This window comes from Ponticaulis profundi, assembly GCF_042659465.1.
GTDB classification, from domain to species: Bacteria; Pseudomonadota; Alphaproteobacteria; order Caulobacterales; family Hyphomonadaceae; genus Ponticaulis; species Ponticaulis profundi.
The window spans coordinates 1-101,754 of sequence record NZ_JBHSSW010000008.1 but is presented as its reverse complement, the minus strand read 5'-3'; the positions used below and the strand labels follow the sequence as shown (position 1 = coordinate 101,754).

The window sequence follows — 101,754 nt, the reverse complement described above, 5'->3', positions numbered from 1 at the left end:
TAGCGCTCGCTCGGAGGGTTTTTGCGTTCAATATAAACACGCACAGGCGAAATGTTCGAAGAGTGGAGCCGTTTATCGACAGACCGATGTGCTGGTCAGTTAAGTCGAATAGCGCTAGCTCTTGATCATGCTGAATACGGTTCGTCTTATCCTGCCGGCTTTGTTCCCATCGTGGAATTTTTTCGATGTGATCGCGCCGTCTCCGCGTATCGAGTACCGAGTGCTTCCATCTGAAAAGCCAAAAGATGAGTGGATCGCGTTTCGACCAAGACCGAGGCGCACGTCGTTGTGGACGTTCGTTCAGCGCCTATTCTGGAACGCGCAAAGGAATGAAGCTCTGTTTGCCTCAGCTTGCGCTGAACGCCTGATCGCCGAACCAACGCAGCATTCGGAGGATGAAATTGTAAGGCTTATTCGAGCCGATGTTCAGAACAGTTCGATGCTGACGAGTGCACAAGAGCTTCAATACCGGCTGGTTTTTGTGTACCGGGAAGAGGACCGTCTGGACCGCGAAACACTTTACGAGTCGTCCTGGCTGCCGGTATCAGGCAGCACCCCAGACCGAGGGGCCTCCAATTGACATTTGAGTTGGCCGTCCGCTTGACCGAAGCACTGCTCGGCTTCGCTTTTATTATACAGAGCGCGGAGCATCTGTCTTTGTCTCAGGGAGTTCGGACGCGTGCCCTGTTTGGCATACGCTTGGTTCTGTCTGGGTTATTAATGGCAGGGATCGCGCCCGTCGTCAGCTGTGTTGCATTACTGGTTACGACGCTTTTGATGCTCAGACGCTTTCAAGGGCCGTATAATGGTGGCAGTGATCGTATGGGCAGCCTGATCCTCATCTGTCTTTTGCTCACGCATAGCCTGCCGGATCCGTTATGGAAGACATACGCTTTTGGGTATCTCTCCATCCAGCTCATTTTGTCATACTTTATATCCGGCTGGGTGAAGGTGGTGAATCGGGATTGGAGGACAGGGCGGGCGCTGCAGGATGTGTTCCTCTTTTCAACTTATCCGGTGTCGGAAGTCCTGAGAGATCTCGCGAAGCGACCCCGCCTGCTGTGGGCGTTGTCCTGGTCGGTCATGTTGCTAGAGCTGGCGTTTCCGCTTGCTCTTTTCTGGCCATGGGCGCTGATCATGTTTCTAATTCTGGCTGGTTTATTCCATCTCTCGAATGCATGCTTTTTCGGGCTGAACCGATTCTTCTGGACCTGGCTTGCGGCATATCCATCACTCCTGTGGTTTCAGGATCGCTTCATTCTTTAAAGGCGTTCGGAGAATGACCGGATGATCGATCACAAATATAAGAACTTGCGAATATACTAAAAAACACTATCTTGGGCTTGGACATGCCAGTTAGCTGATGAGCTGCCCCAACAAGTCTGGGTGCGATCATAGCCTGTCAGCAAGACGACCAAGAGAGAGTGACATGCAGAGACCAGAGGTAAAAGCGTTTTTTGACGAAGACACTTGCACCGTAAGCTATGTGGTGAAGGATCCGGCCTCAGAGGCGTGCGCTGTGATCGATAGCGTTCTGGACTATGATCCGGCATCGGGGCGTACGAGCAAGGGCTCTGCAGACAAAGTCATAGAGTATATAAAGCAAGAAGGCCTGCGGGTTGATTGGGTGCTGGAAACCCATGTGCATGCTGATCATATGTCTGCAGCGCCGTACATTCAGCACCAGGTGGGCGGAAAAATCGCGATTGGTGAGAACATCACCGTCGTACAGAATACGTTTGGTAAAATCTTCAATGCTGGAACAGAGTTCCAAAGGGATGGCAGCCAGTTTGACCACCTTTTAAAGGATGGCGATGTTTTCGATATTGGCGGACTTGAGGCTCGCGCGATACATACGCCGGGGCACACGCCAGCCTGTATGACCTATGTGATTGGTGATGCGGCCTTCGTCGGCGACACCTTGTTTATGCCCGACTATGGAACGGCACGCTGCGATTTCCCAGGCGGCGATGCGAGGCATCTTTATCAGTCCATTCAAAAGGTTCTCAACCTTCCATCGGAAACGCGGCTTTTCATGTGTCATGACTACAAGGCACCTGGGCGGGACTATTTTGCCTGGGAGACGAGTGTTGCGGAGGAACGCGCTGCAAATGTACACGTCAAAGCTGGTATCAGCGAAGACGAGTTCGTGCAGATGCGGGAAGAACGAGATGCGACGCTTGGGATGCCAAGGCTGATCCTGCCAAGCATACAGATCAATATGCGCGCAGGGCAGATGCCGCCAGCAGAGGACAACGGCACGCGGTATCTGAAAATACCGCTAGACGAATTGTAGGGCGCGCCGCCTATGCGGATTCTGGAACGATACTTTCCGATACTGGAATGGGGGAAAGCGTATAACGGGCAGACTCTGACCAGTGATGTCGTCGCAGCACTTATCGTGACGGTCATGCTGGTGCCGCAGTCTTTGGCATATGCCATGTTGGCAGGGCTTCCACCCGAGATCGGTCTCTATGCGTCTATTTTGCCTTTGCTGGCGTACGCCATCTTTGGGACAAGCCGTACAATGTCCGTGGGCCCGGTTGCGCTTCTTGCGCTGATGACCGCCGTTGCTGCCGGGCGGGTCGCTGAGGCGGGAACGCCGGAATATATCGCAGCGGCGCTGGCCCTGGCATTTCTGTCCGGCGCGATTTTGCTAGTAATGGGCATTCTGCGCCTTGGTTTCCTGGCGAATTTTCTGAGTCATCCTGTCGTTTCCAGCTTTGTGACGGCATCCGGCATTCTCATTGCGGTCAGTCAGCTGCGGCATATTCTGGGAGTGGAAGCGAGTGGACACAACTTGCCGGGTATTCTGACATCGATTGTGGGGCATATTTCCGACATCAACCTTCCAACTGTTGGGATCGGGATTGCTGCGCTCGCCCTGTTATATGGCTTACGCTTCGCAACGAAGCCATTTCTGAAACGTATGGGTTTGCCGGCCACTCTGGCGGGAGTCATTTCCAAGACAGGACCGGTGTTGGTTGTGCTTGCGGGTATCCTGATTGTTCAGGTCTGTGGGCTTCACGAACGAGGCGTTCGAATTGTAGGCGAAATCCCGAGGGGGCTGCCGCCGATAAGTGTGCCGGAGTTTGATTTGACGCTGTGGCGTCGGCTTCTGGAGTCGGCTGCATTAATTGCCGTGATCGGTTTCGTGGAGTCGATCGCCATTGCGCAAACACTCGCCGCCAAGCGTCGTCAGCGCATCGAACCGGATCAGGAGTTGATCGGCCTTGGCATGTCCAACCTGGCCGCGGGCTTTTCTGGAGGGTTTCCAGTCACGGGTGGTTTTGCAAGGTCTGCCGTGAACTTTGACGCTGGTGCTGCTACGCCAACCGCAGGGGCATTTACAGCTCTGGGGCTGGCTCTCGCGACCCAGTTCCTCACACCTTTCCTATTCTATCTGCCGCAAGCGGTTCTTGCGGCAACGATTATCGTAGCTGTTATCTCGCTCATCGACCTTCGCACGCTCTGTCAGGCATGGGGGTATTCGAAGACAGATTTTCTGGCGATGACGACGACAATTGTTGTGACGCTGGCGTTCGGCGTGGAGCTGGGCGTGAGCACGGGCGTCGGCCTATCGATTCTGCTGCATCTCTACAATACCAGTCGGCCACATTTCGCATTCGTCGGACAGGTGCCGGGCACGCAGCATTTCCGGAATGTGAATCGGCATGCCGTGGTGGTGCCGGAGCACATTCTGACCATCCGCGTCGATGAGAGCCTCTATTTCGCCAATGCTCGTTTTCTGGAAGATACGGTCTATAATGTGCTGGCGAGCCGACCAGACCTGAAGCACCTGATTCTGATGTGCCCAGCTGTGAACCGGATCGATATGAGTGGGCTGGAGAGCCTTGAGGCGATCAATGAGCGCCTCATGGAAGCTGGCGTTACATTGCATCTTTCTGAAGTCAAAGGCCCTGTCATGGATGGATTGCGCCGCACGCATTTTCTGGAGGCATTGTCCGGCCAGGTCTTCTTACACCAGTATGAAGCAATGGAGACACTGGCCCCAGACTGCGCGCATGCGGCAACAGCTGGCACCGCCGTTACCACCCAACCGCAAGCCGAGCCCTGTCCGTCGCAGACAATCGCAGGTGTAAAGCGACAGGGTGGACGTTAGGTCAACATTGACCCTCCCTTGAGCGAAGTCGCATAGTCTCCCAAAAAATAAGGGAGAGGAAACAGGATGACGGCTTCGTCCGAAGAGACGCAGAAAAATGGCCCTTTGGCGGGCGTTCGTATCGTTGACATGTCGACCGTTGTGCTCGGTCCTTTTGCGACCATGATCCTTGGTGATCTGGGCGCCGAAATCATCAAGGTCGAAGCAGGATCAGGCGACATTATGCGTCACGCCGGACCAACGCCTGTACCTGGCATGGGGCCAATCTTCACGACGCTCAATCGCAACAAACAGTCTGTGGTCATTGATGCAAAGTCGGATGAAGGCAAAGCGGCTCTGACGGAACTGCTCAAGACAGCCGACGTGTTTTTTCACAATGTCCGTATGGCCGGTATGGATCGGCTTGGCTTTGGCTATGATGCTGTCAAAGCGATCAAACCCGATATCGTTTACGTCCATTGCGCAGGATATGGCGCAGGTGGTCCCTATGAGACACGCCAAGCCTATGACGATCTGATTCAGGTCGCATCCGGTTTTGCTGAGCTGAACCAGCTGCGCGATGGGGGCGATCCGGCCTATGTGCCGTCTCTGGTCGCGGATAAGACGGTCGGCTTGTTCGCCGTCTATGCGACGCTTGCCGGAATGTATCATCATGCCAGAACGGGCGAGGGCCAGTTTATTCAGGTGCCCATGCTGGAAAGCTTCACCTTCTTCCATCTGGTCGAAAATCTTTATGGCGAGTGCTGGATGCCGGGCAATGGAAAGATGGCCTATACGCGATCTGTAAATCCGCGTCGGAAACCCTATGCAACCCAGGACGGGTATATCGGAATTGTCCCGTATAGCGACGATCAATGGCGCCAGTTCTTCGAGATCGGCGAAAGACCAGGCGTTTTCGATGACCCACGTTTTGCAGACTATAAGTCGCGCACCGAAAATGTCGCCGAGCTATACGCTTTGATCGAGGAAGTCGCTGCGACGAAGACGACCGATGAATGGCTCGAGCTGCTGTCCGAGGCGCAGATCCCGGCAATGCGTTTCAACAAGGGCGCTGATGTGTTGAAGGATCCGCATCTGACCGCGGTGGAGTTCTTCACGGAACGTCAGCACGCATCGGGCGCTGCCTACCGGTCTATGAAGCATCCGGTGTCGTTTTCGAATACACCGGCTTCGATCCGCACCGATCCGAAAAGTCTCGGCGCGGATACTGAAATCGTTCTGCAGAGTCTGGGCCTTTAGGCCCTATTTCTCAGAATAGAATTCACAGAGCTTGTCGACGATGACGCGCCCGATACCATCGCTACAACGGTAGTAGATGGTCTGCGCGTCGCGTCTGGCTTCCACCAGATTAGCAGCGCGCAGTTTTGCGAGGTGCTGAGACACAGCTGAAGGTGACTGCCCGGTCAGCTCTGCCAGCTGGTTCACGGGCAGTTCTCCACCACTCAGAGCGCAAAGGATCTTCAGCCTGGTCTCGCTGGACATGGCTTTCAGCACTTCGGCTGCATCCTGAATGCGCTCCGACATGATTTCGAAAGCTTCGGCCGTCTGTGGGTGAGCTGTCGACATTGTTATTTTACCATTCCTGTTTCTGTCGTTTCGTCAGCAGATTCCGTGCCATCATCTTCCGGCAGCCAGTCTGGTCCTCGCAAAGCGATGTAAATGGCCGGTATGACCAGCACGGTCAGAGCAGTCGAAGAGGCAAGCCCGAAAAGCAATGAAATTGCAAGGCCTTGGAAGATCGGATCGCTCAATATTACTGCGGCACCGATCATTGCGGCAAGTGCTGTCAGCAGAATCGGCTTGAAGCGAATGGCTCCTGCTTCCAGCAATACCGTTTTGAGCGGTGTTGTTGCATCGGTTTTGTGTCTGATAAAGTCAATCAGAAGAATAGAGTTCCGAACAATAATACCAGCCAGCGCAATAAAGCCGATCATGCTGGTTGCTGTGAACGGCGCGTTGAAGAGCCAGTGACCAATCATGATGCCGATCAGGGTGAGCGGGATCGGTGTGAGAATAATCAGTGGAACGCGGAAAGTACCGAACTGCGCGACCACCAGAATATAGATGCCTACAATTGCCACACCGAAGGCCAGTCCCATGTCGCGGAAGGTGACATAGGTGATTTCCCATTCGCCATCCCAGAGTAGGGTTGGTGTGCGTTCATCACCCGGTTGTCCATACATGCGGACGGCAGGCGCAGTCAGTCCTGCAGCTTCCCAATCAAAGGCTTTGATGCGGTCTTCGATGTCGAACATGCCGTAAATTGGCGCTTCGAACCGTCCCGCAAGATCGGCCATGACCATGTCAGCGAAATAGCCATCACGTCGATAGATCGTCAGAGATCCTTTTCCTTCAACGGCATCGACGAGCGTACCGAGCTCTACCGGTGCGCTACCTTGTGGAGCCATACGACGTGGAACTGGAATTGCCGCTGTTTCCTGTGCCCAGTTGCGTTCGGATTTTGGCAGTTTGATCTGCACGCTGAGTGGGTCCCGGCCTTCGCCTCTCGGTGCGACGCCGACAGTCTGGCCGGAGAATGTCAGGGCAATCGTGTCCAGAATGTCCTGTTGCATGACGCCATAATCGGCAGCTCTCGGCTCATCAATCTGAAAGGTCAGTCTTGGTGCGGGCGTACCGAAAGAGTCATCGACATCGACGATAAAGTCTGATTCCTCGAAAAAGCCTTTGATGACCTCTGCTGTCTGACGACGGGCTTCCGGGGTCGGGCCATAGATTTCTGCAATCAGGGTCGACATGACCGGTGGACCAGGTGGCACTTCAACCACTTTGACACTGGTCCCTTCCATCTGAGGCACTTCGGATAAAATACGGCGGATTTCCAGTGCGATTTCGTGACTTGTCCGTTTCCGGTGCGATTTCTCTGACAGATTGACCTGCAGGTCACCGAGTTCAGAGGAAGTGCGCAGGAAATAGTGGCGGACGAGCCCATTGAAGTTGAAGGGGGCAGCTGTGCCTGCATACGCCTGAATGTTTTCGACTTCCTCGACATCGCGAATGGCGTCTGCCAACGCAAACAAGGTACGTTCCGTGTCTTCAACGGATGCGCCTTCCGGCAGATCGACGATAACCTGGATCTCCGATTTGTTGTCGAAGGGCAGGAGCTTTACGGACACCGATTTGGTGGCAAAAAGCGATAAAGACAAAAGGGTCGCGACGCCGACGACCAGGAGAAAGATCCATGACCGCGTACGGCTTTGAACGATTGGGCCTGCTACGGCGCGATAGAATTTACTGATCCGGGTTTCATGTCCTTCGCCAACTTCGTGATTGGCCAGGCGAGACTTGCCGGCAATCTTCATGATCAGCCACGGCGCGATACCCACCGCCACGAAGAATGAGAAGACCATCGCAGCCGATGCGTTGGCTGGAATAGGAGCCATATAAGGGCCCATCAGACCGGAAACGAACATCATTGGCAGCAGCGCCGCAATAACGGTGAGTGTCGCGATGATGGTCGGATTACCGACTTCGGAAACCGCATCGATGGCGGCATCCACGCGTGAACGACCGTCCTTCATTTCCCAGTGACGGGCAATGTTCTCAATCATGACGATGGCATCATCGACAAGAATACCAATTGAGAAAATCAGCGCGAACAGACTGACCCGGTTGATGGTGTAACCCATCAGCAATGAGGCAAAGAGGGTAAGAAGGATCGTCGTTGGGATGACAATCAGAGTCACCAGCGCGGCACGCCAGCCAATTGCGAAGGCGATCAGAACGACGATAGAGACGGTTGCCAGCCCCAAATGGAACAGAAGCTCGTTGGCTTTGTGGTTGGCTGACTCGCCATAGTCGCGTGTGACCTCGACGCGGATGCCCTCCGGAATGAGACGCCCCTTCAGCATCTCGACGCGCTCGAGAATGGCATGAGATACATTTACAGCATTGGCGCCGGGGCGTTTTGCAATGGCAAGTGTGACCGCAGGTCGTGCCTGGAAGCCTGAGCCATTGGTTGCTTTTTCCAAAGACCAGGCGCGCGATTCATCTTCAGCACCCTCGACCGACACACGGGCCACATCCGCCAGATACACGGTTTCACCCGCAGCTCCTCGCAGTTCGAGGCGCTGGATGGCGTTTATGGAATCAAACCGGCTTCCGGCTTGCACAATCAGTGAGCTGCCGTCCTGACGGGCCGGGCCAGCGGGAAAGGCATTCGATGCTTGGCTAACCGCCTGTGACAATGTCTGCAGTGGGATGCCATATCCGGTGAGCGCTCCAATATCGGGTTCAATGCGAAGTTCGAGCGCACGGCCACCAATGAGACTTGTGAGTCCGACATCCTCAACTTTGATGAGCTCATTCTTGAGTTCATCGGCCAACATGCGCAGAGCTGTGTCTGTCCAGACATCGCCAGTCCACTCTTCAGGAGACAGCGTCAGCGTCACGATGGGTACATCATTAATGCCGCGGCCAACCACCATTGGCATGGGAACGCCCGGTGGCATGCGGTCGAGGTTGGCGCGCAGTTTTTCATGTACGCGCAGAACGGCATCATCGGGGTCTGTGCCGACATCGAAGCGGACCATGACGAGTGCGCTGTCATCGCGGCTTTGAGAGTAGATGTGGTCTACATCCGGAATGGCGGTGACAACGTCTTCGAGAGGTTTGGCTACCTGTTCCACAACATCGGGAGCGGTAAGCCCTGGTGCCGACACCAAAATGTCGATCATGGGAACGGAAATCTGCGGCTCTTCTTCACGCGGGATGGTGAGAAGCGCAACCAGTCCCACTGCAAGCGCGGCAAGCAGGAAAAGTGGCGTGAGAGGAGAGCGAATGGTGGCCCGGGTGATTGAGCCGGAAATATCGGTCTTCATCTTAGGACTCTGGACGTTCGATCAGATCGCCGGGACGAAGGCCGGAAAGAACTTCGTAATCGCCATTCGGATCGGCAAAAGGAGAGGCGAGCGCGACCGGTGCATCTACATAGCGTTCGCCGACTTTGACGCGGACAAAATCTACCCCGTAACGGGTGGTGACATATTCTTTTGGAATGCGGATGGCGCGGCGTTCGCCGATCGGGGCGAGTACATCGACGCGTTCGCCAACCAGGGCGTCCAGATTGCCTTCGACCACGGCGTCAGCAATGACAGCGCCATCGCGCAGTTCCGGATAAACTTTTGAAATGGTGGCGGTGCGAATGGCATCATCACGAGATGGCAGACGAAGGGAAATGGTCTTTCCTTCGCTAACCTGAGCGGCATGACGCTCAGGCAGGGAGAGACGTACAATTCCGGTGAGTGTCGCGAAACTGGCAATCACTTCGCCAGGTGACACGATAGAGCCTTCGATGACCTGAACGGCGGTGACGCGCGCATTGGCAGGTGCTCGGATCTGACCTTCCGACTGGCGAGCAGAAAGTGCACGTCTTTCGGCCTCTGCAGACGCGAGATTGCGTTTCAGAACGTCGAGACCCGTGCGTTGTTCATCCAGGCGCGCTTTCGGGAAGAACCCTTCATTGAAGAGCGCTTCATTGCGGGCCAAGTCGTCTTCCGCTTGTTTGATCTGGCTTTTCAGGCCCTCCAGGCGGGCAGAGAGCGCGGCAATCTGCGGCGCAATCGTCTCATCGGTGACAATGGCGACGAGATCACCTGTCTCGACTGTGTCGCCCTCATCTATGGAGAGGCGCGTGACCACACCCTGCAAGCGCGCACGTGCAGTCGCTGTATCGCTCGCCTCGATGCGGGCAATCACAGGCCGGTAGTCTGTGACAACGCTCGGTTCAATGCGCAGGGGGGCGGCGTGGGTCGGACCAGCCAAAGCCAGTCCGATCAGAGCAGATGCCAGAAGCGCAGTCTTAATAGTGGCCATTGTCGACGACCTGTCCGGTTGCTGGGTTGATTTTGACAAATGGGAAGCCGGCGGCTTTCCAGGAGCCGATGCCGCCTTCGAGATGCGCAGCATCCTTGCCGGTGATGGCCATGAACTTGTCCAGTGCCATGCGCGAACGCTTGCCCGAGCCGCACTGGAAAATGATCTTGCGCGCGGTGTCTGTCGGTATGGCGTCAGGTTCAAAGGTTGAAAGCGGGTTCAGGAGAGCGCCGTGAATGCGCTCATTTCCGAACTCGGCTGGCTCACGCACGTCAATCAGCATGATCGTGCCGTCTTTCAGCCCGTCGAGAATCGCCTGTGGTTTCAGGTCGCGAGAATCAGCCATGAAAAATTTCCTCCACATAGGTGAGAGCCTTATGCCTGTTTGATCGAACAATAAGACTTTCAGTCCTCTTGATCGATGCGTCATAATGCGCATTTTATTATATACTAAAATAATGATCTAGTATAAAAAACGATTGGGAGGCCCGAATGGCTAAGATTGTTGTCCTGGGTGCTGGTCTTGGCGGTGTGATCGCCGCTTATGAGATCCGGCAGAAGATACGCTCTGAAGACGAAGTCGTCGTTATTAACGAGACAGACTATTACCAATTCGTTCCGTCGAACCCCTGGGTTCTGGTCGGCTGGCGTGATCGGGAGGATATCGTCATTGATCTGTCCAAGCCTATGGCGAAGAAGAAAATCGACTTCATTGTTGGTCAGGCGCAAAGGGTAGAACCCGATGCAAAACAGGTGCGCATGAGCGACGGCTCGGCGGTGGTCTACGATTTTCTGGTCATAGCGACGGGGCCGGAACTGGCCTTTGACGAGATTCCTGGGCTCGGTCCTGATGGCTTCACTCAATCGGTTTGTCATATCGATCATGCGGTCGCAGCCAATAAAGCGTTCGAAACGTTCTGCGATGATCCGGGCCCGCTGATTGTTGGCGCGGTGCAGGGCGCGTCCTGTTATGGGCCGGCCTATGAGACCGCGATGATCATCGAGACGGAGCTACGCAAGCGGAAGATCCGGGACCGGGTGCCGATGACCTTTGTGACCTCAGAGCCGTATATCGGTCATCTGGGGCTGGGCGGTGTCGGCGATACCAGGGGTCTGCTCGAGAGCGAGATGCGTCAGCGTCATATCAGCTGGTATACGAATGCGCGGGTGGTGAAGGCCGAGGAAGGTCTGATGACCATCGAGCAATTAAGCGAAGATGGCGCCGTTAAACATGAGCGCACGCTGCCGATGAAATACGCGATGATGTTGCCAGCCTTCCGGGGCGTACCAGCGCTGCGTGACATTGAAGGGCTGGTCAATGCTCGGGGGTTTGTTCTGACCGATGAATATCAGCGCAATCCGAAATACCCGGAGATTTTCGGCATTGGTGTTTGCATCGCCATCCCGCCGGTCGAGCCGACTCCGGTACCAGTGGGCGTCCCGAAGACAGGCTTCATGATCGAATCCATGGTGACGGCGACGGCAGAGAATATCGGCCAGATCGTTCGCGGTGAATCGCCAACGCATCAGGCCAGCTGGAATGCGATCTGTATTGCGGATTTCGGAGATGGTGGCGTCGCGTTCATCGCTCAGCCGCAAATTCCGCCGCGGAATGTGAACTGGTCAGTTTCCGGTGGCTGGGTCCATACTGCAAAGGTCGGCTTCGAGAAGTACTTCCTCAAGAAAGTTACGACTGGACGCTCGGAAACCTTCTTCGAAAATGCAGCGCTGAACCTTCTCAAGACGCATAAGCTGAAAGGCTGACTTGTGATAAATTCGCCCCGAAAGGAGGGCAAGATGAGTACAACGGACCTCGCTCCAACAATCGTTTGTCATAAATGTCACGCGCTGAACCGTGTCCCGACAGGGCGTGGGCTGAGTGCAGGCAAATGCGGTAAATGCGGCGCATCCCTCGCGACATCAGATCCCGTGGATATCGACGGTGCGATGCTGAACCGGCTGAAGTCGAAAGACACGGGGGCTTTCATCATAGATGTCTGGGCACCCTGGTGTGGCCCGTGCCGGATGATGGCATCATCCTATGCGCAAACGGCAGCTCAGATGCGTGACCGCGTGCGATTTTTCAAACTGAATTCCGATGATCATCAGGACGCGGCGGCGTCGCTGGGACTGCGTGGCGTCCCAACGCTGATTGCCTGGAACCATGGGCATGAGACCGGCCACCAGGCTGGTGCGCAGATGGGGTCACAGCTTACCAGCTGGGTCAGTCAGGTCATTGGACCCAATTAAGTTATGGCTCTTTTGGAGATAAAGTCATGAACCTTGATCGTGCTGTTTTCGCTTTTGCAGGTGTGATGGTGCTCATCAGCCTGGCGCTCGGTTATTATGTTTCGCCATACTGGTTCCTGCTGACTGCATTTGTCGGCCTGAACCTGTTTCAAACAGCCTTTACTGGTTTTTGTCCGGCTGCGATTGTTTTCAAAATGCTGGGCGTGAAACCGGGGTGCACGTTCAAATGATCAGACAGCTTACCTCGATGGGCGCTGCGATGAGCCTTGCGGCGATTATGACGCTCAGCGCCCATGCAGAACAAGTGGGACTGTCGGAGGCTGTACGTCTGGCACTTATGACCAGCCCGGGCATCCAGCAGGCTGAGGCAGGAGTCGAAAAAGGATTGTCTGGCATTGATGCAGCCAAGGCGAAGCAGGGACCAACGCTCGGAGTGCAGGCTCAGGTCGGGGTGCTGGAAACAGACTTTACCCAAGACCAGATTTCTCAGATGCCGCGCCAGATCGGACTTCAGGCTGAATGGCCGATTTATACCTCGGGTGGGCAGGTTGCGTCTCTTGCTGCGGCTGGAAAGGCAAGCGATGCTGCGGGCCAGAAACTGACCTCCAGACAAGAACAGGTCGCGCTACAGACGATTGAAGCCTATGCGCAGGCCTGGCTTGCGGATCGTGTGCGGGACGTTGGACGGGCGCGTCTCGATACGTTGAAGATTCGGTTCGAGGAAACAAATTCCCGATTTGATAAAGGTCTTCTGACGAAGACAGATGTTGCATTGACGGAAGCCAGGCTCGCTTCAGCAGAAGCTAATCTCGAAGCCAGCCAGGCCAGAAAGGCAGCCGCTTATGCGCGGCTTGTCAGCCTCACCGGTGTCGGGGACATCGAGACGATCTCCCCTGTCGGCGAAGCAGCTTTCGAGCTGCCAGCAAATTTAGAGGATGCCCTGCGCGAAGTGCTTGCGTCGCATCCCGATCTTCAGGCGGCTCGCGATATGGCACAGGCGGCCGATTTTCAGCTGAAGGCCACACGAAGTAATTTTGGCCCAAAGGTTTCGTTGAAGGCACGCGCGAGTACCGGTGAGGATGTCTACTTCTTCTTTGAAGATCCGATATCCGATGTCGGTGCGTTCGTTACTTTTGAGATGCCGTTGTTTACCAATGGCCTGAAGGCAGCCAGTGAGCGCGAAGCGATTGCGGGTCGAAGCGAGGCTTTGGCCAATGTTCGTGCGGCTGAACTACAACTTCGCGAAATGGTGACGGGTTTGTGGAGCGAATGGCAGGCCAGAAAGCTGGCTTTGGCAGCGACAGAGAGAGCGGAGACGGCTGCGGCGTTGGCTGCTGAAGGTGCGAAGAAAGAGAATGATGCTGGAATACGTACACTCGTTGACGCACTGGACGCTGAAAATGCCTATCGCGATGCGCAGATCCAGCGCTATCAGGCTGAGATCGGCAAAATGATTTCGGAAGCGCGCATGCTGGCACTGATGAGTCAATTGCGAACGCAATTACGGTGATTGCGGCTAACATACCCTAGCGGAAGAATGAACGGTGCCGAATGTCGGCGCCGTTTTTTTTCATTCACCATATTAACAAGTTTAGCGCACTCAGGAGTGGTATTTAATCGAAATCAAAATCCGTATGATTTCAAAATACTGTGAAATGTAAAAAAGGATTATCACGTTTCATGAAATTGGTTGGTCGGCATCCAGACATTAACCAAAAAAGCGAAAAAAAAGAGTGCTCTATTTAAATATTATTTAAGTCGCCGTGCATATAACCAACCTCGATGGAAGGGGGGATAGCTTCAAGGAGTTGTCCCGTGAAATATAAAAATAAAATTCTGTTGAGCGCATTCGCGGCCGTTGTCATGACACCGCTTACACAAGCTGAAGACGTAAAGATCAAAGTCGGTGCGCACGCGTTTCTCGACTATGAATCTGTAGAGGTCGCCGGGAACGACCTTGTCGACGGCACAGAACTTCGCTTGTTCCGCGTCGATGTTGGCGGCAGCGTTGGCGATTATGTGTTCAAGTCGAATGTCGACTTTGCTGGTGACGACGTGAAGGTCAAAGACCTCTTTGTCGACTTCAAGGGCGATACGACAATTCGCTTCGGCAACTTTAAAATTCCGAACGGACTGGAGCAGCCTTCCTCACTCTACGCAACGGCATTTGCTGAAGGAAACTCCGTTTCCAAGATCAACGGCCTTGGACGTCAGCTGGGTATCGCAGCTTATCGTTCATTCGGGAATGTCCATCTTGCTGGTGGTGTTTTTGGTGCTGACGTCAATGATCTGAGCGACAAGGACATCTATTCTGTATCAGGTCGCGCGGCATGGTCACTTGAGCCTATGGGCGAGGATAGCGTCCTGCACCTGGGTGTTTCGACCCGTTATCGCGATAGCGGCAGCTCCGATACGCTGTTCAGCTATGGTCAGAAGCCGGGTGCGAACTCTGCTCCAAAGACGGTGAAAACATCCGGTATTGGCGATTCCGATCTGTTTGTCGGACTTGAAGCTGCCTGGCTTTATCAGGGCTTCTCGCTTCAGTCTGAATTCAGTCAGACCATGGTGGATTGTGCTGCAACGACATGCTCAGAAGACCCTGATTTCCAGGCTTATTATGTCGATGCAACTTACTTCATCGGTGGTAGCCGCACCTATAAGGATGGCCTCTTCAAACGTGATAAGGTCTTCAACCCGGTCGGTGATGGCGGCTGGGGTGCGCTCGCATTCTCTGCGCGCTATGACGTCGCTGACCTTAACGATGCGGTTGTGATGGGTGGCCGTCAGGAAACGGTGGTGCTCGGCGCGACCTGGTACCGCGATAACTTCGTTCGCATCATGGCCAATTATGCACATTCAGAATTCGAAGACACGCCAGCTTACGGCGACGAGTCTGCTGATGCGTTCATTCTGCGTGCGCAGATCGAACTTTACTAAGTCTGCTGTGAGGAGACGCTCGTGAAACAGAAAATTTTTCTCAGTCTGATTGTCGGCGCTGCCGGATCGCTACTCGCTCTGGGTAGTCCGGCAATGGCACAGGGAGCGGCTCCTTCTACGGCGACGCTTATAACCGAAGATGTTCTTCAGAACGTCCGTGACATGTTGGATTCGCCGGTGGTTTCCCTTTCTCTGAAAGCGGAGAACGAGAAACGTAAAGAGATTTCCCAGCAGGAAATCGATGCGCTGGATCAGGCATGGCGCGCTGAAAAGGACTCCGATGGCCCGCAGCCATTGATTGCTGCCGCCATGGGAAGCCCGGTATCGACTTATCTGCTTCGTCAGCAGGCAAGCTCAAAAGGGCTTTATAACGAAATCTTCGTGATGGACCTGAGCGGTCTCAATGTGGGCCAGAGCAGCATCACGAGCGATTACTGGCAGGGCGATGAAGCCAAGGTTCAGAAGACGCTTCCGCAGGGTGCGGGTGGCATCTTCATTGATGAACCTGAATACATGGCAGAGACCGGTATCTGGGTCGCACAGGTCAATCTTGTGCTGTCCGATGGCGGTGAAGTGGTCGGTGTGAGTACGGTTGAAATCAATCTGACCGAACTCGAGCGCCGTTCAGAGCTGGGATTATCATAACATGTTGAAGTCATTATCTGTTTCTCAGAAGGCGTTTGGCGCCTTCGCCATTCTGGCTGTGATCTGCGCGTTGACCGGTTTCGCGACAGTGTTCAACACATTTGCAGCCCAAAATGCTGCAGCGAAGCGTGAGCAGATCGCGACGCTGCAGGATAATCTGACAGAGTTCCAGATGGAAATCGTAGAGCACGCTTTCGTTGGCGACACGTTCCTTCTGTCGTCTGATCGCGCTTATGCAGATGCGTTTCATGACGGTGTGGAGCGTCTGTCTTCAAAGTTTGATACGTTGACGGCTGACATTGTTTCTTATGCACCTGAGCTGACGGATGAGATTCAGGAAGCGCGGACTGCCTGGAACTCATACGCAAATGACTGGATGGGCGAACAAATCCGCCTGATGGAACGCGTGGATTCTCTGGATTTTGCGCGCACACGTGAAGGCGAGGGCGAAGGCCGTCGTCGCTTCGAAGCGGCTGGTGAAGCGATTGCAGCTGCGACCGCCATTCTAAGCGAACAGGCAAATGCTGCCTCCTTGCGTGAACAGTCTGCGTCTCAAATGATCCTGATCATCGCGATTGTTGGTGCTGTCATAACGCTCGGCGCGTCCATTGGACTTGGCATGCTGTTCAACGGCATTGTTTCACGCCCTCTGAAAGACATTGTCGGTGTCACCCGCGAACTTGCTGACGGTCGTGTCGATGTGGCGATCCCGCCAGCCAAGTCTAAGGATGAGGTTGGTGACCTGTCGATCGCGCTTGGTATCTTCCAGGGCAATCTGAAACGCACGCGTGAACTCGAAGCCGAACAGGCAGAAACCAAGGCGCGTGCTGAGGAAGAGCGCCGCAATATGATGAGTGAAGTGGCTTCATCATTTGAAGCTGAGGTAATGGGCTCAATTTCCGCCATGGCGCGCGATATAGAATCCCTGCGGACTTTGTCTGAGAACGTGATTGCCGGAGCACACACTGCCGGTGAGCGTATGGGTGAAGTTGCCACGGCAACCAGTGATTCTGCCAACAACATCACGTCTGTTGCCGGCGCTGCTGAAGAGATGTCTGCGACAATCGCCGAAATTTCAGGCCGTGTGAATGAAGTCGCTCGTATTGCTTCGGACGGTGATGAAGCTGCACGTGTGGTGGATGGCCAGGTTGAACAACTGGGCGGTGTTGTCGGTGAGATCGAGTCGATCGTTAGACTGATTGCTGACATCGCTGAGCAGACAAACCTGCTGGCTCTGAACGCAACGATTGAGGCAGCGCGCGCCGGTGCGGCGGGCAAAGGCTTCGCGGTCGTTGCATCTGAAGTGAAAGAGCTTGCGTCGCAAACGGCGAAAGCAACCGAAGATGTGGCACGTCAGATTAGTGAAGTTCGCAATTCGGCAAACGGTGTTGCAACCGCTTCTACGACAGTGAACGGCGTGATCGAAAAGCTGAACGAGATCTCTGGCGCCATTGCGGCGGCAATGGAGCAGCAAGGGGCTTCGACCCGCGAGATTGCAACCAGCGTCGACCGGGCAGCTGGTGCAGCCAACTCCGTCAATGACAGCATTGGTGAAGTTGCAGAGCTGGCGAAAGAGTCGGTGAACGCATCGACCCAGATCAGTCAGGAGGCAAGCCGCCTAATCGAGCAAGCGGGGCAGATGCAGGAAAAATCCCGCGACTTTATCCGTCGCCTCGTTGCAAGCTGATCCAGCTAAAAAAGAAATGCCCTTCCCGGCGGGGACTCCGGGAAGGGCGCTCTTTTATCGGGGGTGATTGGGCGACTTGCGTCGCAAACCTAATCTAGGCAATCGCCCGCTGATTTCACCCAAAACAAGATTATTTATCGTTCACGTTCGCGTAATACGGGTGTGAAGATATCAGGACGACCCTGAGCCCGTCATTCGAAAGGATGGCGGGCAATTTGTTTCAACAGACGTCAGCCCCTTGTGAGCTGGCCTTTGCGCAAGTGTTTTGGCTCTGCGCAGCTCTGACTTGATGGTCTCAAGCGGTACGACGCCCATAATACAGGTCAGCGGCGCAGACTGACCCTCGGTGATCACAACCGCATAGCCGGTATAGGGAAAGCCTTTCACGCTGTTGAACAGATAGCCGATACCCGATCGGTTCATGTCGTTTTGCAGACCGGTCTTCCAGAAGCGATTTCGCTCGAACAGATCACCGGCGCGCGTGACCGTCATATCAACGGCGATGGGCTGAATGTCGTGGTCGTCTAGCTCACGCAGGGCCTGGTCTAGGCGTGGATCGAGCACCTTGCAGGTTGGGCACCAGTCTGCCGTGAAGTAAACCAGTTTAAGCGATGAGGTCGATTGCGAAAAGGCTGCTGAGCCAGAGAGGCTCAGCAGGGTCAGGGCCGAAGCAAAGACGGCTTTGAGTTTCAGAACAGGCTTCACAGATGACCTCAGACATGGACGCAGCGACTGATCATGCAAGCGCTGCGCCAAGTCCCGCATGTCTTATCCGAAGACGCGACCGAAAATGTGGTCGACACGCTTCATGTGATAGTCGAGGTCAAAAAGGTCGTCGACTTTTTCTGTTGAGAGCTTCGCCATCACGTCTGCGTCTGCTTTCAGATGGTCGGCGAACGGTGTGCGCTCCTGCCAGGTTTTCATCGCATTGCGCTGAACGAGGCGGTAGGCATCCTCACGGCTGCATCCAGCTTCGACCAGAGCGAGGAGGACGCGCTGCGAATTGTGCAGGCCGCCCAGAGCGTCCATGTTTGCCATCATGTGGTCCGGATAAACGATCAGACCGTCCATGACGCCTTTCAGGCGGGCAAGGGCGAAGTCGAGGTGAATGGTGGCATCCGGACCAATGCCGCGCTCAACAGAGGAGTGCGAGATGTCACGCTCGTGCCAGAGTGCAACATTCTCAAGCGCTGGCATAACAGAAGACCGAACCAGGCGAGCGAGGCCGGTGAGGTTCTCTGTCAGGACCGGGTTGCGTTTGTGCGGCATGGCAGACGAGCCTTTCTGACCAGCAGAGAAGAACTCTTCGGCTTCCAGAACTTCTGTACGCTGCAAATGGCGGATCTCGGTGGCGAGACGCTCGATGGAGCTCGCAATCACACCAAGCGCGCTGAAGAAGGCCGCATGACGATCACGTGGGATGACCTGCGTTGAGACAGGCTCTGGTTCGAGATTGAGGCGCTCGGCGACATATTCTTCGATGCGCGGATCGATGTTCGCATAGGTGCCAACAGCGCCGGACAGTGCGCAGGTCGCAATCTCTTCGCGCGCCACTTCGAGGCGTTTCTTGTTGCGGGAGAATTCTGCGTAATAGGTCGCCAGCTTAACACCGAAGGTTGTCGGTTCTGCGTGGATCCCATGGCTACGCCCAATGGTTGGCGTCATCTTATGTTCGTAAGCGCGTGCCTTGATGCTTTCCAGTAGCGCATCCATGTCCGCGAGGAGAATGTCACTTGCGCGTGTCAGCTGAACGGCGAGGCAGGTGTCGAGCACGTCAGACGAGGTCAGGCCCTTGTGCAGGAAGCGGGCTTCTTCGCCGACGAATTCGGCGACGCTCGTCGTGAAAGCGATGATGTCGTGCTTCACTTCGCGTTCGATCTCATCAATGCGGTCAACATCGAAATTGCCGCGCTCGCGAATGGCTTTTGCTGCGTCTGCCGGAATGATCCCGTATTCGGCCATGGCTTCTGCGGCGAGTGTCTCGATTTCTAGCCAGATCCCGTACTTGCTTTCCGGGGTCCAGATGGCGCTCATTTCCGGCCGGGCATAACGTGGGATCATGGTGAAACTTCCTTCCTGCAGGGCTGATGAACCGGCCTCATAAAACAAGCGGGCCATAAGGGCAATCGGAGGACCGCCGGCAACTGGTCGGCCAGCGACTACACTTGAAGTATTCCAAATGCTTTTCCGGCATATTTTACGTTACGGCATGCGATTTTCATGGTGGAGTCTTTTTCGCGCAAAGCCTAGAACGACACCAATTGTTTTGGTTTGAGGGTTTGCCAAGCAGCCTCAACACGTCTAATCCGATCTGGATTTATATATACAAGAGTAAGGGGCCGACATTCATGTTTTCCAAGATCCTGATTGCGAACCGGGGTGAGATTGGTTGCCGGATCATCAAGACCTGCAAACGCTTGGGCGTGAAGACCGCCATTGTCTACTCCGAAGCAGACGCAGACAGTCTCGCTGTCGAGCAGGCGGATGAAGCGATCTTCATCGGTCCGCCACAGGCCTCTGAATCTTATCTGGTCATGGACAAGATCGTTGATGCAGTTCGCCAGTCCGGCGCAGAAGCGGTTCACCCTGGCTTTGGCTTCCTGTCCGAGAATCCGGCATTCGCCAAGCGCCTTGCTGACGAGAATATCGTCTTCATTGGTCCGAACCCGCACGCGATTGAAGCGATGGGTGATAAGATCAGCTCGAAAAAGCTCGCGGCCGAAGCAGGCGTGAGCACGGTTCCAGGTCATATGGGCCTGATCGAAGACACCGAAGAGGCTGTGAAAGTGTCTCGCGACATCGGCTATCCGGTCATGATCAAGGCTTCTGCAGGTGGCGGTGGTAAAGGTATCCGTATCGCTTATGACGATGCTGAAGTCCGCGAAGGCTTCCCGGCTGTGAAAGCCGAGGCGAAGAATGCATTCGGTGATGATCGAATCTTCATCGAGAAATTCATTCTGAGCCCGCGCCACGTCGAAATTCAGATCATGGGCGACAAGCACGGCAATGCAATTCACCTGTTCGAGCGCGAATGTTCTATCCAGCGCCGTAACCAGAAAGTCATTGAGGAAGCACCTTCGCCGCTTCTGGACGAAGAAACACGCGCAAAAATGGGCGCACAGGCTGTCGCACTTGCAAAGGCGGTCGACTATGACAGTGCGGGCACAGTGGAATTCGTCGCGTCCGGCGTCGATAAGAGCTTCTACTTCCTCGAAATGAATACGCGCCTTCAGGTGGAACACCCGGTGACCGAAATGATCACCGGTGTAGACCTCGTTGAGCAAATGCTGCGCGTTGCGGCCGGTGAAAAGCTGGGCATCAAACAGGAAGACCTGTCGATCAATGGCTGGGCCGTTGAGAGCCGTGTCTATGCAGAAGACCCTTACCGCAATTTCCTGCCGAGCATTGGCCGTCTGAAGCGTTACAAGCCGCCGGTCGAAGGTCCGATCGAGGGTGCGCCTGGCACAGTTCGTGTCGACTCAGGCGTTCGCGAAGGCGACGAAATCTCGATGTTCTATGACCCGATGATTTCCAAGCTCGTGACACACGCGCCGACGCGTCTCGAAGCGATCGATACGCAGCTTGCGGCTATGGACGGATACCATATCGAAGGTATCCAGGATAACATGCCATTCGTGTCGACTGTGTATGAGCAGGAGCGTTTCCGTTCCGGCGATATCACGACCGCTTACATCAAAGATGAGTTTCCGGACGGGTTCTCCGGTGTGGCACCGACGCAGGAGCAATCTGTCTTGCTGGCGTGTGCTGCAGCGTATGTGCACTCTGTTCAGTCTGCCCGCGCGTCTCTGATTTCAGGCCGCCTCTCTCCAGCTCCGGCACCACGCGAAGACTGGGTGATCATTCTTGATAAAGAGCACCACCCGGTCACTGTGAAATACGAGCAGGGCAAGGCTGACGTCACGTTTGATGGCAAGTCGCACACGCTTGAGACAGACTGGCAACCAGGCACACACCTGATGACAGGTAAGCTCGACGGTAAGCCATTTGCTGTAAAATTTGCCGATAAGACAGAAGGCTATCTCTTCAAGCACCGCGGTGTTTCTCTGCGGGCGCTGGTCTGCACACCGAAGACAGCAGAATTCCATGCCAAGCTTCCAGAGAAAGAAGCTCCGGACATGTCCAAGCTGATCATCAGCCCGATGCCGGGTCTGGTTGTCTCCATGGACGTTGAAGTTGGCCAGGAAGTCAAATCCGGTGAGGCTGTCTGCGTCGTCGAAGCCATGAAGATGCAGAACATCATCCGCGCAGAAGCGGATGGTGTTGTGAAATCCGTGAATGTCGCGGCTGGCGATAGTGTGGCCGCTGATGAGATCATGGTTGAGTTCGAATAAATCTCGGACGGACTGCCATTCTTTTAAAACCCCGCCGTTTCGGCGGGGTTTTTTGTTGATTGCCTTTTCGAAATCTCTGTGCCAAAAGACAGATATTATCGATTTTCAATAATTCTTTGCGGACAGAGATGACACCTGCCACGACAAATCCGGACGTTTACGATCCTCATCACCCCTGGATTTCCGGTCCTGATGAGGACCCCTCGAAAGCTGACTGGGCAAAGGAATTCATGGACCCAAGTGGTACCACGAAGAAACCCGTTTTTCTGCGTGGTCAGAGCCTGCTTGGCATTACCCGGCTCGCTGTGATCGTTGCAAGTTTGTATTTTAGCGGAGAAACGTTTGTCAGTGACAGCCCGCTATGGGGCATCGGAATCTTTTTTCTGGGAATGACCCTATTGCTGATCCTGTCCATGGTCTCGCATGTGCGTCGGCTTCGGGACGCTGGAAAGACTCCGCTTCTGGCGCTGATTATCGCGATACCATTCATTCTGTCGGCGACGCTTGGCGTACTGACTGTGATGAGCATTCCAGGAAAAGTTGAAGCATACGAAGCGAAAATTGCGGGAAGTGCAATTTCAGTCCCTGAGACTGATGCCACTGAAGCTGCCGCGGACGAAGATAGTGCAGAGGAAGCCGCTCGTCGTCCACCTCCTGAAACTCACCGTGAGACGCCCATCACGGTAAAGAACCAGCTGGCAGGGGTTGTGGGCGGATCGCTTGGGATTTGGATGCTGTTAAGCTTCTTTGCGACGCTGTTCACCCTGTTCTATGTCGCACGGCGACCTTCGATTGAGCATACTTCGTCGCGGCTGGTTAGTTAGACTAAGCAGCCTCAATCCGGTCGGTTTCGTCCGGCTGTTGAGCTGGCAAAAAGAGCGTCACAGTCGTGCCCACGCCGACTTCACTATCGATCTGGAATCGACCCCCATGCATTTCGGCCAGTGAACGGGTGAGCGCCAGGCCGAGACCAGTGCCATTCGGGTTCATATCCTGATTGGCTTCGACCTGCTCGAACGGGTTCGCGAGACGTGGCAGATCTTCTTCCGCGATGCCCACGCCAGTGTCCTGAACCGCAATCGCAACGCCGTCACCGGCATTGTATACCTGCACCGTCACGCGACCATCCGCCTGCGTGAACTTGATGGCGTTCGAGACCAGGTTGAGCACCATCTGTCGGACGGCGCGGTGGTCAGCTTCAATCTCGCGAACATCATCATTGTGGACGAGTTCCAGTTTCAGGTCTTTCTCGTCTGCCTTGCGACGGATCATGCGGATGGCCGCATCCACCGGATCGATCGGATCAATCGGTTTGGTGTTGATCGTCATCTTGCCGGACTCAATTTTCGCCATGTCCAGAATGTCATTGATCATGTCGAGCAGGTGCTGACCGGATACGAGAATATCCTGCGCATAGGAATGATAGCGTTCGTCACCGAGCGGGCCAAAGACCTCTTTTACGAGCATTTCCGAGAAGCCGTTAATGGCGTTCAACGGTGTACGCAGTTCGTGGCTCATATTGGCAAGGAAGCTGCCCTTGGCTTTGCTCGCATGCTCGGCCTTTGTTTTCTCTTCGGCGTATTTCCGAGTCAGCTCGCTCGCTTTACCTTCTGAGCGCTCCAGTTCTGACACGAGACGCTTGAGTTTTTTCTCGTTCCGCAGGTGCTCGTCCTGCTGCATTTTCAGCGCTGAAATATCGTTACAGACCGTCAGCATGAGGCCAGATGTGGTGGCGCGTTCTGCCAGTGAGAACCAGCGTCCATCGCGCAGCAGAAGTTCGCGTTCGCCATGCGCGCTGTCAGTAGACCGGTCGATGCGCACGCCCCGGTTCAGTTCCATATTCACATGGTCATAAGCCATGCCTGGGCGTAATTTGCCTTCGTCAAAATCAAACGCCTGCTCGAAGGCGGAATTCCAGAAAATGAGGCGCTTGCGCTCATCCCACAAAGCGACCGGCAGAATAAATCCGGACAGAGCGTTACGCAGCCGGGCTTCAGACATGCGCATGCGTTCTTCAAGGTGACGTCGATCGGTGACATCAATCGCGATGCCGCACATCGCCACATCCCTGGCATGGGGAGGCGCATAGCCACGAAACTCGACAAAACGACGACCATGTCCGGAATCAAGGCCGATAACGCCCTTGAGGTGGCCATCTTCCATGCTTTTTTTGAGCGCGATGACAAAGCGCTTTGCTGTGTGTTCGCCAAAAACAGTCACCAGAGATTCAAGCGGAACGCCTTTGCCGGGCGAGATGTGCAGATACTTGGCGAGCTGTCCGCTAAAGCGGATTTCCGCAAAGGCTTTGTCGACTTCCCAGAAGCTCGTCTCAATCTGCTGTGAAAGTGCATGAAGATTGGAACTGGAAATATCGAAGTGCTGCGCTGCCATCCGCTGCTTGTGCTCATTGCGGATGTTGGAAATGCGCGACACGTTTTCGCGAATGAAGCCAAGAAGCGTGATCACCGCCAAGACCGGAGCGAGGAAGAGCATGGAATAGGCAATGACGCTCGCAGAACCGATGACGGTAAACCATGGTCGGGCGGAAACCCGGCAGATTTCCAGCGTCGTGCCAGACATGGAGTCGCAATAATTGGTGTGTCGATTCCAAGCCTGATCAAATCCACCACCAAAGCCGAAAAGCCCGGCTTCCATCGTGTTCAGGATGCGGCTCGAGCCAAAGCTGGCGATGACGGCGTTCGGCGTCTTGCCCCGGATTTGCAGAGCTTCGTTTTGAGCCAGATCCGGAATAATGGCATGGAGCGGAAAGCTTGCGGCATAGGTTTGCTGACCTGCGCTGGCTAAGACAACAAGATTTCGTTCGGTCACGCCGATCGTCTCACCGCGTTCGAACATCTGGCTTGCCATTGCGCGGGTCGCCTGATCGGCGAGCGAGGCTCGCTCTCCCGATGGTGAAATTCGGAAAACGCGTTCGGCGCCGCGTAGTTGGGATTCAACAGCGCGGGTGTTCACGCCATAAGCCGCAGACATGCCTAGCGTGGAATCAAAGCGAGATCTGGCGCCGGTGAAGGCTTCTTCCACGCGTTGCACTTCTGATCTTAAGCGTTTGATTTCCAGTGTGTTTTCCCGTTTGAAATCGTCCCATCCCATTACCACAATGACTGCGATTTCAACGATCAGGAAGAGTGCGGCGAGGAAGCTGAGACGAGACAAGGCGGCGCTGCCACTGGCGCGCGCTTTTTTAGGTGCACCAATGCCGTCTTCTGCTGGCTGAGAGACCTTCTTCTTTGCCAATGCCTACCCCAAAATGCACTCTGTAAAAGCACATGATTCTGATAAGCCTCCAATTGTTAACCTGGTGTTAACCGCAGGAGAGTGTGGGAATCAGTTAGGCTGCTTCCGAATTCTCTGAGCCCGCATCATCATTCATCAATGCGTCGATATCGGCCTGGCTGTTGTCGGCTTCTGTCTCGGTCGCTTCGATATCAGACGTTTCCTCAGTCACATCTTTTTCTTCTTCGCGGCGTTCAGGGCCACGATAGCTGTCCAGTTTGAGACGGCGCCGATCTGGTCCAAAGAAGTGGGGGGTCCGAATGAAAGGGCGGGGACTGTTGACGATAGATTGAACCTTGCGGAAGAGCTCGGTCGCTGTCACGGGCTTGCAGCAGAATTCTGTGACGCCAGCATCGCGAGCTGCCACAACCTTTGAGCGTTCGGAATAGGCCGAAAGCATGATGATCGGAATAAAAGGGTTCGGGCTGTCTTCCCCGGTTCGGACCAAGCGCACGAAGTCTGTGCCGTCGAGAATATCCATGAGGTAGTCGACGATGATGAAGTCAATATGCTCAGAGCGCACAATATCGAAGGCTTCGGCCGCATCATTGGCTTCGAGAAACCGGTTCATGCCGAAACCGCGCAGCAATGTCTTCACGATCGTGATCATGTGCTTGTTGTCATCGACAATCAGCACATTCAGTCGGTTCATTGCAGGGTTCGACATAAGGACAGCGTCCATTTCTGAACAGTTTCATTCAACTGAACAGATTAAAACGCTGTCGTTAAAGAACGCTTGATGGAAATTATTGGTTTTATGTTGAAAGGGAGCCAGCAGCAGAATGCTGGCCCATTTCTATTAGCTGGCCAGCGCGCGTGAGACGATGTCCATCGCATTCTTGGACAGTTTCGCATTCTGCAGCTCGGTCAGAACCTGTTTTGCCAGGGCCTGACGCTTTTCGTCGACGCGGCGCCATTGTTCGAATGACGTTAAAAGACGGGCGGAGAGCGCGCCATTCAGCGGATCAACTTTGCGGATAACATCGCCCAGTAGTGCGTAGCCATCGCCGCTGGCATCATGGAAGGCGACATGGTTGCCCATCGCAAACGCACCCGCGACAGAGCGAACGCGGTTCGGGTTCTTCCAGTCGAAGTCTTCATGTTCGAGCAGAGTTTTGACGCGTTCAATGGCGTCGTGATCCGGTCGGGTGGACTGTACGGAGAACCATTTGTCCATGACGAGTGGAGACGATTTCCATTTGGCTTCGAAGGCGCTGACAGCCTGATCATAATATGTTCCACCGCAATAGGAGAGGGCACGCAGCGCCGCCATCGTATCAGTCATGTTCTTCGCGTCATCAAATGCCTGATAGATGCGTTCGGCATGATCTGTGCCGGTGGCAGACAAGAGGTCGATATAAGCCGCGTTCAGGGAGCGGCGGCCTGCGGATGCTGCATCCGGTGAGAACTCGCCCGTGTCAGCCTTTGCCGCATCAAGAGAAGCAAAGATTGCGTCTTTCAGCTCAGCCTGAAGGGCAGCGCGCACAAGACGCTTGGCTTCGTAAATGGCGGCTGGGTCTGCCGGGGTCATTTCCATGAACAGCTCACCAACACCCGGAAGTGTCAGCAATTGTGCAGCAAATGCCGGATCTTCACCGGCTGTTGCCAACGTGGCTTCGGCTTGTGCTTTGACGAGCGCGGTCGGGACGTTCGGTGTCGCACCAGAAGCGATCTGCTTCGCCATATCCAGCAAGGCTGCGCGGGAAAGCGTCTGCAATGCTTCCCATTTCGCAAAAGAATCGGTTTCAGTCGTCACCAGTTTCAGGCGCTCGGCGTCTGTCAGATCCTGCTGAATTTTTACCGGAGCGCTGAAATTGCGATTGGCCGAAACCAGCGCGTTCTGTGCATTTGGTGCGAGCGCGAGATCTGTCTCCTGGTCCATCAGCAGGACCACGTCGCTGTCATGATCTGCGCAGGGCTCACCCGTTTCGGGATTGATCTGTGTGCCGTCTTCGGTGAACGCCGTCAGGCGCAGCGGGATCGGAACCGGTTTCTTTTCGGTCTGCCCCGGTGTCGGGTCGATCTTCTGGGTTAGTTTCAACCATGCTTCATTGCTGTCTTGGCTTGTGACTCTTTCGATCGTCACAACCGGAGTGCCCGCCTGAGCGTACCAGGTGCGAAAGCGTGACAGGTCAAAGCCGACTGCCTTTTCGAAGCCCTCATAGAAAGCCTCAATCGTTGTGGCCGTGCCATCATACTTGTCGAAATAAAGGTCCATGCCCTCCTTGAAGGCGTCCTCACCGATATAGGTTTTCAGGGCGCGGATCAGTTCGGCGCCTTTCTCATAGACGGTGGCCGTGTAGAGGTTATCAATGCTGCCATAACGGTCCGGGCGCACAGGGTGTGCAAGTGGACCGGCGTCCTCGGCGAACTGACGTCCACGCAGACGGATGACATCCTTGATGCGTTGCACAGGGCGCGAACGCATGTCAGCTGAAAACTCCTGATCCCGGAACACCGTCAGGCCTTCTTTCAGGCAGAGCTGGAACCAGTCGCGGCAGGTGATGCGGTTGCCCGTCCAGTTGTGAAAATATTCGTGGCCGACAATGCTTTCAATGGCTTCGAAGTCGCCATCGGTCGCCGTGTCTGCATCAGCCAGGACGTAGGCCGAGTTAAAGATGTTGAGACCTTTGTTTTCCATCGCGCCAAAATTGAAGTCGCGTACGGCCACAATGTTGAAAACGTCGAGGTCGTATTCGCGGCCGAACACATCCTCATCCCATTTCATCGCCCGTTTCAGGCTGTCCATGGCATAAGCCGCGCGTTCTGCGTCGCCCTTATCGACGAAGATCGATAGCTGAACCTCATTGCCAGACATGGTGGTGAACTGGTCTGCGAAGACGTCGTAGTCGCCGCCACACAGTGCAAAGAGATAAGATGGTTTCGGATGCGGGTCGTGCCACTCGGCAAAATGGCGCTCTTCGCTGATCGCGCCAGCAATACCAGGATTGCCATTGGAAAGCAGCGTTGGAGCAAGCTTTACATCTGCTTCGAGCCGCACGCTGAAGACCGACATAACGTCCGGGCGATCCGGCCAGTAAGTGATACGTCGAAAGCCTTCCGATTCACACTGCGTGCAGAAGCGCCCACCAGACATATAGAGGCCCGACAGTTCGGTATTCTTCTCCGGTGAAATCCAGATCTCGGTCTCGAGCTCGAATTCATGTGGCAGGTTCATCAGGGTGAGGGTCGTATCGTCCTTCAGCATGTCGTCATCATCGACTTGCTTGCCATTGACCAGCATGGCGCCGACGCGTTCGAAGGCTTCACCGTTCAACACCATATTTTCATGTGCCGCGCCGGTGCGCTCGACCTTCATCTTTGTGACAACGCGTGTCTCTTTCGGATCCAGCTGAAAGGTCATTGAGACGCTTGGGATCGCAAACGGATAAGGTTCGTAGTCTTTCAGCAAGACTGGCTGGGGTGTGTCAGTGCGCATGTTCGCTCCGATGAATAAGATTAGTTCCTAACTAGTCATTCGGGGCGGCAATAGAAAGGGGGTGGGGCGTTCCAGCTACCTGATCTTAAGGTTGAACATGATCGATTGATCTCAAATGCCCTGGCCGACGTTGCGTCAGACAAAAAAGGCGGAGAGTTCTCCGCCTTTTGTCCAGTTTTGATTTTGGGGGATGGGTTATTCAGCCGCTTCTGACGGCAGCTGCTCCGGTACATCGTAAATGTGCCGCAGGATATGGACGCCGGTTCGGGCGACTTCCCGCATTTCGGACGGGTAGTTCTCAGGTGCGTGGGACACCATATCTACAACCTTCTTGAGCAATTTCAGCATGTTCGGTGAATTTGCAATCAAGCGGGCCTGATACTCGATACGGTGTGGATCGCGGTCATATTCAGAACCGGGGACACGCCAGCCGCCCCAGTCGTTTTCATCTGTCTGAACAACAGGGAAGGTGCCAGGATGGGGGTGGTTGCGATTGTCGTCGTCATTGCCCCAGCGATTCTTCGCACGGAAAACACGCCACTGCTCTAGCAATAACTGACTGTCGTCAGAGCTGCGTTGGTTCAGTGTTTCTTCGCTTTGAAGCTCATTGGCGTTAAAGTCGCGTCCAAGACCGACGTCATAGTGAATGCGCAGAGGCTCATCCATGCCCTTGACCCATTGAGGCAGGACGCGCTCGACAAGCGCCCATGTGCCGACAGGTTTTACATAGACTTTCTGATTTTTGTGAAACAGCGCCTTCGCCATTTGCATTCCCCTTGTTTGAGGGCACCATCTCATAATCGAGTTAGAAGGTCGTGAACGCATTCGGAAAAAAAGCGGCTATGCTTGCCGCAACGACACTCTTTTCTCCGGGCGATAGGGTGCTAGTTTCCGTTTACGTAAGACAGAACAATAACAAAAAACAGCAAGACGAGATGAGGAAGCTCCAATGAATTTCGATTTTTCAGAGGATCAGAAGTTTCTGGGTGATCAGGCCCGAAAATTCCTGACTGAAACGTGCTCCATCCCGGAAGTGCGTAAAGTGCTGAATGATGATGACATGGCCTACAACGAAGCCGTCTGGAAAGGCATTGTTGAAATGGGCTGGCTGGGGACAGCGATTCCAGAAGAATTTGGTGGTCTTGGCCTGGGCATGCTTGAGGTGTGCGTTCTGGCCGAAGAGATGGGACGTGTGCTTGCGCCGGTGCCATTTTCATCGACAGTGTATTTTTTTACAGAAGCTGTGAAGCTGGCTGCATCTAATGAGCAAAAACAAGCCATTCTGCCGAAAGTGGCTGAAGGCGACGTCATCGGCGCATGGGCGTTCTCTGAGGGACCGGGTGCTCCGGATGCATCGAACCTGAAAACCAGCTTTGATGGTTCGGTCGTTAACGGCGTCAAAATTCCCGTCACAGATGGTGACATCGCAACGCATGCCATAGTCTTTGCGAAAGAGGGCTCTGGCGCGTCTCTCGTCCTGGTGGACCTCAGCGCAGATGGTGTGACGCGCAAGACGGTCAAGACGCTCGATCCAACACGTTCGCACGCGCAGATCGAATTTAATAATGTGCCGGGCGAGCGTCTCGGTGCGGCAGGTGCGGGCGCGGAGCTCGCTGCGAAAGTTCTGGATCGTGCGGCTGTCCTGCTCGCATTTGAGCAAGTCGGTGGATCAGACGTCGCTGTCGACATGGCGACGGATTATGCGAAAGAACGTTATGCGTTCGGTCGTCCAATCGGTGGCAACCAGGCTATCAAGCACAAGCTTGCTGAAATGTGGGTCAAGAGCCAGGTCGCGCGTTCCAACGCGTATTATGGTGCATGGGCTCTATCCACGGATGCCTCTGAACTGCCGGAAGCCGCCGCTCTGTCACGTGTTTCGGGCTGTGAGTCATTTTGGTTCGCTTCCAAGGAAAACATTCAGACACATGGCGGTATGGGCTTTACCTGGGAGGTTGATTGTCACCTCTTCTATCGCCGTGCGAAGCTTCTGGCCGTGCAGGCCGGTAGCCCGAAACTGTGGAAAGAAAAGCTCGTCTCTGCCCTTGAGCAGAAGAACGCAGCGTAAGAACAGGGAGAGAAACTCATGGACTTCAACGATACCCCAGAAGAAGCAGAATTCCGGGCAGAAGCGAATGCCTTCCTGTCCAAACATCTGAAACCAAAATCAGAAGCGCAGCCACGTGAACGCGGCGAAGAATTTCTGAAGCGGGCAAAAGCCTGGCAGAAAACCAAAGCGCAGGCGGGTTATGCCAATATTACCTGGCCGAAAGAAATTGGCGGCCGCGGTGGTACACCCATGCAGCAGGTTGTCTGGAATCAGGAAGAAGGCAAATTCGATGCGCCCACCGGGCCTTTCCAGATTGGTCTGGGCATGTGCATTCCGACCGTCATTGCTTTTGGATCCGACGAGCACAAAAAGCGCTATGTCCAGAAAGCCCTGATGGGTGAAGAGATCTGGTGCCAGCTGTTTTCTGAGCCGTCTGCCGGTTCTGACGTTGCGGGCCTGAAAACGCGCGCTGTGAAAGATGGTGACGAGTGGGTCATCAACGGCCAGAAGGTGTGGACGTCTGGTGCGCACTATTCCGATTACGGTATTCTTCTGACGCGTACAGATCCGACCGTGCCGAAGCACAAAGGTCTGACTATGTTCATCGTGGATATGAAGCAGGCCGGTGTTGAAGCGCGTCCGATTCACCAGGCATCTGGTGGTCGTGAGTTTAACGAGGTGTATTTCACCGACGTTCGTATTCCGGATTCCGACCGTCTGGGCGAAGTTGGCGCTGGCTGGAAGGTCGCGCTCGTCACACTGATGAACGAGCGTCTTGCCGTCGGTGGTTCGCCAGGTCCGGATTATTCCGAAATCATGGAGTATGCACGTCAGATCGGTATCCTGTCCGACCAGGCATTCCGTGAGAAATTGGCTGACTGGTATGTTGCGGCACAGGGCTACAAGCTGACCAAGTTCCGCACACAAACGGCGCTTTCCAAAGGCGAAACGCCGGGACCAGAGAACTCCATCGGTAAAATTCTAACAGCGAACCAGCTTCAGGACATCTGTAATACCGGCATTGAGCTGCAGGACCATTACGGCATCATCTCTGATGAAGAGCTGGCGCCGATGAAGGCGATCTTCCAGCAAAGCTTCATGTGGGCACCTGGCCTGCGTATCGCTGGTGGTACTGATGAAATTCTGAAGAACATCATCGCCGAACGTGTGCTCGGACTTCCTCAGGATGTCCGCGTCGACAAGGACATCCCGTTTGAAAAGCTGAGAGTCGGCTAGTCAAACAAGGGTACAAAGCGAAACACCCGCATGCATTTGCAGGCGGGTGTTCTCGTGTTCTGTGGAGATGGAATTGTCAGACGAATTCCAGCCCGAAATCGATGGTGTCGCGCCAGGCAACACGCGATTGGGTGTGGATACGGAGCGCAGGCACATCGAGTTGCACATACTCCGGAAGAGGTTCAATGGTCTGGAAACGCATGCGAACGCCGGTGTCGCTGTGATCCAGCACAATACCTCGGCATTTATAGCCTGATGGAAAGGTGATGGTCGCTTCTTTATAGGCAGATTCACGCGATGGACGGGGAATGTAAGCTTTCAGCTCAGCCTCGTCGTCTTCGTGGAAGTCCTCGACCTCTTCTTTGCGTTTTTTCAAGAAACCAAACATCGGATTGTCTCTTTCTGCATCGTTATGCACGGTGAAACATACAAAATAACGCTTTGCTGACGGTTAATGCATTCAGGAGAATTCGGGAAATCGGGAGGAATAGAGTGGATTATTCAGTCAAATTTGAAACTATTCAGGCAGGAGACGTCGCAATACGCGTTGCGGTAGCGGGCGAGGGGCCTTTGGTGCTGTACGTTCACGGCTTCCCGGAAAGCTGGTATTCCTGGCGACATCAGGTCAAGCCAACGGTGGATGCAGGCTTCAAATTTGCAGCGGTTGATGTGACCGGGTATGGCGGTTCGGACAAGCCGCACCCAGTTGAACGATACTCCATGGAAAATCTGACGCGCGATATCGCCAATGTTGCACGCGCGATGTCTCCGGATAAGAAAGTGATTATTGTCGGACATGACTGGGGCGCTCCGATTTCCTGGAACACGGCCCTGCTTTATCCAGATACCGTTAAGGCCGTTGGATGCATGTCCGTCCCTTACACGCCGCCGGGTGATCGCATGTTCCTTGACGTCATCCATGATATTTTCACGCGCCGGGGCAAGTTCTTCTATCAGGTCTATTTTCAGGAAGAGGGTGTCGCAGAGGCGGAACTCGAAGCCAATACACGCGACTCGCTGCGTCGTTTCTATTATGCGCTGTCGGGTGATGCACCAGAGGGCACCTGGCCACTTGATAAGGTCGATGGTGATCCGCTGCTCTATCGCTTGCCGGACCCTGATCCGTTTCCTGCGTGGATGAGCGAAGAGGATCTGGATTATTACGAAGCAGAGTTTCGCAAATCCGGATTTCGTGGGCCGCTGAACCGATATCGTAATCATCAGCGCGATTTCGACTTTCTATCTGCTTTGCCTGACAAGAAAATCTATCAGCCGGCGTTATTCATTGGCGGAACAAGCGACCTCGCTATCAAGATCATGCCGAACTTCGATCCGATGGAAGCCATGGCACCGCATGTCCCGAACCTTGAGGTGGGCGTGATGCTGGAAGGCTGCGGTCACTGGACCCAACAAGAGCGTCCGGACGAGGTGAATGAACACCTGATTCCCTGGCTGAAGGCGCAGTAATTTCAGACGCGTCAGAATATCAGCCTGACGAGCAATAAAAGCGCGAGCCCTATACCGAACAGATAGGTGAAGAGAGCACCGACAAAGCGAAACGGGCTCGCGGCATTCAGTGTCTTACAGGTCAGCATGCCAAAGGCGTGCAGGAAGCGCGCGGCTGTCAGAACGATGATCAGACCAGATGCCAGAAGGCCGAGATCCCGGCCCTGATAGACAAAGCCTGTGACAAGAAACAGCGCCGCGATCGCGCCGATATACTCGGTGGAGTTTGCATGCGCGCGCACGGCTTTCAAAAGCGGGCTGGTTGGGTCGTCATGGACGGCAACACCTTCCCCCGCTTTGCGCCTTGCCATCGAAACCATAAACCCCAGAACAAAGACGAGCAGCGCCAGTAGGCTGACGCAGATCAGAATAAGTGTGTGCACCTGTTTCCCCCGGTTGAATGGAGGTGAGGATGCTGTCCTTAGGAGAGTCTTGCAAGCCGGTTTGATGGGGATAGTGTGCTTCGGTCGAACGACAAGAAATCAATTGGGAGGAAGATATGATTGGTGTGCTCGCAAATATGACTGTTGCTGAAGGCAAGCAGGAAGAGTTTGAAAACGTGGCTCGCGATCTGATGGCAAAGGTGAAAGCCAATGAGCCGGGTTGCCTGATTTACAATCTTTGCAAGAAGCGTGGATCGGAAACGGAATACACCTTTATGGAGCAGTATACAGATGCCGCAGCGCTGGATGCGCACGGCAAGACTGAGTATTTTCAGGCGGCGTTTCCGAAACTCGGCGCGTGTCTGGCAGGCAAGCCGGAACTGATCGTTCTGGACGCTATCCAGTAAACCTCGCCTAGCGGCAGGCAAATGTGCTAGGCTTCCCCTCATAATAAAATGAGGAGGAAGCCATGGCCGACGGGCAGAATACCGGGCTGAAGACCGAAACGAGTTTCAAGACGTTTGTTGAGAGCACGCCGGAAGACTGGGCAATTATTTCAGAACATGCCGCTGAGTTCAGTAAAGGGCTGGCGGACCGTGTGCTGGCGCACCTGAAGCTTCTGGATGGTGATTTTGGCGGCTTTCCCGTCGACCGACTTGAGCATTCGCTCCAAACCGCCACGCGAGCGCACCGCGATGGTCGCGATGAGGAATACGTCGTTTGCGCATTGCTTCATGACATTGGCGATACGCTTGGCAGTTATAACCATCCGGATGTTGCCGCTGCGATCCTGAAGCCCTTTGTCAGCGAGCAAAACCACTGGATGGTTGCTCAGCACGGGGTGTTCCAAGGGTATTATTTCTTCCATCATCTGGGACTGGATCGGAATATGCGCGATCGGTTTCAGGGGCATGAGTGGTATGAGTACACGGCGCAATTCTGCCATCTCTATGACCAGAATGCGTTCGATCCTGAGTATGATTCAGAGCCGCTTGAGTTTTTTGAACCAATGGTCCGCCGCGTTTTCGCGCGACCGAAAAAGTCCATGTACATGAAGGACTAGGCCGAACGCGACCGCTCAACGAAAATCGCCCTGACAAGCTATGTCAGGGCGGTTGTGATTTAGACGTTTTCGCGATTTTTGCGACGTTGTGGTCGAGCGCCCGAACCGCCTTGGCGGTTACCACCGCCCTGACGATTACCTCCGCGGGGAGCCCCATCCCGTTGCCCGCCGCTCTGTTCGGAGCGGTTGTTGCTGGATCGGCGTCGACCACCCGGGCGCCCCTGGCGCTCAGAGTTGCCGGACTCGCTGCGGTCGCCACGTCCTCGCTGAGAACGGCCGCCGCTACTGTTGCCGCCGCGTCCCTGACTATTGCCGCGGAAGCCTCGTGCCCGCTGGTCGCGGTGTGAGCTTGTGTCGATTTCGGACGTAGCAAGGTCGGCCGTGAAGCCATCCGGAAGAGGCTCGCCATCGAGTTTTACATTTGTCAGACGCTCAATGGCGCGCAGCAGATTTCGCTCGGCATCGCAAATCAGAGACACTGCTTCGCCACTGCGGCCGGCGCGGGCCGTTCGGCCAATCCGGTGCACATACTGTTCTGCGACTTCCGGCAGATCAAAGTTGAAGACGTGGCTCACTTCCGGAATGTCGATGCCGCGGGCCGCAACATCCGTCGCGACCAGAATGCAGCACTCACCGTCGCGGAAGGCATTCAGGGCTTTCTGGCGCTGGTTCTGATTCTTGTTACCGTGGATCGCGAGAGCATCAAGATTTGCGCTGTCGAGCTGCTTCACCAGGCGGTTGGCGCCATGCTTGGTACGCGTAAAAACGATCGCGCGAGTAACAGCACGATCTTTCAGAAGCCGCGCGAGTAGAACTGGTTTGTCTTTCTGCTTCAGAAAGTAGGCCGTCTGGGTGACGCGTTCTGCCGTAGAAGAGACAGGCGCAACGGACACTTTCTTTGGATTGGTAAGGAAGTTGCCAGCCAGCGCTTCAATTTCTTTTGGCATGGTTGCTGAAAAGAGCAGCGTCTGACGCTTTTTCGGCAGTGCAGCGGCGATGCGCCGAAGCACGTGAATAAAGCCCATGTCGAGCATCTGATCAGCTTCGTCGAGAACCAGATGGGTAACGTGGTTCAGGGTTACCGCTTTCTGGTTCATCAGGTCTTCCAGGCGGCCGGGTGTCGCAATCAACACGTCGGTGCCGCGCTCGAGATTGCGGATCTGACGGCCAATCGGAACGCCGCCCACGACGACGTTGACTTTTAGTCCAAGGAGCTTGCCGTACTCACGGAACGAATCCGAAATTTGAACAGCCAGTTCGCGTGTTGGCGCAAGAACCAGTCCGCGGACGCTTTTTGCGGGACGATCGCCATCTTTCTGGCTTGCGTTCAGGTGGTGCAGCATAGGTAACGCGAAAGACGCGGTCTTGCCGGTACCTGTCTGAGCAATCCCCAGAAGGTCGTGACCCTCCAGAACGATTGGAATGGATTGAGCCTGAATAGGGGTGGGTGTTTCATAGCCAAGTTCGCCGAGCTGCTTGAGAAGCGGAGCTGCGAGGCCGAGATCAGTAAATACAGTCATATAAGTGCAAACAACATCGAAAGGTCCTCACCTCTAGGTGCGGACCCGCAATGGTCTTTCATGTCGGACGGCCTGCGTGAATTCAGGGCGCTGGGTTCTAATTGTCTTCCAGAGGAAACCCAAAGACGGCGTCCATGTCCGTCTGCGCTTCACGCAGTTCACTCTCATCTTGGGCGATCAGTTTTGATCGCAGAGGGCTGCATGTATGGTGCATTGCGTCATTTGTCAAAGATTTCCTCGAATCTCAGCTTCCCTTGCGCGATCTTGACCGACGCACGGTCTCGCATAGCCTTTCCGTATAGACGTCAAAATGGCGCGATAAGGGAGGACAGGATGCATACGTTGGAAACGGTGAGTGCACAGGAGCTCGTTCGCTTTGAGCTTGAAGACAATATCGCCACGATTACGCTCAATCGGCCAGAAAAGCGCAACGCTCTGAACTTTCAGGCTTACGATGAATTAGAGGCGGCTCTACAGTTCGCAAGCACATACGAAGACGTGCGATGTGTGATTATAACGGGCGCTGACCCGGCCTTTTGTTCTGGTGATGATGTCGGGGAAATTATGGCAGCGCCAAAGCCTGCCAATCCGAAGCCGCTCGTTTCCACCGTTCGCCATCCCGTGACGCCGGCAGCTGCAGCGGCGCTGGCGTGTGAAAAACCCATGATTGCGGCGATTAATGGAGCAGCGATCGGTTGGGGGATGGAATTGGCAATCTTCTGCGACATGCGGATCGCATCAGACAAAGCCAAATTCGGCGAGCTCTTCATCAAGCGCGGTCTGGTCTGCGATGTTGGTGGGTTTTACCGGTTGCCTGCCATCGTTGGTCCGGCCAAAGCTGCAGAGCTTCTTTTTACAGGCGATATATTTGACGGTGCTGAAGCCGAGCGGATCGGTTTTGTCAGCAAAACCGTTCCGCACGAGACGCTTATGGATGAGGCGCGCGCACTGGCCAGTCGAATTGCCAGCAATCCACCTTTAGCGCTTCGCTATATGAAAGAGGGCCTGACCCGTTTTTCCTATGGTGATCCTCAAGAGATCGGGAGTTGGGCGATCGAAACCATTCGCAAGCTGATGCAGACGGAGGATCACAGGGAAGGGGTCGCAAGTTTTATGGAAAAAAGAGAGCCTGTTTTTCGTGGACGGTGATTGTTGAATTCCATTGACCAGAGCGGCGTTTGATACGCCGCTTTTTTTATGGGGCACCTTTACAAAATTTCATGAAGGGATTACCGCGAATGAGAATGATTATCATTATTATTCGGGGAAATCTGAATTATGAAGAGTTTAGCGCTGCTGGTGTCTGCCAGCTTGCTCGCAATCGCCGGTGCATCGGCTCAGGAAGTCACTGAAACCGAGAGCCGCCAGGACGTCGTTATCGTCAAAGGTCAGAAGATAGATCAGGCGCTGACCGATGTGGCCGCTAGTGTTGAGGTCGTTACGGCTGAGGAGATTGCGCGCGAGCCAGTCTCTGATGTCTATGATATTGTTGAGCGCATCCCGAACGTCACCACGTCCTTCGGGGATCTGGGTTTTGCCATTCGTGGCATCGACCAGCGCGGGGTAGGGGGCTCCGGTCGTGGCCAGACGCTCACCGTCTATGTGGATGATGCCTCGCTCGGCAATTACACCACATTCTTTGGCCCGCTCGATTCCTGGGACCTCGACCGCGTTGAGGTCTATCGCGGTCCGCAGTCGACGAATTTCGGACGCAATGCGCTGGCTGGTGCGATCTATGTGCGCACACAGGACCCGACATATGAGCCGGATTTCAAGGCGCGTCTCGAAGCCGGTGAATATGAAACCTATCAGGTGGCGGCAGCTGGCGGAGGCGCAATCATTGAAGACAAGCTTGCCTATCGTGTTTCGGGCCAGTACCGCGAAAGCGACGGCTTTATTGAGAACATTTATCACGATGAAGCGGCCGATCCGACAGAAGTAACATCGGGGCGTCTGAAGCTCCTCTTCGAGCCGACGGAGGCGATCTCGATTCTCTCCACAACGTCTTATACCGAGAACTTTGCAGGTGAAGATGGCGTACCAGCAGTGGGCGCGTTTGATCGCGAAGCCAATTATGATGTGTTGGGCCGCGAAGGAACGGAAACTTTCCTGCAATCCATCAACGCGACGTGGCGGATCAGTGATCAGGTCGAGCTGCAATCCATCACCGCCTATCAGACCACCGATTATACCCGCCTTGAGGATTATGACGTCACTCCGGCGCCGATCTCCAGCCTTGATCGCGTAGGTGAAGATCGGTCCATTTCTGAAGAGCTACGTCTCAAATATCAGGGCGATAAGCTTCAGGCGGTCCTTGGCGCTTATTACACGGATGCGTCGACAGACTATACTGACAGCTATTCTCTGCCGCTCTCTTTTGTGTATCCGCAGCTTCCGGTCGATAACCTCGTCTCGCGTGAGGCTTACATTAAATATGGCGCAGAAAACTATGCGTTTTTTCTGGATGGCGAATATGACCTGAGCGACACGCTCTCCGTCCTGTTCGGCGTACGCTACGACAATGAAACGCAGACGAATGATGGCGTGGCTGACACGCAGATCCTTGGTACTCTGCCGCCTCTGCCTCCGGAAATCCTGGCGCTTCTCGAATCCCAGACTGGTGTGATCGAGGAATACAGCGAGACCGAATACGACGCCTTCCTGCCAAAGCTTGGCCTGCGCTGGGCGGCAACGCCTGAAACCACGCTCGCTTTCGTTGTCCAAAAAGCCTATCGCGCGGGCGGGTCAGAGATTTCAGCGCTCGACGCCTCGCTCAATTATTATGAGCCGGAATATCTCTGGAATTATGAGGCTTCCTCACGCTCGGTCTTTATGGATGGGCGCCTGCGCTGGAACAATAATATCTACTACGCAGACTGGACTGACCAGCAGGTTTCCATGCCGGTATCACCGTTGACGCCGAACATCTACACCACGCTCAATGCCGGAGAATCGACGATTTACGGCTTTGAGACGGACCTCAGCTATCAGGTTTCGTCAGCCGTCTCTGTGTATGGCGCTGCCGGGTATGCGCATACAGAATTCGATGAATTCCTCAATTTCGAAGGCAATAACTTCCCATTTGCGCCTGAGGTCACCGCCAATATCGGCTTTGATTATGAAGGTGATGGCCCGGTCTTTGGTGGCCTGGATATCAGCTATCAGGGCTCATCCTATTCGGATCAGGAAAACAGCCCGGAAAACGAAAATGGCGAACGTACACTCGTCAATGGCCGGATCGGCTATAAAGTGAGCGACAACATTCGCCTCTCGCTGATTGGTCGGAACCTGTTTGACGAAGACTATTATACCTTCCAGAACCGAGATGGCCTTGGCGGGTTCTCCCGCATCGGGGATCCGCGCGTCGTCTCTATTCGCCTTGACGCAGACTTCTAGAGGAATGGTTCTTTGATCGCAGCCACTACCGCCATCACCACATCACTTGTTGGGCTCGTCAGTTTAAGACGGGCCTGGCAGCGCGATGTCGGAATGAAAGCCCTCTGGATGGTGGGTGGCTGGTTCCTTCTGGCGCTCTCTCTTTTGTGTTTCTCGCTTTGGCTTGGAGGGGAGGTCGGCGTTCCGGTGGCGCTGGCCTTTGTCAGTACGGCGGCGCTCTGCCTTGTGGCAACAAATGTAAAATGGCGTGAGACGCGGGGGGCAAAACGCAGGACTGGCGTGATTGATCCGTCAGACCGCAAAAGCCGTGTCTGGCGCGGCTTGGTGCGTACGCTGCTGGCTGGCCCGCTTTCAGGACTAGCCGCGATTGGTGTTGGCGTTGCATTAGCCGTTCGATTGCCTTTGCAAGAAGTTGATCGCGTTGCAATTGGCGGTCTTGCCGTGCCCGTTATCTGGGCGGCTGGCATGGCCTGGACGCTGGCTGACGACAAGATCATCCGCGCCAGTCTCGTCCTGATCGTCGTTTCTGCGGTCTGTTATGCCATTGCCTTTTTGCCTGTCTGAGAAATCCTATGTCGAAATCCATCTGGCCGAAAATTCCATCGAAGTTTGTCAGCTCCATGTTGGCCGGGCATTCCGCGCTCGGACTCGCCTTTGCTGCGCTCATGTACGTACTTTGCATTTCCGGCACCTTGCTGGTTTTGACCGACGAGATAGTGCGTTGGGATAATCCGGACACGCCGGCCATGGTGTCCGCAACTCCGGAAACTCTGGCAAAAGCAGTCGATGCCGGCATTGCGGTGGCGGCTGAGCATGGCACGAATGACTATGTGGTCGTCAGCGCGCCAACACCTGCGACGCCCTACATCAATGTGCGGTTCGTCGACTTCACAACGGGGTTTGAGAAGCACTATCTGGCAGACGCGGATGGAAATCTCGTTTCTGAACGTCGCGAAGGCGTGCAGCATTTTCTCGAGCATCTGCATATTTATCTGCATATGCCGCGGACCATTGGGCTTTTTCTGGTCGGACTGTCGGGGGTCGCTTTGCTGGCTAGCGTGGTGTCCGGTGTTTTCTCACATCCACGCATTTTTCGTGACGCGTTTTCCTTTCGTCGTGGTGGCTCGCGGCGTACGCAGGAGGCCGACTTTCATAACCGCCTGAGTGTCTGGGGATTACCTTTTCATCTGGTTGTGCCGCTGACAGGCGCGCTTCTCGGGCTTTCCACGCTCATTCTGGGCGTGCTCGCCATAGCAGCATTTGATGGAGATATGGAGCGTGCGCGCAGCGTTGTCGCCGGGCCATCAATCATGGCGGATGACACACCGGTTGATGTGGAAACGCCTGTCGTACCTGCCTTGACGGCGCTACTGGAAGAGCATCCCGATGCAACGCTCTCGCGGATCGGTTTGCGCCGCATTGGTACGGAAGGGCAAAGCCTGATGTTCGCTCTTTCCATGCCAGATGATCTGACTCTAACGGAGCAATACACTTATGATGTACGCGGTGAATTTGTGGGCGTGCGTGGATTCGCTGATGGTCCGGTCGGGGCGCAGGTGGTGGCAGCTCTCGGCCCCCTCCATTTTGGATGGTTTGGCGGCTGGCCGGTTAAAGTGCTCTATTTGGCACTTGGTCTTGGTCTGACCGCCATCATCTCCAGCGGTGTTGCGATCTGGGCCGCTCGTCGGGATGACAAGGGCCGCGCTGTCCCACGCTGGCTGAACGCCTGGTATGGCCTCGTCTGGGGCCAGCCAATTATCTATACGCTAATCGCTGGTTTCTTTTTGTTCGGCATACATCCGTCGGACGTTGCGCTGTACGTTGTTTTGACGCTGCTTTCCGTGTTGCCAGGGCTGACAACGCTTTCGGGACTGCTGATCTCGCGCCTGATGCGGTTATGTCTGTCGGTGCTGCTGATTGCGCTTGTGGTGTCTCATGTCGTGGTGTGGGGGATTATACCGGATGATGTCATCGCGACAGTGTTGAATGTCGCTCTGCTGGCAACAGCGGTCCTGCTGATCACCTCAGTGCGTGCGTTTCCATTTCGGAGGGCTGAACCTTTGATCCAGCGCAATGTCGCGCCTGGTGAATAAGCGTTGAAACAAAAAAGGCGGCTGTTGATAGCCGCCTTTTTCTCGCATTTGTTGCGAGCGCCTTAGCCGCCTGTCGCTTCTTTGATCAGGTTGATAAAGTTGCCTGTGTGGCCGCCACCTTGCTCAAAGTGAGTCATGGTGGAGTCATCGGTGATCTGATCCCATTTCGCAGCAACGGCTTCGGCGGTCAGAGCATCACCCGTACCCACGAATGCGCCTTTGGTCTCGCGGATCTGAGACATGGAGAAAGCACCAGCAGCTGCGGAGAGAACCATGCCAGTTGGTGCGTCTTCCTTGACGAGGTTCATCACGCCTGGTGTGACGTATTCAGGCTTCAGCGCTTCCAGCATTGCTGGTGGCATGATGCTTTCAGTCATGCGCGTTGCAGCAACCGGGCAGACCGCGTTACATTTGATGTTGTACTTCGCACCTTCCTGCTTGATGGAGTTCATGAAGCCAACCAGGCCGAGCTTTGCTGCACCGTAATTGGTCTGGCCGAAATTGCCGTACAGGCCGGTTGAAGAGGTCGTGACGACCAGGCGGCCGTATTGCTGCTCTTTCATGATTTCCCAAGCCGCCTTGATTGGCTTCACAGAGCCCATCAGATGAACGTCGACGACGAGTTCAAAATCATCCATGCCCATTTTTGTGAAGGACTTGTCGCGCAGAATGCCAGCGTTGGCGATGATGATGTCAATGCGACCGAACTCATTCATCGTATCGTCGATCATCTTCTGGACGCCCTTGTCATCCGTGACCGACGATCCGTTAGCGATGGCCTTGCCGCCAAGCGCCTTGATCTCTTCGACGACCTTTTCTGCGGCTTCAGAATTGCCACCGGAACCGTCAACCGAACCGCCGAGGTCGTTGACGACAACATTGGCACCGCGGCGCGCAAGTTCGAGTGCGTGGCAACGGCCAAGACCACCGCCGGCGCCCGTGACGATTGCGGTTTTTCCATCAAATCGAATCTCGGACATAAATTTTCCTTCCTTGTGGATGACGTCCCGATTGTGTCGTTCTTATAATAGACCCAGCTATGCAACATTGCGGGTCTCGAACGTCAATATTGACGTAGGGAGAAAGTGCTAGTGACCTATCACTTTCGAGAGGACTCATAGAAGGCGATGGCCGCAGCGTTGGACGCGTTCAGGCTTTCCATGTCACTTGTGATCGGGATCTTGGCGATACAGGCGCAGGCATTCGCTACCCCCTGACGAAGGCCAGAGCCTTCTGCGCCGATGACAATCGCAAGCTTTTCACAGCCCGAGACTGCTTCCGCCAGAAGCATGTCGCCGGCACCATCCAGCCCAACAGTATGAAAGCCCGCCTCGTTCAGGGCTTCAATCGCGCGGGAAATATTGACGACACGGACTTCCCGTACGGTTTCAATCGCTCCGGCCGCAGTTTTGAGCGCAATACCCGTGAGGGGTGGTACGTTCCGCGTCTGCAGGACAGCGGCGCTGAACCCGAATGCAGAGGCGGAGCGGAAAATCGCGCCGATATTATGGGGATCCGTCAGCTGGTCGAAGACAACGATACGATTTTCGTCCAATATATCGTCGATGGTCAGATCGGGCAGGGGGGCGACGAGCGCCGCGATTCCCTGATGAACCGAATCGCGCGGCAGAAGATGGTCGATATCTTTCGGGGACATCTCTTCGACAGTGATCTGACGGGAAGAAATGTCTGGCAGACGCGTCATTGCGTTGCGCGTTGCAACCAGGCGCAGGAATTTTCGGCGCTTGTTCGCCAGGGCAGCGGAAACAGCGTGGGTTCCCCAGAGCCAGATTTCGTCTGATGGCATATTCCGGTCAGACTTTTTTGCATTCTTGTGAAATGGACGGTTGCGTCCGCTATTCTTCGTCACTATAAGACCGCTTCCGAGTTGATTGGCCGAATGAATTTTCGTCTTATTGGACCGGGACATTACCGTCGTCAAACTGACAATTGGTTTTGAGGCGGAGGGGTGGCCGAGTGGTTAAAGGCAGCAGACTGTAAATCTGCCCGCATAGCGTACGCTGGTTCGAATCCAGCCCCCTCCACCATTTGCGACGGTAGAATTGATCCAGAGGATCAATTTTCCACGCAAATTGTATTTGATTTTTGCCTCACGCCGCGCAGCGGCTCCGGCAGGCGGGCTAAAGCCCGGCGGCAGGTCTGCCGTAGAATGTTAGTGATCTGTATTCAGATGGCTTCCGGTTGTGAACGCCGCTCCATTTCATTTCGCGAAAAACAAGCGCAATTCCTAGCGGATATTTTCAAATAATCTTTAAAAAACAACGTCTGGACACGAAAGTTCTGGCGTCTCGGCGCGGTTTCGCTTTCAATCCCGTATCTAAACGACAGACTTTGCCATGCTGCCGAGAAAGGATGAAAGCTGATGCCAAACTATCCTGAAAAGAAATCAACTCAGCTGGAAATTCGGCTCACGCACTCAAAAAAGTCGAGCTTTATGAAGGCTTGTGAAGAGAATGGTGTGACTGCCAGTGAAGTCCTCAGAGAGTTCATTGATGCTTATCTTCGTCGTTCCCGCAGCATGAAACTTAAAAATCTTGCAAAGGATGTTGCGATGAAACTTATCAGAAATCCGGTGAAAACAGGCATAGGGAGCTCACTGGCCGTTTTGGCAGGGCTGACAGCATCAGTCTTGCTACCAGGAACGAGTGTGGCTGAGGGGCAGTATGTGCAACCGCTGAATTACCCAAAACAAGCGGTTTACCCAAAAGAGCTGGCCCAGAAAGGGGTAGAAGGAAAGTGCGAGGTTAGATTCTCTGTCGATGCGCAGGGGGTTGTTGAACCCGGTGCGAAGGCGGATTGCACGCATGAGGGATTTGTCCGGTCAGCCGAGAACGCCGTCTATTCACTCCAGTTTGAGCCGCGCATGAAGAATGGGAAGCCAGTGCGCATGCCCAATGTTGTTTATCCGTTCGAGTTTTTAATGAGCTACGAGCCGCAGGCCGAGAAAAAAGATTTCAGGCCTTGAAACTTTATCGGCACAGATGAGATATTACTCTTGACGTCACTGGCGCTTCGCGCGAGTAACGTCGGCTCTCTGAGCGGGTATAGTTCAATGGTAGAACGGCAGCCTTCCAAGCACACGTTTTTCCAATTGAATCAATGATTTGGTTATCAGACATGCTCGTTTTTTCTCCTTTTTAATCAAAACATTGTTCGCACGTTTAATACAGTCTCGGCATCGCAGTATGTGTCGATAATCTTCTCCACTTCGGAGACAGACCAAGCCATTTGCTTTGCAATGTCATAGACGCTCATTCCGCGAGCCATGGCGTAGGTGACAGCCGATCCGCGCAGGTCGTATGTGCGGCGATCGATCTTCAATCGTTTGGCATGCTTCTGAATGGCTTGTGACAAGGCGTCCGTGCCGCTCCATGGCGTCCCTTTGGCGGTGGTCAGGACATAGACGGAATCGCGCGGAATGCGGTCAATCAGCATGTTGAGGCGTTCCGCACGCGGGATTACGGCAGATATCTGAAACTTTGACTTGCTGGTTGGCTTCACGACTCGGTCTGATTTCACCTCGTTCCACATCAGCGAAACGGCATCGACGGGACGAAGGCCAGTCAGGAATAATAGCTCAAACGCATTCTTGATGTGTTGCGAAATCTTATCATCACCGAGAAAGCGCGAGACCTCGTGTGGCATCCATATTTCTTCTGCATGCTGTCGGGGTGCGGTCAGTTTCCCCATGCTGGTGATCGGATTGCGTGCAATATGCTCCTCATCCACCGCCCATGAGAGAAGTCTGGAAAAGACCTGAATGAACATGTCAGCCTTGCGCGGTGTGTCGGCCATCGTGTCACGGTATTCTCGGACCTCGGAGCGAAACCCCCGGCGCTCGATCTGAGCAAAGGTGCATGCACCAAAACGCGGCAGGATCAGGTCAAAATGCGCGTTCCAATTCCGCCGGGTGCTGGCGGCAATATTCTGATAGGCGGCGCTGTTTTTGTATCGGTACACTAACCAATTCAGGCGCCCGCGCGCCGGTGCGCCCTTTTTGCGCTCCAGGTACGCTGCGGCGATCCTCTCCGCCTGCTCCGCCTCTATGCGTTCACAATGGGCTTTATCATTCCCCTTGCATGACCACAAAGCGCCAAGCCCATCATTGGGCTGCATATACCAGTGAAGGTGCATGCCGCCCTTTCGGGGGGTGAATATGCGTCTAGTTCCCGGCAGTGCCACGGATCGTCTCCGCAAGGTCATGAATGCTTGCTCCCTCAGCCTCTGAAGGATCAGCATGCGTTATTTCTTTCAGGTCAAGTGAGACCGGCTCAATTACCGTCCCATCAGGCAGCTCAATGCGAGCCTTGTGCTTGTCGCACAGAGCGACCGCCTTGGTGATCCACTTGATGTCAGGCAGCGCGCTCATTTTTCCTGCGCCTCCCTTGCTTTCAGAAGGGCCATACAGCGGGCGGCTTCTTCGGTTTCGGCTTCGGACCAGAACGTATCAATATAGGAATATTCCTCAGAGGCCGTCTTGATGCCAGCGTGATAGTAGGAATCAGCGCCTACCCACTCCGATCCATCGGTCCATTTAGTCAATCTCGCAGACTCCAGCGTCCATTGAGCTGGTGCATACTCCCGCTCAAGCGCCTTTACGGCATTCAGATCGGTGACGGGGTTGTTGACCTTCTGCCCGCCGCTCCTTGTTTCATTTTTCCTAATCGGACCTATGGGCGATGGAAAATGATATGCACCACTCACCAGCGTAAGCACCTGCGCTCCAAGCTCTGCCAGCTCTTCACGACCTGTGTTCTCGTCTACTGTTGAGAGACGGGAGAGAAGGGTGGCGAGGTCAGCCATTTGTGATACTCGCCAGAAAATCAAACGCCGGTCCAAAAAAAATGGCCGTAGCTAAGCCACCAACGGTGAACAATATACTTAGAATCGTAACACCTATCTTTTTGTCTAGCTTTCTATCGAAGTGCTTATATGGAGTTTCTATGTTCAATATTGCGGTAAGCATTGCCGAAATGCCGACCATAAGAAGAAATAATGATGCAAGCCCGCTCATCACCCCACTCCTTCTGTTGAGATAATAGCGTAGTGGGTGAATTGGGCGGAATGGTAATAGAGGCCATCCAGCGTTGCCCAATTGTAACCATTGTATCCTTCATCCCATTCCGCAGAAACATGCGTCCCGTCCCGTTTGTCGTATAGAACTACGGGCTTATCATTCGGCGCATTCTCCATATCTGTCTTCCATTCCAGAAGAAGTCCGGAGTTGCGGAGGGCGCGGCCAGTATCATACGACCAGTCGTCTATAAGATGATTGTACGGCGGCTTAAGCCATTCTGGGTTCTTGGCTATTGCTTCAATCAAGCTTTTAAAGGAACCCCTCAGAATCTCTTCAGCTTTCATTGGTGCCTCCAAGGGCTTGGTGGGAATCCCCGAGGTCGCCGTAAAACTCGTTAGGATCAAACATCCCGTCACAGTCGCATATCTTGGCTTCAGCCATATCGAGCTTCTTTCGCAACCGCTCTACCTCAGCAATAAGGGCTGGTATCAGCTCAATGTCGGCCTCAACAAGTTCGTGCTCAATTCCATCCAGAGCGTGGATTATATCAGACCACCCGGAACGCTTCCGGCGCTTCTGAAGATACACATCAAGCTCAGCGGCCCGTGCTTTTATCGGTTCAAGATTTAGGGTCATTTGTATCTCCAAGGGCTTGGCGCATCTCTTCCAAGTGCTTTCCATCAATCGGAAGCTCGAATGAAACAGTGTAAGTTTTACCGGCCTCGAAATGCGGACGGCTTCTCAAAATTTCGTCTACGGCCTCATCAAAATGAGCCATTAGCTCCCGCAACCGTCTCACCTCACCTATAAGGGCAAGGGTTGTTGCTGGGTCCGCGGAGCCTTCCCGCGCGTCTCTCTCTATACGGTCAAGGTTAAGGGTCATTGGGTGGACTCCTCTTTCAGCGGCCAATTACCTTGGCGGCAATCCTCGCTGTAAATGTCGACCAGTAAGAAGATGTCTTCGTCTGGATCCGGGCAAAGCTCGGAATTCTTCCAGTCATCGAAGCTGTTGAACGCCTCTTCAACGATTTGTTGAGCGGGTGTCATATCCATTTCGCCTTTCTGTAGTTCGGGTGTTTCTTTGAAAGCGGGCTGATCTTGGGCTGCGGTATGCCGGGGAGTCCTCGCTCCTTGCGCCGATCACGACGGGCGTTCTGCGATCCTTGTTCGCCCCTTATCCGGCGCCCCTTGGCAATCAGGGCAGCTTCATCATTCGTCTTGCTTCTCGCGCATTCGGAGCGATACAGAGCCCGGTTATCGAGATCGTTTGTTCCGCCCAGATCCAATGCAATCAGGTGCTCATCAATGACGCGGCGAGGCTCTGTGAAGTCGAGCTTCTGCTCACAACCGCAGCCGCACTTGCCCTCTTGCTGGATAATCAGCAGGCCGAACTCTCGACGAGATAGGGCCTTTCTCTTTACGGCTTTGGTCATCAGAACGGTATCTCGTCTTCATTGATCTTGCGCAGCCTATGGATTTCCCGAAGCATTGCTCCGTCCTCCCATCCCGCATCCGCCTCGAAGGCATGACCAAGTGACGCCATGACAAAGAACTTCACGCCCCGATTTTCACGGGCGAGCCGTTTTGCTTCTGTCTGCGCGGCAGTCAGCGTGTAATGCCGATGCGGATATGAGCTGGGTCCGCGCTCATCGCTGACAACGATGTAGAAGAGGTCGCTCATCACGCCACCTCGCTTTCAGTGTTGGCATCGGAGAGCTGGCGCTCGTTCTTGACCGCGAGAAGATCATCGTAAACGTCCGGGTAGGCGTTTTCGCATTCGTCCAATATAGACATGCTGTTGACCCAAAGCAGAGCTGCAGCTTTCTCCGGTGCGCGTTCCAGGTGGATCATCATCGCCGCCTTCCAGAGCTTTACGTCCTTGTCTGCAGCATCGGAAAAGTCGATTTGCGGTATCTTTGGCAGAGGGGGCTGCGCATCTTCTGAAGGAGTGCTTTCTGCAGCTTCGGGCGCGTCATCTTCAATGTCGATCACGTCTTCATTCAATGCCGCCAGTGAGAGCTTGCTTGAACGCGGCTCTGGAAGGCGCTCGGCTTTGTCCAGATCGTGCAGGTGGTCATCTCGGCTTATGACATCCATGATGTCAGTGGAAAGAGGCGCGCGCTTTGCGAGGCGGCGAAGAACTGTCTTCTTCCACATCTCTCCAACAAACGGGCCATTCCACGGGCCGTTCTTTGCCTTTGAGATCGATCGAACTTTCGCAATCTCGTCGGCGCCCATGATGTCTCGATATATGCCGCCATCTTTTGTGCGGATGATCGCATAAGCAGCAATCATTTCCCCACGGTTCATTAGAGCCGGGCTGTGTTCGATACGCTCTTCATCACCGAGAACGTAGGTGAAGCTGTCGTTCTTATGGACGACGTGCGCACTGATGCTTGCAACCTCGCCAGACTGCCGAATGAGCTTCAGCAAGCCGCCGATCATCGGGATGTATTGCGCTTCATAACCGTTTTTCTGGCTGCGGTAAGCGACAATTGCGGCGTCTCGGCCATCAGGAATCAGGCCGTCTTTTGCGCAAGCCATGCAAGCAGACCAAACGGTCTTTGGGTTTTCCTGCAGCGCTTTTTGCACATAGCCGTCACCGGCAATGGCATTTGCGACAATCCGCTTGAAGCGGTCGATTGAGACGTGCTTCGGCAGCGCGTCTTCAAAGCTAGGGGCGACTTGATCAAGCGTGTCACGCCATGTCGTTGGAGCTTTTGGTGGCGTCTTCACAGTTACATCATTCATGTCGAAATGCTCCGCTTGTATTGAAGGTTTGCGAGGTGGTGGTCTTCGAGCTCTTCCAGCGGCTCAGAATGATGCCACGGCGTGTCCAGACTGAAGCGATCGCGAAAGTCTCGGTAGTTTTCGAGGGCCAGCTCAATGGCGTTTTGCGCCTCCTCGTAGACTGTGCCCGTGGGCTCGTGCAGGCGAGGGACGAGAATTGGAGCTTTGCCGGTTCTGTCGTCGCGAACCTGATAGAATAGCCACACCCATTTCCACTCATCGCGAGAGGCGATTTGTTTCAACGAAGTGAGGTTCTCGTCCGTTGTGCCGGCACCGGTGATAATCCGCCCCGCCTGGACGTGTTCGCGAAGAGCTGAGCGTGCTTCATCGTAGAAGACGCGCTGCAGGTCATACTCAAGTTCAGTTATCTGCTTGATCACCGACTGGGCGACGTTTCGGCCCTGCCAATTCGACATGCTTTTTAGGTCGAGATTGAAGCCCGGCTGCAGGCAGTCGAAGCGTGCTCTATAGAGCGTGTCGTCGCCCTCACGGCGCCAGAACACAGATACTTCGTTGAGTCCGCCGCGAATGGCTGGCCCTATATCCTCGTGAGCCAATGCCAGTTCAGACATGTGACGGACGCAGCGGTCTTGCCGTGCGGTGAGGGGGGTCATACCGCCCTCCACAAGTTCGCGGTGTTCTTCGACAATCAGATCCCACGATCGGTGGTGAAGATTGTACGCCCGAAATTTCTCAACGAGGTCGGGCTTGTTGCTGGTTGCCTTGAATTCAATGTCGAACAGGTTGAGAAGTTCGCGCAAGTCCTTCACCGTTCGGGCGGCGTTCGGATAATCCTTTGGGTCCGGCTCGACCGCAAACCGCTCTGCGTAAGCCTGCTCGCCTTCGAGCAACAGACAATGAAGCGCGCTGCCAAGCGTTCGTGCCGCCGAGTCAGAGCTCCGCTCATAGTGTGGGTTGTGTGCAGACTCATACCACCAGTCTGCAGGGTTCTTGAGCAGCTTTTTGATATCTGATGAGCCGATTGCATCAACCGCGAAATAGTCGCTGTCAGGCAAGTTCAGGTAAACGCCAGGCTCACTAATGACGGCCTTCTGCATTCCATCAGCCATTGTCTGTCTCCATTTCAACGAGTGCGAAAATCTCGATCAGAACGTCACGGGCTCGTTCTTGCTGGTGTGTGTTGAGTACCGCTGTCAGAAGCTCATCCCGTGCGTCTTCGAGGGCGGTGACGGCCCGTTCTGAAAGGGTGTGCTCAGATGGGCGCTGGCGGGGCATTGAAGGGCAGAGCATTCCGGTCATTTACGAGGTTCCTTCTGTAGTTCCATTTCGACAAGCTTGGCGGCTGCTCTTGCCGCTGCGGCAACGGCCATGATGCGTCGCGCATGTCTCTCAAGGTCATCGGCTCTGTCACGTAGGCGGCAGACCTCAACGCCAGCATGAGCGCGGGTGATGGTGGGGCACCGCATAGGTTCGCGGGACGCATGGGCGGATAGGTTGAAAACGGGGGTCATGTGGCGTCCTTCCATTCTTCACAGAACAGACCGCAATCGAATTTCATCGTATTAAGGGGAGACCCTGTCGCCAGTGGATCGAGTTCATCGAGAAAGATACGTTCGCCCTTTACGCGAACGAGCCGCACGCCCAAGCGACGAGATTGCTCTGCTCGTTCAGCAAAGACTTTAGGGCGTGTTCTCCTGACGAGATTCCAATAAGTGGGGCTTGTTGCCTTCACGCATCCGATACAATTTGCGTTTGGATAGCCTTCGGCATAGATCCCGGGAGGATTAATCCCAGCCGAAATGATCAGCCTTCCGCAGTCGTCACGGGTTAGCTTTCGATCAATAAGCACTGGCAATACGTTCTCGCGCTCGGTTTGAACGAATTTTTGGTGGCGCTTCAACTCGTCGTACGAGAAGCCGAGCACATGCCAATCTGGCTTATGAATCGCCTCCCACTCTTGGCGGGCCTCTTTCTTCAGGTGGACAGTACATGGCGCCCCGTGAGGAAACGACATCGCCCCGCGTTTGTCCCATACATCAACAGCTGATGAGGTCGGGTATTTGCTGGCAATGACTGTTTCGACACGAACTCCGAGCCATTCCTCGCAGTCTCGCAGGAAACGGCGATTGTCATCGTCTTCCTCTGATATCGGCGTGTTGAGGACGCGCACATCGTATTTGTCCGAATAGCTGTCCAAAGCGATTTTGGCAGCAACCGCTGACACGACACCGCAAGAGAACCACACAGCGATGGTTGGGCGGTGAAGGCGCTCTTGACGCGAAAGGCGGTCAAGGAATGCTTCGTTTGCTTTGACGGCTTGCTGGTAGGTCATGGCTTGCCCGCCCTACCGCAGTAGCCAACGTCCTTTTTGCGTGTCACGATGGCCATGGGCGAAGTCTTGCCGATATCGGCTTCGTAAGTGTCGGGGTAGCGCTCAATCAATGCCTTGGCGTTATCAAGCGTGGCGCCGAATGTGGAGCCAGCATAAGCCTCCACCTGCCACGCCATACACGCGGACGCTGAGCACATACTGCCAATGAATACGCAGCAGCCTTTCTCTCTCGCTTCATCTTCAGTCAGCATCAAACATCTCCATAGTTAGTGGCAGCACCTCACCGGCCAGCCAGATAAGGCGGGCACCAGCGAGGGCGAAAATCAGGGTTAGTGTGATCACGGGTTCACCATTGCTTTGGTCAGCTGCTCGATCGCGCTGGTCTTGTTGCGGTGAAGGATGCGGATCTGTTCGGAAAAGCTCTTGGCCTTCGGGAAATGGAAAGCGAAATCCACCAGCGGGACAGTCAGCTGAACGAGTGTGCAGAAGTCCCGCGCCACTGTTTCGTAATCCCACAGCTGCAAGCGGCGCTCTGCTATCCGGTATGCCGCCTCTATCGCGTCAATCTTTGACTGAAAGGCGAGGCTACGAACATTGATCGCCTCTTTGTCTGGCGTGCAGCCGAGGATGGCGTGAAGAACCGCGCTCATGCTGCTTGCCCCTGCTTGAGTTGAGCAGTGACCGAGCGAATACGATCCACAGCGGCAGAGACACCATGGCGTTCAATCCATGCTGCTGCGTTTCTCCAATCGCGCCAGTCAGCGAACAGGTCGAAGCCATGATGACGGCAATTGTTCGCAAGATTGGCGAGCTGGTAGTTGCGAAGGCCGCGCCCCTCGATGCGTGAGATTGTTTTCTCACAGCGATCAATGACCCGCTCGACTGGCGACATGGCGTCATACTTTGCGCTGATACGGCTCAGAGCGCGTTCGCGGTCCAGGTGCTCGTAGAAGTCTGGGTGGTCATGTGCGGCCATCTCATAATCTCCTTGGGACAGCCCGGCGCTCGGCGGGACGGGTGGGGGAGGAGCCGAGCCTTTGGCTGGGGTTCCGGGCTGTCTTGAGGAGAATATGCAAAATGCATAATGCGCTGTCAATGGTAATTTGCGCAAAATGCGTAATTAGTTTATGCAGGGGTACGAAAAAGCCCGCACGGGGCGGGCTGTGGGAAGGACTTGCTATGAGCGACGACTATGTCAGATTATCGCAATTGGTGGACGCGCTAGATAAGCGCCTGCGGGAATTGGAGCGACGGCATTGTGGGAAGGTGCGCCATAAACTCCAATCCAAGATAGTTATTACTATTCCAGATGGATGGACGCCGACTCGACTCGTTGGCGAAGATCGGCCACTTCAGCCTGAGTGAATCGCAGAAAGCTCTGAAGAACATCAACATCCATTGGTCCGGAATCCTTTGGCGGGCGCACATCGGGGTTCATCAGGGCATTCCAGAATTGATCCTGCTCGCCTAAACCCTCGTTTTTCATTATATGAACAATAACCGCCACAAGAACATGCTTGAGCACGGCATTCTGGCCGATGAGGAGCTGAAAGCGTTTCTCCGCCTCTGCTTCGTCTGTCATCCTATCCCCCTGAATACGGTAGTCACCTTGCCCGCGAGCTGATTTCGGGCTATTTTTCGCAATGGCTCAAGTGTCTCTCATAGGCGCTGCGAAGGCCTGTCATGTCTGCGGTGCCCGACCTCCGCTCCATGTCGACGCGGATTTCAGGATATTTCCATCCCGTGTAGATGTATTCAATCGTAGTTTCAGAGACGCTGAGATCTTTGTTGTAATCAGCGCCTTCTGTCATAAAACGGTCTCCGACCGTGCGGTATTCATATTCACCACGATGCGGACCTTTTACGCGCCAGCCTGGCTCAAAAACGCCGTCCCCCGTGATCTCGACAAAAACCGGATCTAGCGACAGGAATCTTCCATTTATTGGCTCAACAACATAAGATTCGTCCGCGGCTTTGACGGTGGAGCATAATGAGCCATCTTTGAATTCAGTGATGATTGTTTTCCAGCCATCCTCTTCAGCCACCAGTTTCGAGTAGTATCCAGGTCGAAACTCGTACTCTTGGCCGATTTGCCATTCATCAGGCAGGTGATTTTGAGCGAAAGATGGCGGCGAAATCAATCCCGCAAGGGTGATGACAGTGACTGCCCGCCAGCTTTTAAAACATAGCCCGACTAAGCCAGAGCACTCGCCCAATGAAATAAAGCTCTTCATTGCTATCGATCCTTTGAGTTTCATAGTGCTTGTTGTCCGATTCAACGATCAGCTCCCGGCCATTCATCGCCATAGACAGACGCTTCACATAGAGCTGGCCTGCGATGTTGATAACATATATCCCGGCGCCCTGCATTTTCCGCACTGTCTGATCGATTAAGATCATATCTCCCGGACGAAGTGTGGGTTCCATACTATCGCCACGAACGGTGATTAGTGCCAGATTGTCAGAGCTTGAGCGGGTGAGGCGGTTCAAGTCATCCACCAAGAACGGGTGATAGTGCAGGGGCTCGCCTTCATCAACTATTGAGCCAACGCCAGCGCTTGCGGAGAGGTCAAAGACCGGTACAGATGCCACGTCGCCCATAGGTTTGTCGATAGCTGGTGCGGCGTCGTCTTCTCCAAACAGTAGCCAGTTTGGTTTAATCCGGTAGGCGCGGGAATACCTCTTTGCCGTCTCTGCGGAGAAGCCCCGCGAGTCGTTTTCGTGTCCCGCATAGGTCGAATACTTCCAGCCGAACGCCTCGCAGGCGTCCATCGCGTTTTCGTATCCCGCCTTTTTGCGAGCCTGAATCAGTCTTTGGCCTTTAGTCATGGCGCAAGAATATTCGAGTGAATTACGCATTGGGCGTTGACAGCGCATTACGCATCACGCATAACGACATTATGCGAACCTTTATCGATGTGATCAGAAAGTGGCCATCCATCAAAGCGCTGGCCGAGGATGTTGGGCTCCCATACCCGACCGTCGCTTCGTGGCGTGCTCGTGGGAGCATCCCGCCTGAGCATTGGCCCATCGTCCGCAGAAGAGGACTGATGCGCGGTATTACCGGCCTTTCGTCTGAAGCATTTGAGAAGATGGCTGTTCAGCGCGCCAAAAACAAAGAGCCGGAGTGCGCAAAGTGACACCCGGCTCAAGCCTTTTCCACCGCGGGGGAAGGCCCCGCACTTTCCTCCCCAAACGAACTGGGGCCGGTGCAGCCTTGCGCCGCATCGGCCAATTTTTCCAGTTCTCGGGCAACACCCAAGTGAAACGTTTCAAGACGTTGCGCGGCCCTAGCAATTGCACCCGCTTTTGCCGCTCTCGCCTTATGTCTCTCAATTCGTTCGTCCATCGCGTCTCCGGTGTGTCTCACTGGCTTCCAGCAGGGAGGCCTCTGTCATGACTATGATGGAGACGACTTTGCAAAGCAGCGGAAAATTCCCCCCAGATGCGCAAGCCTTTACCTCGCGCTTCGCTGAAATGGCGTTCAAGCGATACGGATTCGACAACACGGCTAAGAAGCTGGCCCGCGATATCGGCGTTTCTCACCGCACAGCTGAGGGCTGGCTCAGTGAGGGCAAGGCCCCGCACATCGATACCTTTCGCAGCATCATCAAGTCATGGGGGCGTGATGCACTCCTGATCCTCTTTTCCCCAGAGATTGAAGACCATGCCGCACAGCTCGAACGAGAAGCCGAAGAGGCCGAAGCCCGCGCACGTGAACTTAAAGCGAAACTCGCGGCTCTGCGCGCTGAACGCGTTCATTCGTAAGGCGGTTGCCGATTGGAAGTCGTGGCGTCTTCGCAAGAAAATCAAAGAAGAAGAAAGGCGGAAAAATGCCAAATCATAACACCGCTACTCCTATTTGGAAAAAGACCCACGCTGTTGCTGTTAAGGCTGGTCTGGCGCTGACAAATCTTGGGACCGGCGAAAATACGTTCTGGTGCATGATGCCCGGCGAAATCCCGGTGTCGCGCCGAACGGTTAAAGCCTGGCTCTCACGTGATTTGCTGAACCCCACCCACCGCGACTTGCTGGGGGGGGTACTGAGTTACGACATCGTGGAGGCGGCGCATGAAGAAGCCTAAGCCTCTACCACAACTCGCGTGCGCGAAAGACGGCCACACCTGCAAGCCAAACGAAGTGAAGATCCGCGACGAACAGCTTTGGTGCCCCAAGTGCGCAGAGGACTTCTTCGACGCTCCACGGCGTGAACGCGAGAAGCGGGAGGTCAGCAATGCCTGATCCATCATTCACTACCGCCTTTGTCCTTATCGCTATTGCCGCGTCTATTCCGGCAAGCGTCTACGCTTTCGACCAGTATTTCATGCGTATCGAGCCTTTCGACTGGCTGAAGCCTGTGTCGTTCGCTGTTGCGGCTCTCATTCTGGCTGCGGGGGTGATGGCATGACGATCAGGAGAAACAAATTCGGCGCAAAGCGGACAGAGCTTGACGGCATTATGTTCGATAGCAAGGCCGAGGCAAGCCGTTACGCCACGCTCAAGATTATGCAGAAGGCTGGCGAGATATCCGATCTGAAATGCCAGCCAGGCTACACCCTGTCGGCATATGACGAGTTCGGCAACGTATTCGATATCGGAGTTTATAAGGCGGACTTCGAATACACCGACGCGAATGGCTCTCTGGTCGTCGAAGACGTGAAAGGCGGGAAGGCAACGCTCACGCCGCTGTCACGCTGGAAGATCAAGCACTTTCAAGCACAGTACGGACTCACCGTGAGCCTGATCGATGGCAAGGGGAGGGCAATCTAATGGCATTCGATAGTAACCTGCGCCCGACAATCATGATCGCTGATGTGATGCAGGCGACCGTTGAGCTGACCGGATTCTCAGCGGACACGTTACGCTCGAACAAGCGAAATGCTGATCTTTCTGAAGCTCGTCAATTCCTGATGTACGTGGCCAGAAAAAACACGGGCAAGAGTTTTCCGCAGCTCGGGCGCGCGCTCAATCGCGATCACACAGCGATAATCTACGGCGTTCGGAAAGTTGAGCGGCTTGTGCAGAAGGATTCTCTCTTCGCGCTCGTCTGCGAGGCGATCCGAGAGCGTGCAGAGCAAATCTATTACCATCGCAACGGCGGCATGACGAAGACTGAGACGCCCTTTGCGACGATCTATGGCGTTTCCGCAAGCGCATTTCCGAAAACCGGAATCTTCAAAGCCATTCAACAGAAAATCAAACAGGAGGCGCATTGTGGCTAATCCGTTGCTCAACATATCCGACATTCGTGTGAATGGCGGCACTCAATCTCGCGCCGCTATAAACAAGGAAGTTGTTGCAGATTATGCCGAAGCTATGCGCGATGGTGCGCAGTTTCCGGCGATTGTCGTCTTCTATGACGGCTCCTCATATTGGCTGGCTGATGGCTTTCATCGGTATGAAGCCTTCGCCCGTGCGGAGAAATATGAGGTTCCTGCGGAGATTCATCAGGGCACCCAGCGTGACGCGATCCTTTATAGCGTGGGCGCAAATGCTCAACACGGATTGCGGCGATCTTCAGACGACAAGCGCCGGGCTGTCCAGGTCCTCTTGAATGATCCTGAGTGGTCATCATGGTCTAATCGAGAAATTGCTCGTCAATGCGGGGTTTCTGATTGGCTTGTGCGTGATCTTCGCAACTCCCTCACTGCGAGTTCACGCAGTGAGAAACGCACGTACACGACCAAGCATGGCACGCAAGCAGAAATGAAGACCGAAAATATCGGGGTTCAATCAAAACGCGATCAAAAAACAGTCGTTTCGGAATCGCCTGACATTCTGCCCGCAGACGGCCAGGCGGAAGCTGCCCAATCAAAACATGATCAAGAGTTTACCGAACCTGATGACCCGGTCGAGGCACAGCTACGGAAAGATTTTGCAGCGCTGTCTGAAGATGGCTGGGCCGACGCGTATGTCGGTTTGATGGTCGAAAACATGGAGCTTCGCGATCTGAATAAAACGCAAGCTGCGACCATCCGTGAACTCAATTCGCGTCTCAAGGAATTTGACGGCGATCAGAGCGCGACAATTCGCAAATTGCAGAAACAAATCCGGCACAAGGAAAGCGAGATGTTCCGCGCCAACGACAAAGCGGACAGGGCTATGGCTCGCGCCAAGGCGCTTGAGAAGCGGGTTTCTGAACTCGAAAGCCTTGGAATGGCGCTGTGAGAATATTGCGTCGCATCCATGCCCATGGCGGCAAAGTGGTCAGAAATGGCCACACGTTTCGGCTTCAGCCGGGCCGTATGAGCGCGGATGCAATCCTCTGGGTCAAGGCGAACATGGAAGACGTGAAGCGGGAAGTCTGGCCGCTTTATGACGACTGGCAGGAGCGCGCTGCGATCATGGAATTTGATGGCGGGTTCAGTCGCGAGGCTGCGGAGCGCGCCGCTTACGAATGCATGAAGGAGGCTGAATATGCTGGCGCTGCATGAGGGTAAAGAGATTGTCCTACGGGACTATCAGGCAAACGCGATTGAAGCCTTGCGTGAGAATATCCGGCAGGGCCTACGACGCAATATTCTTTGCGCTGGTACAGGTGCCGGTAAGACCCTGACAGCCGGAAGCCTTCTGAAACAGGCGAGCGGAAAGGGTAGCTATTCGCTTTTCATTGTGGATCGCGTGGCCCTGGTAGACCAGACGAGCGCCGTTTTTGATGAGTACGGCATCCCGCACGGTGTTCTTCAGGGCATTCACCCGCGCTACTCTCCGCGCGAACATGTGCAGGTTTGTTCAGCGCAGACGCTGGCACGCCGCTTTCTGCCGCGTGATCCTGACCTTATCGTCGTCGACGAAGCGCACACCCGTTATGCCGGCACACTGAAATACATGGAGCAGTACCCGGACGCTGTGAAGATCGGGCTTACCGCGACACCCTTCACAAAGGGTATGGCGAACGAGTGGGACGCCGTTGTGAACGTCATTCCGACGCGCCGCCTGATCGAGCAAGGCTTTCTCATTGAGCCTAAAATCTACGTGGCGCGTTCGCCGGAAGATTCAGAACTGGGGCTGAACAGCTTCGGCGAATTTTCAGATGAAAGCGCGGCCTCTGCCGGTATTCGCATTATTGGTGATGTTGTGTCGGAGTGGATCGACAAGACGCACGAGCATTTCGGCGGACCTGCAAAGACGATTGTGTTTTCGCCGACCGTTGAGCATGGACGTGAGCTTTGTGACGCGTTCCGAGCCGCCGGATATAACTTCCAGCAGATCAGCTATCTGGATAAGAGCGATGATGAGCGACGGGACAAGATCGCCGAATTTCGGCGCCCAGACAGTCTAATAGATGGGCTGGTTTCATGCGGCGTTCTGACCAAGGGATTTGACGTTCCAGAGGTCCGTATTGGTGTGAGCTGCAAGCCCTACAAGAAAAGCCTTTCCAGCCACATGCAGGAAATCGGCCGCGTTATGCGCTCACTTCCTGATGGATCGGAGAAAAAGGCGCTCTGGCTGGACCATAGCGGCAATATCGAACGCTTTGCCGTTGAGATGTATGACGTCTGGGAGAACGGTGCTGGCGAGCTGGACAAGTCAACCATGCTTGATTCAAAGCCGCGCGAACGCTCTGAGCAGGTGCGTGAAAAGGTCGTTTGCCCTGAATGCTCTGGCGCAATTCGTGGAAGCATTTGCACGGCTTGTGGATGGGAGCGGCCCGCGCGCTCAAGCATCACCGTAGCAGACGGAGAGCTTCAGGAATTCAGTCTTGAGCGAATGGCAATGCAACCGCGCGCCGGACTTCGTGCTGACTGCTTGAAGGAGCCACGCAAAGTCTGGGAGGCGGCGCTTACATATTGCTTTGAGCGCAGCCGAAAGGGCGAGGAGCACGCGCGGAAGTGGGCCTATGGAATCTTTCGCGGCGTCTATCCGGATTCAAAGCTGCCGTTTGGGTGGTTTGACATGTCTCCGGTCAGTGCTGATCCGCACGCCTATGCTCTGATTGAGCGGGAAACAAAACGCTTCCGCAAACAGTCCAGGCGGAGGGCGGCATGACGCTTTATGAAGCTATGAGCGCGGCCTGCGATGCTGTTGGCATATGTGTTCCACAGCGAACCGCGCCGGGCGTCTGGTCGCAATCCCCCGTGATTGGCAAGAAGGCAAGCAATCGCTCGGGCCGGGTTCTGATTTTTGACGACCAGCGCGGCGGTATTGCGAAGAACTACGCGACCGGAATTGAAGAGAGATTCAGTATTACGGGCGATAGCCAGCGCGTTCTGTCCGATAGGGAGCGGTCAGAGATCACAAGGCAGCGGCGGGAAAGAGCGGAACGCGCAGAGCGCGAGCAAAACGCGGTAGCGCAGATTTGCGCCGACATCGTCCGGGAATGCCGCCCGGAAACACACCCATATCTTGAGCGTAAGGGCTTTCCCGATGAGGTGGCCCTTGTGCACGATGATCCGCGCAAACACTTCCCGGCCAATCGCTTTGGCGAGCGCCTGATGAAATCCATGATGGAGTTTGACGCGCCGCTTCTCGTCGTGCCGGGCCGGATCGGAAAGACCATTACGACGGTTCAATTTATCCGCGATGATGGTGAGAAAAAGAATATCCTGCGCGGGAAAATGGATGGCGCGTGCCACCGTATCGCCACAGGGCGCGAAACATGGGTCGCTGAGGGTTTTGCTACTGGCTTGACTATACGCGCTGCTCTGGGGCGTCTGGGGCGTTCAGCGACGGTTCTTTGCGGCTTCTCTGCGTCCAATGTTGAGAAGGTCGCGAAAAACCATCCGTATTCGATCATAGCTGCCGACAATGACAATCCAGTTGCTCAATTTGATGGGCAGGGGACTGGGGAGTTTTACGCCCGCAGATCCGGGCATGTCTGGACCATGCCGCCGAATGTCGAGCAGGACTTCAATGATTTTCAATCTGATGAGGGGCTGAGGGCTGTTGCGTTGCATCTGAAGGGGGTTGCCCCATGAAGCGCGAAGCAGTTCTTGCTATGTTCTCAATTCGTCCGCATAAAGAACGAGCCGACAAGGTGTTGACGCACCCTGACGGCTCTAACCCCAACGGATCACGGAAGGATCACGTCATGGCTTCCCCTCACATATGCTCAATTCCTTACTGCAGCAAGCCGCACGTAGCGCGTGGTTGGTGTAGTTCTCATTATCTTCGCTGGCAGCGTCACGGCGATCCGTTGGCCGGTCGCACCGCGCAGGGGGAGCCGCTTGCCTTTCTTGAAGCAGCCTTGGCTGCGGATACTGACGACTGCATTCCTTGGCCGTTTGGAAAAGGTCTTGATGGCAGGGCTCGTATCGTGCTCAACGGTCGCAAATGCATCGTGTCCCGTGTTGTCTGTGAGCGCGCGCATGGCACACCGCCGACGCCTAGGCACGAAGCAGCACACAGCTGCGGCATGGGCCACGAGGGTTGTATAAATCCGCGCCACCTTCGATGGGCCACAGCATCTGAAAACCAAAAGGACCGGGCTGAACATGGCACTCACACCATGGGTGAACGGAACCCTAAGGCTGTGCTTACGGAATCCGACGTACATCAGATCAGACGCCTTATTGCTGACGGCAACACGCGCCGCGCTTTAGCCCGCGAGTATGGAGTTAGCCGACACACCATCGCTGATATTGCTGCTCGCAGAACTTGGGCTTGGCTTGAGGATTCTCAGATGGGGTAGCGAAAACATCGCCCGGAGCGCTGTTCGGGCAAGTCAATTGGAGTGCGATGCGCATACGGATTGATCGGCATGGGGATGGCAAGCCCCCGGTGTTCTCGCCGCAAGAGAGCGACATAGGCCCCTCACGAGTAGCCCCCGCCCGGAATGGGGTGGAAGCGAAAGGGTCAGACAGCGCGCTCACACGAGCGCTTGCCCACACTGGATGCACCCTCAGGTGGTGCAGCCTGCCGCGTTTCGACATCGAGGGGCGCGGACAGGTGCCGCTAGGTTTCCGAAAGGAGAGCGAAGCGACGGACATGGATCGACAGCCTAACCCCGATCCCGCGCAGACAAAGCGCATCCGCCTCGATGGAGTGATATTGCGTGTCCCAGATGACCCTCAGTTGAAGTCAACACTTCGTCCCTTCGCTGGGCGAAGTGTGTCCAGCGGAACCCGAGAGCCCTAGTTGAAATGCTCAGGTTCTCTCCAACCAGCATGATCTGGAAGAGAGAGAAGAACACAGACTCAGAGTGAAGACAGATAGGAGACGAGACATGGCGAAACGGAAAAGAGTAGGTCGACCACGCAAGACCGCAAAGCCGACTAACCCGATGGATATTCGGGCAGGGGTGCGGCGCCACCCCAATGGTTCGACCGTTCGTGATGATCGGCCTGGACCGCACGAGCGGCATTTGGAGATCCGAAGCGCAATGGGGTACGATCGGTCAGAGCATTGCGAAGTCGACCACATACTCTATCGGTTGAGCTACCTAAGCACACAGCAGCGAGACGCAGGGCTTCGGTTCGATCGGGATCACTATCACTGGCTGATATCCATTGGCATGAAGCCGCCTGGCGGAATCGATATGGAGGGCTCACGCGGTGGCGGAAGTGGTGAGCCAACGCCATTCGATGAGCGGGCAAAGGATCGCTATCTGAAGGCGCTAAATGTTCTCCATGATGCCGGCAGCAGTACCAAGCGGGCCATTCTCACGCTAATTACACAAGGTATCGCGCCGCCCGATGACGTGGAGGTCATTCACGGCCTCAATGCGCTGGCTCGGTATTACGAAAAAGGGATCATGAAGGCCGCTTGACGACCGCCGCAAATCACCTTACTGCATTAATCCATAGTCGGAACAATGACTTCAAAGCCCTGCCAAGCGCGGGGCTTTTTGCGTTTCTGGCCCCAAGTTTCCACCCGGCGAATATCTGACACATAACGTTTCCCCTTGACGCCAAGCAGATGAATGCCGGGTGGTTCCCCCACATGGAGAGCAATATGCAATCATATGTGAAGCCCTGGTACGCCAGCAAAGCGGTATGGGGCGGCATTATTGCCATTGCCTCTGCCGCACTTGGCACGGCGGGCTACACGATTGGCCCGGAAGACGCTGAGACGCTTTCTGTCCTGCTCGCAAGCATTGGATCCGGCATTGGTTCACTTATTGCGATCTATGGCCGGGTTACAGCTAAGAAGGCGATTGGCTGATGAGCGAGATCACGATTGCCGTCCGCGTCACCCAGCCAACCGAAGCTGACTGGAAAGCTGCTGAGCGCGATATCAACGCGATCTATGACAAATATGGTGAACCGGAAGACTGGGCACCGCATAACGCGACCAAGGCACAGGCGGAGATCGATCGCGTCTATGATGTGATCGAAGCGTGTGTCGATGTTGAGGAAGTATTTTACTGATGGCAGCCGTTTCGACCTCAGACTTTGAAGCAGCCAAGCAACAGCAAGAGCGCGCACAGCGAGAGAAGATGTTCTATACCGCTAAGACACCGGACTCCTCCTGCCGCCCATTCGACGCCCGTGAAGAGATCAAAGACCTCAGAAACAAGCTGAACATGCTCGAAGCCCGCGTAATGCAGGACAGCACACCAAAGCCTGATATGAGCGTCGAGGATATGATGGGGGTTCTCATTGACGCTATAGAGGGCAGCGGAGGCGCTATCGCTGGCGTATGTATCTCCACGCTCAATGGCGGCGAAACCTACATCGTCGACGGCCACATCGATATGCGCGCATTGGCCGAGAGCGTTCTGAAAGCGGTGAAGTGATGAGCGCGCTCTCAAGGATTTTCCGAATGAATAAGAACGCCGAAAATATCGGACCTGTTCCGAATGGGAAGCCGCCAGCTTCTTCATACACCACGCCACCCCCAAAGGGCGGATCATCCGTTAAGCCGAAGCAACAAGTCATAAAAGTTTTGTTCGATCAGGGAGCCGAAACCATGAGCAACCGTGATCAAGACGAAATAGAAGCCCTTAAGCGCCGTATCGCCAAGCTAGAAGCTCGTGTGATGCAAATGGAAGCGGATCAGAAAAAGCCATTCCCAAGCGAAACATTTGATGACGGGCGCACAGATGTGCACTCCGGCATTAGAGCGCTCATAACTGGGCGACGTAAGAACCCGCTTGATGATAATCACAAATACGAAAACCCGGCCAAATGATGACCGATGAACCGAACAAGGGAAGCTACGTTGCCTCGCTTACCGGCGCCACGGTCTAGACTCACCGCGCTTACTCCAAAGCTCCAAGTACCAAAGGACGAAGCCAGCAAGAGCCGATACAAGCGAGAGCAGAAGGGCCACAACCTTTACAACAGCCGCCGCTGGAGAGGCTCTGACAGCAAAGAGGGTAGAGACGGCCTAAGATGGCAGACGTTGCTTGCCGCAGGCTTCACCTGCGCCATGTGCGGTAAGACAGAAGCCGATACCAGCAAGCTGGTGGCTGATCATAAGATCCCGCACCGCAATAATCCCGCGCTCTTCTTCGATCGGAAAAACTTACAAGCCTTGTGTGCAACCTGTCACAGCTCGGACAAGCAGAAGCTTGAGCGCGACCAGTATTCGGAAATCGAATGAAGGTAGGGGGGGTATTCAAAAATCGAATATCGACCGACCCCGGAAACCGCCTGTCCTCCCATGTGTAGAAAAAATCCTCGGTGGGAAGTTGGAGGGTGCGCACCAGTGCGCACTTCACAGAATGACTGAAAAGAAAAAGAATATTGATTGGCAGCAAATACGATCCGACTGGGAGAAATCTGATAAAAGTATCAGGTGGTTAGCTACCTGGTATCAGGTCTCAGAGTCGGCAATTCGTAAAAAGGCAAAGCAAGAAGGGTGGCCGGACAGGCCGAAAAAGGCGCGCAATAAGGTGCGCACCAAGGACGCACCCCGAGCTGACCGGGTCGAGATGGCTGGAATAGACGCAACGGACCCTGAGCAGATCGTCGGCAAGGGGCATAACCTGATCTTCCGCTTGCTAGATGAACTGGACGCGTCGACTACACATCATGCTGAGCTCGCGGAGATGATCGAGCTTCATGAGAAAGATCCTCGACGAAAGGCAGCAATGTTGAAAGCCATTGAGCTGCCAGGGCGAGCAAATGTCATTAAGGCGCTGGCGACCGCATTTAAGACTTGGAATGAGTCGCAGCAAACGCAGGGTAAGAAGGCGAAGAGGCAAGAGGCGGCTGAAGAGGTTGCAAAAGGCAGGTTCGCGCCGCGTGGCGGGCCTAAGTTGGCGGTCGACAACAGCAAATGACGGAGTGGACTACGGCTTGTTCGGATTGGAAAAGTCGTATCGTTGAAAAGCGAAGCCTGATCCCGTTTGATCCGTTGTTTCCATCGGAGGCCGAGTATGCGCTGAGCGTATTCAAATCGCTTCGTGTTCCAGATCTGCCGGGTAAGCCGACATTCGCCGAAGTTACTGACGAGTGGGTCTTTGATCTGGTGGCGGCAATTTTCGGGGCGAATGATCCTGAAACGGGCGATCAGCTCATTTCGGAGTTCTTTCTCTGTATCTCGAAGAAGAACTCAAAATCGACGTTAGCGGCCGGCATCATGTTAACCGCGCTCATTGTCGGATGGCGCGAAGACGACGAATTGTTGATCCTGGCTCCGACGAAGGAGGTCGCGGACAACAGCTACAATCCTGCGGCCGCAATGGTTCGAGCAGACCCTGAGCTTTCCGACCTCCTGCATGTTCAGGATCATGTGAGGAAGATTACGCACCGGGTCACGAACTCAGTGCTGAAAGTGGTGGCCGCTGATACCGATACGGTGGGTGGTAAAAAGTCCGGTCGGATCCTGATCGATGAGCTTTGGATATTGGGTAAACGTCCGAACGCGGACGCGATGTTGCGAGAGGCGACCGGCGGTCTGGTTTCAAGGCCTGAAGGCTTTCTGATCTACACGACTACGCAGTCAGATGAGCCACCAGCCGGTGTGTTCAAGGATAAGCTCGATTACGCACGCGATGTTCGAGACGGTAGAATTCAAGATAAGCGGTTCCTGCCGATTATTTACGAGTTCCCAAGGGAGATGATCGAGCAAGAGGCGTATCTCGACCCGGAGAACTTTTACATCACGAACCCGAATCTTGGGCGGTCTGTCTCAAAAGACTGGCTTGTTCGGGAAATGGGTAAAGAACTAGGGAAAGACGCTGCGACTAGAGCAACGTTTTTCGCAAAGCACCTGAATATTGAAATCGGAATGAACCTCCGCGCCAACCGCTGGCCGGGCGCTGATTACTGGTCGAAGCAAGCAGATACACTGCCGCTTGAAGACGTTTTGGAGCGCTCTGAAGTTGTTGTCGTGGGGGTCGACGGCGGCGGTCTGGATGACCTGTTTGGCCTAACGGTTCTGGGGCGTGAGCGCAAAACAAAGAATTGGCTCGCGTGGTCACATGCCTGGGCACACCAGAGCGTTCTTGAGCGGCGCAAGGGGATAGCTTCCCGTCTGCGCGATTTCGAGAAAGATGGCGATCTGACGATCGTTGGCGATGAGCTGGATGATGTGAGAGCCATTGTCGAGATCGTTGGCGACGTCGATGAGCGCGGATTGTTGGCCTCGGTTGCGGCAGACCCTGCCGGACTCGGTGAACTGATCGATGCGCTCGCAGAAATCGGTGTGACGCCAGAGAGCGGAAAGATCGTCGGTGCGCCCCAAGGGTACGCGATGATGAATGCAATCAAGACGGCAGAACGTAAGCTCGCAAACGGTACGCTCAAGCATGACGGATCTGCCCTCATGTCGTGGTGTGTCGGAAATATCAAAATTGAGCCAACAGCGACAGCGATCCGGGCGACGAAGGCAAATGCGGGCGATGCAAAGATTGACCCGGCTATGGCGCTTTTCGACGCGGTAACGGTGATGAGCCGGAACCCAGAAGCGAAGCGCAAGCCGCAATACCAGATGATGATCATGGGATAACAGGGAGATGGCGATGGAAGATGTCATGGACATGACCAGCCGTGCCTACGCCTTCATTGAGACAAAAGCGCTCGATGAAGAAAAGCGAGAGTTCAGCGGATGGGCGACAACCCCTGAGCCGGATCGCGTACAGGACACGATCAACCCGTTGGGAGCGGTTTTCAAGAATCCGCTCGTTTTGTTGCACCAGCATCGGCACGATGCGCCGGTTGGGAGTGTCAGATTCGAGAAGCCAACCGAAAAGGGCATCAGGTTCACGGCAACAATCCCTGTCATCAAGGAACCAGGACCGCTTAAGGATCGTGTCGATACAGCGTGGGGCGAGCTGAAAGCCGGTCTTGTTCGGGCTGTTAGTATTGGTTTCCGGCCTCTGAAATATGCTTTCCTTGATGAAGGCGGTATCGACTTCCAGGAGGTCGAGATCTTCGAGCTGTCGCTTGTTACGATTCCGATGAATGCTTCCGCGATTATCGATGCCGTGAAGAGTTACGACCAGCAGCTCCGAAAGGAAGCCGGTGCACTGGAGCATGCGCTTCCAAAACCGATTTCAACAGACCTCGCCGCGTCCGGCAAAACGGGGTCTGCCACATCAGCCAAGACGGGCCACCGTGTGGTCAAATTGGCCGATACAGCCCGCGTTCGGGCAAAGCCGTTTGTGATCAACAAAATCCATCGATAACGGCGAACGTCCATTCGCGAGCCTGCCTCGCATCTTATCCGGCCCCTGGACAAGGCTGCACCGACCCGCCGCGAAGGCGCGTCATTCCCATAGAAGGACAGTCCAATATGGCTACTTATGCTGAGCAAATCGCGGCGTTTGAGGCGAAGCACGCTTCAAACGTCGCAACAATGAAGTCCCTGATGGACGAAGCATCTGACAAGGGCGAAACCCTTGATGCTGCGGCACAGGAGCAGTTCGACGAGCTGCAAGCAGAGAACGATTCTGTTGAGAAGCACCTCGGTCGCCTGCGTCAAATGGAAAAGATGGCAATCGCCACCGCAAAGCCGGTTGACGGTTCCAACGCCAAAGCCGCATCAGAATCCCGCAATCCAACGGTTCCTGCTACGGTCAAGGCTCAAAAGAAGCTGGCTCCCGGTATCGCTTTCGCTCGAATTGCGAAGGTGAAGGCCGTCGCGAAACTCGAGACCGAAAACGTTCGCGACGTCGCTCGCAAAATGTACGGCGAAGACTCGGATGTTTTCGGGCACTTCACCAAGGCCGCAGTTACACCTGCAAACACGCAGGATGACTCATGGGCCGGAAACCTCATCACTGAAGGCAATGCTTTTGCAGATTTCGTTGAGTTCCTGCGTCCACAGACCATCCTGGGCCGCTTCGGTACGGGCAACATTCCCGGCTTGCGCTCGATCCCATTTGACGTTCCTGTTCTCGTGCAGAGCAGCGGCGGACAAGGTTACTGGGTCGGTGAGGGTAAGCCTAAGCCGCTGACCAAGTGGGGAACGGAGCGCAAGAAACTCGAGCCTTTGAAGGTGGCGACTATTGCCGCAATCACTGAGGAAATGCTTCGCCGCTCTTCTGTGGCTGCAGACGCGTGGATTCGTGACGAACTTGCGGCCGCTCTTATCGAACGCCTTGACAGGGACTTCATTGACCCTGCGAAAGCTGCTGTCGCTGATGTGTCGCCAGCATCGATCACGAACGGCGTCACGCCGATCATGTCGAGCGGCAATGATGCTGATGCGATCCGTGCTGACCTTCGCGCCCTTTCTGCGACGTTCCGTACTAACAACAGCACATCTGCTGGCGCGGTCTACGTCATGCCGGAAGGTGTGGCTGAAGCCTTGTCGATGATGACCAATCCTCTTGGCCAGCCAGAGTTTCCTGGCATCACCCCAGAGGGCGGTGTGTTCAACGGCAAGCCTGTGATCACTTCCGAATATGTGCCTGGCGCATATGATCCGGACGGTGCTGGTGAGGAAGACGCAGGCGCAATTGTTGCTCTCGTGAAGGCGTCAGAAATCTTCTTCGCAGACGAAGGCGGTATCACTGTCGATATGTCTCGCGAAGCGTCTCTTGAGATGAACGATGCGCCAACGGCCTCCGGGATCGCAGGAACTGGAGCCTCCCTGGTCTCACTCTGGCAGAATAATATGGTTGGCTTCCGAGCTGAGCGCATTCTGAACTGGATGAAGCGTCGCGACAACGCTGTTGCGGTTCTCGCCAGCGTGAATTGGTCTGCCTAATCACATCGAATGGGGCGGCTATGGTCGCCCTTTCACTCCTTTCAGCGGAGTTTCCAATGAAAAAATCGACCTATATGGATCGGGCGCTAAAGGCTCGCGATCCTCGTTTCGCTCGGGTTCTCCAAAAACTGGGCTATCAGCGGCGTGACATGGTGGCCGAGGAACCGGCGGGCGTGTCAGAGCCAGTAGCACAGCCAGATGATGATCTGACGGAACTTCGCTCTCAATACCAGAAAATCGTTGGTAAGCGCGCCTATCACGGATGGGATGCTGACGAATTGAAGAAGATGATCGCGGAAGCATCGGAGAATGGTGATGAATAGTCCGATCTACGCCATTGAGGCACCGGGCAAGGGTTCTCGGGAAGACGCTGAGCGCATTAAGAAGATCGTCCGGGATGCGCTCGGACACGATCATGGGCGCATTCTTGTCTTGCCTGAAGGCATGAAATTCAGCGTGCATGTCGATCCAGCGACCGGAAATATCCCGTCGAAAGACGATTAATCCATGATGCAGGTTCTCGCGCTCGCAATGTTTTTGTTCGCACTTGCAACCGGGCTGACAACGGCTGGCGTGTGGTTGCTCGTCGGAATGCCGTGGGCGCTTATTGCCGCAGGCGCATGGGCGTTGATCGGTGGTGTTGTGCTTTTGAGGGGGGTGGTGACGAGTGGCTAACGCAATCATGACCGCTTTCGCTCGGGGTATCGCTCCAAAGGCAAAGGCGCTGCGACCCATCTCAACAAATGGCGGTGGATGGACGCCGCTCGTGTCAGAGTCATACGCCGGGGCGTGGCAAAAGAACGTCGAGGTGCGCCAAGATCAGGTTCTCGCCTTCCACGCGGTCTTTGCGTGCATGACTTTGATTTCGAGAGATATCGCCAAACTGCGCGTGAAGCTGGTTCAGCAGGATGCATCAGGTATCTGGTCAGAGGTTAAAAATCCAGCTTACTCTCCTGTCTTGCGGAAACCGAACAGCTATCAGACTCGGATTCAATTCTGGGAAAACTGGATGCTGTCAAAGCTTTCCTCTGGCAACACGTATGCGCTCAAGGTTCGCGACAATCGCGGCGTTGTCGTTGAGCTTCATGTTCTTGATCCATATCGCGTGAAGCCACTTCTGACAGAGGATGGCGCAGTCTATTACGAGATTCAGCCGGACAATCTGAGCGCGTCTCAAACGCAGATCGTCGTCCCGGCTCGTGAGATCATTCACGACCGCTTCAATTGCCTGTTTCATCCGCTTGTTGGTATCTCACCGATCTATGCCAACGGTCTGGCCGCTACACAGGGTTTGAATATCCAGAACAATTCAGCGTCATTCTTCGGCAATCAGTCGATGCCAGGCGGCATCTTGACGGCTCCGGGCGAGATTGCTGATGAAACAGCAGGGCGGCTCAAGGAGTATTGGGAGACCAACTATTCCGGGCGCAATGCAGGCAAGATCGCAGTCATGGGTGACGGTCTGAAGTTTGAGAGACTGGCAATCACCGCGCATGACGCGCAAATGGTTGATCAACTCAAATGGACGGCAGAGGTCGTTTGCAGCACCTTCCATGTCCCGCCGTATAAGATCGGTGTCGGACAGATGCCGACCAATAACAATGTTCAGAGCCTCAATCTCGAATATTACGCGCAGTGTTTGCAGTCGCTCATTGAAGACGCAGAGCTGTGTCTCGATGAAGGTTTGAGCATGGCCGAAGGTACGGGCACCGAATTCGATCTGGATGGTCTGCTGCGAATGGATTCGCAGGCCCAAATGGAGACGCTGGAGAAGGCCCGTTCTGTGATGACGCTGGATGAGCGCCGCCGGAAACTGGAACTGAAGCCGGTGACAGGCGGAGATACGATCTATCTCCAGATGCAGGATCACTCAATCGAAGCTATCGCCGCGAGAGACAAGCTGCTGATTGATCAGGCCGATGCGGCTGTTGAAATCGAAGACGATGACGATCCAAATTTGTCCGAAGAAGTCGGCAAAGCACTATTCTCTGCATTGCTTGCGAAGGAGGCTCAGAAAAGTATAGCACTGCTAGAAAAGTAGTTGCTAACCGCGCATCTATGTGGTTGAATCTTTATGCCTAATAGGCGCGCCGAATGGGAGCTTCGACCTTCCCAAATCGGCGCTAAACCGAAACCCGAGTGCGCGGGCCTACGGTCTGACAGTGCCTATAGCACGTTGTCAGAAAGAGGCCAGCGTTTCCATAATGGAGACTGAAGAATGGCCATCAAGAAAGCCGAAGCAGGAACACTACAAATTGCCCCCCTGAAGCAGGGGCGCGTCACCCTCAGAATGATCGGAACAACGGGCTTTTATTTCAACGCCATGAGCGCGAAGGCTAAGCGTTCACTACTCATTGGCGGTGGTAAAAAGACGGCTGCCGAAAAGAAGCTGCTGAAACATAATCCTGAAGAAGAGTTTCGGGACAGCGTTTATCGATTGCCGCATGGGCCTACTCTCCTTGGCTTTCCGGCTCCCGGTGTGAAGGGAGCGATGGCAACAGCGGCTCTTGAGACGCCGGGCGTCACAAAAACTAGCGTTCAGCGTCTCATCTTTCTGCCAGAGCAGAAAATCAAAATGTGGGGAAAGCCTTATCTGCGCTGTGATGTGGTCAGGTCAGCAGACATGAACCGTACTCCAGATGTGCGAACAAGGGCCTTCCTCCCGCAATGGTGTGCGGAAGTTGATATTGCCTTCGTCAGCCCAACGTTGAGTGTGCATTCGGTCGTCTCGCTTCTGTCCAACGCTGGAGTAATCGTTGGTATCGGCGACTTCAGGCAGGAAAAGGGGCGTGGAAGCTACGGAACCTTCTCGGTTCACGGGCAAGACTTGGGCGACTGGCAAGAGACGTGGGACGATATCACCGCAGAGGGCCGAGAGGTCCAAGAGGCTGCAATGGCAAATCCTGAGTATGCCGATGAAGACACGGCAGAGCTTATGGCGATGCTGGAAGACGAAAGGGCGCGGCGGGCCGCTTAAAGCCCGCATGGTCACGGAAAGGCGGTCGAGGTCTGCAAAGGCAACCCTAGGCTAGTTGAGGCCGGGTACGGCGGTTATGGCATGCTGAGTTGCGGCAAGTTTCGGCTTGGTGGGGTGAGGCGGTCAAACGTAAAGGAGACCTGAATGGCTTTCACAAGCAAAGATCGTCAGCGCATTATTGACGGATATCTAGCAGCTAGTGGGCGCAACATGTTCATTCCCGGTGAGTTCATTGATTGGCTCGCCGGGCAACCCGAACACGAAGCGTACCCTTGGTTTTTCGCAATGGACGATGCCACAGCAGCGCGGGAGCACCGGATTGCAATGGCTCGTCGCATGGCGAGCGGATTGCGCATCACGGCACGGGTTGAGGAAGCAAAGTCCTCTGTCGTGCAGATCGCGGTTCGTGAATACCCGGCCTATGTTTCGCCGGTCGAAAGCAGGAAATCGGGTGGCGGTTATGTCTCTTTCGATCCTGCCGATAAAGGCGACATGGCAGAGCTGCGGCGTCAGGGAATTACAGCCTTGAAGTCGTGGCTCAACCGCTATCGCGGTGCATTCGAGGGCGTAGACCTTTCGAAGATTGAAAAAATCGCGGCCAGTGAGGATCGCGTGGCGCTCTCTGCATAGGGCGCGCTGGTCAAGGTAAGACGGTCGAGTTTAGGCTAGGCAGGGTCAGATTGGTTCTGGTCAGGCGGTCATGTCACGTTTCGGCGCATTGTGTTTAGGGCCGGAGAGGCGAGGCGGTCAATTAACAGGGGCGTCCGTTGGGTGCCCCTTTTCCCTATTTAGGGGGTATGATGAAGCATTCCGAAATTAAAGCGATGGCGGAGAGTGTTGCGCCTATCGTCAGTGATTTACTGGCGAAGACGACAGCCTCTTTCAAGGCGCACTCAGATGCTATGGCGGCGCGACTGGATGCGCTTGAGAAGCGTTTGGACACACTACCCACGCCGGTTGACGGAAGGGATGCTGACCCGGAGGCCGTGGCGGCAATTGTTCAGGAGCGCATCAAGTCTGAGCTGGCTGAGATCCGTGGTGCCGTTGAAAGTATCGAGCCGCCTGTTCTGGAGGCTCCTGAGCTGCCCGATATCCCGGCGCTCGTCGAAGAGGCCGTAAAAGCGTTTCCAGCTCCGAAGGATGGTGAACCGGGACGCGATGGCAAAAGCGTGTCGATAGATGATGTGCTGCCCGTGATCAAAGAGCAGGTCGATGAATATCTGAAGTCCATCCCGGCGCCTGAAAATGGTAAGGATGGCCGTGATGGCGCGGATGGTGGAAGCGTCGAAATTGACGATGTTCTTCCTCAACTCATTGAGCGCGCTGATGAATTCCTGAAGGCCATTCCGGCGCCTAAAGATGGGAAGGACGGTCGAGATGGAAGCGATGGGCAGAGTGTCACTCTGGATGACGTAAAGCCCATTCTGGATGAGGCGGTTAAACGGTCTGTGGAGAATTTGCCGCGCGTTGCCAGCTGTCTCGTGGATCGGCAGGGAGAGCTTATTGTCACCTATTCAAATGGCGATACCAAGTCTCTTGGGGTGGTGGTTGGCCGAGATGGTTGCAACGGCGCTGACGGAAAAGATGGTGCCGACGGCGAGCCGGGAAAAGATGGTCGCGACGGCTTGGGTTTCGAGGATCTGGACTTCGAGGAAAAAGACGGTCGACTCTATGCGGTCTTCCGTCGCGGCGATATCGTTAAAGAGGCCCGCATTCCGGGTCTGAGCTATCGCGGTGTCTGGAAGACTGGCGAGTATCTCAAAGGCGATAGCGTGACCTTTGGTGCGTGCCAGTGGATCGCGAATGATGATACCACGGACAAGCCCGGAGACGGCAAGGGCTGGCAGTTGGCGGTTCGCAAAGGCCGTGACGGCAGAGACGCCCCGAAGGGTGAAAGCAAATGAGCGCGCTCATCTCGCTCGATACATTGAGGTTTCGAGCGCGCGTCGACTTCACTGATACTGAGCTCCAAGGCATCGCAGACGATGCGACGGCTATCGTGGTGGATTTTTTGAAGAAGCCTGATCACGAATGGACCATCGAAACTGTGCCGGGCGAGATTCGGTCAGCGATTGTGCGTGTCGCGGTCCTGATGCTGGATCAGACAACCAGCGATAAGCAGGTCGAATTCATCGACAAAGGCGTCAAAGACCTTCTGAGACGCCATAGAGATCCGGCGCTAAAATGAAGCGCGCCCCCCACAAGAAGGCAGAGTTTCAATCGCGTACGGAGGTCAGCGACGGCGCTGGCAACTATGTTTCAGCATGGGGACCGACACAGTTCACGCGCTGGTGCGGTATTCACTATCTCCGTGGCTCCGAAAGCGTCATGGCGTCCAGGTTGACTGGAAAGCGCCCTGTCATTCTGACCGTTCGCTCTGATGAGCAGACCGCCTCCATCACCCCGGACATGCGGTGCCTGATCGACGGTGAAGCATTCAATATTCGTGAGAAACCGCGACCGACAGAAGATCGTGTTTGGCTGGAGTTCCTGGCTGAAAGCGGCGTAGCCGACGGCTGATAATCTAAAACTGGAGCGAGACTATGACATTCCGTGTTGAAATGCTGGAAGACGACGACGTGCGCGTTGGTCGCGGTTTGATCTCTTACAAGAAGGGCTGGAAAGGTCCGGTGAAAGAAGAGGTCTTCAAGAAGCTGATGGCCAGAAAAACCGCCAAGGACATTTCCCCAAAGACCAAAGAGAGCGCAACCAAACCTGCAAGTAAGCAGACTGATGGCTAAGGGCTGGCGCTCGAATAAGAGCGCCAACATGCGCATCAAGGATGTTTTGAAAGCGCTACCGGAGGACGCTGCAAAGGGGGCGCATGAAGCCCTTGGGCAGAATGGGGCCGAAGCGGTTCGGATCATCAAGGGCGATGCGCCACGCGACGACGGATTGTTGCAGGATTCCATTGACTGGACTTTTGGCGATCCGCCGGACGGCGTTATGGGGCGCAAAGACTACGTGCAATCCGTTCCAGATGATTTGCGCCTGAGCGTGTTCGCTGGTGGTAAGAAGGCGCCACACGCGCATCTCGTTCACAACGGCACAGCGCGCCGCGAAACCGAAGATGGTGCAGATCGCGGCATCATGCCGGCACAACCTTTTTTCTGGCCAAACATTCGATCGCTTCGCAGGCGGTTTAAGACCCGCGTCAGCCGCAAAGCGAACAAGGCCATTCGGGATAGTGTCAAATGACCAAAACGCTGACAGATCCGCTCGTAGCGCTTCAGAGGGCGCAGTATGCGATATTGAGCGGTGACGCCACACTTCAGGCCATCTCGTCGAACGGAGTGAAGATATTCGATCGCGTGAGCGACGATAGCTTTCCATATGGCGTAATCGGGGAGGATCACGAGAACCCCGATGATATGGAGTGCGAGACGTGGACGGAAGTTTTCTCCACGGTTCGCTTCTATTCGCGCGCAGTTGGTAAGCTGGAAGTGAAGGCTTTGGCAGGTCGAGCGCGTTATTTGCTCGACGCTGAGCATGGTTTTTCGTTGCAGGGGTTTAGCCTGCTCGCAGGTCACTGCACCAACATTAAGATTCACCTGCATGAAGACGGCCTGACCAATCAGGCTGAATTGAATTTCAGGTATCTGGTTCAGCCAGCCTGAAGCCGTGAGCGTGCCTTCGGCAAGCACTGACACCGCGTCGAGACGACGCTGTTTTCCTTAGAAGGAGCCAAGAAAATGGCTGACGTAAATCCAGTTTCTTTCAAGCAATTCCAAATTCTCATTGGTGACGGTGAAGATCCGGAGGTTTTCACTCCGCGATGCACGATCAACACTGAGCGGTCTTTCACGATCACGCCAAGCTATAATGACGTGGAGATTCCTAACTGCACCGATGAGGACCTGCCATCTGCGATCTTCCGATATGCAACGTCGGTCACAGCCGAGGTCGGCGGTTCTGGCGTCATGGAAGCAGATGATGCTGAATTCTTTTCGGAATGGTGTCTGACGCCCACGGCGAAGAACATCAAGGTCATTTGCGGCACACCAACCGCAGGGCGTCAGTGGACGTTCGCCGGAAAGCCCGGCCCGTTTTCACCTTCGGTGAGCAAGGCGGGCGTGGCGAACGCAGAGGTTTCCATCCTCTCGCATGGTCGCATCACATCCGGCGCAGTTTCGGCATAAGCTAGATGACTGCTCCTTCAAAGATTGCGGCGTTCCTTGGTGAGCGCCGCAAGTTCTTTCTCGACCTAGAGCAGGCTGAACTGCTTGAGGAAGCGCTCGATTGCGGCGTGTTCATGCTGGAAGCGATCGTTCGCCACAGTCAGCACCGCATCAAGCATACTCAGAAGATCCTGACGCACGCCCTTATCGGCGGAGGAATGGACGAGGAAAAGGCGATTAGTCTGGTGGAAACCGGCGTGAAGCCCGGCCATCTGGCTCGCTACACGCTGCTTTGCCATACCATTCTCGCTAATTTCATTGGACCTCTGGAAGATGAGGCCGAGGGCGGCGGAAAAAAGCCAACTCCCCCTCAGGGCGAGGGGGGAAGCGTTTCAAGTACGGCTCCAACGGACAACTCCCTTATCGACGAATGATTGCGAGCCTCGCGCCAGCGGGGTTCCCGCCATCAGAGGTGAAGCACTGGTCGCTGTCTGAGTACCGGGCCGTGCAGGACGCGTTCTCAGACGCTTACGAGAAGGATGAAGAGCCGAAGGTTCCTTATCCAGACATCGAAGATTTCCGAAAATTCAAGCGCCAATGGGCGCAGAAACAAGAGGCCGTAAATGGCTCAAAGTGATCGCCTTTTGATCGCGCAACTGGACGTTTCGATACGTGCACTTGAGCGGTCTATGCGTAAGGCTGGAATCGTCACCGATCAGATGACGGACAAGATGGAGAAGCGGTGGGACCGCATGAACCGTCGTGTCACTCAGAACGCCGACCAAATGGGGCGTGATGTTCGACGAGCCATTGCCGGTGTCGCTATTGGTCTGGCCGGAAGGGAAGTCACACAATACGCGGATGCCTGGACGGAAGCGGGAAACAAGATTGCCGCCGCCGGTACGCCGCTCGAAAAACAGACGGAGCGTCTGAAAGAGCTGTCTGACACAGCAATTGAAACGCGCTCTGCCTTCGGGGCTACGGCAACACTGTACGCCCGCCTCGGTATCGCAACGGAGAACTTGTCCGGCAAGAGCTATGATCTCCTGAAGGTCACAGAGCTGATCAACAAGGCAACCGTGGCAGGCGGAGCCAGCTCTTCAGAGCGAAACTCAACCATCATACAGCTCTCTCAGGCGTTGGCATCTGGCGAGCTTATGGGAGAAGAACTGCGGTCACTTCGTGAGAATGCGCCAATACTCCTGCGAGCCATTGCAAAGGAATTCGAGGTGCCGATTGGCGCGCTTAAAAAGCTTGGCTCAGAGGGTAAGCTGACCTCAGAGCGCATTCTTGATGCGATCATCAATGCCGAAAGTGAAATCTCTGACCGCTTCTCGAAAACAGAAGTTACAATCTCCGACAGCTTCACCAACCTGCGCACGCGGGTAACAGAATATATCGGCACGACTGATGAAGGGCTTGGGGCGAGCGAGAAGCTGGCAGAGGCAATCAACTTCGTTGCCGAGAATGTCGATGCCTTTGCTGACAGCATTATGGTTGCTGGTGCGGCGCTCACTGGATATCTGGGCGCTCAGGCCGTGGTGGCTGTTGTTGCCGGTATCAACGCGATTGCGACATCGGCGAAAGCTGCAACAACGGCTCTGGGTGTGCTCAGGGCGGCAACTGCATTTATGGGCGGTCCATGGGTGGCGGCGGCAACTGCGGCGGCAGCGGCGATTGCCTATATTGCGATCCGAGCTCGTGATGCGCAAACGCCGGTCGAAGAACTGAACGACCGTCTTGACGATATAGACGGAAACTTGCGCCAGATTGCGGATAATGCCGGTATTCCGTGGGAAGAAATCGAGCGTGGCGCTGAAAGCGCAATCGGTCCGGTTGATGAGATAACCCGCAAGTTTGACGAACTTCGCAAGAAAATGGAAGAGACGGGCGTCACCGCTCGCCAGATCGCGATTGACAATGCTGTTGCCTCCATAGCGAACGCACAGTCTGAACTTGATAATATCAACGCTGAAATCGACCGCCTTGAAAGCAAGAATGTTCGCGGTGGTTCATCTGGCTTCCCTTACAAGAAGCTCCAGCAAGAGATTTCAGACGCGCTAGACACACGAGAGCGTGCTACGCGCCAACTCGCATCGGCGCAAAATCTGCTAAACCGTCTGTCAGAAACAGCGCCCAGCGACTTCCTGCCGGAAGAGGGCGGCGGTGCGTTGGAAACCGAAACCGACGCCAAAACCCTTAAGTCAATCGCAGCGATTGAGGACGCGTGGGATCAGGCGTTCAAGACCAAGCGTGAACTGGTCAATAAAGACTATCGCGATACGCTAGAGTCCATCGAAGCCATCGAAGCCGCAGAGGAAAAGAAAGAAGACCTACGCACTAAGGCCGCACAACTACGCTCGCAACAGCTTTCCGATATCACCAATGAGGAACTGGAAGCCGCTGCGAAAGCAGCCAGCGCCGACATGCAGGCGGTGAAGGAAAAGCAGGAGGCCGATGCTGAAGAGGCTGCGTCCAAGCAGGAGCTCTACGATCGCGTCATGGCGATGCGAGCTCAGGCGCTTGGAGATTATGAAGCGCTTGCCGATGCAGAGTACCGGGCGCTTGCGGACAAGATCAATGCGGAATTGTCAGCCGAAGAGGGTAAGTTTGAGGCTCTTGCGGCTCTGAACGAAGCTCATGCGGAAACGGTAAAAGAGATCCGTGATCGCATGAAGGAAGACCGCCTTCGTGAAGCCTTTGAGGAAGCCGAGACCTTCTCAGAAGGTTTTGCTGCGCAATGGGATATCATGCGCGAACAGGCTGAACGCGCAGCCGGTGATGTGGGTATCATTTTCGCTGAAGCATTTGGTCCGGGCGGCTCCATCCAGGAAGCCATTGGCAGCGCTGCGGGCCGGGCCATAGCATTTGGTGATGATTTCTCCGACAGCATGGAGAATGCGGCACGGTCTATCGGCTCACGCCTGATCAGCTCACTTGTGCAGTTGGGCGTTCAGATGGCGATTCAATCCATTCTTGGAAAAAGCCTTGCGAGCGCAGCAACCGCCCACACAGTCGGGCAGGCAGCAATCATCGGTCAAGCGATGGCGGGACCAGCAGCGCTCACGTCATTGGCTACTGCTGGCGCAAATGCGGCTCCTGCAATGGCCGGAATGGCTGCTGCCGCCGCTACCGCCACGGGTATAGCGGCTGCGTCATCGTCTGGCGGCGGCGCTGATCTGGGGGGCAGCGGCGGTCACTTCGGTGGGCAGCGCGAAAGGGGTGGTCCTGTTGCATCTGACAAATTCTACGAGATTGCGGAGAAAGGGCGTCCAGAACTCGTGGAGACGGGCGGAAAGTTCTATCTTGCCAACACTCAGGGCAATGTAGAGCCAGCTTCGAAAATGCCGGGGATGAACATTCCGGACGGCGTCGATATGGGCGCATATCTGGATCGTCTCGCACAGCCGATCATGCCGAGTTCAAGCGTGTTCAATGGTGGCAACAGCACTGTGAATGTATCGCTACCAGCAATTTCCTTCACGGGCCCGATTAATCAGGACACCCTGCCAGCGGTCGAGGATAGGCTACGAAGCCTTCCCAATGAAATTGGCGATATCGTTGATGAGCGCATCAGGCGCTACGAAATCATGACCACCTCGCGCGATCAGCGCAGGAAAATCTTTAGGTAGCATTCCAGCTAATTGAAAACCGCTTGTCCGGAAAAAACGTGCACGTGAAAAACTTCAGGAACCACATGCCTATGATCATGTCATGGCTCTCAAGTTCCTCCGCGAGAATAAGTAGGTCGTATACCCGATGAGACAGGCCAGCCTCATCCGTCAGGCGGACGCTTCCTGCATAGGCGGGAATATCTCGGCGCTCACTGCCGACCCCGGCATGCGATATATTTGTTGCAAATTGTAAGTTCAAAGAGGAAATCAAAGATGGCCTTGCCACAATGTGTGTCGCGCCAGTGTCGACGAGCGCTCTCACTGTTCTCGAAGGTTCCGCACCCGGCGAAACCGGCCTATCGAGTGGGTAGTATTCGAGATCTGCGAGTACGTGAGGACGGTTCTCGGTGTATTGAAAATTCATTGTCGGCATCAGAAGTACCTTCGATAAATGCGGGCCAGGCGAGTGCGGCGGCAAAGAGCGGGCACAAGCCGATGGCTTCGACTGGAAGCTCTCATTGCTTGGGTGATGAGCCCCACGCCGCGCGATCAGCGCAGAAAAACCTTTAAATAGAGAGGCTACAATGACTACCGAAATCCAAGAGCGAAAAACGTGCACTCAGATCGAGCCAAGTCCGGCGACGCAGGACAAGCCGGTCGGCATTTCACTGCGAAATCTGGAATTGGTGGATATTCTGGATGATATTGAAGCGCTTCGGGATAAGTGCATCGTCCTGTTGCGCGATACCGAACGCACATCTCACGGGGAGGTGAACTGATTATGGACTGCTCATTCGCAGCCTACTGCCTCGCCTGGTCATCGGTCGTCTTGATGCTGGTAACCGGTATGAACGTCTGGACCGGCTTAGAGATGAGCCGCGCGCTTCGTGAACTAGAGCAAAATCAAAGTCTGCTTCGAAATTCTGGTCAGGCATTGTATTATGAGGTGAACCAATGATGGACCAACTTCAGGCGCTTACTTTGATGGCGCTATCTTTCAGCACACTGTTTATGATTTTGTGTTTGGGGAACCACCTTCGATCGATGCGCGAGAGCGAAACGCGGATTTTCACCTTGCTTGAGGAGCTGGAGCGACGCACCAGAAAAAATGGGAAGCTTTCTGATTTCGCCCCCGGTTTCCAATCGGACAAAGGGACTGACCGAGAGGAATTGACCTGTAGATCCGCGTAGCTGAGAGGTTCCCAATTCCCTGATCCATCCGGCTTTGTCGCCTGATCATGACTGAGTGGGAAAGCGTCAGCAGGTCGTATGATGCTAAGCTTTACGGGTCTGGCAGATTGCTCAAGAGGATAGGCTGCTCTTAGCGCTCCATATCGCATCTCCCAACCATCGCCGATGTCATAAGCGCTCAACCACTCTACATAGAGGGTGGTAGAGCGGTCCTTCGTTGATCGGATCATTGTGATGAATCCAAATATAGCGCCCGCCAACGCGGCGACGGCTGTTACAGTATCCCGAAAATCATCCCACACCTTCGCCTCCCGATCCCGGCGGACACCACACAACTGCCGCGAGAATGAGTCAAGCTTGCGCCCCTGCCGCTTCCCTGCTCATATCTCTGAAAAGGAGACCGGGATGAAGAAGGTATTCGCTATCGGTGCGCTGGCGGCAGTGTTAACAGCCTGCGGCACGACCACAGGAGCAAACGCAAAGACCACGTATAGCGGCTTTGATGATGCCGCTATTGTGACAATTGATCCGCACGGAAACGCCTGCAAGGGAATGGTGTGCACCGGTATCGGCGCGCAATGGCAGGAAGCCTATCCGGACTCCGTCCTCTTGTCGGTCAAAGTTTGGAATGACACTGTTGGGATTGTGGGCGCCGCTCTGAATATTGATGGGGAGATCGTCGAACTGGAAGAGGCGCGAGCATCTACACAGTTTGAGGACCTGTCCCGAAACGCAAATGTTGGAGTTTTCTTGGAAAGCTCCACTCAGGCATTTATCGCCCCCTACGAAATTGTTGATCAGATCGTCGGAGCTCAACGGGTGTGGCTCAGAGTGTCTACCACTGGTGGATCATTGGAAGACGCGGTGATTGATGGCGAGCGGGACAGTAAAGCCTACAACGCGCTCAAGCGGTTTTCGGGTCAGGTGGCGGCAGCTAAGGCGAAGGACTAACCCTCCAAATACCCGCGCTCTTTGAGCCATTGGGTGAGAATAAGGACAACTACGACAGGGAGATCGGGATGAAGAAGTGGAAAGTAGCGATAGCAAGCATAGCCGTGCTGGGTGGATGTGCCTCCGGCCTTTCGGCAAACATAGATATGCCCATATCTACAGGTATATCTGCGATGCAATTCAATTCGGTTGCCTCGCAGTACATGCGAAGGCCGACATTTGTAAGTGTACAGCATTACCCCTCTGGCGAGGAGGTGATGACCATAGAAAGAGATGACTATGGTGTCCGGGACAAGTATGGCGCTGAGGCTACCTCTAGGATCTGGTTTGATCGGTCGGGGGCGAAAGTAATTGCTGATGCGACCAATAAGTACTTTGAGTGGGAGACTCAGGCGAGTGAAGCTGGAGATATTTTTGCAAAGGACATTGCAAAAACGAAGTCCATCAAGGGAGGAGCTGTTCAGGTTGGTTTTGCGTCCGGAAGCGGAAGTCAACATTACCTCACGCTTGAATTTTGTGCGTTGGGCGCGTGCCTGGCAGATAGCGCGCTCTTTTTTGACCGAGCAGGCGCCGAGGCTCTGAAGGAGGTGCTCACTGATTTCGCTGAGGGCAAAATCAAAGCGGAAAATGTGTCGAGCAAATACAATTAGGGGGAGGCCGATGAAGAAGTGGATATTTGTGGTAGCTCTGGGATTGAGTGCATGCGCCTCGCAGCCGAGCGGTCAATCTGCTGTTTGGTCAATTGAGCGAATGAGCGACCCTGTAACGGATTCAACACGATGCGTTGTGTCGGCACCTGACCAGATGTTTGGGAGTTCCTTCACGCGCTTTGGCTCGCTTTATCCGATTGTGGAGAAAAACTCAGAGAGCGGGCTTTTGGTTGGCGTGTCGTCTGGTGGAAAATACCCCGTGTCACCCGGCGATATTGTCTGGCGAGTTGATCAGAATGAACCTCGAACACTGACAGTGTCCGAAACACCACCCATGGGCGCAGCGCCACAGAGTATGGAATATCCAAACCTGACCAAAGAGCAGCAGGCCGCGCTTCAAAGTTCGATCAAGCAGGTCAACGCACTTACGCAGGGGATGACATCGTCAATCCAGAATGGTGTGACGCTGGTTGGTGGCGAAAAGGCAGAGGCCCTTCTTGACGAAATGCTTGCAGGTTCGGTCTTGCGGTTTCGGCCAATCACCGCGCAAGCCGGACTCCGAAAGAATAACGAGAACTTTTCAGAGATCGCGCTCGACAGCAGCTTTCAGGCGGCACTGAATGAGTGCGGAATCTATTCGGGCAAATAGCCGTGCTCTTTGAGCCATTGGGTGAGAATAAGGACAACTACGACAGGGAGATCGGGATGAAGAAGTGGTTATTTGTGGCGGCCGGAATGGCCCTTGCGCCTGTCGCTAACGCTCAGCCTACGGGGCTCGAATGTTTGATCGCATCGATGCCGTATTCGCTGGAGGCGGCAAATCAGCGATTTGGTTTGGGTATAGAGGATATTGCGGGACTAGAAGCGGACCTGATTGAGGAATGCAGAAAGTCAGATCAGCTTGTCCTCATGCAAATTGAAGGCAAGGAAGACATGATGCGGATAGCCAAGTTGAATATTCAAGTCCGCCAAGAGAAATTGAAATCGATTGATGAGCGGATCGAAGAGCTTCGTGAACTTCAGCGTCAGAGCGGCGTGGAATAGAATTATCAATCAAGCAGTCGGTCGGCTAAACCGCCAGAAAGCGACGGTCTTTTCGGAGTTGTAATATCTAACAAGTGACTGTATCTACCTTACATGAGCGCTTTTGGAGAAAACTTGAAATTCCTGCGAAGCCAAGCGGGCTTTACAGCGGCCGGGCTGGCCGAGCGCAGTGGTATGTCGGTCAACTCGATCAACTCATATGAGATTGGTCGAAGCAACCCGTCATTGAGGGCTGCTCAGCGGCTCGCTGACGCACTGGGTGTCGAGATAAAAGACCTATTGTTCCCTAGTGAAGAAGAACTCGATAGGGCCATTGTCGATGCAAGGTCGGATATAGCCGAAAAGTTGGCGCAGCTCGTACAGGAGATGGATAAGGAGAGCGCGGAAGCGCTTCTTCGTGTAGCGGAACGTTTAAAACCGTCATCGGATCGAGCAAAAGAAAAATTGTAAAAAAATACAAGTTCGCATTGACACTTGTAATCAAAATACAACATAGTGAGACGAAGCCGGGCGGGATTGCGCCCCGTTATCCGGCTTCTAACCAAGCAAGGATCTCACTATGGCTTACAATGGCATTGCTCAAAGTTTAGAAAAAGTCCAGCAAATGGCTCTGCTGGATGCGCTCTCTCAACCTTATGGAATGGAAGACCCAAAAGCGGACCTCGTGTCTATCCGGGTGCAAAGTGACAACATGGAACCGATGTTGCGCTCTGGTGACTTTGTCATCGTAGATCAGGGCCAGCGCGGAATCACCGACGCCCTGTTTGCATTCGACATGGGGCCGGACTATCCGCCTCGCATCGCCAATGCCCAGTACGCCTTTGACAAGGGTGTCCGTATCTTTTGCGACAACATGCTTTATCCAGACCAGTATATTCCGCTGGAACACGCCAAGGCGCTGGTCCTTGGTCGCGTCGTCGGCATCTGCAAGCACGTATAAGGGGAGGGTGATATGACTGATCTTGTTCAAGCAGATGGCCCTCAGACTATGAGCAGCCGGGAAATCGCAGAACTTTGTGAAGCGCGCCACAATGATGTGTGCGCAACCATCGTCAGATTATTCGATCGAGGGGTTTTACGAGAGAGTCGTAAAACTACCAGAGCCTATAAATTGGAAGAAGGCGGTCGCCCAACAAAAGTTTATGACCTCACAAAGCGCGATACGCTAGTTGTTGTGTCGGGATACAAGGATGAAATCCGCGCCCGCATCATCGACCGCTGGCAGGAGTTGGAGCAAAAAGAGAAAGCCGGGAATGACCCGGCAAGAATGCTGTCAGACCCGGCAATCCTTCGCCAGACTCTCCTGACCTACACGGAAAAGGTGATTGAGCTGGAAGCCAAGATCGAGGAAGACGCGCCGAAGGTTGAAGCTCTGGAACGGATTTCAGAAGCAGAAGGCTCTCTCTGCATCACTGACGCTGCCAAGGCGCTTCAAATGCGCCCAAAAGACCTGTTCAGCTATATGACGCAACACGGCTGGATATATAAGCGACCCGGTGGCGGTCATTATCTCGGCTATCAGTCGAAAGTCACTCAAGGCGTTCTTGAGCACAAAGTTACAACGGTGCTGAGGCCCGATGGATCGGAAAAGATCACAGAGCAAGTAAGGGTGACGCCAAAAGGCATTTCCCGGCTGGCTCAACTGATACCGCCGGCAGCCGCAGCATAAGCCCCTTTTTAGGGGCTTGCTCTCACGAACATAGAGAGAACATAGAGTCCACGGGCTGTGAAGACTGTTGGCGCAGCCAATAAGCATCTTGCCAGTGAAAACGAACAATAAGATTTTGGAATACACAAAAGAATTACCGGGAGTCTGGCCCCGGTAGGTGAGGAGAGAGCCAGAGGCCTCGACAACTTTTGGCTCTCTCTCACCACTCTCCCTGAACGAAGGCGCCCGTGTCAGACAGAGCGCCAAGAAGAGGTGTCCAGACATGCCAGACATGCTGACAAAAGTCGATTCCCCTGATTTCCAAGTTATGAATTTTCACGGGGATGAAATCCTGACAACAAAGCACAATGGCGAGCCCTATGTGGCTATGCGCCGGATTGTTGAGAACCTGTCCATTGATTGGGCGTCACAGTTCGTGAAACTGAAGGATCAGCGGACCAAATTCATGTGTTGTGATATCACAACGCACGACACATCGGGCCGCCAGCAATCCATGCTCTGCATGCCGGTCTCAAAGCTTCCACTCTGGCTGGCGACGATCAACCCGAACAAGATCAAAGACGACCAGAAGCGCGAGAAGATCGAACAGTATCAGGAAGAGAGCGCGATCGCTCTGCACCAGTACTGGACTCAAGGCGTTGCTGTCCGTTCTGATATGGATGGGGTTGTTACCGATCTTGATCCAAGGGTTCTAAAGGTTCTGGGCGGCATCATGAAAGGGATCGTCCATAAAGAGATGGGTCACGTTTTACCGGCGATGGTTCAATCCTTTGTCGCCGAAAACTACCTCACAATTGCTCAGGGCATGAACTCGGCGGACATTCTGGATATGGCTGGCGTTCACAATCGCAAAGGCCTTCGCGGACTTGCGCAGAAGGTGTCCAATGCGGTTCGAAAATACTGCAATCAGGCGAACATTCCGCCACACATCACCAACACCGGCAGTGTGCGGGTCTACACATACCCGCCCGTTGCGGTGAAGAACTGGCTCGAAAACGGCGGACGAGACATGATCCGGCGCTGGGTCGAGGAGAAGCGGGGACAAGGCGTCCTTAAGCTCGTAACCAAGTAACCACCCAAAGTCGCCCCTAACCGGGCGGCTTTTTCAAGCAGCCTGAAGCGGTTCAATGTTGGAGACATCAATCTCTGTTCCGGCCTTTGCCAGATCATAGTTCATCTGGAGATTCATCCAGAACTCGATTGTTGTCCCAAAGGCACGAGAAAGGCGCTTGGCTGTATCAATCGTGAGAGCGGTTTCCTCTTTGATCAGCCGCTCAATCCGCGTCCGTGGAACACGAATATGCTTGGCCAGACGAATTGCGCTGATGCCCATAGGGTCCAGGAATTCGTGTTTTAGAATCTCGCCGGGATGGACCGGCACTTGTAGTTTGGTCATATCAGCTTTCTTTCGTCTCAATTCTACTCAGTGGTAATCGTCGATCTCCACATTTTCGGGGCCGTTCTTGCCCCATACAAAACAGACGCGCCATTGATCATTAATCCGAATGGAATGCTGACCGGCGCGATCACCCTTCAGCGCTTCCAGATGATTGCCGGGCGGTGAGCGCAGGTCGTTAAGCTCTTCAGCGGCTTCAACCATCGCGATCTTGCGAAGAGCGGTCCTGTAAATGTCATTCGGGAATCCCTTACCCGGTTTTCCTGCCAGAACCTGCTCAATCCACTTACCCTTGGTGCTCTGTATCATGAGCATATATGTATCATAACGTGATACATTGTCAACGAGTATTACTGCAAAAAGGCGCGTCGGGATGGCGCCCGATCCCCCAGAAGGACACTTGAATGACGATTGGTATTCCCGTCGAATTCAGCAAGCGAGCGCTCTACATTGGCGACGGTGGCGATCCGGAAGACTTTGTTCGACCCTGCGGCATTACAAGCGTTTCCACCCGGCTTTCGGTCCAGACACGGCGCGTGACAACGCCCAACTATGACTTTCCAAACAGCCGTCCGATGAAAACGGAGATCCGCGAAGTCGGGCGAGCCTACGCGCTTCAATTCTCTGGGCTGCTATTGGAACAAGACCTTGCGACTTGGACGAGCTGGTATCGCAATGGCGGCAGTCGGAACGTCCGGTGGTCTGAGATGATGGGCCATCATGTGACGGGTGCGAGCTTTGAACTCCCCGGCCTCCTGACAGATTTCGAAACAACGGGCGAGTTCAAGAACTACTGGCGTATCAGCGGCGGTATCGAGCTGTCCGGACTGCCGGTCTGGCAGACCTATGATGAACTCTATGGCGATCTGATCGCCCTCTATGGCGATGACCTCTCCGCCATTCTCCAGGCGCTTGAAAACGCCATAAACGGCTAAATCAGGATCATTCGATGAGTGTACGCGAACTCGCCCCTTACGAGGGCGTGATCAGTGCTGTGTGGACGCCGCGAAACGTTCAGACGGGCCATGACTCGACCTCTGGTGCTGTGACCGTTCTTGAGATCGGGACGCCATACTGGGAAATCGAGTATGAGATCGACTGTATCGATCGCGAGACCTTTGACAAATGGAAAATGTTCTTGCTGCGCCGACAGGGCCGCGCGATCACGTTCATAACCTGGCCGATCCTGCGACCACGTCCGCGTGATGAGAGCGTCACGTCAGACGCCGGAATTGATCTGGATAGCATCTCGGAAGCGAATTCCACGATCACCGTTTCCGGCCTTGCTGCAAGCCAGCCAATCGCGAAAGGAGACTTCTTCTCGTACCGGACCGCCGCAAACGGGTACTGGATCGGCACGGCCACGGAAGCGGCGACAGCTGACGGAAGCGGAGACGCAACCATCACGGTCTGGCCGCGACCGCGTGCAGCGCACGCAACGGTGCGGGAACTCACACGCATTCGGCCCGTCGGAGAATTTCGCCTAATCGGTGAGCCCCGTATGCCGGAAGAGGTCGGCAACTATTCCATCCGGTTCTCAGCCCGCCAGGTGATCGTATGACACAGCGTGCGGTCTGGTTTCTGGATATCACGCTGGACTCGGAGACCTTGCGGTGGTGCACGTCCACCGATGACCTGACGCTTGATAGCCATACTTATACCGGCCTTGGAGATCGCTTCAAAGCGCCGGAGGATATGAAGCGCACAGCAACGCTCAAGTCTGAGAAGTTGACGCTGGAATTCGACAGCTCCAACCAACTCGTAAATGCGGATCCAATCGGAACGCTACTCGATAGCAACTGGCGTCGTCGCCCAATCCGTTTGCGACTGGTGGTTTTCGAATGGGGCGAGACGCCGGACGATGGCGAGACCTACGAGGACGAGCGCGGGATTATATACAATCTCGTTGATACCATTCAGCAGGACGAGCCAAGCACGCTTGAGATGGAGATCGAAAGCGGTCTCCTGAAGTTTCTTGAGCGCCGCAAGTCGCTTCGCACATCAGCCAGCCAGAAAGCCGTCTATCCGGACGATGAGGGCTTCGACCTCGCTATCCAGCTCAAGAACACGGAAATTCCGTGGCGCACGAAGAACAAAAAAGAAGGCACGATCCAGAAGACGTGGCCCGATGATAAACCAGCGCCGCGTCATCTCTGCCTGGGCGAATTCAAAACGGCCGGCAGCTTTGTCGCTCACTTCACCAATGGCCAACAGCGTAAATACCTGCAGGAAGTGCGCGCCGTCGCCGATCACGAACTCACAGAGCTGAACAAGATTTGGGTGAATGGTGATCTGACGGTGGATGAGCCGCTGGTTCATGGTGTCCGAAAGCTCTTCCGGATCAAAGGCGACAAGGGCGAGAACCGTTTCTGGGTCACATACTATGACGGTCGACCAGACCAGACCGCAGATAGTTATCTGATCAGCGCGACCGCGGGCGACTCAGAGCAGCCAGAATGGACGAGCAATCACCGGCTTCGCGGTGTCGCTTATGTGATCCTTGAACACCTTTGGGATTCCGACGTCGCGCAGGATTTCACGTATGATTTTGGCGGCAAGGGCGCCAAGCTCTGGGACCGCTCGAAAGACACGACGGAAGGCGGGTCCGGTACACATCGCCTCGATGATCCCTCAACATGGGAATACACGACGAACAACCGGATTGCGATTGAGCACTACCGCTGCGGTATCGTCGTCAATGCCAGCTCCTCTCACATGTGGTTCGGTGTCGGCGAAGACGTCGATGCCATTCCATACGATGAGTTTGAGGAGGGTAAAGACCATTGCGATGAGAGCGTCACGCTTAAGGCTGGCGGCACTCAGAAGCGTTACGAGGTCAACGGCGTCCTGACGTCTGATCTATCGCATGACAAAGTGCTTGAACGCCTTGCTGAGAACATGTGCTCAGATGCGATTGAACGCGGTGGCCGCCTGGCAATCTGGACGCCGATCAGCCGCACGCCGGTCATGACGCTGACGGATAGCGATCTGGTTCGCGGTGAGCCGACAAAGATCAAACCGGGCGAAGGCCTCTCGGATATGGTCAACACTGTATCCGGAACATTCATAGACCCGGATAACGAGCTGGAACCAAACGATTATCCGGAAATGACGGTCGAAGCCTATGTTGTGGCTGACGCGGGTGAAATCGAAGAAACATACGATCAGGAGCTTGAAAACAGCGGCGAGCGAGCACAGCGAAAAGCCGCGCTTTGGATCGAGAAGAGCCGTCGTATCGTCGAGCTGGAGGAAGTATTCGAGATCAGCGCAAGGGCAATCCGCCCCGGCGATTGGTATTACCGCACAAGCGCGCTGCGAGGCTTCACCGAGAAGGTCTTTGAAGCCAAGGAGGTAAAGCGGTTACTCAATGGATCGGTCGGCATTACCGGGCTTGAGGTCTATCCTGATCAACTCGTCTGGGATGAGGAACGAGCGCAGGACATCGTCTATCCGACGGTGACGGCTTCACCACTTCCGCAGCTTACGGCACCAACGGTCAGCGTGACGGCGGTTGAGGTCTCATCCGGCGGTGCGTCATACCCCGGCTTTGAATTCGAGATCACGCTCCCTGCGGATCTGGACGATGTTCTGGCCGAATATAACGAGGTCGAGATGGGGGCCTCAGATGGCTCTGGCAGTGGTGGAATTGTCGGACGAGTTGAGAACTTCGTCTTCGATGCGACGGTTTCAGCGATTGAGTATTCACCGTTTCTACCAAGCCAGGAATATGCATTTCGGTTCAGGTCGCGCCTTGGAAAGCGGTTCAGCGACTGGACTAGCTTTGTCTACGAGACAAGCACAGCGAACTTCAATTCGACGAATGGCGACCAGACGGGATTTTCGCTGAGTTCATCCGGCACATCTACATGGTCCGGCAACGACACCGGCATTCAGACAACTGACGTCGGAGACCCGCTCGTTTTCACAGCTCTGGGTGCGACCGGAAAGGTCTCCTTTCAAATTACGCTTGTCAGTGAAGATGGCGGGCCAATTACGATCAACAACCCAACCGCAGCCGACGATAGCGATCCTAAAACGATCTCAACGACATTTTCCGCGAACATGACATCCGGTTCTGAAGCGCTGGCGCAAGCCATCTGCACAGCGGTCGACGCAAACGGCGAAGTTCGTCAGCTCGCGAGAGCGGTTCGCCTTTTCAACACCCTCTAATCACCAACAATACAGGAAGAATGCCATGGCTTTGAGGACCGTGAGTGATCCGCCTAGCGAGGCGGATATGGACCGCCTGGGCGAAAACCTCGACGCGACAGAGGCTGTCGTCGACTCGGAGGATGACACCATCCTCACGCCCGGCGGAAAGACACGATACACGCTTGCTGGCCTGTATAATGTCTGGCGGGCGCTCACGGCGGCGGTTTCTTTCACGACGGAAACCGCGATGGGCGATGATATTGCCAATCAGGAAGTTGGACAGTGGGCCTATACCGAAGACACAATGAAATTCTGGTTCAAGGCGGACGCAAGCAATTGGAAGGAGCTATCGTTTTCCTCGCTGGTGGATACCGACAACTACGTCGATGCTTCCATTACGCTGGAGAAGTTGGCCTCAGCGGCACAGGACGCGCTTAAGAGTAGGGCGAACCATACCGGAACTCAGGCTATTTCAACAGTCAGTGGATTGCAAGATGCTCTTAGCGGACTTGAATTCGCTGTGGATGCTTCGACTTTGGAAAGTCTTGAGCAGGCGGGTGCACCAAGAGCGGTCGTAAAGGATACATTGTATCGGGGTGGTCTGGCTTATCCGTTTTTCATTGGTGATCGCGAGGTGGGCGGCTTTGATACAGACGGCTTGCTCAAAGGCGCGCGAGCAAATGAAGTCTTCGTCGAAGATGATTACCTGTTTTCTGAACCCCGTGCGCTTTTGATCGGACCTGATGACGAGCTTCTGTTTGATCGAGATGATTATGGCCGGCTGGATTTTGTCCGCGCAGACGAAGAGAAAATTATCGAAGACGGTTTGCGCGAAAATGATGACCTTCTGAGGCCTTTGATCGGGCCGATGGGTCATGTCCTTTTTGGTATCGATCCCGTCTCTGGCAGAGTTCACGGCCAGCGCATCAAGCAAGATTTTCAGGATCAGCTTAACGCTGAAGGCGCTGAGCCTGGTTTCACGGCCTATAACGAATTCATGTCGCTGGAAAACCATGTGATGGTGGTAAGCCCAGAAGCATCCGGTCAGGTAACTCCGGCTGGTGCAAATTATTACGTTGACCGCCATTTAGCAACAAGCTGGATTGGGCGGTCTGACGTGACCGGATCAGTTGAGGTCGTCAAGGGCCTCTATAAGCCAGATAGTTACCCAACGCGATTTGCTGTGAGCAGCGACAATGTGCTGGAGATCAATCTTATCGTCGGTCAATCGAATGCGCGAGCCTCGAACGGATTACCCGCCCTAACGACCACGCCACCGCAGCCTCTTCGCGCATTTATGTTCGAGATGACTAATCCGTCGCGAGGGCCATCAGACACTGCGCTTGCGAGCGGCGATATTGACGACATACAGCCGTCTTATGAGGTCGATGCAGAGGGCCACGGGACGGCCTTTATGGCACATTACCTTGACGCGCTGGATGATGCAGACATCAGTTCTCCGCTGCAAATCCAAATGAACTCATCCAAAGGCGGTGAGAGCATTACGAGTATGATTGAGACGGCGGGCTCTGGTCAATCGAATGTGCTTTATGAAAATGTCGAATTCTATTTTTCAGAGATCGCCCGGATTTGCAAAATCAGAGGCTTGCAGCCAAGGCTATCAACAGTGCGTCCGATACATGGCGAGAGGGATGCACAGGATGTTATGACGCGCGAGCAATATCTTGATTACCATCTTCAATGGTACTGGATGATCAACAGGTTTGCTCGCAAATACTTTTATCAGGTTGATGACCCGTTATGGATTGTTCCGAACTTGTCTCTGATCGCGGATGATGGCACCGGCGAAGAGATCATTTTTGCGCAACAGGATTTTGTCGCGACCTCCGGTGTAAATGCAATCATGGACGGGCCAACGTATTGGGTGCCGTTTGACGATCAGCTTCACAGAAACAACGTCGGGCACAGGTTGCTTGCAGAGCAGGCCGCGCGTGCAGCGTACGAGCATTTGCACAACGGCGGATGGACTGATTTGCAGGTTGCGAGCGAAACGGCATCCGCATCTACAGCCGTAACAATCCCGCTGACTGGCCAAGGCGGCGGGACCGTCACATTCGATACAACAACCGTTTCAGCGCAGACAAACTATGGCGTCGCTCTGCGCAACGATGCGAACGGGGCAAGCATCACATCAGTGACTACGGATGGGACTGATCTAACCGTTAATTTCGATACTGCGCCGAGTTCTGGATCGCAAATCACATACGCTCTGACAGATCTATCTCCTGTCAATCCGGGTCCGGGCGCAAAAGGCAATATCAAGGCCACATCGACGGATACAGGCCACCTATCGGGATCAACGCTTGACCGATGGTGCCGGGCTTTCGTTGTCACGCTTCAGTAAGAAGGAAAAAACATCATGCAACACTTGCAAATCAGCAATCAGGATATTGCAAATCCATATCTTTTCCGCGCCAAGGGCAAAGAGCTATTGGCCCCGGTCCTTGCGAGCTCGAATCTTTGGGGGGGCGGTAATTTTGGTCCAAGCACGACCACTTCGCGTGCCGGGCGGATTAACGCCGCAAACATGGCTGGGGATGCTGATAGAGATTTCGGCGGAAATCAGTCGACTCCTGGAACATTTGACGCCTTCCCGACAATTTCGAGCGGGTTTACAGGGACTCGGATTTCGCAGGGGCTAACCTTTACGGCTGCTTCATCGCAGGTATTGCTCAACAAATCTCTGATCCCTTTGGACTCAAAATGCACCAGCGTTGTCCTTGCTTTTCGGCCACATCAGGTCTCAGGAATACAAGAACTGTTTTTCATTGGCGAAGACAATAACGACCATGCAAGTTTTCGGCTGCGACGCCAAAATACAGACTACACGCTGCGATCCGGAGTGAACGGCGACATCGGTGGTGTCGATATCGCTGTGAATGCAGCCGTGGCCTATAATACATGGACGTGGATGGTAGCGGTCCTCTATCAGGATGACACGGCTGGCTTTTTGAAATTCGGCATCGGCGGCGCTGCGTGGCAGACCGCTGAACAGCTCGACACGACAAGTTATGGGATTGGCCGATTTGTGCTCGGTGCAAGAGATGATGCGCAGAACGCCTTTGATGGTGACATGGCGTTCTGGGGTGTCTGGCAGGGCGACACGCCAGCCGAGGGCGATATCACACACGCATCTAATGTTGCGACGTACGACGCCGTGCATGACTATCTCTCTGAGTTTTTGCAGCTTTAGTTTCGTCAGAAGGCGATATCATGACGATGAACATTTTCGACCGCCTGATCGACCCGCTTCTGGAGCGCGAGGGCGGATATGTGGATCACCCGGCAGATCCGGGCGGGGCTACGAATTACGGCATCACAGAACGGGTCGCCCGTCGCCATGGCTATCGCGGACACATGCGTGATCTGCCGCGCGCCGTCGCAAAGCATATTTACGCTGTCGACTACTGGGATGGTCCGGGGTTTGCGGCGGTAGCTGAACACTCGGAGGCTATCGCGGAAGAGCTGTTCGACACCGGCGTCAACATGGGTGTCGGTGTTGCCTCGGCCTTCCTTCAGCGCGCTCTGAATGGCTTCAATCAACAGAAGCGACTTTATGCTGACATTCGAGAGGATGGAAACATCGGGCCTCGCACCATTGAGACTTTGAAGCTCTATCTCAGTAAGCGCGACCACAGGGCCGAAAAGGTGATGCTGGCGGCGCTGAATGGTTTTCAGGTCGAGCGTTATTTCGTGATCGCTGAGGGCCGCAGCTCATCAGAGGATTTCCTTTATGGATGGATTGCGGGGAGGGTGGCCGCATGATCTGGCAACACTGGAAGTTCTTTGCGGGCGCCGGCGCAATGTTGGCGCTCTTTTTTTGTGTCTGGCTCTACGGGGAGGGTCGATCCAATGAGGCCCGTGAAAAAGCGGAAACCGCTTGCGAGGCTGACAGCCTTACACGAGACGCAGCGGCGGCGCAGGCGAGAGATAAACAGATCGCTGATATCCGGGCCGAAGAAGAGCGCAAGCGGAAAGAGCTCGACGCCCAACTAAAGGCCCGAAACGAGATCATCACCGAACAGGACAGAGCGATTGCGAAAGCAAACGCCAGAGCAAGAAAGGCAGCGAGAGATGCGCAAAACAAAGCCCTACAGGATCGCGCTGACAGCGGTGCTTCCTGCCCTCTTACTGGCAGCGTGCGCGACGGATACATCAATGACGTGTCCGCCTACAACGCCGATAACGGTCACTGACTACATTGAGGTCAAGCCGGAACAGGTGGACGAAGCGCAGCTCCAAAAACCGGAGCCGCCTGTCCTTATCGAAGGCGATGACGGAAACGATGCAGGCACGAACACGCGCAACCTCATCTCGCATGACCGGGAAGATGACGCGTTCATAGATGGTCTGGTTAAGATCATCCGTTGTCGGGTCAATCTGGAGTGTGGAGCCGCGAAAGAATGATGCAGTATCACAAATTTCTGGAAGCCTCTGCGAGTGCCGGATTGACGCTGACGACAGCGGCAACAGGCACGCTCGGGGCGCTGGCAATCAACCTGCCTTTCTTCACCCCCGGCGAATATGCGGCGGCGGTGGCTGGTGCGGGCCTGGCCGAGCTGGGGCGGCTGTTCATAGCAGAGCAGGCCGAAGAACCGACAGATCTGCCTCACATCTGGTCGCGTGCTGTGAGAGGCTTTATCTACTGGTTCGTGGGTTCTGTCGTCGGCCTATTCCTTGGCCGCTCGTTTGCGCTTCTGCCAATCCTGGACCAGCTGGGCGGAGCGTTCATTGCGGGCATTCTGGGCGTCGGGCTGCTGCTCTTTTTTATCTCACCGGGCACACCAAAGCGAATATTCGATGCAATCATGGACAGGCTGAAACAATGACATTCATCATGCAAAATCTCTTGATTCTCGTGATGGTGGGCCAGCTCGTCACGGTCTATTTCATCTTCAATTTCATCAGTTCTCAGAAGTGGCTGGCGCCTATCCCGCCTGACTGGTTGTTCCCCGCCTGGCTTCCGGCTCGCGACAACTGGAAGAATGGCTTTCGCTGGTTCTGCCGGTTCGTTGCGGCATTGAGTGCGATCGCGCTACTGGCGGGGGCTGCCGCATCTTTGGCGGGCTTATTAGTTCAGAACTATGCGGGCATGCCCTACCGGGGAGAACGGCTGAATGACTTCGGTGTGTTCCTGAGATCAACGGGCGGGTTTGTTGTTCTCTTCTTTCTGCTTGGCGCAATGGAGCGGGTGACGCTTAAGCACATTGAGCTGAAGAAGGAGCGCGACCGCGAGAATTAACGCCTCTGCCGCTCCTGCGACTCCCTCACCATCTGAACAATAATCTTTGACAGCTCGTGAGCGGCGTTATTGGCCTGAACCTGATCGTCATACTTCAAGCGGTCAGCAAGGCGCTCGAGGGAGGGGCGCGCTTTCAGTGAGAGCAGGGCGACACGAACGGTTTCTTCAGTTGTCATTGCTTGGCCTGGCTGCCTTGATCGAAGTCTTAGCTGTGTATTTCGTCCACTCGTAAAAGTGAAACTCGCAATAATGAACGTCACCGCCGATATGATGGGAATGGCTTTTGCACATCATCCGGTCGCAGGTCTTATCGTCTCCGACAGGATAGTCGCACAGATATTTGGATTCTCGCGAGCAATCGGCGCACTGATCAGTTTCAAAGTCCCCATGAATGAAGATCGGTCCGCCCCAAGATTCGACTTGCTTTGACAGTTCATCGAATTGCTCTTGAGTGGTTTCTTTTTGAAACTGAAGATGTATTGGCAGCTTCAGTGTCAGCCAGCGTTCATATGATCCAGTGAATCCCCATTTACGCTCTGCTTCAAAGTCTTCACGCGTCGGCTTTTCTGGAAAGATAACGGTTAGCGCCATATCATCACCCTACCATTTCTTGTTTTGTTCCGCTATAGTGGATTGGTCGCGGCGGCGCTGAAAGCAGAAGCGCCCAAGCGCCTGATTCCGGAGTTACCACCCTCGTTGCGCTTGGGGGAAATGGTGGCCGGGGTAGCTTGGTAATATCGGTGGACCGACGCAATAGCCGGAGTAGCGTCCGGCCCGCGACATATCCCCTCCCGGACCGAAGGGCTAAGTGCCACTTGGCCTATTGATGTAGGTCCGGGTCGGGAATGCATGCCTCACACATTAGCTGCCGCCCAGCATCATCATGAATTGATGCACATGTAGAGCCGCCATAGTGGCAATCGGTGCAGACCATGCCCGTTCCGCAGCATACCGGGCACTTGTGCTGAGGGTACTTGCTTTTGTCCAAGAGGGCCTGCACCTCGGCTGTGAACTCCTGCGGGGTCACGTCACCTCTCCTTCACGAACAATATCTCGCGCAAGAATAGTCTGTCCATCTATGCGGTCTACGCGTATAGGCCCAACAGAGAAAAGCCTTTCGTTGTCCAGATAGTAGTGCTCCCATTTGCCGGAAGCGTGCTTTACCACACGCAGGCGACCAGACAGCGCAAGGGCTTTAATCTCCTCATCTGGAAGCCCAGTTGAGCTGCGCAAGGCCTCATCGAACTGATGGGCGTGAGCGTTGATTGCCTGCTCGTAGTCCACGTATTCGCTCACTTCACCTCTCCTTCTTCAATCATGGCGCGGTAGGCAACGAGGGAGTCCCATGCGGCCGCTTTCGGGTCTTGCGTCTGTGCTCCGCCTGACAGCGCCTCTATTGCCGCGTGATGCATTTCCGGCGTTGGCTTCTTTGGCACGATTATATGCCTTTCACGTATGGCGGCGAGGGCGGCTTGCATGGCATCGATAAGGTCTGCTCTCCCGTTGATCGGCCATGTTGTGACGGCATCCACCATCTTCTCTACAAGGTCAGTCATTGTTGGGGCTCCGGCGCGGTCGACTTACTTACGCTGATCTTGAGCGTCTTTATGTCGTAGCCTCGTGATCTAAGCACATCGATCAGTGATGGCTCATCGTGACCGTACCGACCCTGTAGAGCTTCCGCTAAAACCATAGCGTCGGTTTTGGAGACACCATCTCCCCAGCAATAATGAATGTCCGCACCATGCTCTGACGATTTCCCCCATTGCGCCTTGAGCTGGCCGGGACGTGCTCTTGGGATTCCGCTCATCCCTTACCTACCAGTGCAGCTTCTTTGGCTGCTGGTTGAGGCTCGCCCTCTTTATTAACCCAGCCAAAGAGAAATAGCCTCAGTCGGAGTTGTCGAAATAGTTTCTGCTCATCAGGCGTTTCGCGCTGGATAAATCTCTTTTCGACCCATAGATCGTGGTCTGATAGTGCTCTTTTTTCCCACCAAGTAAGTGGCTTGAGCATATGTCCAAGGGGATTGATTGGTTTGAACGGTGTGCCGAACTGACCGCAAACGCGGCAATGAGCGCCGCCATTTAAATACGATCCGCGCCGCCACTGATGGTTGTTGCCACATGCAAGCATGCGCTCATACTTTATAAACGCGTCCAGCTCAGCATCAGAGACAGTTTTTCCTTCTCCGCGAATGAAGAAACCTTTTGGAAAAGCCTCAAAGAACGCGGTGACGTAGCTGCCGTGTGGCGAAAAAACAGAGCCACAATCCCCCCACTGAACAGTTACATCTTCACCCCACTCGCACCGTGGGCGATAAGGATCACGCTCGACAAGGTGGTGTCCTGCGATCTTCATAGCGCACCCCCTTGTGAGAGGGTGGCTTCTTTGGCTGCTGCGGAATACTCGATACAGGCTTCGGTGAACCTGTCGTGATCGGTGATCCGATATTGCGGGTCGCTGTAATATTGAGCGACGAAACCGCGCTCTCGCTCCACGCCCATGTCTCGCTCAGCGGCCCATGCTTTCACCTTTTGAAGCCATGCGCTGAACTCATACGTTTTGCCGTCTGGATGAACGGATTTGAACGCAACGTATCTCGGGTTCATGTCGCTCATAGCGCACCCCCTTGTGAGAGGGGGGAGAAGGCGGATTTCTTATTCATGATGACCTCCTTGTAAAATAAGGCTTGCCAATTTCTTCTCCGCCCCAGGATTTTCCCCGACGGATTTTCGATATGGTGGAGTGGTGTACGCCGTAGCGTTCTGCGATTGCCGTGTTGGTCATACCCTTGCGAATAAGGGCAACTACCGCGTCATGCTGTGTCACAGTGAGAACGGCGCGCGGATTGTCCTGCCCCTTGAGGACCGGCCCCGACTTGTGGCGGCCCTTGCGCATTTTATCTGCGCAATTGTCCGCGTCGGTCCCCAGAAATAGATGCTCTGGATTGATGCAGGCCGGAGTATCGCAATGATGACAGACTAGGAGATCTTTCGGATTGACAAGGTGATTGATCGCATACGACGCTCGGTGAGCGGCGATCACGACTTGACGAAATTTGATCCTGCCATAGCCGCTTCCATCATGGCTGCCCGTCCATATCCAGCACCCATTGTCATATATTTCATGTCGCGCTTGCATTTGAAGGATAAGTTTGTCGCGAAGCCCTGCATCGTTCACGATGCGTTCCAGCATTCGCCATGCTGCGGGCATCATGCATCCGGCCCGGAACAGGCCGTGAACGCGAACGCTCCCGGAACAAAGTTTATCAGACAGTCATCAGACAGTTGACAAGCTGATACTCTAAAAGCTAATGGTCGCCGCTCTGAGCGGGTATAGTTCAATGGTAGAACGGCAGCCTTCCAAGCTGCATATGTCGGTTCGATCCCGTCTACCCGCTCCAATTTCTTCCACTTTATTTTTGAATGGCTCAAGTGATCAAGCTGCTCGTTGCAGTAGGGAGCGACGTTCGGAATTAGTTTCAGTGGGAGCTAACAGCAAATCAGACATGTCTGCTGTTCCGGGCACCAACCATTCAACTCAGGCGGAAAATTAAGCAATCTTTGAACTCTGAAAATGTCAATTTTTAATTGGGGTTGCAGCGATCTCTGGAACTGTTTAGGCCATTCCTACGAGGTGAATTGATGCACTCGGACGTGCTTTAAGGGGACAGATTAAGATGGCTTCAGTGAAAACGGCGATTCTCCCAGTTGCGGGGTTTGGAACACGCGTGCTTCCAGCAACAAAGTCCATTCCAAAAGAAATGTTGCCGATTATTGACCGACCGGCCATTCAGTACGTTGTGGATGAAGCGCTGCAGGCTGGCATTGAGCACATCGTCTTTGTCACGGGACGCAATAAAGGCGCAATCGAAGACTATTTCGACATTAATTATGAGCTGGAAGAAGCCCTAGAAAAGAAGGGTAAGCTGGATATCAAGGCTAGACTTGAGACGATGCGTATTCCTGCGGGTATGTCCACGTTTACCCGGCAACAGTCGGCTCTTGGGCTCGGTCATGCCGTATGGTGTGGGCGTGATGTTGTTGGGCGTGAACCATTCGCTGTGTTGCTTCCCGACGTTATCATCAAGTCTGAAAAATCTTGTACAGCCCAGATGATCGAAGCCTATGATAAAGTTGGCGGCAACATAATCGCCGTGGACCAGGTCCCCGAAGAGCAGGTGCACAAATATGGTGTTATTTCGCCTGTGAAACGCGATGGTCGGCTTATCGAAATGAATGGCATGGTTGAGAAGCCGGCAAAAGAAGAGGCGCCGTCCAATCTCAAAATTACAGGGCGCTACATTCTACAGCCTGAAATCTTCGATCTACTGGAAGACCAGGGGCCGGGCGCTGGCAATGAAATTCAACTGACAGACGCAATGGAGCGGCTGATGAAGCAGCAGCAGTTCTTCGCGTTTGAATATGAAGGCCAAGACTATGACTGCGGCTCAATCGCAGGTTATTTTGAAACTGTCTTTGCTCACGCTGCAGACCATCCGGAAACCGCAGCCATGGTGAAGGCGCTTGCGAAGAAATATGCCTGAACGAGACGTACTTTCGCTCGAATTTCTGTGAACACAGTTTAATTAGACTTTTCGCCCTCCGGATATTATCGATAAACGGTAAAATTCTGGAGGACACAATGAAATACCATACACCTGTTCGCGCAGCAGTCAGCGCATTAGCCCTCTCTGCAGGCGTGGCCCTTGCCGCAGTTGCAATTCCAGCAAACGCTCAGCAGCTTTCAGGGGGCGAGGCCGCACCGATGTCCGTCGCCGATGTGATGGTTGACGACTTTATCGGGACGATCCGTATTCGCGAAGGTCGAGAGCTTTCCTATTCCGTGGATATGGGACGTGACCTCGTGTCGGCACCGAAAGCCACGAAAACAGGTAAGAAGCTCATCATTAGTGGTGGGCAGGAGGATGGCCCTCGTCGTTGCAAGATCAATGACGACCAGTTTGAAATGAAGATGCCAGGTGGAAAAATGTCGCCGCTCTCCGACTTTCCTGTTCTGACCATCACAGCTCCAAAGAATAGTGCCGTAAGCGTTGGTCTTCGAAGTGGCAAGTTGGAGATGGAAGATGCGGCCAGCCTCTCACTGAACTTCATGGGATGCGGTGATGCTGCTTTTGCAAACGTAGCAGGTATGCTGGATGTTGCGATACTTGGGGCCGGCGACGTTGTCGGCGAATCAGCAGGCAGTGCATCCATCAATATTCTTGGGTCCGGTGATTTCGAAATTGAAGACGTGACGTCCAGTATGGACATATCCATTTCCGGGTCTGGAGACGTCGAAGTCGGCACTGTAGCTGGCCCACTCTCGGTTAACGTACGCGGATCCGGCGACACGGAAATTGAACGCGCGGATACCGAGATTTCAATCGATCTGAAGGGATCTGGAGACGTTTCCATCGACAGCGGAAACGTTCAGAATTTCAATGCAAACGTCCTTGGATCGGGTGATGTTGAATTTAATGGTGATGCGAATGATGTTTCGGTCTTGCTTAAAGGGTCCGGAGACGTGTATGTGGCCCGCTTAACAGGTAACAGAGTCGTAGAGCGTCATGGGTCGGGCGATGTCCGCATCGGGTCATGGAGTTCGGACGACAAGGAATAATTCTTAAGGATTGCGGACATGTCCAAGGCAAAGTTTGAGCGCAACAAGCCTCACGTCAACATCGGTACGATTGGTCACGTAGACCACGGTAAGACCACGCTGACTGCGGCGATCACGATGGTTCTTGCAGAAGTGACGGG

At 54.6% G+C, this 101,754-nt stretch carries 128 protein-coding genes and 2 tRNA genes; 85 read left to right on the top strand and 45 right to left on the bottom strand.

The window, feature by feature from the left end; all coding sequences use genetic code 11:
• The first annotated feature begins 127 nt into the window (after positions 1-127).
• The 5 genes from ACFQDM_RS07460 (at position 128) to ACFQDM_RS07440 (ending at position 5,362) form a co-directional block, all read left to right on the top strand.
• On the top strand, positions 128-580 hold the full coding sequence (locus ACFQDM_RS07460; RefSeq protein WP_377377497.1) for a hypothetical protein: 453 nt from the start codon (positions 128-130) through the stop codon (positions 578-580).
• Positions 577-1,266: an HTTM domain-containing protein gene (locus tag ACFQDM_RS07455; RefSeq protein ID WP_377377496.1), complete on the top strand. Its 690-nt coding sequence runs from the start codon at positions 577-579 to the stop codon at positions 1,264-1,266. The genes ACFQDM_RS07460 and ACFQDM_RS07455 overlap by 4 nt, the downstream gene beginning before the upstream one ends.
• 163 nt (positions 1,267-1,429) lie before the next feature.
• Positions 1,430-2,296 carry an MBL fold metallo-hydrolase gene (locus ACFQDM_RS07450; RefSeq protein ID WP_377377493.1) on the top strand — a complete coding sequence of 289 codons (867 nt, stop codon included), beginning with the start codon at positions 1,430-1,432 and terminating at the stop codon, positions 2,294-2,296.
• A gap of 12 nt (positions 2,297-2,308) precedes the next feature.
• Positions 2,309-4,123 (top strand): SulP family inorganic anion transporter, encoded by a 1,815-nt coding sequence (locus ACFQDM_RS07445; RefSeq protein WP_377377490.1) that lies wholly within the window; start codon positions 2,309-2,311, stop codon positions 4,121-4,123.
• A 66-nt stretch (positions 4,124-4,189) separates the two neighbouring features.
• A complete protein-coding gene (locus tag ACFQDM_RS07440; RefSeq protein ID WP_377377487.1) occupies positions 4,190-5,362 on the top strand; it encodes a CaiB/BaiF CoA transferase family protein in 1,173 nt (390 codons plus the stop codon).
• Between the two features lie 3 nt (positions 5,363-5,365).
• Here ACFQDM_RS07440 and ACFQDM_RS07435 read toward each other — a convergent pair whose 3' ends face one another.
• From ACFQDM_RS07435 to ACFQDM_RS07420, 4 genes are read right to left on the bottom strand one after another with little or no spacing between them, the layout of a single operon-like run.
• Positions 5,366-5,689 (bottom strand): ArsR/SmtB family transcription factor, encoded by a 324-nt coding sequence (locus tag ACFQDM_RS07435; RefSeq protein WP_377377485.1) that lies wholly within the window; start codon positions 5,687-5,689, stop codon positions 5,366-5,368.
• Positions 5,690-5,691: 2 nt separating this feature from the next.
• A complete protein-coding gene (locus ACFQDM_RS07430; protein ID WP_377377482.1) occupies positions 5,692-8,961 on the bottom strand; it encodes an efflux RND transporter permease subunit in 3,270 nt (1,089 codons plus the stop codon).
• A 1-nt stretch (position 8,962) separates the two neighbouring features.
• On the bottom strand, positions 8,963-9,955 hold the full coding sequence (locus tag ACFQDM_RS07425; RefSeq protein ID WP_377377479.1) for an efflux RND transporter periplasmic adaptor subunit: 993 nt from the start codon (positions 9,953-9,955) through the stop codon (positions 8,963-8,965).
• Complete coding sequence (locus ACFQDM_RS07420) at positions 9,942-10,301, bottom strand: rhodanese-like domain-containing protein (RefSeq protein WP_377377477.1); 360 nt, start codon at positions 10,299-10,301, stop codon at positions 9,942-9,944. The genes ACFQDM_RS07425 and ACFQDM_RS07420 overlap by 14 nt, the downstream gene beginning before the upstream one ends.
• Positions 10,302-10,447: 146 nt before the next feature.
• On the opposite strand from ACFQDM_RS07420, the gene ACFQDM_RS07415 reads away from it, so the two are divergent.
• The 7 genes from ACFQDM_RS07415 (at position 10,448) to ACFQDM_RS07385 (ending at position 17,474) form a co-directional block, all read left to right on the top strand.
• On the top strand, positions 10,448-11,719 hold the full coding sequence (locus ACFQDM_RS07415; RefSeq protein WP_377377475.1) for an NAD(P)/FAD-dependent oxidoreductase: 1,272 nt from the start codon (positions 10,448-10,450) through the stop codon (positions 11,717-11,719).
• Between the two features lie 33 nt (positions 11,720-11,752).
• Entirely contained in the window at positions 11,753-12,205 is a 453-nt protein-coding gene (locus ACFQDM_RS07410) for a thioredoxin domain-containing protein (protein ID WP_377377472.1), read from the top strand.
• A 26-nt stretch (positions 12,206-12,231) separates the two neighbouring features.
• On the top strand, positions 12,232-12,435 hold the full coding sequence (locus ACFQDM_RS07405) for a YgaP family membrane protein (protein WP_377377469.1): 204 nt from the start codon (positions 12,232-12,234) through the stop codon (positions 12,433-12,435).
• Positions 12,432-13,715: a TolC family protein gene (locus ACFQDM_RS07400; protein WP_377377466.1), complete on the top strand. Its 1,284-nt coding sequence runs from the start codon at positions 12,432-12,434 to the stop codon at positions 13,713-13,715. The genes ACFQDM_RS07405 and ACFQDM_RS07400 overlap by 4 nt, the downstream gene beginning before the upstream one ends.
• Positions 13,716-14,020: 305 nt before the next feature.
• Entirely contained in the window at positions 14,021-15,142 is a 1,122-nt protein-coding gene (locus tag ACFQDM_RS07395; RefSeq protein WP_377377464.1) for an OprO/OprP family phosphate-selective porin, read from the top strand.
• Positions 15,143-15,163: 21 nt separating this feature from the next.
• Positions 15,164-15,787 carry a hypothetical protein gene (locus ACFQDM_RS07390; protein WP_377377462.1) on the top strand — a complete coding sequence of 208 codons (624 nt, stop codon included), beginning with the start codon at positions 15,164-15,166 and terminating at the stop codon, positions 15,785-15,787.
• Between the two features lies 1 nt (position 15,788).
• Positions 15,789-17,474: a methyl-accepting chemotaxis protein gene (locus ACFQDM_RS07385; protein ID WP_377377460.1), complete on the top strand. Its 1,686-nt coding sequence runs from the start codon at positions 15,789-15,791 to the stop codon at positions 17,472-17,474.
• A gap of 171 nt (positions 17,475-17,645) precedes the next feature.
• Here the strand turns inward: ACFQDM_RS07385 and ACFQDM_RS07380 are convergent, their stop codons facing one another.
• Positions 17,646-18,230: a TlpA family protein disulfide reductase gene (locus ACFQDM_RS07380; RefSeq protein WP_377377458.1), complete on the bottom strand. Its 585-nt coding sequence runs from the start codon at positions 18,228-18,230 to the stop codon at positions 17,646-17,648.
• A gap of 12 nt (positions 18,231-18,242) precedes the next feature.
• On the bottom strand, positions 18,243-19,535 hold the full coding sequence (gene purB, locus ACFQDM_RS07375; protein ID WP_377377507.1) for an adenylosuccinate lyase: 1,293 nt from the start codon (positions 19,533-19,535) through the stop codon (positions 18,243-18,245).
• A 287-nt stretch (positions 19,536-19,822) separates the two neighbouring features.
• Between purB and ACFQDM_RS07370 the strand changes: the two genes are divergently transcribed.
• Both ACFQDM_RS07370 and ACFQDM_RS07365 read left to right on the top strand, forming a co-directional pair.
• On the top strand, positions 19,823-21,826 hold the full coding sequence (locus tag ACFQDM_RS07370; RefSeq protein WP_377377455.1) for an acetyl-CoA carboxylase biotin carboxylase subunit: 2,004 nt from the start codon (positions 19,823-19,825) through the stop codon (positions 21,824-21,826).
• A 116-nt stretch (positions 21,827-21,942) separates the two neighbouring features.
• A complete protein-coding gene (locus tag ACFQDM_RS07365) occupies positions 21,943-22,650 on the top strand; it encodes a DUF805 domain-containing protein (protein WP_377377452.1) in 708 nt (235 codons plus the stop codon).
• 1 nt (position 22,651) lies between these two features.
• Here ACFQDM_RS07365 and ACFQDM_RS07360 read toward each other — a convergent pair whose 3' ends face one another.
• From ACFQDM_RS07360 to ACFQDM_RS07345, 4 genes are all read right to left on the bottom strand, one after another.
• A complete protein-coding gene (locus ACFQDM_RS07360) occupies positions 22,652-25,081 on the bottom strand; it encodes a sensor histidine kinase (RefSeq protein WP_377377449.1) in 2,430 nt (809 codons plus the stop codon).
• Positions 25,082-25,175: 94 nt separating this feature from the next.
• The gene (locus ACFQDM_RS07355) at positions 25,176-25,772 is read right to left on the bottom strand and encodes a response regulator (protein WP_377377446.1); all 597 of its coding nucleotides are present in this window, start codon (positions 25,770-25,772) and stop codon (positions 25,176-25,178) included.
• Between the two features lie 147 nt (positions 25,773-25,919).
• Positions 25,920-28,559: an aminopeptidase N gene (gene pepN / locus ACFQDM_RS07350; protein WP_377377443.1), complete on the bottom strand. Its 2,640-nt coding sequence runs from the start codon at positions 28,557-28,559 to the stop codon at positions 25,920-25,922.
• A gap of 195 nt (positions 28,560-28,754) precedes the next feature.
• A complete protein-coding gene (locus tag ACFQDM_RS07345; RefSeq protein WP_377377441.1) occupies positions 28,755-29,324 on the bottom strand; it encodes a hypothetical protein in 570 nt (189 codons plus the stop codon).
• Between the two features lie 184 nt (positions 29,325-29,508).
• Between ACFQDM_RS07345 and ACFQDM_RS07340 the strand changes: the two genes are divergently transcribed.
• The gene (locus ACFQDM_RS07340; protein WP_377377438.1) at positions 29,509-30,624 is read left to right on the top strand and encodes an acyl-CoA dehydrogenase family protein; all 1,116 of its coding nucleotides are present in this window, start codon (positions 29,509-29,511) and stop codon (positions 30,622-30,624) included.
• A gap of 18 nt (positions 30,625-30,642) precedes the next feature.
• Positions 30,643-31,842 (top strand): acyl-CoA dehydrogenase family protein, encoded by a 1,200-nt coding sequence (locus ACFQDM_RS07335; RefSeq protein WP_377377436.1) that lies wholly within the window; start codon positions 30,643-30,645, stop codon positions 31,840-31,842.
• Between the two features lie 76 nt (positions 31,843-31,918).
• On the opposite strand, the gene ACFQDM_RS07330 is transcribed toward ACFQDM_RS07335, so the two are convergent.
• The gene (locus tag ACFQDM_RS07330) at positions 31,919-32,218 is read right to left on the bottom strand and encodes a hypothetical protein (protein WP_377377433.1); all 300 of its coding nucleotides are present in this window, start codon (positions 32,216-32,218) and stop codon (positions 31,919-31,921) included.
• A gap of 116 nt (positions 32,219-32,334) precedes the next feature.
• On the opposite strand from ACFQDM_RS07330, the gene ACFQDM_RS07325 reads away from it, so the two are divergent.
• The gene (locus ACFQDM_RS07325; protein ID WP_377377431.1) at positions 32,335-33,309 is read left to right on the top strand and encodes an alpha/beta fold hydrolase; all 975 of its coding nucleotides are present in this window, start codon (positions 32,335-32,337) and stop codon (positions 33,307-33,309) included.
• Between the two features lie 11 nt (positions 33,310-33,320).
• Here the strand turns inward: ACFQDM_RS07325 and ACFQDM_RS07320 are convergent, their stop codons facing one another.
• Positions 33,321-33,731, bottom strand: coding sequence for an MAPEG family protein (locus tag ACFQDM_RS07320; protein ID WP_377377428.1), 411 nt, complete (start codon positions 33,729-33,731; stop codon positions 33,321-33,323).
• A gap of 116 nt (positions 33,732-33,847) precedes the next feature.
• Here ACFQDM_RS07320 and ACFQDM_RS07315 point away from each other — a divergent pair, with 116 nt between their 5' ends.
• Together ACFQDM_RS07315 and ACFQDM_RS07310 are read left to right on the top strand one after the other, a co-directional pair.
• Positions 33,848-34,138 carry a putative quinol monooxygenase gene (locus ACFQDM_RS07315; RefSeq protein WP_377377425.1) on the top strand — a complete coding sequence of 97 codons (291 nt, stop codon included), beginning with the start codon at positions 33,848-33,850 and terminating at the stop codon, positions 34,136-34,138.
• A 62-nt stretch (positions 34,139-34,200) separates the two neighbouring features.
• Complete coding sequence (locus tag ACFQDM_RS07310) at positions 34,201-34,794, top strand: HD domain-containing protein (protein ID WP_377377422.1); 594 nt, start codon at positions 34,201-34,203, stop codon at positions 34,792-34,794.
• Between the two features lie 59 nt (positions 34,795-34,853).
• On the opposite strand, the gene ACFQDM_RS07305 is transcribed toward ACFQDM_RS07310, so the two are convergent.
• Positions 34,854-36,314 carry a DEAD/DEAH box helicase gene (locus tag ACFQDM_RS07305; protein ID WP_377377419.1) on the bottom strand — a complete coding sequence of 487 codons (1,461 nt, stop codon included), beginning with the start codon at positions 36,312-36,314 and terminating at the stop codon, positions 34,854-34,856.
• 333 nt (positions 36,315-36,647) lie between these two features.
• Between ACFQDM_RS07305 and ACFQDM_RS07300 the strand changes: the two genes are divergently transcribed.
• From ACFQDM_RS07300 to ACFQDM_RS07285, 4 genes are all read left to right on the top strand, one after another.
• Positions 36,648-37,463, top strand: coding sequence for an enoyl-CoA hydratase/isomerase family protein (locus tag ACFQDM_RS07300; RefSeq protein ID WP_377377416.1), 816 nt, complete (start codon positions 36,648-36,650; stop codon positions 37,461-37,463).
• Between the two features lie 129 nt (positions 37,464-37,592).
• A complete protein-coding gene (locus ACFQDM_RS07295) occupies positions 37,593-39,710 on the top strand; it encodes a TonB-dependent receptor (RefSeq protein ID WP_377377413.1) in 2,118 nt (705 codons plus the stop codon).
• 12 nt (positions 39,711-39,722) lie between these two features.
• Positions 39,723-40,274 (top strand): hypothetical protein, encoded by a 552-nt coding sequence (locus ACFQDM_RS07290; protein ID WP_377377410.1) that lies wholly within the window; start codon positions 39,723-39,725, stop codon positions 40,272-40,274.
• An 8-nt stretch (positions 40,275-40,282) separates the two neighbouring features.
• Positions 40,283-41,803: a PepSY-associated TM helix domain-containing protein gene (locus ACFQDM_RS07285; protein ID WP_377377401.1), complete on the top strand. Its 1,521-nt coding sequence runs from the start codon at positions 40,283-40,285 to the stop codon at positions 41,801-41,803.
• Positions 41,804-41,865: 62 nt separating this feature from the next.
• Here ACFQDM_RS07285 and ACFQDM_RS07280 read toward each other — a convergent pair whose 3' ends face one another.
• Together ACFQDM_RS07280 and rlmB are read right to left on the bottom strand one after the other, a co-directional pair.
• A complete protein-coding gene (locus ACFQDM_RS07280; protein WP_377377398.1) occupies positions 41,866-42,783 on the bottom strand; it encodes an SDR family NAD(P)-dependent oxidoreductase in 918 nt (305 codons plus the stop codon).
• 119 nt (positions 42,784-42,902) lie between these two features.
• Positions 42,903-43,673 carry a 23S rRNA (guanosine(2251)-2'-O)-methyltransferase RlmB gene (gene rlmB, locus ACFQDM_RS07275; RefSeq protein ID WP_377377395.1) on the bottom strand — a complete coding sequence of 257 codons (771 nt, stop codon included), beginning with the start codon at positions 43,671-43,673 and terminating at the stop codon, positions 42,903-42,905.
• A 93-nt stretch (positions 43,674-43,766) separates the two neighbouring features.
• Here rlmB and ACFQDM_RS07270 point away from each other — a divergent pair.
• Positions 43,767-43,851: transfer RNA gene (locus ACFQDM_RS07270), tRNA-Tyr, on the top strand.
• A 335-nt stretch (positions 43,852-44,186) separates the two neighbouring features.
• Complete coding sequence (locus ACFQDM_RS07265; RefSeq protein WP_377377392.1) at positions 44,187-44,789, top strand: energy transducer TonB; 603 nt, start codon at positions 44,187-44,189, stop codon at positions 44,787-44,789.
• A 176-nt stretch (positions 44,790-44,965) separates the two neighbouring features.
• Here the strand turns inward: ACFQDM_RS07265 and ACFQDM_RS07260 are convergent, their stop codons facing one another.
• From ACFQDM_RS07260 to ACFQDM_RS07165, 20 genes are all read right to left on the bottom strand, one after another.
• Positions 44,966-45,784, bottom strand: coding sequence for a tyrosine-type recombinase/integrase (locus ACFQDM_RS07260; protein ID WP_377377389.1), 819 nt, complete (start codon positions 45,782-45,784; stop codon positions 44,966-44,968).
• Between the two features lie 202 nt (positions 45,785-45,986).
• On the bottom strand, positions 45,987-46,193 hold the full coding sequence (locus ACFQDM_RS07255; RefSeq protein ID WP_377377387.1) for a hypothetical protein: 207 nt from the start codon (positions 46,191-46,193) through the stop codon (positions 45,987-45,989).
• Positions 46,190-46,627, bottom strand: coding sequence for a hypothetical protein (locus ACFQDM_RS07250; protein ID WP_377377384.1), 438 nt, complete (start codon positions 46,625-46,627; stop codon positions 46,190-46,192). The genes ACFQDM_RS07255 and ACFQDM_RS07250 overlap by 4 nt, the downstream gene beginning before the upstream one ends.
• Complete coding sequence (locus tag ACFQDM_RS07245; RefSeq protein WP_377377381.1) at positions 46,620-46,838, bottom strand: hypothetical protein; 219 nt, start codon at positions 46,836-46,838, stop codon at positions 46,620-46,622. The genes ACFQDM_RS07250 and ACFQDM_RS07245 overlap by 8 nt, the downstream gene beginning before the upstream one ends.
• A complete protein-coding gene (locus ACFQDM_RS07240) occupies positions 46,838-47,185 on the bottom strand; it encodes a hypothetical protein (protein WP_377377378.1) in 348 nt (115 codons plus the stop codon). Before ACFQDM_RS07240 ends, ACFQDM_RS07245 begins: the two co-directional genes overlap by 1 nt.
• Positions 47,175-47,477, bottom strand: coding sequence for a hypothetical protein (locus tag ACFQDM_RS07235; RefSeq protein WP_377377375.1), 303 nt, complete (start codon positions 47,475-47,477; stop codon positions 47,175-47,177). The genes ACFQDM_RS07240 and ACFQDM_RS07235 overlap by 11 nt, the downstream gene beginning before the upstream one ends.
• Entirely contained in the window at positions 47,461-47,724 is a 264-nt protein-coding gene (locus tag ACFQDM_RS07230) for a hypothetical protein (protein ID WP_377377372.1), read from the bottom strand. Before ACFQDM_RS07230 ends, ACFQDM_RS07235 begins: the two co-directional genes overlap by 17 nt.
• Entirely contained in the window at positions 47,721-47,888 is a 168-nt protein-coding gene (locus tag ACFQDM_RS07225) for a hypothetical protein (protein ID WP_377377369.1), read from the bottom strand. Before ACFQDM_RS07225 ends, ACFQDM_RS07230 begins: the two co-directional genes overlap by 4 nt.
• Positions 47,885-48,274 carry a hypothetical protein gene (locus ACFQDM_RS07220; RefSeq protein ID WP_377377366.1) on the bottom strand — a complete coding sequence of 130 codons (390 nt, stop codon included), beginning with the start codon at positions 48,272-48,274 and terminating at the stop codon, positions 47,885-47,887. Before ACFQDM_RS07220 ends, ACFQDM_RS07225 begins: the two co-directional genes overlap by 4 nt.
• Positions 48,274-48,522 carry a hypothetical protein gene (locus ACFQDM_RS07215; protein WP_377377363.1) on the bottom strand — a complete coding sequence of 83 codons (249 nt, stop codon included), beginning with the start codon at positions 48,520-48,522 and terminating at the stop codon, positions 48,274-48,276. Before ACFQDM_RS07215 ends, ACFQDM_RS07220 begins: the two co-directional genes overlap by 1 nt.
• On the bottom strand, positions 48,522-49,592 hold the full coding sequence (locus tag ACFQDM_RS07210) for a recombinase RecT (RefSeq protein WP_377377360.1): 1,071 nt from the start codon (positions 49,590-49,592) through the stop codon (positions 48,522-48,524). The genes ACFQDM_RS07215 and ACFQDM_RS07210 overlap by 1 nt, the downstream gene beginning before the upstream one ends.
• Complete coding sequence (locus tag ACFQDM_RS07205; RefSeq protein WP_377377357.1) at positions 49,589-50,701, bottom strand: PD-(D/E)XK nuclease-like domain-containing protein; 1,113 nt, start codon at positions 50,699-50,701, stop codon at positions 49,589-49,591. The genes ACFQDM_RS07210 and ACFQDM_RS07205 overlap by 4 nt, the downstream gene beginning before the upstream one ends.
• Positions 50,694-50,882 carry a hypothetical protein gene (locus ACFQDM_RS07200; protein ID WP_377377354.1) on the bottom strand — a complete coding sequence of 63 codons (189 nt, stop codon included), beginning with the start codon at positions 50,880-50,882 and terminating at the stop codon, positions 50,694-50,696. Before ACFQDM_RS07200 ends, ACFQDM_RS07205 begins: the two co-directional genes overlap by 8 nt.
• A gap of 217 nt (positions 50,883-51,099) precedes the next feature.
• Complete coding sequence (locus tag ACFQDM_RS07195) at positions 51,100-51,924, bottom strand: hypothetical protein (protein ID WP_377377351.1); 825 nt, start codon at positions 51,922-51,924, stop codon at positions 51,100-51,102.
• A complete protein-coding gene (locus tag ACFQDM_RS07190) occupies positions 51,921-52,175 on the bottom strand; it encodes a hypothetical protein (protein ID WP_377377349.1) in 255 nt (84 codons plus the stop codon). The genes ACFQDM_RS07195 and ACFQDM_RS07190 overlap by 4 nt, the downstream gene beginning before the upstream one ends.
• Positions 52,176-52,262: 87 nt before the next feature.
• Positions 52,263-52,574 (bottom strand): hypothetical protein, encoded by a 312-nt coding sequence (locus tag ACFQDM_RS07185; protein ID WP_377377346.1) that lies wholly within the window; start codon positions 52,572-52,574, stop codon positions 52,263-52,265.
• Entirely contained in the window at positions 52,571-52,900 is a 330-nt protein-coding gene (locus ACFQDM_RS07180) for a hypothetical protein (RefSeq protein WP_377377343.1), read from the bottom strand. Before ACFQDM_RS07180 ends, ACFQDM_RS07185 begins: the two co-directional genes overlap by 4 nt.
• Positions 52,901-53,224: 324 nt before the next feature.
• Positions 53,225-53,506, bottom strand: a complete 282-nt coding sequence (locus tag ACFQDM_RS07175) for a hypothetical protein (RefSeq protein WP_377377341.1) — start codon at positions 53,504-53,506, stop codon at positions 53,225-53,227.
• 49 nt (positions 53,507-53,555) lie between these two features.
• Positions 53,556-54,158 carry a hypothetical protein gene (locus tag ACFQDM_RS07170; RefSeq protein WP_377377339.1) on the bottom strand — a complete coding sequence of 201 codons (603 nt, stop codon included), beginning with the start codon at positions 54,156-54,158 and terminating at the stop codon, positions 53,556-53,558.
• Positions 54,103-54,753, bottom strand: a complete 651-nt coding sequence (locus tag ACFQDM_RS07165) for a LexA family transcriptional regulator (RefSeq protein ID WP_377377336.1) — start codon at positions 54,751-54,753, stop codon at positions 54,103-54,105. The genes ACFQDM_RS07170 and ACFQDM_RS07165 overlap by 56 nt, the downstream gene beginning before the upstream one ends.
• 567 nt (positions 54,754-55,320) lie before the next feature.
• Between ACFQDM_RS07165 and ACFQDM_RS07160 the strand changes: the two genes are divergently transcribed.
• The 37 genes from ACFQDM_RS07160 to ACFQDM_RS06980 all read left to right on the top strand — a co-directional run bounded on the left by ACFQDM_RS07160 (position 55,321) and on the right by ACFQDM_RS06980 (position 79,694).
• On the top strand, positions 55,321-55,692 hold the full coding sequence (locus ACFQDM_RS07160; protein WP_377377334.1) for a hypothetical protein: 372 nt from the start codon (positions 55,321-55,323) through the stop codon (positions 55,690-55,692).
• Between the two features lie 5 nt (positions 55,693-55,697).
• On the top strand, positions 55,698-56,009 hold the full coding sequence (locus ACFQDM_RS07155; protein WP_377377333.1) for a hypothetical protein: 312 nt from the start codon (positions 55,698-55,700) through the stop codon (positions 56,007-56,009).
• Positions 55,996-56,166 (top strand): hypothetical protein, encoded by a 171-nt coding sequence (locus tag ACFQDM_RS07150; protein ID WP_377377331.1) that lies wholly within the window; start codon positions 55,996-55,998, stop codon positions 56,164-56,166. Before ACFQDM_RS07155 ends, ACFQDM_RS07150 begins: the two co-directional genes overlap by 14 nt.
• The gene (locus ACFQDM_RS07145; protein WP_377377329.1) at positions 56,159-56,332 is read left to right on the top strand and encodes a hypothetical protein; all 174 of its coding nucleotides are present in this window, start codon (positions 56,159-56,161) and stop codon (positions 56,330-56,332) included. Before ACFQDM_RS07150 ends, ACFQDM_RS07145 begins: the two co-directional genes overlap by 8 nt.
• A complete protein-coding gene (locus ACFQDM_RS07140; RefSeq protein ID WP_377377327.1) occupies positions 56,329-56,694 on the top strand; it encodes a DUF1064 domain-containing protein in 366 nt (121 codons plus the stop codon). Before ACFQDM_RS07145 ends, ACFQDM_RS07140 begins: the two co-directional genes overlap by 4 nt.
• Complete coding sequence (locus ACFQDM_RS07135; RefSeq protein WP_377377325.1) at positions 56,694-57,146, top strand: helix-turn-helix domain-containing protein; 453 nt, start codon at positions 56,694-56,696, stop codon at positions 57,144-57,146. Before ACFQDM_RS07140 ends, ACFQDM_RS07135 begins: the two co-directional genes overlap by 1 nt.
• Complete coding sequence (locus ACFQDM_RS07130) at positions 57,139-58,092, top strand: ParB N-terminal domain-containing protein (protein WP_377377322.1); 954 nt, start codon at positions 57,139-57,141, stop codon at positions 58,090-58,092. The genes ACFQDM_RS07135 and ACFQDM_RS07130 overlap by 8 nt, the downstream gene beginning before the upstream one ends.
• Entirely contained in the window at positions 58,089-58,358 is a 270-nt protein-coding gene (locus ACFQDM_RS07125; protein WP_377377320.1) for a hypothetical protein, read from the top strand. The genes ACFQDM_RS07130 and ACFQDM_RS07125 overlap by 4 nt, the downstream gene beginning before the upstream one ends.
• Positions 58,342-59,913: a DEAD/DEAH box helicase gene (locus ACFQDM_RS07120; RefSeq protein ID WP_377377317.1), complete on the top strand. Its 1,572-nt coding sequence runs from the start codon at positions 58,342-58,344 to the stop codon at positions 59,911-59,913. Before ACFQDM_RS07125 ends, ACFQDM_RS07120 begins: the two co-directional genes overlap by 17 nt.
• A complete protein-coding gene (locus tag ACFQDM_RS07115; protein WP_377377314.1) occupies positions 59,910-60,842 on the top strand; it encodes a hypothetical protein in 933 nt (310 codons plus the stop codon). The genes ACFQDM_RS07120 and ACFQDM_RS07115 overlap by 4 nt, the downstream gene beginning before the upstream one ends.
• Positions 60,839-61,555 (top strand): helix-turn-helix domain-containing protein, encoded by a 717-nt coding sequence (locus tag ACFQDM_RS07110; RefSeq protein ID WP_377377312.1) that lies wholly within the window; start codon positions 60,839-60,841, stop codon positions 61,553-61,555. Before ACFQDM_RS07115 ends, ACFQDM_RS07110 begins: the two co-directional genes overlap by 4 nt.
• A 534-nt stretch (positions 61,556-62,089) precedes the next feature.
• Positions 62,090-62,632: a hypothetical protein gene (locus ACFQDM_RS07105; RefSeq protein WP_377377309.1), complete on the top strand. Its 543-nt coding sequence runs from the start codon at positions 62,090-62,092 to the stop codon at positions 62,630-62,632.
• A 185-nt stretch (positions 62,633-62,817) separates the two neighbouring features.
• Positions 62,818-63,027 (top strand): hypothetical protein, encoded by a 210-nt coding sequence (locus tag ACFQDM_RS07100; protein WP_377377306.1) that lies wholly within the window; start codon positions 62,818-62,820, stop codon positions 63,025-63,027.
• The gene (locus tag ACFQDM_RS07095) at positions 63,027-63,233 is read left to right on the top strand and encodes a hypothetical protein (RefSeq protein ID WP_377377304.1); all 207 of its coding nucleotides are present in this window, start codon (positions 63,027-63,029) and stop codon (positions 63,231-63,233) included. The genes ACFQDM_RS07100 and ACFQDM_RS07095 overlap by 1 nt, the downstream gene beginning before the upstream one ends.
• Positions 63,233-63,601, top strand: a complete 369-nt coding sequence (locus tag ACFQDM_RS07090) for a hypothetical protein (protein ID WP_377377302.1) — start codon at positions 63,233-63,235, stop codon at positions 63,599-63,601. Before ACFQDM_RS07095 ends, ACFQDM_RS07090 begins: the two co-directional genes overlap by 1 nt.
• 26 nt (positions 63,602-63,627) lie before the next feature.
• Positions 63,628-63,996: a hypothetical protein gene (locus ACFQDM_RS07085; RefSeq protein WP_377377300.1), complete on the top strand. Its 369-nt coding sequence runs from the start codon at positions 63,628-63,630 to the stop codon at positions 63,994-63,996.
• A 213-nt stretch (positions 63,997-64,209) separates the two neighbouring features.
• Positions 64,210-64,410 carry an HNH endonuclease gene (locus ACFQDM_RS07080; RefSeq protein WP_377377297.1) on the top strand — a complete coding sequence of 67 codons (201 nt, stop codon included), beginning with the start codon at positions 64,210-64,212 and terminating at the stop codon, positions 64,408-64,410.
• A 121-nt stretch (positions 64,411-64,531) separates the two neighbouring features.
• A complete protein-coding gene (locus ACFQDM_RS07075) occupies positions 64,532-65,092 on the top strand; it encodes a hypothetical protein (protein ID WP_377377295.1) in 561 nt (186 codons plus the stop codon).
• Positions 65,089-66,762 (top strand): terminase large subunit, encoded by a 1,674-nt coding sequence (locus tag ACFQDM_RS07070; RefSeq protein ID WP_377377292.1) that lies wholly within the window; start codon positions 65,089-65,091, stop codon positions 66,760-66,762. The genes ACFQDM_RS07075 and ACFQDM_RS07070 overlap by 4 nt, the downstream gene beginning before the upstream one ends.
• A 13-nt stretch (positions 66,763-66,775) precedes the next feature.
• A complete protein-coding gene (locus tag ACFQDM_RS07065) occupies positions 66,776-67,441 on the top strand; it encodes an HK97 family phage prohead protease (protein ID WP_377377289.1) in 666 nt (221 codons plus the stop codon).
• Positions 67,442-67,548: 107 nt separating this feature from the next.
• Positions 67,549-68,967, top strand: coding sequence for a phage major capsid protein (locus ACFQDM_RS07060; protein ID WP_377377286.1), 1,419 nt, complete (start codon positions 67,549-67,551; stop codon positions 68,965-68,967).
• Between the two features lie 56 nt (positions 68,968-69,023).
• Positions 69,024-69,290: a hypothetical protein gene (locus ACFQDM_RS07055; protein ID WP_377377283.1), complete on the top strand. Its 267-nt coding sequence runs from the start codon at positions 69,024-69,026 to the stop codon at positions 69,288-69,290.
• Positions 69,283-69,471, top strand: coding sequence for a hypothetical protein (locus ACFQDM_RS07050; protein WP_377377280.1), 189 nt, complete (start codon positions 69,283-69,285; stop codon positions 69,469-69,471). The genes ACFQDM_RS07055 and ACFQDM_RS07050 overlap by 8 nt, the downstream gene beginning before the upstream one ends.
• A gap of 3 nt (positions 69,472-69,474) precedes the next feature.
• Entirely contained in the window at positions 69,475-69,642 is a 168-nt protein-coding gene (locus tag ACFQDM_RS07045; RefSeq protein ID WP_377377278.1) for a hypothetical protein, read from the top strand.
• 7 nt (positions 69,643-69,649) lie between these two features.
• On the top strand, positions 69,650-71,008 hold the full coding sequence (locus ACFQDM_RS07040; RefSeq protein ID WP_377377276.1) for a phage portal protein: 1,359 nt from the start codon (positions 69,650-69,652) through the stop codon (positions 71,006-71,008).
• 177 nt (positions 71,009-71,185) lie between these two features.
• Complete coding sequence (locus ACFQDM_RS07035; protein ID WP_377377274.1) at positions 71,186-71,944, top strand: hypothetical protein; 759 nt, start codon at positions 71,186-71,188, stop codon at positions 71,942-71,944.
• A gap of 144 nt (positions 71,945-72,088) precedes the next feature.
• The gene (locus ACFQDM_RS07030; protein ID WP_377377272.1) at positions 72,089-72,574 is read left to right on the top strand and encodes a hypothetical protein; all 486 of its coding nucleotides are present in this window, start codon (positions 72,089-72,091) and stop codon (positions 72,572-72,574) included.
• A 170-nt stretch (positions 72,575-72,744) separates the two neighbouring features.
• A complete protein-coding gene (locus tag ACFQDM_RS07025) occupies positions 72,745-73,848 on the top strand; it encodes a hypothetical protein (protein WP_377377270.1) in 1,104 nt (367 codons plus the stop codon).
• The gene (locus ACFQDM_RS07020; protein WP_377377268.1) at positions 73,845-74,132 is read left to right on the top strand and encodes a hypothetical protein; all 288 of its coding nucleotides are present in this window, start codon (positions 73,845-73,847) and stop codon (positions 74,130-74,132) included. Before ACFQDM_RS07025 ends, ACFQDM_RS07020 begins: the two co-directional genes overlap by 4 nt.
• On the top strand, positions 74,129-74,464 hold the full coding sequence (locus ACFQDM_RS07015) for a phage head closure protein (protein ID WP_377377265.1): 336 nt from the start codon (positions 74,129-74,131) through the stop codon (positions 74,462-74,464). Before ACFQDM_RS07020 ends, ACFQDM_RS07015 begins: the two co-directional genes overlap by 4 nt.
• A 23-nt stretch (positions 74,465-74,487) precedes the next feature.
• Complete coding sequence (locus tag ACFQDM_RS07010) at positions 74,488-74,685, top strand: hypothetical protein (RefSeq protein ID WP_377377263.1); 198 nt, start codon at positions 74,488-74,490, stop codon at positions 74,683-74,685.
• On the top strand, positions 74,678-75,142 hold the full coding sequence (locus ACFQDM_RS07005; protein WP_377377261.1) for an HK97 gp10 family phage protein: 465 nt from the start codon (positions 74,678-74,680) through the stop codon (positions 75,140-75,142). Before ACFQDM_RS07010 ends, ACFQDM_RS07005 begins: the two co-directional genes overlap by 8 nt.
• Positions 75,139-75,561 (top strand): DUF3168 domain-containing protein, encoded by a 423-nt coding sequence (gene gp17, locus ACFQDM_RS07000; RefSeq protein ID WP_377377258.1) that lies wholly within the window; start codon positions 75,139-75,141, stop codon positions 75,559-75,561. The genes ACFQDM_RS07005 and gp17 overlap by 4 nt, the downstream gene beginning before the upstream one ends.
• A 75-nt stretch (positions 75,562-75,636) precedes the next feature.
• On the top strand, positions 75,637-76,083 hold the full coding sequence (locus tag ACFQDM_RS06995; RefSeq protein WP_377377256.1) for a hypothetical protein: 447 nt from the start codon (positions 75,637-75,639) through the stop codon (positions 76,081-76,083).
• Positions 76,084-76,088: 5 nt separating this feature from the next.
• Positions 76,089-76,496, top strand: a complete 408-nt coding sequence (locus tag ACFQDM_RS06990; RefSeq protein WP_377377254.1) for a GTA-gp10 family protein — start codon at positions 76,089-76,091, stop codon at positions 76,494-76,496.
• Positions 76,493-76,699, top strand: coding sequence for a hypothetical protein (locus ACFQDM_RS06985; protein ID WP_377377252.1), 207 nt, complete (start codon positions 76,493-76,495; stop codon positions 76,697-76,699). The genes ACFQDM_RS06990 and ACFQDM_RS06985 overlap by 4 nt, the downstream gene beginning before the upstream one ends.
• A gap of 52 nt (positions 76,700-76,751) precedes the next feature.
• Positions 76,752-79,694: a tape measure protein gene (locus ACFQDM_RS06980; protein ID WP_377377250.1), complete on the top strand. Its 2,943-nt coding sequence runs from the start codon at positions 76,752-76,754 to the stop codon at positions 79,692-79,694.
• Here the strand turns inward: ACFQDM_RS06980 and ACFQDM_RS06975 are convergent.
• Entirely contained in the window at positions 79,687-80,100 is a 414-nt protein-coding gene (locus ACFQDM_RS06975; RefSeq protein WP_377377248.1) for a retropepsin-like aspartic protease, read from the bottom strand. The two genes, ACFQDM_RS06980 and ACFQDM_RS06975, sit on opposite strands and share 8 nt — an antisense overlap.
• A 160-nt stretch (positions 80,101-80,260) precedes the next feature.
• Here ACFQDM_RS06975 and ACFQDM_RS06970 point away from each other — a divergent pair, with 160 nt between their 5' ends.
• The 9 genes from ACFQDM_RS06970 to ACFQDM_RS06930 all read left to right on the top strand — a co-directional run bounded on the left by ACFQDM_RS06970 (position 80,261) and on the right by ACFQDM_RS06930 (position 86,253).
• On the top strand, positions 80,261-80,455 hold the full coding sequence (locus ACFQDM_RS06970; protein ID WP_377377245.1) for a hypothetical protein: 195 nt from the start codon (positions 80,261-80,263) through the stop codon (positions 80,453-80,455).
• A gap of 817 nt (positions 80,456-81,272) precedes the next feature.
• Complete coding sequence (locus ACFQDM_RS06965; RefSeq protein WP_377377243.1) at positions 81,273-81,818, top strand: hypothetical protein; 546 nt, start codon at positions 81,273-81,275, stop codon at positions 81,816-81,818.
• Positions 81,819-81,847: 29 nt separating this feature from the next.
• Positions 81,848-82,468 carry a hypothetical protein gene (locus ACFQDM_RS06960; protein WP_377377241.1) on the top strand — a complete coding sequence of 207 codons (621 nt, stop codon included), beginning with the start codon at positions 81,848-81,850 and terminating at the stop codon, positions 82,466-82,468.
• 100 nt (positions 82,469-82,568) lie between these two features.
• Positions 82,569-83,117: a hypothetical protein gene (locus ACFQDM_RS06955; RefSeq protein WP_377377239.1), complete on the top strand. Its 549-nt coding sequence runs from the start codon at positions 82,569-82,571 to the stop codon at positions 83,115-83,117.
• A 56-nt stretch (positions 83,118-83,173) separates the two neighbouring features.
• A complete protein-coding gene (locus ACFQDM_RS06950) occupies positions 83,174-83,512 on the top strand; it encodes a hypothetical protein (protein WP_377377236.1) in 339 nt (112 codons plus the stop codon).
• A 93-nt stretch (positions 83,513-83,605) separates the two neighbouring features.
• On the top strand, positions 83,606-83,962 hold the full coding sequence (locus ACFQDM_RS06945) for a helix-turn-helix domain-containing protein (RefSeq protein ID WP_377377234.1): 357 nt from the start codon (positions 83,606-83,608) through the stop codon (positions 83,960-83,962).
• 109 nt (positions 83,963-84,071) lie between these two features.
• Complete coding sequence (locus tag ACFQDM_RS06940; protein ID WP_377377232.1) at positions 84,072-84,452, top strand: S24 family peptidase; 381 nt, start codon at positions 84,072-84,074, stop codon at positions 84,450-84,452.
• Between the two features lie 12 nt (positions 84,453-84,464).
• On the top strand, positions 84,465-85,181 hold the full coding sequence (locus ACFQDM_RS06935; RefSeq protein WP_377377230.1) for a phage regulatory protein/antirepressor Ant: 717 nt from the start codon (positions 84,465-84,467) through the stop codon (positions 85,179-85,181).
• A 307-nt stretch (positions 85,182-85,488) separates the two neighbouring features.
• A complete protein-coding gene (locus tag ACFQDM_RS06930) occupies positions 85,489-86,253 on the top strand; it encodes a phage antirepressor N-terminal domain-containing protein (RefSeq protein ID WP_377377228.1) in 765 nt (254 codons plus the stop codon).
• Between the two features lie 33 nt (positions 86,254-86,286).
• Here the strand turns inward: ACFQDM_RS06930 and ACFQDM_RS06925 are convergent, their stop codons facing one another.
• A complete protein-coding gene (locus ACFQDM_RS06925) occupies positions 86,287-86,577 on the bottom strand; it encodes a HigA family addiction module antitoxin (RefSeq protein WP_377377226.1) in 291 nt (96 codons plus the stop codon).
• A 27-nt stretch (positions 86,578-86,604) separates the two neighbouring features.
• A complete protein-coding gene (locus tag ACFQDM_RS06920; protein ID WP_377377504.1) occupies positions 86,605-86,886 on the bottom strand; it encodes a type II toxin-antitoxin system RelE/ParE family toxin in 282 nt (93 codons plus the stop codon).
• A gap of 95 nt (positions 86,887-86,981) precedes the next feature.
• Between ACFQDM_RS06920 and ACFQDM_RS06915 the strand changes: the two genes are divergently transcribed.
• The 10 genes from ACFQDM_RS06915 (at position 86,982) to ACFQDM_RS06870 (ending at position 95,992) form a co-directional block, all read left to right on the top strand.
• Positions 86,982-87,512 (top strand): hypothetical protein, encoded by a 531-nt coding sequence (locus ACFQDM_RS06915; RefSeq protein WP_377377224.1) that lies wholly within the window; start codon positions 86,982-86,984, stop codon positions 87,510-87,512.
• A 14-nt stretch (positions 87,513-87,526) separates the two neighbouring features.
• Complete coding sequence (locus ACFQDM_RS06910; protein ID WP_377377222.1) at positions 87,527-88,138, top strand: hypothetical protein; 612 nt, start codon at positions 87,527-87,529, stop codon at positions 88,136-88,138.
• On the top strand, positions 88,135-90,747 hold the full coding sequence (locus ACFQDM_RS06905; protein ID WP_377377220.1) for a phage tail protein: 2,613 nt from the start codon (positions 88,135-88,137) through the stop codon (positions 90,745-90,747). Before ACFQDM_RS06910 ends, ACFQDM_RS06905 begins: the two co-directional genes overlap by 4 nt.
• Positions 90,748-90,787: 40 nt before the next feature.
• Positions 90,788-93,094 carry a hypothetical protein gene (locus tag ACFQDM_RS06900; RefSeq protein ID WP_377377218.1) on the top strand — a complete coding sequence of 769 codons (2,307 nt, stop codon included), beginning with the start codon at positions 90,788-90,790 and terminating at the stop codon, positions 93,092-93,094.
• Positions 93,095-93,592: 498 nt separating this feature from the next.
• The gene (locus ACFQDM_RS06895; protein ID WP_377377216.1) at positions 93,593-93,943 is read left to right on the top strand and encodes a hypothetical protein; all 351 of its coding nucleotides are present in this window, start codon (positions 93,593-93,595) and stop codon (positions 93,941-93,943) included.
• A 26-nt stretch (positions 93,944-93,969) separates the two neighbouring features.
• On the top strand, positions 93,970-94,515 hold the full coding sequence (locus ACFQDM_RS06890; protein WP_377377501.1) for a glycoside hydrolase family 108 protein: 546 nt from the start codon (positions 93,970-93,972) through the stop codon (positions 94,513-94,515).
• On the top strand, positions 94,512-94,946 hold the full coding sequence (locus ACFQDM_RS06885; RefSeq protein ID WP_377377214.1) for a hypothetical protein: 435 nt from the start codon (positions 94,512-94,514) through the stop codon (positions 94,944-94,946). The genes ACFQDM_RS06890 and ACFQDM_RS06885 overlap by 4 nt, the downstream gene beginning before the upstream one ends.
• The gene (locus ACFQDM_RS06880) at positions 94,909-95,157 is read left to right on the top strand and encodes a hypothetical protein (protein WP_377377211.1); all 249 of its coding nucleotides are present in this window, start codon (positions 94,909-94,911) and stop codon (positions 95,155-95,157) included. The genes ACFQDM_RS06885 and ACFQDM_RS06880 overlap by 38 nt, the downstream gene beginning before the upstream one ends.
• Positions 95,154-95,579: a hypothetical protein gene (locus ACFQDM_RS06875; protein WP_377377208.1), complete on the top strand. Its 426-nt coding sequence runs from the start codon at positions 95,154-95,156 to the stop codon at positions 95,577-95,579. The genes ACFQDM_RS06880 and ACFQDM_RS06875 overlap by 4 nt, the downstream gene beginning before the upstream one ends.
• On the top strand, positions 95,576-95,992 hold the full coding sequence (locus ACFQDM_RS06870; protein WP_377377205.1) for a hypothetical protein: 417 nt from the start codon (positions 95,576-95,578) through the stop codon (positions 95,990-95,992). The genes ACFQDM_RS06875 and ACFQDM_RS06870 overlap by 4 nt, the downstream gene beginning before the upstream one ends.
• On the opposite strand, the gene ACFQDM_RS06865 is transcribed toward ACFQDM_RS06870, so the two are convergent.
• From ACFQDM_RS06865 to ACFQDM_RS06835, 7 genes are all read right to left on the bottom strand, one after another.
• Positions 95,989-96,168, bottom strand: a complete 180-nt coding sequence (locus ACFQDM_RS06865) for a hypothetical protein (protein WP_377377202.1) — start codon at positions 96,166-96,168, stop codon at positions 95,989-95,991. The two genes, ACFQDM_RS06870 and ACFQDM_RS06865, sit on opposite strands and share 4 nt — an antisense overlap.
• Positions 96,158-96,583, bottom strand: a complete 426-nt coding sequence (locus ACFQDM_RS06860; RefSeq protein ID WP_377377200.1) for a hypothetical protein — start codon at positions 96,581-96,583, stop codon at positions 96,158-96,160. The genes ACFQDM_RS06865 and ACFQDM_RS06860 overlap by 11 nt, the downstream gene beginning before the upstream one ends.
• Positions 96,584-97,015: 432 nt before the next feature.
• The gene (locus tag ACFQDM_RS06855) at positions 97,016-97,288 is read right to left on the bottom strand and encodes a hypothetical protein (RefSeq protein ID WP_377377198.1); all 273 of its coding nucleotides are present in this window, start codon (positions 97,286-97,288) and stop codon (positions 97,016-97,018) included.
• Positions 97,285-97,548, bottom strand: coding sequence for a hypothetical protein (locus ACFQDM_RS06850; protein WP_377377195.1), 264 nt, complete (start codon positions 97,546-97,548; stop codon positions 97,285-97,287). The genes ACFQDM_RS06855 and ACFQDM_RS06850 overlap by 4 nt, the downstream gene beginning before the upstream one ends.
• A 250-nt stretch (positions 97,549-97,798) precedes the next feature.
• Positions 97,799-98,350 (bottom strand): hypothetical protein, encoded by a 552-nt coding sequence (locus ACFQDM_RS06845; RefSeq protein WP_377377194.1) that lies wholly within the window; start codon positions 98,348-98,350, stop codon positions 97,799-97,801.
• Entirely contained in the window at positions 98,347-98,610 is a 264-nt protein-coding gene (locus ACFQDM_RS06840) for a hypothetical protein (protein ID WP_377377192.1), read from the bottom strand. The genes ACFQDM_RS06845 and ACFQDM_RS06840 overlap by 4 nt, the downstream gene beginning before the upstream one ends.
• Positions 98,611-98,653: 43 nt before the next feature.
• The gene (locus ACFQDM_RS06835; protein ID WP_377377189.1) at positions 98,654-99,187 is read right to left on the bottom strand and encodes a helix-turn-helix domain-containing protein; all 534 of its coding nucleotides are present in this window, start codon (positions 99,185-99,187) and stop codon (positions 98,654-98,656) included.
• 134 nt (positions 99,188-99,321) lie between these two features.
• On the opposite strand from ACFQDM_RS06835, the gene ACFQDM_RS06830 reads away from it, so the two are divergent.
• The 4 genes from ACFQDM_RS06830 to ACFQDM_RS06815 all read left to right on the top strand — a co-directional run.
• Positions 99,322-99,395 (top strand) — tRNA-Gly (locus ACFQDM_RS06830).
• 276 nt (positions 99,396-99,671) lie between these two features.
• The gene (gene galU / locus ACFQDM_RS06825; RefSeq protein ID WP_377377187.1) at positions 99,672-100,538 is read left to right on the top strand and encodes a UTP--glucose-1-phosphate uridylyltransferase GalU; all 867 of its coding nucleotides are present in this window, start codon (positions 99,672-99,674) and stop codon (positions 100,536-100,538) included.
• Positions 100,539-100,636: 98 nt separating this feature from the next.
• Positions 100,637-101,614, top strand: a complete 978-nt coding sequence (locus ACFQDM_RS06820; protein WP_377377185.1) for a GIN domain-containing protein — start codon at positions 100,637-100,639, stop codon at positions 101,612-101,614.
• A gap of 18 nt (positions 101,615-101,632) precedes the next feature.
• Positions 101,633-101,754: GTP-binding protein (locus tag ACFQDM_RS06815; RefSeq protein ID WP_377377500.1), on the top strand; the 122-nt coding region annotated here is incomplete at its 3' end.

Coding starts and splice junctions, on each gene's coding strand:
- ACFQDM_RS07460 (WP_377377497.1), top strand. CDS start 128: ATGCTGAATACGGTTCGTCTTATCCTGCCGGCTTTGTTCCCATCGTGG.
- ACFQDM_RS07450 (WP_377377493.1), top strand. CDS start 1,430: ATGCAGAGACCAGAGGTAAAAGCGTTTTTTGACGAAGACACTTGCACC.
- ACFQDM_RS07445 (WP_377377490.1), top strand. CDS start 2,309: ATGCGGATTCTGGAACGATACTTTCCGATACTGGAATGGGGGAAAGCG.
- ACFQDM_RS07440 (WP_377377487.1), top strand. CDS start 4,190: ATGACGGCTTCGTCCGAAGAGACGCAGAAAAATGGCCCTTTGGCGGGC.
- ACFQDM_RS07435 (WP_377377485.1), bottom strand. CDS start 5,689: ATGTCGACAGCTCACCCACAGACGGCCGAAGCTTTCGAAATCATGTCG.
- ACFQDM_RS07430 (WP_377377482.1), bottom strand. CDS start 8,961: ATGAAGACCGATATTTCCGGCTCAATCACCCGGGCCACCATTCGCTCT.
- ACFQDM_RS07425 (WP_377377479.1), bottom strand. CDS start 9,955: ATGGCCACTATTAAGACTGCGCTTCTGGCATCTGCTCTGATCGGACTG.
- ACFQDM_RS07420 (WP_377377477.1), bottom strand. CDS start 10,301: ATGGCTGATTCTCGCGACCTGAAACCACAGGCGATTCTCGACGGGCTG.
- ACFQDM_RS07415 (WP_377377475.1), top strand. CDS start 10,448: ATGGCTAAGATTGTTGTCCTGGGTGCTGGTCTTGGCGGTGTGATCGCC.
- ACFQDM_RS07410 (WP_377377472.1), top strand. CDS start 11,753: ATGAGTACAACGGACCTCGCTCCAACAATCGTTTGTCATAAATGTCAC.
- ACFQDM_RS07405 (WP_377377469.1), top strand. CDS start 12,232: ATGAACCTTGATCGTGCTGTTTTCGCTTTTGCAGGTGTGATGGTGCTC.
- ACFQDM_RS07400 (WP_377377466.1), top strand. CDS start 12,432: ATGATCAGACAGCTTACCTCGATGGGCGCTGCGATGAGCCTTGCGGCG.
- ACFQDM_RS07385 (WP_377377460.1), top strand. CDS start 15,789: ATGTTGAAGTCATTATCTGTTTCTCAGAAGGCGTTTGGCGCCTTCGCC.
- purB (WP_377377507.1), bottom strand. CDS start 19,535: ATGATCCCACGTTATGCCCGGCCGGAAATGAGCGCCATCTGGACCCCG.
- ACFQDM_RS07370 (WP_377377455.1), top strand. CDS start 19,823: ATGTTTTCCAAGATCCTGATTGCGAACCGGGGTGAGATTGGTTGCCGG.
- ACFQDM_RS07355 (WP_377377446.1), bottom strand. CDS start 25,772: ATGAACCGACTGAATGTGCTGATTGTCGATGACAACAAGCACATGATC.
- pepN (WP_377377443.1), bottom strand. CDS start 28,559: ATGCGCACTGACACACCCCAGCCAGTCTTGCTGAAAGACTACGAACCT.
- ACFQDM_RS07345 (WP_377377441.1), bottom strand. CDS start 29,324: ATGGCGAAGGCGCTGTTTCACAAAAATCAGAAAGTCTATGTAAAACCT.
- ACFQDM_RS07340 (WP_377377438.1), top strand. CDS start 29,509: ATGAATTTCGATTTTTCAGAGGATCAGAAGTTTCTGGGTGATCAGGCC.
- ACFQDM_RS07335 (WP_377377436.1), top strand. CDS start 30,643: ATGGACTTCAACGATACCCCAGAAGAAGCAGAATTCCGGGCAGAAGCG.
- ACFQDM_RS07315 (WP_377377425.1), top strand. CDS start 33,848: ATGATTGGTGTGCTCGCAAATATGACTGTTGCTGAAGGCAAGCAGGAA.
- ACFQDM_RS07310 (WP_377377422.1), top strand. CDS start 34,201: ATGGCCGACGGGCAGAATACCGGGCTGAAGACCGAAACGAGTTTCAAG.
- ACFQDM_RS07305 (WP_377377419.1), bottom strand. CDS start 36,314: ATGACTGTATTTACTGATCTCGGCCTCGCAGCTCCGCTTCTCAAGCAG.
- ACFQDM_RS07300 (WP_377377416.1), top strand. CDS start 36,648: ATGCATACGTTGGAAACGGTGAGTGCACAGGAGCTCGTTCGCTTTGAG.
- ACFQDM_RS07295 (WP_377377413.1), top strand. CDS start 37,593: ATGAAGAGTTTAGCGCTGCTGGTGTCTGCCAGCTTGCTCGCAATCGCC.
- ACFQDM_RS07285 (WP_377377401.1), top strand. CDS start 40,283: ATGTCGAAATCCATCTGGCCGAAAATTCCATCGAAGTTTGTCAGCTCC.
- ACFQDM_RS07280 (WP_377377398.1), bottom strand. CDS start 42,783: ATGTCCGAGATTCGATTTGATGGAAAAACCGCAATCGTCACGGGCGCC.
- ACFQDM_RS07265 (WP_377377392.1), top strand. CDS start 44,187: ATGCCAAACTATCCTGAAAAGAAATCAACTCAGCTGGAAATTCGGCTC.
- ACFQDM_RS07255 (WP_377377387.1), bottom strand. CDS start 46,193: ATGAGCGCGCTGCCTGACATCAAGTGGATCACCAAGGCGGTCGCTCTG.
- ACFQDM_RS07250 (WP_377377384.1), bottom strand. CDS start 46,627: ATGGCTGACCTCGCCACCCTTCTCTCCCGTCTCTCAACAGTAGACGAG.
- ACFQDM_RS07245 (WP_377377381.1), bottom strand. CDS start 46,838: ATGAGCGGGCTTGCATCATTATTTCTTCTTATGGTCGGCATTTCGGCA.
- ACFQDM_RS07240 (WP_377377378.1), bottom strand. CDS start 47,185: ATGAAAGCTGAAGAGATTCTGAGGGGTTCCTTTAAAAGCTTGATTGAA.
- ACFQDM_RS07235 (WP_377377375.1), bottom strand. CDS start 47,477: ATGACCCTAAATCTTGAACCGATAAAAGCACGGGCCGCTGAGCTTGAT.
- ACFQDM_RS07230 (WP_377377372.1), bottom strand. CDS start 47,724: ATGACCCTTAACCTTGACCGTATAGAGAGAGACGCGCGGGAAGGCTCC.
- ACFQDM_RS07225 (WP_377377369.1), bottom strand. CDS start 47,888: ATGACACCCGCTCAACAAATCGTTGAAGAGGCGTTCAACAGCTTCGAT.
- ACFQDM_RS07220 (WP_377377366.1), bottom strand. CDS start 48,274: ATGACCAAAGCCGTAAAGAGAAAGGCCCTATCTCGTCGAGAGTTCGGC.
- ACFQDM_RS07215 (WP_377377363.1), bottom strand. CDS start 48,522: ATGAGCGACCTCTTCTACATCGTTGTCAGCGATGAGCGCGGACCCAGC.
- ACFQDM_RS07210 (WP_377377360.1), bottom strand. CDS start 49,592: ATGAATGATGTAACTGTGAAGACGCCACCAAAAGCTCCAACGACATGG.
- ACFQDM_RS07205 (WP_377377357.1), bottom strand. CDS start 50,701: ATGGCTGATGGAATGCAGAAGGCCGTCATTAGTGAGCCTGGCGTTTAC.
- ACFQDM_RS07200 (WP_377377354.1), bottom strand. CDS start 50,882: ATGCTCTGCCCTTCAATGCCCCGCCAGCGCCCATCTGAGCACACCCTT.
- ACFQDM_RS07195 (WP_377377351.1), bottom strand. CDS start 51,924: ATGACCTACCAGCAAGCCGTCAAAGCAAACGAAGCATTCCTTGACCGC.
- ACFQDM_RS07190 (WP_377377349.1), bottom strand. CDS start 52,175: ATGCTGACTGAAGATGAAGCGAGAGAGAAAGGCTGCTGCGTATTCATT.
- ACFQDM_RS07185 (WP_377377346.1), bottom strand. CDS start 52,574: ATGAGCGCGGTTCTTCACGCCATCCTCGGCTGCACGCCAGACAAAGAG.
- ACFQDM_RS07180 (WP_377377343.1), bottom strand. CDS start 52,900: ATGGCCGCACATGACCACCCAGACTTCTACGAGCACCTGGACCGCGAA.
- ACFQDM_RS07175 (WP_377377341.1), bottom strand. CDS start 53,506: ATGACAGACGAAGCAGAGGCGGAGAAACGCTTTCAGCTCCTCATCGGC.
- ACFQDM_RS07170 (WP_377377339.1), bottom strand. CDS start 54,158: ATGAAGAGCTTTATTTCATTGGGCGAGTGCTCTGGCTTAGTCGGGCTA.
- ACFQDM_RS07165 (WP_377377336.1), bottom strand. CDS start 54,753: ATGACTAAAGGCCAAAGACTGATTCAGGCTCGCAAAAAGGCGGGATAC.
- ACFQDM_RS07160 (WP_377377334.1), top strand. CDS start 55,321: ATGACTATGATGGAGACGACTTTGCAAAGCAGCGGAAAATTCCCCCCA.
- ACFQDM_RS07150 (WP_377377331.1), top strand. CDS start 55,996: ATGAAGAAGCCTAAGCCTCTACCACAACTCGCGTGCGCGAAAGACGGC.
- ACFQDM_RS07145 (WP_377377329.1), top strand. CDS start 56,159: ATGCCTGATCCATCATTCACTACCGCCTTTGTCCTTATCGCTATTGCC.
- ACFQDM_RS07140 (WP_377377327.1), top strand. CDS start 56,329: ATGACGATCAGGAGAAACAAATTCGGCGCAAAGCGGACAGAGCTTGAC.
- ACFQDM_RS07135 (WP_377377325.1), top strand. CDS start 56,694: ATGGCATTCGATAGTAACCTGCGCCCGACAATCATGATCGCTGATGTG.
- ACFQDM_RS07120 (WP_377377317.1), top strand. CDS start 58,342: ATGCTGGCGCTGCATGAGGGTAAAGAGATTGTCCTACGGGACTATCAG.
- ACFQDM_RS07115 (WP_377377314.1), top strand. CDS start 59,910: ATGACGCTTTATGAAGCTATGAGCGCGGCCTGCGATGCTGTTGGCATA.
- ACFQDM_RS07110 (WP_377377312.1), top strand. CDS start 60,839: ATGAAGCGCGAAGCAGTTCTTGCTATGTTCTCAATTCGTCCGCATAAA.
- ACFQDM_RS07105 (WP_377377309.1), top strand. CDS start 62,090: ATGGCGAAACGGAAAAGAGTAGGTCGACCACGCAAGACCGCAAAGCCG.
- ACFQDM_RS07100 (WP_377377306.1), top strand. CDS start 62,818: ATGCAATCATATGTGAAGCCCTGGTACGCCAGCAAAGCGGTATGGGGC.
- ACFQDM_RS07095 (WP_377377304.1), top strand. CDS start 63,027: ATGAGCGAGATCACGATTGCCGTCCGCGTCACCCAGCCAACCGAAGCT.
- ACFQDM_RS07090 (WP_377377302.1), top strand. CDS start 63,233: ATGGCAGCCGTTTCGACCTCAGACTTTGAAGCAGCCAAGCAACAGCAA.
- ACFQDM_RS07085 (WP_377377300.1), top strand. CDS start 63,628: ATGAATAAGAACGCCGAAAATATCGGACCTGTTCCGAATGGGAAGCCG.
- ACFQDM_RS07075 (WP_377377295.1), top strand. CDS start 64,532: ATGACTGAAAAGAAAAAGAATATTGATTGGCAGCAAATACGATCCGAC.
- ACFQDM_RS07070 (WP_377377292.1), top strand. CDS start 65,089: ATGACGGAGTGGACTACGGCTTGTTCGGATTGGAAAAGTCGTATCGTT.
- ACFQDM_RS07065 (WP_377377289.1), top strand. CDS start 66,776: ATGGAAGATGTCATGGACATGACCAGCCGTGCCTACGCCTTCATTGAG.
- ACFQDM_RS07060 (WP_377377286.1), top strand. CDS start 67,549: ATGGCTACTTATGCTGAGCAAATCGCGGCGTTTGAGGCGAAGCACGCT.
- ACFQDM_RS07055 (WP_377377283.1), top strand. CDS start 69,024: ATGAAAAAATCGACCTATATGGATCGGGCGCTAAAGGCTCGCGATCCT.
- ACFQDM_RS07050 (WP_377377280.1), top strand. CDS start 69,283: ATGAATAGTCCGATCTACGCCATTGAGGCACCGGGCAAGGGTTCTCGG.
- ACFQDM_RS07045 (WP_377377278.1), top strand. CDS start 69,475: ATGATGCAGGTTCTCGCGCTCGCAATGTTTTTGTTCGCACTTGCAACC.
- ACFQDM_RS07040 (WP_377377276.1), top strand. CDS start 69,650: ATGACCGCTTTCGCTCGGGGTATCGCTCCAAAGGCAAAGGCGCTGCGA.
- ACFQDM_RS07035 (WP_377377274.1), top strand. CDS start 71,186: ATGGCCATCAAGAAAGCCGAAGCAGGAACACTACAAATTGCCCCCCTG.
- ACFQDM_RS07030 (WP_377377272.1), top strand. CDS start 72,089: ATGGCTTTCACAAGCAAAGATCGTCAGCGCATTATTGACGGATATCTA.
- ACFQDM_RS07025 (WP_377377270.1), top strand. CDS start 72,745: ATGAAGCATTCCGAAATTAAAGCGATGGCGGAGAGTGTTGCGCCTATC.
- ACFQDM_RS07020 (WP_377377268.1), top strand. CDS start 73,845: ATGAGCGCGCTCATCTCGCTCGATACATTGAGGTTTCGAGCGCGCGTC.
- ACFQDM_RS07015 (WP_377377265.1), top strand. CDS start 74,129: ATGAAGCGCGCCCCCCACAAGAAGGCAGAGTTTCAATCGCGTACGGAG.
- ACFQDM_RS07010 (WP_377377263.1), top strand. CDS start 74,488: ATGACATTCCGTGTTGAAATGCTGGAAGACGACGACGTGCGCGTTGGT.
- ACFQDM_RS07005 (WP_377377261.1), top strand. CDS start 74,678: ATGGCTAAGGGCTGGCGCTCGAATAAGAGCGCCAACATGCGCATCAAG.
- gp17 (WP_377377258.1), top strand. CDS start 75,139: ATGACCAAAACGCTGACAGATCCGCTCGTAGCGCTTCAGAGGGCGCAG.
- ACFQDM_RS06995 (WP_377377256.1), top strand. CDS start 75,637: ATGGCTGACGTAAATCCAGTTTCTTTCAAGCAATTCCAAATTCTCATT.
- ACFQDM_RS06990 (WP_377377254.1), top strand. CDS start 76,089: ATGACTGCTCCTTCAAAGATTGCGGCGTTCCTTGGTGAGCGCCGCAAG.
- ACFQDM_RS06985 (WP_377377252.1), top strand. CDS start 76,493: ATGATTGCGAGCCTCGCGCCAGCGGGGTTCCCGCCATCAGAGGTGAAG.
- ACFQDM_RS06980 (WP_377377250.1), top strand. CDS start 76,752: ATGCGTAAGGCTGGAATCGTCACCGATCAGATGACGGACAAGATGGAG.
- ACFQDM_RS06975 (WP_377377248.1), bottom strand. CDS start 80,100: ATGAATTTTCAATACACCGAGAACCGTCCTCACGTACTCGCAGATCTC.
- ACFQDM_RS06970 (WP_377377245.1), top strand. CDS start 80,261: ATGACTACCGAAATCCAAGAGCGAAAAACGTGCACTCAGATCGAGCCA.
- ACFQDM_RS06965 (WP_377377243.1), top strand. CDS start 81,273: ATGAAGAAGGTATTCGCTATCGGTGCGCTGGCGGCAGTGTTAACAGCC.
- ACFQDM_RS06955 (WP_377377239.1), top strand. CDS start 82,569: ATGAGCGACCCTGTAACGGATTCAACACGATGCGTTGTGTCGGCACCT.
- ACFQDM_RS06950 (WP_377377236.1), top strand. CDS start 83,174: ATGAAGAAGTGGTTATTTGTGGCGGCCGGAATGGCCCTTGCGCCTGTC.
- ACFQDM_RS06945 (WP_377377234.1), top strand. CDS start 83,606: ATGAGCGCTTTTGGAGAAAACTTGAAATTCCTGCGAAGCCAAGCGGGC.
- ACFQDM_RS06940 (WP_377377232.1), top strand. CDS start 84,072: ATGGCTTACAATGGCATTGCTCAAAGTTTAGAAAAAGTCCAGCAAATG.
- ACFQDM_RS06935 (WP_377377230.1), top strand. CDS start 84,465: ATGACTGATCTTGTTCAAGCAGATGGCCCTCAGACTATGAGCAGCCGG.
- ACFQDM_RS06930 (WP_377377228.1), top strand. CDS start 85,489: ATGAATTTTCACGGGGATGAAATCCTGACAACAAAGCACAATGGCGAG.
- ACFQDM_RS06925 (WP_377377226.1), bottom strand. CDS start 86,577: ATGACCAAACTACAAGTGCCGGTCCATCCCGGCGAGATTCTAAAACAC.
- ACFQDM_RS06920 (WP_377377504.1), bottom strand. CDS start 86,886: ATGATACAGAGCACCAAGGGTAAGTGGATTGAGCAGGTTCTGGCAGGA.
- ACFQDM_RS06915 (WP_377377224.1), top strand. CDS start 86,982: ATGACGATTGGTATTCCCGTCGAATTCAGCAAGCGAGCGCTCTACATT.
- ACFQDM_RS06910 (WP_377377222.1), top strand. CDS start 87,527: ATGAGTGTACGCGAACTCGCCCCTTACGAGGGCGTGATCAGTGCTGTG.
- ACFQDM_RS06905 (WP_377377220.1), top strand. CDS start 88,135: ATGACACAGCGTGCGGTCTGGTTTCTGGATATCACGCTGGACTCGGAG.
- ACFQDM_RS06890 (WP_377377501.1), top strand. CDS start 93,970: ATGAACATTTTCGACCGCCTGATCGACCCGCTTCTGGAGCGCGAGGGC.
- ACFQDM_RS06885 (WP_377377214.1), top strand. CDS start 94,512: ATGATCTGGCAACACTGGAAGTTCTTTGCGGGCGCCGGCGCAATGTTG.
- ACFQDM_RS06880 (WP_377377211.1), top strand. CDS start 94,909: ATGACGTGTCCGCCTACAACGCCGATAACGGTCACTGACTACATTGAG.
- ACFQDM_RS06875 (WP_377377208.1), top strand. CDS start 95,154: ATGATGCAGTATCACAAATTTCTGGAAGCCTCTGCGAGTGCCGGATTG.
- ACFQDM_RS06870 (WP_377377205.1), top strand. CDS start 95,576: ATGACATTCATCATGCAAAATCTCTTGATTCTCGTGATGGTGGGCCAG.
- ACFQDM_RS06865 (WP_377377202.1), bottom strand. CDS start 96,168: ATGACAACTGAAGAAACCGTTCGTGTCGCCCTGCTCTCACTGAAAGCG.
- ACFQDM_RS06860 (WP_377377200.1), bottom strand. CDS start 96,583: ATGGCGCTAACCGTTATCTTTCCAGAAAAGCCGACGCGTGAAGACTTT.
- ACFQDM_RS06850 (WP_377377195.1), bottom strand. CDS start 97,548: ATGACTGACCTTGTAGAGAAGATGGTGGATGCCGTCACAACATGGCCG.
- ACFQDM_RS06845 (WP_377377194.1), bottom strand. CDS start 98,350: ATGAAGATCGCAGGACACCACCTTGTCGAGCGTGATCCTTATCGCCCA.
- ACFQDM_RS06840 (WP_377377192.1), bottom strand. CDS start 98,610: ATGAGCGACATGAACCCGAGATACGTTGCGTTCAAATCCGTTCATCCA.
- ACFQDM_RS06835 (WP_377377189.1), bottom strand. CDS start 99,187: ATGCTGGAACGCATCGTGAACGATGCAGGGCTTCGCGACAAACTTATC.
- galU (WP_377377187.1), top strand. CDS start 99,672: ATGGCTTCAGTGAAAACGGCGATTCTCCCAGTTGCGGGGTTTGGAACA.
- ACFQDM_RS06820 (WP_377377185.1), top strand. CDS start 100,637: ATGAAATACCATACACCTGTTCGCGCAGCAGTCAGCGCATTAGCCCTC.